This window comes from Planotetraspora kaengkrachanensis, from assembly GCF_016862895.1.
Classification (GTDB): domain Bacteria; phylum Actinomycetota; class Actinomycetes; order Streptosporangiales; family Streptosporangiaceae; genus Planotetraspora; species Planotetraspora kaengkrachanensis.
Genome location: NZ_BONV01000003.1, coordinates 283,392 through 384,626 on the forward strand (window position 1 = coordinate 283,392; position 101,235 = coordinate 384,626).

Below are 101,235 nucleotides of genomic sequence, written 5' to 3' on the forward strand. Positions count from 1 at the left end.
CGCCAGTCTCTATGACGCGTACGCCGACCGACTCAACGACTACGCCCATACTCTTCTGAACGACCAGGATCTCGCGGCGGACGCCGTGCACGACAGCCTGGTCATCGCCTGCGGACGCGTCGACCGGCTGACCGAGCCGGCCCGGCTGCGGGCCTGGCTCTACGCGCTGGCCCGCACCCGGAGCGGGGCCTGCACAGGCGGCCGGACACCGCCGCGCGGCATGGCCCCCTACATGGCTCCGGACGAGTCGCCTGCCGACCCGGGGCTCGCGGCGGTCGTCCACGAGGCGCTCGGCGAGCTCGGGCAGTCCGAACGCGAAGCGCTCGACCTGGCCGTGCGGCACCAGCTGTCCACCGCGGAGATCGGAGCGGTGCTGGGCGTCACGTCCCGGCAGGCGGCGGGACACCTGTCCAGGGCACGCGCCCATGTGGAGAACTCCGCCGCGGCCATCGTGCTCGCCCGCACGGGACGGGCCCACTGCCCCGACCTGTCCGCGCTCGTCGACTCCGGCGTGGGCGCGTCGTGGCGGGACGGCCCGTTGAGCTCCGCTGTCCGCAAGCGGCTGAGCCGGCACATCAGCGGCTGCAAGATCTGTGCGGAGGGCCGCGAGCGACACGTGTCGGCCGATGCGCTGCTGGCCACGGTCGCCGTCGCGTACCCGCCTCTCTCCCTGCGACGTCAAGTCATCGACACGTGCCTCGCCCCGGAGTACGAGGCGGACCGGGCGGCGATCCTCGAGCAGGGGGACCGGTTCGACAGAAGGGGGTTCCCCGTCGCGCCCGGCGGGCCGTCCGGCAGGAGACGGGCCCGCAGGCAACGCGTCCCGTGTGACCGGCGCAGGAGCCGGACCACCTTCATCCTGCTGGCCGCGGTGTTCGTGTTCGGCACGGCCGGCGCCGCGACCCTGATCTACGGCCAGGCGCCCGAGGGCCGGCTGGAGGCGATGAACCCCCCGTTCTCCGAACCGCCGGACACGCTCGTCCCGGTCCCGGAGGAGGATCCGGCGGAGACGGCCGAGCCGGAGGAGACCACGCCGGCCCCGGCCACCCCGTCGCCCACGCCCTCCGCCTCCCCCCCGGCCCGCGTCACGACCTCTCCCGCCACCACACGGCCGACCCGGACTCCCTCCGCCCGCGTCACCCCGCGACCACCCCGCCCCGCTCTCGACCTGGGCTGCCCGGGCGACCTCGGCGCCGTCACCTCCGGCGTGATCACCCTGACCGCCCGGAACGCGGCCGTCGACTGGACGGCGACCACCCACGACGGCGTCAGCATCAGCCCGAACCAGGGCCGGATCAAGGCGGGCGCCTCGAGCCAGATCACCGTGACGATCATCGACCCCACGTCGGCGGGCGCCGGGGTCGTCGGCTTCCGCTCGGCGGGGGGCAACCCCTCCTGCCGGCTCTCCTGGAGCGGGACGGGCGCCAGTCCCTCACCTGAACCCTCGGCCACCCCGTCGCCGGACCCCTCCCTCCTGTAGGCGGCGGGGCCCCCGGCCGCCTCATCTGGAGCCTCAGGAAACCCAGCGTCACCAGGGACAACGTCAGCCTTTGGCCGGATCCGGCCAAAGGCTCCCGGCCGGTAACAATCACGATTCCCGAGGTGTCAGCCAGAGCCCGAAAGGGGAGGAAACACGCGACCGAGGATCTTAGGGGGCATTGTGGCCCAAGCATGGCTTCCTGGTGCCAGTGTGAATCCCTCCTCCGAGGACTCCGGACCGATGATCGGCGGAGCTCCCCGGGCTGTCTGGTTCATCTGGCCCGCCGACCCCCACGGGGTCTCCGCATGGTCGGTCGCCCAGCGGCTCATTCAGCTCAAACGGCCCCCTCACCTGGTGTGGAACCCGGTGACAGGAGAGACGTCGCAACTCCTGCCGATCACGAGGGCGGCCTGTGGGCTCCCGGGCGACCGTGGACGCAACGGACGGGTCTGCGTGCAGATCCGGGTCATCGGCTCGGCGCACGAGCCCTTCACCGACACCAAGCTGGACGGTCTCGACGAGATCCTGACGTGGCTCGACGCGTGGGACATCCCCCGCCGCTGGCCGGCAGGCCCGCCCCAGGCGTTCCCGCAGTCACTCGTGAGTGCCCGCAGCGGCCGGATCTGGGCGCGCGGCGGGCACTTCGGCCACTCCCAGGTGCCGGGGGCGAGTGAGGGGGACCCGGGCTCGATCGACATCTCCCGGATCATCGGGGACGAGTCGCCCGAGTTCTCGGTGCCCCGCCCGCGCGAGGACTTCCGGGTGCTGGAGCGCGTGATCTAGAGCAGGTCTCTGATCACGGCACAGCCGCGCTTCACGTCGGCGAGGGACGCGTAGCCGTACCCGAGAACGAGGCCGTGGACCCGCGGCGGCCCGTGGTGATGTCGTCCGGTCGTGTCCAGGAGGACTCCGCGCTCCTCCGCCCTCCTGACGAGGTCGGGCACGACCGGCTCGGGCAGCTCGATCATCACGTGCAGGCCTGCGGTGTCCCCCTGCACGAGCGGGCCCAGCGCCTCGACGATGGCCGCGCGGCGCCGGGCGTACTCGAGCCGCATCCTGCGCAGGTGCCGGTCGAGGTCGCCGCGCTCGAGCAGGGTCGCGACGGCCTTCTGCACCGGCCCGGGCGTACGGTCGCCGAGTTCGTCCCTGCGGCGGGCGACGGCGGCGAGCAGCCCCTCGGACGCGACCAGCCAGCCGAGCCCCACATCAGGGCTGAGCGACTTCGAGAGCGTCCCGAGGAGCACGACCCGGTCGGGGTCCATGCCATGGAGCGCGGGCAGCGGGGCGACGTCGTAGCGGAATTCGGCGTCGTAGTCGTCCTCGACGACGACCGCCCCGGTACGGCGGGCCCACGCGAGCAGCCGCTCCCTGCGCGGGATGGACAGGCGCCCGCCCACCGGATACTGATGCGCGGGAGTCGTGTAGAGCACCTCCAGGTCATCGGGCAACTCCTCGACGATCACCCCTTGGCCGTCCACGGGGCACGGCACGATCTCGGCGCCCCTGGCGGCGAACACGTTGCGGGCGACGCGGTAGCCGGGCTCCTCGACACCCGCCCTCGCGCCCGGCCGGATGATCGTGGCCGCGATGAGGTCGAGCCCGTTGCCCGTCCCCCTGGTGACCATGACGTTGCCCGGGCCCGTGGGCACGGCCCGAGCCCGGCGGAGGTGATCGGCCAGAAGTTCGCGCAGCTCGGCGTGGCCGTAGGGGTCGGGCCATCCGGAGGGCGCGAGCTCTCCCGCGCTGCGCCAGGCGCGCCGCCAGGCCGCCTCGTCGTATCCGGAGACCCACGGCCGCCCGGGGCGCAGATCGATGATCCCCGCCGTCACCCCGCGGGGCGCGAGCATGACGGGGTCGTCCTCCGGGCGTTCTCCGCCGCCCCGCCTCCGGCCGGTGGCGGCCCGCCCCAGGCCGTCCCCCGAGGCGGCCACGTACGTGCCGGATCCGTGCCGCCCGTCGAGCCAGCCCTCCGCGTAGAGCTGCTGGAAGGCGTCGGCGACCACGGTGCGGCTCACGCCGAGCAGGGCGGCGAGCGCCCGGCTCGACGGCAGCCGCTCCCCCGGTTTCAACGCCCCGCTCCGCATCGCCTCCCGCAACTGGTCGCCGATCTGCACGACGAGCGGCAGCGGCGCGGCCCGGTCCACGACCAGCGGAAGATCGACGTCGGTGCGCAAAGTGGTCTCCCACAAGTCATCGGGAGTGGACGTGTTTCACCAGTCCACTCTCATCTAACTTTACGGTCATGCTCTCCACCACGGCCCGTACGACTCTGAACCGGGGCAAGAAGCGTGCCCGGACCGACCGCGCCGACCTCTACGCCGCGCTCGACGCCGGTCTGATCTGCCACCTCGGTGTGATCGTCGACGGGGCGCCGATGGTGGTCCCGACCGGCTACGGGCGCGTCGGCGACACGCTCTACCTGCACGGCTCGACCGGCGCCGCCTCCCTGCGGGCGGGGACGACCGAGCCCGTGTGCGTCACAGTCACCCATCTCGACGGCATCGTGCTGGCCCGCTCCGCCTTCCACCATTCGGTGAACTACCGCTCTGCGATGATCTACGGACGGCCCCGCCTCGTCGACGACCCGGACGAGCATCTCGAAGGGCTCCGTGTCATCACCGAGCAACTCGCACCCGGCCAGTGGGACGTCGTCCGCCTCCCCACCAGGAAGGAACTCGCCGCGACCGCCGTCCTCGCCCTGTCCCTGGAGGAGGCGTCCGTGAAGATGCGGCAGGGCCCGCCGGTCGACGACGAGGAGGACTACGACCTGCCGGTGTGGGCGGGCGTGTTGCCGCTGAGCGTGTCCTGGGGCGAGCCTGTGCCCGATCCGCGCCTGACTCCCGGCGTGACCGTTCCGCGGCATATCTGTGAGAGGGGATAGCGGGGATCCCCCTAATTCGGCACACTTTGCGCATCCCGTTCGATCGGATGGGCCCCGCGGGCGCCCACTCACGGCAGGAGTGCGCATGACCGTTCCCGGCGAGTGGCGGGTGCCCGGATACGCCGAGGTGCGCCCACTCGGGTCGGGAGACGACGGCCGCGTCGTCCTGGCCGTGGAGGAGACGTCGGGCTCCCACGTCGCCATCCGGTACCTCCCGGAGGAGGCGCGGACGGAGCCCGGCGTCGCGGAGCGGTTGCGCGCGGACCTCCGGCTCCTGGCGGATCTCGACGATCCCCACCTCGCCAGGGTGCACGAGTACGCCGACGGGCCACGCGGCGCGGCGGTCGTCATGGAGCCGGTCAACGGGGCCTCACTGCGGGCGGTGCTCCGCGGGCAGTCCCCGATCACGCCGCGGGCCGCCCTCGTGCTGTTCAAGGACTCCCTTCTCGGGCTCGCGGCGGCGCACGAGGCCGGCGTGGTCCACGGCGACCACAAGCCCGAGCACGTGCTCGTGCAGGGCGACGGCGCGAGCAAGCTCGTCGGCTTCGGCCTGGCCGTACGCGCGAGGGCGACCGCATACACGGCTCCCGAGGTGCGGGCCGGACGGCCGGCGTCGGCCGCCTCCGACATGTACGCCGCGACCGCCGTGCTCAGTGAATGTCTCACCGGCCGACTCCCGGGCGGACGCCATTCCGAAGCGGCGTCCCGGCAGGTGCCGGTGCCGCTGCGCGATCTGGTCGAGCGGGGACTGGCCGGGGACCCCGGCCTTCGGCCGCCGAGCGCCGCGATGTTCGTGGCCGAACTCGACGAGGTCGCGTCCGCGGCGTGCGGAGCGGCCTGGGAACAACGGGGCAGACGGGCGGTCGCCGACCTGGCCGCCCCGCTCGCCCCCACCTTCCCGCTGAACCGGCCGCCCCTCGACCGGCCGCCGGGCGTCCTGCGCTCGATGGCGGCCGCCGCCAGGAGCCGCTTCGGGCGGGCGGCCGCGCGGCATGCCCGCACCGACTGAACAGATCACACTTTTCACTGATTACGCACAGTTAAGACCGTTTGACAGCTATGCGTGACTGTTTCATGACTTTTCGATTCACTGGTGAGGGCCGTCGTTAAGCTCGACCACGGCGGGGGGCCGGGCGATGAGGGAGACCGCATGTACGGCCAATCGGGCACCTGGTTCGTCCCCGGCTACACCGAGATCCGAGAGCTCGGCACCGGGGCCACAGGAAGGGTCGTGCTCGCACGACATGACGCCAACGACATTCCGGTGGCGATCAAGTATCTGTCCGACGAACTCCTGACCGACCTCGAATTCGTCTCCCGATTCCGGCACGAGGCTCGCGTGCTCGCGACGCTGCCGGCCAACCCGCACGCCGCCCGCTTCTACGAATACCTGGAGACGCCGCAGGGCGCCGCCATCGTCATGGAGCTGATCGACGGCGTCTCGCTGCGCGTCATGCTCCGCTCGCAGGGCCCGACCGGCCCGGAGGCGGCGCTGGCCGTGCTGAAGGGCTCCCTGTTAGGGCTGGCCGCCGCGCACGCCGCCGACCTGGTCCACCGGGACTACAAGCCCGAGAACATCCTGATCGAGTCGGACGGCACGAGCAAACTGGTCGACTTCGGCATCGCCGCCCGCGCCGGGGAGGCCATGACCACGAGCGGCACACCGCCGTACATGGCGCCCGAGCAGTGGTCGGGCGCGCCGGCGAGCCCGGCGACGGACGTCTACGCGGCCACCGTGGTCTTCTTCGAGTGCCTCACCGGGACCCGTCCCTTCCGGGCGCAGAACATGGCCGCCCTGGCCCGGCAGCACCGGATGACCCCGCCTCCCGTGGACGAGGTGCCCGCCCCGCTGCGCGGCCTGGTCGAGCGCGGCATGGCCAAGCACGCGGCCGAGCGCCCCCAGAACGCCGAGGCGTTGATCAACGAGCTCGAGTTCCTCGCGTACGAGGCGTACGGCTCGGAGTGGGAGGAGAAGGGCCGGCGGCGTCTGGCCGTCCTCGCCGGGCTGCTGCTTCCGTTCTTCCCGCTGACCGAGGAAGCGCCCGAGGTCGGCACGTCACTGGCCGAGACCAGGCTGGGCAGGGGCAAGAGCCTGCTGAGCAAGACGGGCATGAAGGTCGGCCTGTCGCTGGCGGGCGCGGTGGTGGTCGCCACAGGTGGCGCGCTGCTGGTCGGATCCATCACCAACGGGACGAAACTGCAGGCGGGCAGCGTGGCCGAGTCGCCTGCCGCACCTGGATCCGGCACCGAAGTCACCGACGACCCCCTCACCCCCGAAGAGACGGCGTCGGACGAACCGGAGGAGTCGCCGACCCCCGATCCCGTGGTGGCGCCGCCGCCCGCCCCGCCCGGCAACCCGGGCGCCAACCCGCCGGCCAATCCCGGCAATCCACCCGCCGACCCTCCGGGTAATCCGGCGAACCCGGGCAACCCTCCGGCCAACCCCGGCAACCCACCGGCCGACCCTCCAGGCGGCGGTCCCGCGAACCCACCCGCCGACCCTCCAGGCGGCGGCCCCGCGAACCCGCCCACCGACCCCGGCGATCCCGATGATCCGCCCACCGACCCGGAAACTCCGGAAGACCCACCCGGAAACACGCCGCCTGCCGAGACGCCTGACCCCCCGACGTCGCCGTCACCGGAATCGCCTTCGCCCACCCCGCCGGACAGCACCTCCCCCAGCCCGTCGGAGACGCAGTCGACGGAGAAGCCGACGGACTTCCCGACCATCACGCGGGGCGTTCCCCAAACGTCGGCCCCGGATGGCGGGGAGCCGCGCGAGGAGCCGCCCGGGCAGAACCCGCGTGACGTGCCGACGGGAATTCTCGGGACAGTCCTGATCACAATCGGCCTGTTTCCGTCACACTGACGGCGAAGAGGATTGCCGGAAGGCATCGGAGGCGGCGGTAAATGCAGGACGGCGCGACCATCTCGGGGTACCGGCTCACCGGCCGGACGCGGATCAGCGAGCTCGGCACGTGGAACGACGCGATCTCGCCTGACGGAGTGCCGTCCGGCGTCCTGCGATTCGATCCCCGGGCGGTGGCGGCGCCGGACGCCAGGGAGCGGCTCGTCTCCGCGGTGGGCGCCGACCGGCGGCTCGTGCGCAGCGGCCTGCCCTCGCTGCTCCCTGTCGCCGATCTCGTCACCGCGCGGGGCGAGGTCTGGCTGATCACCTCCCGCCCGGCGATCCCGACGGTCTCCGACCTCCTCACCGGCGGCACGGGACCGGACTCGGGCAGCGCGGGAACGATCCTCGTCGAGATCGCCCAGGCCCTGCTGTCCCTGCACGCGGCGGGGCTCACGCACGGCTCCCTGCATCCCGGGACGGTGGTGATCGCCGAGGACGGCTCGGCGATACTCGCCGAACGGGGACTGATGGCCGCGATTCGCGGCGACTCTCCGCCTGTGGAGCGTGACATCGCCGCCTGGTCGGCGCTCGCCCGCACGCTGTCGGCGAGTTGGGCGTCCGGCGACGCGGCACGGCTGTTCGACCGGGCCGCCTCGGCGGCCTCGACCGGCGGGCTGGCCGCCGCGCGCGACACCCTCGTGGCCGGACGCGAGGTCCTGCCGCCCGGTTTCACGACGCGCGACCGCCTGGTGGAGACCCTGCACCGGTGGTACGCGGCCGACGTCCCGACCTCGCCCGCCCCCTCCGGGCCCGACCCCGGCCAGATCGTCACGCTGCTGCACGCCGACCGCGCGGGCTCCGTCCGTACGGCGCCGCCCGCGCGGCCCGCGCCCGACGGCGACATGATGATGCGTTTCGGGCCGGGCGTGCCCACGGAGGACCCGGACGTCCCCCAGAGCACGGCGGAGCGGATCTGGCGCTCCGGGCAGGACCAGCTGGCCACGCTGCACGGGCGGGAGGGATCGCGCGGGACGCCGCGGCGAGGCCGGCGACGCGCGACGGCGTGGGCGGGGGCCATCCTGCTCGCGGTCCTGATCGCGGCGGGCATCCTCTGGCTGCGCCAGTCGCCGGGTCCGGCGGTGGCCGTGGAGAAGGTGGACGTCCGCGGCCCGAAGAAGACCCTGTCGTGCGACGGCACGGCCACCATCGTCGGCGTGGTGACCACGAACGGCGGCGAGGGCTCGATCCGCTACGTCTGGCTCCGCAGTGACGGGCAGAAACTGGCCGAGCAGGAGTTGCGCGTGCTCTCCGGGCCGACCTCGGTCGAGCTTCCGCTGCACTGGAAGGTCAGCGGGGAGTCGTCCGGCTTCAAGGGCACGGCCACCCTGCGCGTCCTGTCCCCCACGACCTCGGGGAAGGCCGTACAGGGTAAAGCCACCTTCTCCTACAAATGCGAAGTTCACTAATGTGGCCGCATGACCACGACCCCCGCCGGTTGGTATCCCGACCCGTACGGATCTCCCCAACTGCGTTGGTGGGACGGCTCCCAGTGGACGGATGCCACGCATCCCCAGGAGGCATACGCGCAGGAGGCCACGGCTCCTCCTGAGCAGCCGTCCCACACCGCGCCCCTGCGGGCGCCGCTGCGGACCGAGCAGCCGATGTGGGGGCATCCGGGGCATCCTCCCCTACCGACGCCGGCCTTCGGGCAGCGGCCGAAGGCGACCCCGGTCTGGCCGTGGATCGCCGGGGGCGTGGCCGTCCTGGTGGCGATCGTGGTCGCGTTCACCTCGGTCCTCGTCTTCATGAACAACCGCTCGGGCTCGACGGCGTCCCGGCCGGACGAGGTGGTCCCGAGCGCGCCGCTCGACTCGATCGTCCCTCCGAGCCCGTCCCCGGCGGCGCCTCTCGCGGAACTCCCCCAGCCGTCGGGTGACCGGATCATCGACCCCGTGACGGGGCTGTCCTACGCCTTCCCCGGCGAACCGTGGACGGTGCCCAAGTCGGCCGACATCAACAACCCGGACAACCCGCAGGTCCCGCTCTGGACGAGCGGCTACAGCGCCCTGTCCCAGCAGGACTACGACGGCGAAGGCGGCGACTGGGTCGGGTCGATCTACGCGGCCCAGCTCCCCCAGATCCTGCCGTACGGCGGGCCACAGGATCTCCGCACCTCGGTCACCGCGATGCTCCTGGGCTACGAGCCCCTGTTCTACGCACCCCAGCACGAAAGGAAGGTCCTCCGCAACGAGGCCATGGAGGTCAGCGGGCACCAGGCCTGGGTGACCGAGTTCGAAATGGACTTCTCGAAGGAGGCCGCGGCCAACGGCTGGAAGTGGAAGACGGAGAAGGGGGCGTTCGTGCTGGTCGACCGGGGTCAGGACCAGCGTCCGTCCATGCTCTACATCTCCGTGCCGGACAATCTCGACCAATCAGTACTCAACCGGGTGCTGGACTCGCTCGAAGCCCGGTGACCGCACTACTACGCTGGTTCCATGACTGACCTGCTGGTCTGGATCGACTGTGAGATGACCGGGCTCGACCTCGGCCGTGACGCGCTCGTCGAGGTGGCCTGCGTGGTGACCGACGGCGAGCTGAACCAGTTGGACGAGGGTGTCGACGTCGTCATCAAGCCGCCTCCGGAGTCGCTGGGGCAGATGTCGGACGTCGTCCGGGAGATGCACACCGCCTCGGGGCTGCTCCAGGCGCTCGCCGGCGGTGTGACGCTCGCCGAGGCCGAGTCGATCGTGCTCGACTACATCCGCGGCCACATCGCCGACCCCAAGAAGGCGCCGCTGTGCGGCAACTCCATCGCGACGGACCGTTCCTTCATCGCGCGGGACATGCCGGGCGTGGACTCCTTCCTCCACTACAGGATGATCGACGTCTCCTCGATCAAGGAACTGGCCAGGCGGTGGTACCCCCGGGTCTACTTCGCCTCCCCAGAGAAACAGGGTGGGCACCGGGCCCTCGCCGACATCGTCGAGAGCATCCGTGAGCTGCGCTATTACCGTGCCGCCGTCTTCGTGCCGCAACCCGGCCCCGACTCGGCGACCGCGCGGGAGGTGGCCGAGGCGATCTCCGCGACCTGACCGCGAGCCTGATCGCGGGATGGAGCGCGATGGTCCCGAATGCCGCTACACTTTTCTCGTACGCCGTGCGGAACGGCGGACATGGTGGGTGTAGCTCAGCTGGCAGAGCGCCAGGTTGTGGTCCTGGATGTCGTGGGTTCAAGTCCCATCACTCACCCCAGTAAGGGAACGGCCGGTCCTGAGGGACTGGCCGTTCCCTTTTGCGCGCTTGCGGCGGATTGTGCGGCTGACGCGAGCAAGTCAGCGAACATTGCCACCAAAGGTAGATATTGCGAGTTATGCTCACCTGACGACCGCAACGCCGGATGGGCGGGGGGCCTCGGCGATCTTTGGCTCTTAACGGAGGCCGGATGAGAGTCGACGACCGCGCCGGAATGGGACTGAGCAAACGGGAGACCGAGGTCATGGACCTGATCGCCACGGGTCATTCCAACGGCGAGATCGCCCAGCGCCTGTTCCTCAGTGAGAAGACCGTCAAGAACCACGTCAACCGCATCTACGCCAAGCTCGGCGTCGCATCGCGCGTCACGGCGATCGGCCGCTGGCTCGGCGGAACCGACCCGGGGGCGTGAGAACCCCCGGGAGAGCGACGTCACCTCCTCGTCCCGGTGGTCACCGCACCGGGGTCAGGAAGCGGCGGGGACGCGGGTCAGGGCGTTGCGCAGGCCGTCCAGGCCGTACTCCAGCTCCTCCGGCTGGACGGACAGGGCGGGGCGCAACCGGACGGAGTTCTCTCCGCAGGACAGCGCGAGGATCCCCTCGTCCTCCCGGAGACGCTCGACCACCTCGCCGGGGTCGGGGACGTCGAAGGCGCACATCAGGCCACGCCCGCGGGCGTTCGTCACGAGCCCCTCGGCCTCGAGCCCGCGCAGCGCGCCGAGCAGCTTCTCCCCCAGGATCGACGCCCGCGGGATCAGCCCGTCACGTTCGATGATCTCCAGCATCCTCCGCGAGCGGACCATGTCCACGAGCCCGCCGCCCCACGTCGAGTTGATCCGCCCGCTCACCGCGAAGACGTTGTCGGGGACGAGGTCCACCCTGCGACCGGCCATGATCCCGCCCACCTGGACCTTCTTCGCGAAGGCCACGATGTCCGGGGCCAGGCCGAGCTGCTGGTAGGCCCACGGCGAGCCGGTGAGGCCGACCCCGGTCTGCACCTCGTCGAGGACGAACAGCGCCTCGTGCTCGTGGCACAGAGCCTGCATGGCCCGCAGGAACTCGGGACGCATGTGGTTGTCCCCGCCCTCGCCCTGGATCGGCTCGGCGATGAAGCAGGCGATGTCATGGCGGAACCGGTCGAACGCCTCGCGGGCCTGGGCCAGAGCCCGCTCCTCGGCCCGCTCGACGTCGCCGAAATGGATCGCGGGCACGTCGATCCTGGGCCAGCCGAACTTGGGGAACCTGTCGGTCTTCACCGGATCGGTGTTGGTCAGCGACAGCGTGTACCCGCTGCGCCCGTGGAAGGCGCGGGTCAGGTGGAGGACCTTGGTGCCCAGGCCGGGATGCCGGCCGTTGGCCTCGTTCCACCGGCTCTTCCAGTCGAAGGCGCACTTGAGTGCGTTCTCCACGGCCAGGGCGCCGCCCTCCACGAAGAACAGATGGGGCAGTTCGGGATCGCCCAGCACCCGCTGGAACGTCTCGACGAAGTCGGCGAGATGGGTCGTGTAGAGGTCGGAGTTGGCCGGTTTGTTCGCGGCCACCCGTCCGAGCAGGTCGAGGAACTCGGGATCGCCGGCGAAGGGGTTCATCCCCAGGGGAGACGACGCGAAGAACGTGTAGAAGTCCAGATACCGCCTGCCGTCGCGGACGTCGACCAGCCAGGACCCCGCGCTCCTGTCGAGGTCGAGCACCAGCCGGTAACCGTCGACGAGCAGGTGCCGGGCGAGACCGTCGTGCACAGCGCTGGGATCCATGCCGCCTCCGCATTACGTCGGGACCAACACAATTCCCTCATACCAGGCGATAGTTGTGAACAGTTTCCACAAAACTATCCCCCCAGGAGAACATTTTTCGCCCCGCAACGGATCGTCTGGGACTCCGGCCGATCAGACGGCGGCGTAGACCACCAGGGAGACGGCCACGTACTGGACGACGTAGGCCGCGATCGTGAAGGCGTGGAAGACCTCGTGGAAGCCGAACCACCGGGGAGAGGGGTCCGGCCGGCGCAGGCCGTACACGACCGCGCCCGCCGAATACAGCAGACCTCCCACGATGACCAGGACCCCGGCGGCTACGCCCGCGCCCGCGAACAACTGCGGCATGACGAACACGGCCGTCCAGCCCAGGCCGATGTAGAGAGCCGTGTAGAGCCAGCGGGGGGCGCGCAGCCACAACACGCGGAACAGCACCCCGACGGTCGCCCCGGCCCAGATGACCGACAGGACGGCTACCCGGGCGATCCCGTCCAGCGCGAGCATCGCGAAGGGGGTGTAGGTGCCCGCGATCACGAGGTAGATGTTGGCGTGGTCGAACCGGCGGAGCACCTCCGCGACGCGCGGGGAGAGCCTGCCCCGGTGGTAGGTCGCGGAGACGCCGAACAGCAGGCCGGAGGTGATCGCGTAGACCACGGCGGCCAGTCGCGCCTGCACGGTGGGCCCGAGGGCCACCAGCACGAACCCGCCCACCAGAGTCGCGGGCACGGCGCCCGCGTGCAGCCAGCCACGGAGTCTGGGCTTGGCCGTCCGTTCGAGGGAGATCGTCGTCACGTAACCTACGCTAGCGTAAGTTACTCAACCGTAGGTTGTGACGTACGTCTCACGCCTGTCAGAGGGCCTTGAGGAATCTCGCCGCGATCGGGACGGCCGCGTCGCGGCCGGTGCCCCCGTGCTCGACGAACACCGCGAACGCCAGATCCCCCCAATATCCGATGAACCAGGCGTGATCCGCACCGCCCTGCCAGTCCTCGGCGGTGCCCGTCTTGCCGGCCACGCCGTCGGGCAGCCCGGCGCCTGCCGCGGTCCCGTCGGCGGTCACCGCGTTCATCAGCGTGCGCAGCCCAGCGGCCACGCCGGAGGGCAGGCGCACGCTCCCCGGCCGGTCCGCGCCCGCCGCGGGCATCAGCAGCGGCGGCCGCCACTGCCCGCTCTCCACCGTCGCGGCGACCAGTGCCATGCACAGGGGGGTCGCCTCGACCGTGCCCTGGCCGAAGGAGTCCTCAGCCAGCGCGTCGTCGTTCTCCGGCTGCCGCATGCTTCCGCAGGTCCCGCCGACGCCGGACGGCAGGGGCACGCCGAAGCCGAAGGCCCGCGCCTGCTCCATCAGGGCGGCGGGGCTGAGCCGCTCGACCGCCATCCGGGCGAACGTGGTGTTGCAGGACAGCGCGTACGCCTCGCGCAGGGTGACCGACCCGTGCGCCTCATCCCGGTAGTTGGCGATCGAACGCCCTCCGGGGATCGTGTACGCGGCCGGGCAGTCGACCACGGTCTCCGTGGACATCCCCGCATCGAGCAGGGCCGCCGCCGTGACGGTCTTGAACGTGGAGCCGGGGGCGTACTTCTGCTCGAACGCCTTCCTCCCGCCCAGGCGGTCGGCGACCGCGAGGATCTCCCCCGTCGACGGCCGCACCGCCACGATGGCGGCCGGGTTCCGCACCCCGTCGAGCGCGCGGGCGGCCGACGCCTGCGCCGCCCATTCGATGGTGGTCCTGGTGCCCTTCGGGGCCTCGGGGACGTACTCGACGAGCCGTTCCGCCGGCTGCCCGGGGTTGTCCATCTCGACCCGCCAGCCCACGGACGTGCCTCCGGACGGCTCGGGGATCGCCGTGGAAAGCCGCGCGAGGTAGGCCTCGGCGTCGCTGTCCGCGGGGAAGTCCCTGCCCTCCTGGGTGACCAGGCGCACGGCGGGGACGCCGGTCGCGGCGGCGGTCCTGCGGAGCCCGCCCCCCGGCGCGAGATCGGGGTGCATGACGGCGGGCTCCCACAGGACCTTCCAGGTCTGGTCCCTGATCCCGAGCCGCATGGCCGACGGGTAGGCCCACGGGCCGTAGCCCGGCAGCTCGCGGGACTCGGTGATGGGCACCTCGGCGGTGTCCTCGCCGGTCATGACGGTCCGGCCCGGCGTCAGCCGCAGGGACCGCGCCGCCAGCGCCTCCTCGAAGCTCTCGTGCTGGGCGGCGAAGTCGGCCGGCGGGTCGTCGGTCAGCTCCCGCATCGCCGTGTAGTCTGCCGCCTCCCACGCCCGCAGGTAGGCCGCCGCCGTCCGCTCCGGGCTCCCCTCCACCTGCGGGGTGGCCGCCGGCGTCGCCGTGCCGGGCGCGGCCGCAGGCGCCCGTCCGCCGGATGTGAACAGTCCGAGCACCCCGGTGATCACGATGGCGCCCGCGACGGTGAAGAGCGCGAGCAGCGCTCGCACTCGCGTACGGTTTGACATGCAGGCCGGGCCTCTCGTGGGGGACGAGTGCCTTACATCACGCTGGAGGAGATCGAGGTGGCGAGGGAGAAGCAGCCGCTTCCGGGCCGGTATCCGGTGACCTTCGGCGAGGTGGAGCTCTTACGCGATCTCGACCGCCCCGACGGGTGGATGCTCAGCGTCGGCGGGGTGCCGCAATCCTACGTCGATCTCAGTGACCCTTCCTATCTCGAGTTCTCCTATGTGCAGCTGATGGCCACGGTGGTCGACTGCCTGCCGGACGGGCCGCTCGACGCCGTCCACATCGGCGGCGGCGCCTGCACCTTCCCCCGATACGTCTCCGCGGCCCGGCCGGGCTCGCGGCACATCGTGGTGGAGCCCGACGACAAGCTCGTCCAGCTGGTCCGCGACCAGCTCCGGCTGAAGTCCGTGCCCCGGCTGAAGGTCCGGGTGCTCGACGGCCGCACGGCGGCCGAGGGGCTCGCCGACGACTTCGCCGACCTGTTCGTGCTCGACGCGTTCTCCGGTGCGACGATGCCGGTGGAGCTGGCCACGGCCGGCTACATGGCGGAGATCTCCCGGATCCTGCGGCCCGCGGGGACCCTGGTGATCAACGTGGCCGACGGAAGCGGGCTCGCCTTCGTCAAACGGGTGGTCGCGACGGTCGCCGAGGTCTTCGGGCACGTGGCGCTGCTCGGCGAGCCCGGCATCCTGCGGGGCCGCCGCTTCGGCAACCTGGTGATCGCGGCCTCTCCCGTGGAGCTGCCGGTCGGCCCTTTGACGAGGAGGACGGCGGGCGGCCTCACCCAGGCGAGGTGCGTGTGGGGTGAGGACCTGTCGAAGTTCGTCGCGGGGGCCCGCCCGATCCGCGACGGGGACGCGGTCCTCGCGCCGGTGCCTCCCCCGGTCGTCTTCGGCTGACGACCGGGGAGACCCCGCTCACGCCTGGTGGTCGGCGACGATGCCGTCGATCCTGGCCGCCAGCTTGTAGTCGAGGTCGGTGAGGCCGCCCGCGTCGTGCGTCGTGAGCGCCAGGTGCAGGGTCCGCCACCGGATGTCGATGTCGGGATGGTGGTTCAGGGCCTCGGCCTGCTCGGCTATGTCGTTGACGATCGCGATGGCCGTACGGAAGTCGGGGGCGACCACGGTGCGGTGGATGGTGTCCCCGTCCCGGGTCCACTCGGAAGCCTCGTGCATGCCCCCAGGACACCATGAATCACCAGAAGGCGGAACCACGCCACACCGTCGCGGCCTACTTGGTCGCCCCTGCGGTCAGGCCCGACTGGATCTGCCGCTGGAAGATGATGTAGATGATCAGGACGGGGATGATCGCCATGCTGAGCGCGGCGAACAGCCCGGCCCAGTCGGCCTCGTACCCCGCGTTGGTCGAGATGTTGGCGATGCCCTGGGTGATCAGCCACTTGTCCTGGACGTCGCCGGGCAGCAGCACGATCGGCAGCAGGTACTGGTTCCACTGCCCGATCACGTTGAAGATCGTGATGCTGATCAGGCCGGGCTTGGCCATCGGCAGCATGATCTGGAAGAACGTGCGGGTGTGCGAGCAGCCGTCCATCATGGCCGCCTCGCCGACCGAGGACGGCAGGGTTCTGAAGAAGGCGGTGAGGAAGAAGACGGTGAACGGCAGCGAGTACGCCACGTAGACCAGGATCAGGCCGGTGTGCGTGCCCAGCAGCCCGAGGTTCTTCATCGTCAGCCACAGCGGGGCGAGCGCGAGGAACACGGGGAACGACAGGCCGGAGACGAACAGCAGGTAGACGGCCCGGTTGCCGAAGAAGGTGTACCGGGCGAGCACATAGGCCGCCATCGAGCCGAACAACATCGTGAGGAACGTGGAGACGGCCACGACCTTCACCGTGTTGATCATGTAGAGCCCGATGTGGGCCTTGTCCCACGCGCGCCCCCAGGAACCCCAGTCGAAGTTCTGGGGCATCGCCAGCGAGTTGTCGCCGAAGAGTTCGGTGTTCGTCTTGAAGGACGCCAGGAACGTCCAGATGATCGGGAAGATGACCAGGATCGCCCAGATCACCAGGGCCACATGGGACAGGCTGGAGAAGACGTCGATCGAGCGCCGGCGGGGCCGGGGGGCGGTCGCGGCCTTGCTCGGAGCCACGGGCATCACATCGGTCGCCACGGCTAGAACTCGATCCTCTCGCGCCGGGTCACCCGGAGGGTGAGCACCGCGAATGTCAGCGTCATGAAGAACAGCGCGACGCCCATGGCGGAGGCCACGCCGTACTTGGAGTAGGTGAAGGCGTTGCGCCAGATCTCCAGCGGGAGCACGGTCGTCGCGTTGTCGGGCCCGCCGCGGTCCACCGACAGGACCTGCACGAGCGCGAACCCGTCGAAGGCGGCGATGCCGAGGTAGACCCAGCCGACCTGGAGGGTGTCCCACAACAGCGGAATCGTGATCCTGAAGAACAGCGTGATCCGCCCCGCGCCGTCGAGCGAGGCCGCTTCGAAGACGTCCTTGGGGATGGACGCCATGCCGGCGGAGAACAGCACGACGTAGAAGCCGACGGCCTGCCAGACCATGACCCCGATGATCGTCCACAGGGCCAGGTTGGGCGCGATCAGCCAGCCGACGGGCTGGATGCCGACCGCGCCCAGGGCGCTGTTGAAGACGCCGGCCTTGTCCGGACGGAGGATCGCCTGGAACAGCACGCCGACGATGGCGACCGCGAGGACCTGGGGGAAGAAGAAGACGATCTTGTAGAACGCCGAGCCGCGCACACCGACCATCCGGCCGTTGCGCTGCCCTCCGCCGAGGTTGAGCAGGAAGGAGAAGAAGAGCGCGATCGCGATGGTGATCAGCGGCATGGCAAGCAGGAGCACCACGTGGTGGCGCACGGCCGCCCAGAAGACGTCGTCCTGGAACAACTGGGTGAAGTTGTCGAAGCCGACGTAGTCGAAATTGGGCGAGATGCCCCTCGAATTGGTGAACGAGATCTGGAACGCCTGGATGTACTGCCAGACCACGAAGACCACGTAGAGGAGCACAGGCACCGCGAGGAACGAGACGACGAACCCGTACTTCCGCAGCGCCGCCGGCGTCAGCTTGCCATGCCGCATCGGATCACACGCTCCGGGACTGCTTGTTGATGGAGGAGTCGGCCTTGGTCTTGTCCGCGGCCTTCTGCATGTTGGCGCAGAACTCGTCGGCGCTGATCCGGCCGAACATGAGCGCGTTGGTCTGCTTGCGCAGCTCGGTCTCGAGCTCCTTGTACCAGGTCTCGAACAGCGAGTAGGTGACCACGTTCTGGCCGGCGGCCGTCTGCGCGGCGACGACGCTGGTCAGGCCGGGCGACAGGGTCATGCCCTCGGTGGCGCCGACGACGACCGTGAGGCTCTTGGTCTTCTCGGTGAAGGCCTTGGCCGCCTCCTTCGACAACATGACGCGCAGGTACTCCAGGCCGCCCTGGGGGTTCTTGCCCTTGGCCGGCACGACGTAGCCCTCGGCGGCGGCGGCGCGGATCGCCTCGTAGGGCATCTTGTCGCTCGCCGACACCGACGGGGTCGGCGACATGGCGTACTCGAAGCCGGCCGGGGTGTCCTTGGCCTGCTCGGACTCCAGCCACGAGCCCGAGGGGTAGAGGGCGATCTTGCCCTGGTTCTGCTGGGTCTGGACCTCGGTGTGGATCAGGCCCTCGTAGGACTTGTCCATGTACTTGCCGATCTCGGCCCACGCGGTGGCGGCCTGCTTGACCGCGTCGGCGTTCCACGCGTTGTCGGCGAGGTTGTCGATGTTGAGCAGGATCTCGTTGCCGCCGATCTTCGCGGCCGAGATCAGGATCATCCAGTACGCGTAGTAGGAGGCGTTCTTGCCTGCGTACGCGAACGGGACGACGTTCTTGCTCTTGGCGGCCTCGGCGAAGGTCTTGAACTCGTCGAACGTCTTCGGCGGGGTCCAGCCGTTCTTCTCGAACATCTTCGCGTCGTACCAGAGGCCGTACGCCGTGTAGACGTAGTTCAGCGTGTACGGCTTGGCCGGGTCGCCGCCGAAGCCCGACTCGACGGTGCCGGGGACGATGGTGTCCTTGACCTTCTTGCTCGGGTCGTCGATCGAGGGCGCCTCGAACAGCGGGGTGAGGTCGAGGAGCTGGCCCGCGCCGATCAGCGCGCCGCCGTCGAGCATGTCGGTGCCGGAGTTGTTCACGACGTCGGGGACGTCGCCGCTCGCGAAGCGCGGGGTCAGCGTCTGGCTGATCGTCTGGATGCCCTGGTGCTTGATCTGCGCCTTCGGGAACTCCTTGCTGTACAGCGGCTCGTGCGACTGGGTCGCGTACTCGTCGCTGTAACCACCCTTGAAGATCACGACCTCGAGGGGCGCGTCGGCCTTGACGCCGAACGGGTTGGTGGCCGACGTCGCGGCGGCGCTGGGCGCGGCGGACGGGGCGGCCGAGTCGCCGCCGGAGGTGGCGCACGAGCTCAGCAGGCCGGCGGCGGGGACGGCGACGAGGGCGGTGAGGCCCACACGCCGCATCATCTGACGACGCGTGATCTCGCGGGGGGTACTAGTCATCAACTCTCCCGTGGCGGGGTCAATTAGGAAAGTTTCCTAAACGTTTGGTGGACCGTACGGCCCGGCCACGACAGCGTCAAGATGTTGTCGTCGGTCTAGACCAACCCGTAACCCGACTGGGATGAATCCGCGCCGACGATCACAGACTATATACGCGTTTGTGCAGGCTAAACAGAGGTGGGATGACCCGATACACCGAGTATGCGCGAATGGTCGGATGAGTAACTGGTATAGACCAGGTTGGCGTTATTTCGGACGATCGTCTAGATTCGCCGCCATGGAAGAGCTTCGCCGGCAGCTGTGCGACTACGGCAGGCGGGCCGCGGAGCTGGGCCTGGTCATCGGGACCTCCGGCAACCTCAGCGCCAGGGACGGCGACTTCGTCGCGGTCACTCCCTCCGGCGTCGCGCTCGACCGTCTGCGCCCCGAGGACTGCCCGATCGTCCGGCTCGACGGAACCATAGTGGAGGGCGAACTGCCCCCGTCGTCCGAGACCCCGATGCACCTGGCCGTCTACGCCGCGACGGGGACGACGGCGGTCGTGCACACCCACTCGGTCTTCGGTGCCGTGGTGGCCACGACCATGACGGAGTTGCCCCCGATCCACTACAACTCCCTTCTGCTCGGCGGCAGCGTCCGCGTCGCCGAGTACGCGACGTACGGCACGCCCGAACTCGCCGCCAAGGTCCAGGAGGCGCTGACGGGCAAGCAGGCGGCGCTGATGGCCAACCACGGCGGCGTCACGATCGGAGCCGGTCTGGAGAAGGCCTTCGAGGCCACCCGCCTGCTCGAGTGGCTCTGCGAGGTGTACGTCCGCGCCCTCGGGGTCGGCACGCCCACCGTGCTGACCGAGGAGCAGCTCGCCGACGTCATCGTCCGGGCCTTCACCCCACCCCCGGCGTGATCATGCACAGGTTCGGCAAAACCCCGCTCCACCTGCGCCGCCACTAGGCGTGATCATGCGCAGGCTCGGCGGAACCCCGCCCCACCTGCGCAGACGCTCACCGTGATCATGCACGAGCGCTACGCCGGAATGACCGCCTTCCTGGCCAGCCCGAGCGGCAGGCCTCCCGACCCCGCGATCGCGTCGTGGAACGACCGCAGGTCGCCGCGGTAGTCGTCCCTGATCCGCTCGATCTCCAGAGCACCTGTCAGGTACGAGGGCGCCTGGGTCGGCCACGCGCAGTACCTGCCGACCTCCCCCACCGCCGTGCCGGGCGAGAGCGAGGCCTTGGTGGTCATGAACGTTTCGGCCTCCTCGATCGTCATGTCGCCGCAGTGCAGCGCCGTGTCCACGACGATCCGCGCGGCGCGGAAGATCCGGCAGTCCAGGTGGGCCAGCTCGGTCTGCGGCGTGTCGAAGTACCCCTGCTCGTGCATCACCTTCTCGACGTAGAGCGCCCAGCCCTCGACGAAGTACGGCGTGCGGAATATCTTGCGCGCCTTCCTCGGGCTGCCGGCCATCCACGCCAGGTGCCAGTGGTGTCCGGGATAGGCCTCGTGGACGGCGATCGACGGCATCTGGGCCCGGGAGTTGGTCCTCAGGCGCTGCCGTACCTGCTCCTCGGTGAAACCGTCCGGCGTGAACGGGACGAAGAAGACGCCCGCCCTCGACGTCGTGAGCGGCGGCGGCGCGAGGTAGTTGGCCACCGCGATGAGGGGACGCTGGAACTCCGGGGACGGCAGGACCCGGCAGTCCTCCCCCTCGGGGAAGGTGACCAGCCCGCGGTCGCGGGCGAAGTCGCGTGCACGGAAGGTCTCGGCCTCGTACTCGGCGCGCATCGCCTCCAGCGTGGGCGGGTGGTCGTCCATGAGCGTCTCCATGGCGGCCCGCCAGTCGGAGGAGCCGAGTCGCCCGGCCACCTCGCGCATCCGCCCGTCGAGCTCGTCCCAGGACTTGAGCCCCTTCTCGTGCAGTTCGGAGGCGCCGTACCCGAGCATCTCCCGCTCCCGCAGCAGGGTCGAGTAGAGCTCCTCTCCCATCCGCCAGGTCCCGCCGGCCTTGAAGCCGTCGAGGAACGTGACGAAGTCGTCGAACGCCTCGGCGGCGGGCCCGGCGGCGTTGGCCAGACGGGCGCGCAGGTTCTCGTCCGCCACTCCCGCCGGCAGGGTCGCGGTGAGGAAGTGCCGCGCCGTACGGGCCTGATCCAGACCACGGCGGACGAGCAGGTCGGACGCGAGACCGGGATCGAGGTTCTCGCGGCACGCGGCGAGCACACCGGGGACGTCGGCGAGCCGTGCGACGGCCGCGTCGACGAGGTCGGCCTCCGGGGCGAGCCGCTGCTGGAACGGGGTGAACATCGACGCGAAGATCGCGTTGAGGTACGGCGCGGGATCGCGCCGCCACTCCGGCCGGCGGGCCTGGGCGACCGCGCCGCGCAGGTGCGAGAGCACGAGGTCGCGGTCGATCTCGTCGTCGAGGGAGGCGGGGGCGTATCCCGCCAGCCGCCGCAGCCACTCCTCCTCGGCTCGTTCCCTGGCCGTGAACCCCGCCTCGGTGAAGTCGCCCAGAGTGCGGTCGTGGCCGCCGGCGCCGAGAAGCGTCGCGCTGATCGGATGCTCGGCCAGATACCAGTCGAGAAAGTCGTCCACCAGTGTCATACCGCCCGACTCTATCCGGGACACTGGTGATGAAGACCCCGAAAAAGGAGCAGTCGTGCCCCTGCAGATGATCGGCGCTCCCAGCGATCCCGAGCTGATCCGGCTGCCCTGGGACGTCCCCCTCGAGGAGTGGCCCGCCCACCACCTGGTGTCGCTGCCGCGCGGCATCTCCCGCCACGTCGTGCGCTTCGCGCGGCTCGCCGGGCGCGTCTACGCGATCAAGGAGATCAGCGCCAGGTACGCCAAGCGGGAGTACAAGCTGCTGTGGGACCTGGCCAGGCTGGACACCCCCGCGGTCGAACCGGTCGCCGTGGTGACGGGCAGGACCGCGCAGGACGGATCCGAGCTGGACTCCGCCCTGGTCACCAGGCACCTGCAGTTCTCGCTCCCCTACCGTGCGGTGCTGTCGGGCTCGATCCGGCCGGACACGCTGACCCGCCTGCTCGACGCCCTCGCCGTCCTGCTCGTACGGCTCCACCTGAACGGCTTCTACTGGGGGGACTGCTCGCTGTCGAACGCCCTGTTCCGCAGGGACGCGGGGGCGTTCGCCGCCTATCTGGTCGACGCGGAGACCGGTGAGCTCCACCCCACCCTCACCGAGGGCCAGCGGTCGCACGACATCGAGGTCGCGCACGTCAACATCTTCGGCGAGATGCTCGACCTGGAGGCGGGCGGCCTGCTGCACCCCACGATCGACCCGCAGGCGTTCTCCGAGCAGCTCGTCGAGCGCTACGAGCGGCTCTGGGACGAGCTGACCCAGGACGAGATCATCGAGGAGGTCGACTGGCACCGCGTCGACCAGCGGATCCGACGGCTCAACTCACTCGGCTTCGACGTCGCCGAGATGATGGTCCGCCGCAAGGCAGGCACGTCGCGGCTCATCGTGCGGCCCAAGGTCGTGGACGCCGGCCACCACCAGCGCCGCCTGCTCCGCCTGACCGGCCTGGACGTCGAGGAGAACCAGGCGAGAAGGCTGCTCAACGACCTCGACTCGTTCCGCGTGTCGAACGGGCTGCGGCACGAGGACGAGGCCATCGTCGCCCACCGGTGGCTGGCCGAGGTCTTCCAGCCGGTGGTCAACGCGATCCCCGCCGACCTGCGGCGCAAGCTGGAGCCGGCGCAGCTCTTCCACGAGGTGCTCGACCACCGCTGGTACATGTCCGAGGCCGCGGGCAAGGACGTCGGGCTCGAGGCCGCGGTGCGGTCCTACGTCGACAACGTGCTGGTGTTCAAGCCGGACGAGAAGGCCGTCATCACGCCCGGCGACCTGATCACCGCTCCCGATCCGCTGTCTCCCTGAGCAGCTCGGCCAGGTGAAGGGCCGCCTCGGGAAGGCGGTCCTCGCCGAAGACGCGGATGCCGTTCAGCTCCAGCAGCGCCGCGGTCACTCCCTTGCCCGGGGTCACCCTGCCGCGGAAGGTGCCGTCGTGGATCCGAAGGGAGCCGCACGACGGGCTGCCCTCCTTGAGGATCGCCATCCGGACGCCGAACGACCGCGCGACCGCCAGCGCCTGCTGCGCGCCGGAGAGGAACGCGTTCGTCACGTCGTCGCCGTCCGGCGTCAGGATCCGGGCCGCCCCGGCCAGGACGGCGGCGCCGCCCACGCCGCCCTCGATCTCGGCGGGCGGACGGGGGACGGGCAGCCCGCCCTCGACCTCCGGGCAGAACGGCACCAGCCGCCCCTCGGCCCTCCAGGAGGCGAGCAGTTCGTCGTCGCTGGTCTTCGCGCCGCCGTCGAACCGCACGCGGCTGCCGAGCAGGCACGCGCTGACCAGGATCCGCTCCATGCCTCCATTCTGTACGGCCTGCGCCACCACTCGAGCGGACAGGGTCGGACGGCCAGCGACAGCGAAATCTAGCTAGATGCCGGGATATTTCCCCGATGTCGCAAGTGCGCAAAATGAAGAAATTTCATGAAAAACCGATGTTTCCCACCTAGGCGGACAATCCTTATTCGATGTTGCTGAATCGTTTATCCCGCCTCTTTATGACTCCTCCACGGCACCGGAGTGACGCCCACCGGCTTCTCTAATGTTGGCCGCGCTGTATCGGCTAATCGGCGAGGAGTTGACGTGATCGGGATAGAGGACTGCCTCTCTGAGGTCATGTCGATTCCCGGCGCGCTCGACGCGGTCCTGGTGGAACCCGTCAGCGGCATGGCGGTCGTCGGAAGCGGAACGCCCGATCCCGCGAGGTCCGCGGCCGGGCTCACCGAGACCTTCCGCGCGGCGCTCGAGGGGATCGCACTGGCGTCTCCGGAGGGGACCGTGCGGATCGACACCATGATCATCACGACGGAGACGAGCCACCACCTCATCAAGCCGATCGAGATGGTCTTCGACGGGCCGCTCCTGATCTGCCTCCGGCTGGATCTCGAGCGCTCGAACCTCGCCCTCGCGCAGTGGCGGCTCGGCATCATCACGGACCAGCTGATGGCCCATTGAGTCATGGCCCCCACCACCCTCGACACCGTCCTGACCCGGCTCGCGGCCGACAACGCCACCGGCTCCCTGCGCGTCGGCAAGGACGGGACCGTCTACCTCACCGGCGGACGGGTGTCGTACGTCGAGTGCACGACCACCCCGGGAGTCGAGGAACTGCTCACGACCTCCGGCCGGATCAGCGCCTCCGGGGTCCGCGGGATACGGCAGGCGGCGGGGCCCGAGGCCGACGGGGGCGACCTCCTCATCGAGAAGGGCGTGCTCAGCCGGGGCGAGCTGGAGTTCTGCGTGCTGGGGGCGACCCTGGACGCGTCGTTCTTCCTGCTGCGGCCGGCGGGGACGCCCAGGTCCAGGTTCAAGGAGGGGGACACCCACTGGCTCGGGACGCACTGGTACTTCGACGTCCCCGGCCTGTTCCGCGAGTGCGAGCGCAGGTCGGCCCGGCTCGAGCGGGCCTGGCCGTCCGCGGAGCTCGACGGTGAGGCCGTCGTCCCCGTGGGGCGCCTCAACGGCGGGCACGTGCTCCTCACCGCACCCCAGTGGGAGCTGGTTCTCGCCGCGGACTCCACGGCCACCCCGCTCGATCTGGCCCGCCGCCTCGGGCGTCCGGCCTACTCGACCCTGCTCGCCGTACGGGAACTCGCCGCGGCCGGACTGCTCGCCACGCACGCGGCGTCCGGGCCGGACACTGCAGACGTTCCGGCGGCACTGCCGAAGCGGACCCCCGCGGCGCAGTCCGGGGACGCGTCGGAGCGGACGCACCCACCGCAGGCGGACGCCGCCGACGTGAACCTGCTCATCAGGCTGCGTGACGCCCTGGAGGCGCTGTAGTGATCACGCGCTCGTGGCTCAAGCGGGCCGGAAAGGGGGTCCCGATGGATCTGCGCCGCGACATATACGAGGAGATCGTCCTGCTGCGGAGCCGCGCGCCGGAGATCACCGGGGCGCTCACCTGCACGGTCGACGGCATGCTCGTGACGACTGACCTGCCCGCCGACACCGAGCAGACGGCGGCGCTCACCTCGGCGCTGCTGTCGCTCAGCCGCCGGATGACCGACCTCGCCAAGGTCGGCCGGCTCGAGGAGACCCTGGTGTCCGGAACGGACGGGCACGCCGCGTGCTACGCCGCTGGGGCCAAGCTCGTCCTCACCGTCCTGGTCGGCCCGGGCGCCAATCTCGGCCTGCTCCGGAGGGAGGGCCGCAAAACGGCGGGAAGACTCGCCGCCATCGTCGAACGCGAATGAATCCCCGAATTACCGATTAGGAGCAAAAAGCATGGCGAACATGGACGTCTCTCTCAAAGAAATGATGGCCATCGACGGAGCGATCGGAGGAGCGGTCGTCGACTACGGGAGCGGCATGGCGCTCGGCACCATCGGCGGCGGCAAGGAACTCGACCTCCAGATCGCGGCGGCGGCCAACACCGAGGTCGTCAAGGCGAAGCTGCGGGCCATGGAAGCCCTCCAACTCCAGGACGCCATCGAGGACATCCTCATCACGCTGGGCGGGCAGTACCACATCATCCGCCCGCTCGCGGGCCGGGGCGGCAAGGGCCTGTTCCTCTACCTCGCCCTCGACCGCGGCCGCGCCAACCTCGCGATGGCCCGCCACCAACTGCGCACGATCGAGGACAAGCTCGACGTGTGACCACGCCGCCGAGCCCGGGAGGCCGCGGGACCTGCCGCCTCCCGGCCCGGCGCCACCCGCGGCGGGCGAGGTTGACACCGCTCTGCGGGCCACCGTCCGACTTCGTGCCTTTCGCGGTCGCGCGTTGGCGTAGCCTGATCATGCGAACCCCCCTTATCACCATAAAGTGGGGTCTCGGCAGTGGCTGGTGAATGACCCATGGCGTCAAGTCGCGGTCAGCCCCGGTGCGGATTCGGAGGGCGATCAGACAGGTGATGCGGCATTCGACGTGGGCGTTACCTCTCATTGAGACCCTTACCCCGCAGATCCGCAGTGGCCGGGTGCGTTGATGCCCAGATCCTCGTCCGGGCACCGCTCGATACTGCCGCTGGCCGACGGCGTCGCGCGGATCGGCGGACTCGTCGCCGTCCTCGTCGGCCTGGCGTTGTGCGCGATCGTCCAGCAGGAGGTCGTCGCCCGGGTGGGACCCCACCGCGTGGTGAAGGCCGAGGTTACGGGCACTCGCCGACCGCGTCCGACTCCGAAGGCCTCCCGGACGGACCCGGCACCGTTCGCCCAGGTACGGACGGCCGTGCTGAGGCAGCGAGGCCCGTCGGCACGCGCGGCCTTCCGCGTCGAGAGCCTGCCGCAGCCGGACGTGCACATGACCCGAATCGACGAGGCCAAGGGCTGGGCCTTCGGCACCGCGGCCATCCCGCCGCCCCCGGGCGTGGCCGCCCTACCCGACCCGTCCCTGTTCATCGCCCGGAGGTCCGGCCAGACGTGGCAGGTCGCGTCGGCCGGCGTCGAGGACTTCGCGCGGTTCGTACGGCAGGCGCCCACGACGGTGGTCCCGGCGGACGAGCGGCCGTTCCTGGAGCAGTACGGCGAGGCCTCGTCGGCCAAGGAAGGCGTCGCCACCGGGATGACGCTTCCGTGGAGCGCGGGTCAGTCGTGGACGATGCGGTCCCTCGGCGGAGTCGACGCCCTGCAGTTCAGCGGTGGCGACGGCCGTGTCCTCGCCCCCGCACCGGGCAGGCTCTACCGCCTCTGCGCACGCTCAGCCAGCCAGAGCATGCTTCTGCTGATCCACGCCGACGGCCTGGCCTCCGAGTACTACCAGATGGCCGACGTCGCCGATGTCAAGGAAGGCACCCTCATACAGGAGGGCGGCTATCTCGGGCATACGGGAACCGCACGGCCCTGCGGCGGCGCGGCGCCGGCCTCGGGGCCCGCGACGGTGGACTTCACCCTCTTCAGCGGTGCGAGCCTGATGCCGCTCGAGGGCACGCGGATCGGCGGCTGGACCCTGCACACCGCCGGGGACCAGGTCTGGGCCGATCGTTCCGGTCTGCGGGTGAACGCGGGCAACCCGTTGCTCAACTTCGGGACCGACGCCCCTCCTTCACCGAGCCCCCGTCCTCCGTCCGCCACGCCGTCCCTCCGATCTCCTTCGGCCAGTCCGTCCCCCCGGCCGACTCATTCGCGCTGAGGACGCCCATGGAGCAACATCACGTACTTGCCAGGCGAACAGCCCGCACCTCCCGGAGCAGGAAGGTCGTGCGGGCCTTCCTGCTCTGTGCGGCCCTCGCCGGGATCGTGGCCGCCGGATTCACGGAACAGGGAGCCGGCGTCGTCGTCCGCATCCGCGCCTTCCTGGAGTTCTATTCCGGCGTCTTCGCACTCGTCGCGCTGAGCGCGGCGGTGGTGGTGGGCCTGGCGGCCTCCGAGCGTTTCATGCCGATCAGGCTCCGCATCCTCGCCCAGTCCGCGCACCGGGCCACAGCCGTCATGTCGATGAGCTTCCTGGTCGCGCATGTGCTCCTCAAGATCCTCCAAGGGCACGCGTCGATGCTGGACGTCGTCGTGCCGTTCGACGGCGGGCAGGAGCGCGCCGTCTGGATCGGTCTGGGGACGATCGCGAGCGACATGATGATCATCATCTTCGCCACCGGGGTCGCCCGCGGCAGATTCATCGGTCAGGGGCGACCCTGGACGTGGCGGGTCCTCCACATCGCCGCGTACCTCTGCTGGCCGATCGCCATCGTGCACGGGCTGAACGCCGGCCGGGCGGCGAAGGACTGGGTGACCCTCAGCTACACGGCCTGTTTCCTGCTGGTCGCCGTCATGGCTCTCGCCAGGCTCGCCTCCTGGGCGCGCAGGCGCGGTACGACGCGCCGGCGAGAGGTCCGGGCGCCGAACCGCGCCGCCCGGGATTCGCTGGTCACGGAGGCGCAGGGCGTCCCCGACGAACAGTTCTGGGCTGAGCTCAAGGCTGAGGCGGCGCAATGGACCGGGAGTAACAAGTGAGCGGCGCTCAGGAGATCCTCACCATCGGCCCGGCGCGGCTCTTCCACGGCCTTGACCGCCTGCAACGGCTGAACCTCGCCGCCCACCGCGAGCGTCACCGGTCCGTGGCCCGGCTCTCCCTGCGCGAACTCGTCGCGCTGGCCGGAGAGGTCGACCTCCGCGGCCGCGGCGGCGCAGGCTTCCCCTTCGCCCGCAAGCTCACGGCGGTCGGCCAGGCGGCCGAGCGCCGGAACGTCCGGCCTGTGGTGCTCGTCAACGCGACAGAGGGCGAGCCCGCCAGCGCCAAGGACAAGGCGCTTCTGGCCCGGACACCGCATCTCGTCCTGGACGGGGCCGTACTCGCCGCACGCGCACTGAGCGCGCGCGAGATCGTCATAGGCGTCACGGACGGCGGTGTCCCCGGGCGCTCCATCTCGACCGCGATACAGGACGCGGGCCTGTCCGGTTCCGTCAGGCTCGTCCGCCTGCCGGAGCGGTTCATCACCGGGGAGGGAGGCGCTCTGGTCAGAGGGGTGAACGGCGAGACGCCCATCCCGCCGGGCCGGAAGGTCCGGGCCGCGGAGAGCGGCGTCGACGGCCTGCCGACGCTGTTGTCCAACGCCGAGACGTTCGCCCAGTTGGCCGTTCTGGCCGAGCTCGGGCCGGAGGGTTACCGGGCGACGGGCACCGGAACCGAGCCGGGCACGGTCCTGCTCACCGTGACCGTCCCGGGTCATGGGCGGGTCGTGGTGGAGACCCCGACCGGCGTCCCGCTCGCTGAGGTGCTCCGCCGGTGCGGGGTGTCCGCGGGCCAGGGTGTCATGGTCGGCGGCTACCACGGCGCGTGGCTCTCTCCGGCCGGGGCCGCCACGGTCGCGGTGTCACGGGAGTCCATGGCCGAGGCCGGGGCCGCGCTGGGCGCCGGCATCATCGTGCCGCTGGAGCAGGGGACATGCCCGCTGGGCGAGGTCGCCAGGGTCGCGGACTATCTCGGGGCCGAGTCGGCGGGTCAGTGCGGGCCCTGCAGACTCGGGCTGCCCGCCATCGCCCGGTCCTTCTCCTCGCTCGCCGCGGGCAGTGACGGCGCCGAGGCGCTGTTGGCCGTCAAGCAGGCGAGCGGGGTGGTCCGCGGGCGTGGGGCCTGTCACCATCCGGACGGCGCGACCAGATTCCTGCTCTCCGCCCTCGATGTCTTCTCCGAGGATGTCGCCGCGCACGTGGCCGGAGGCGGATGCGGCCGGCCCGTGCGCGGACTGCTGCCGGTTCCCGGGGAGGAGGTCCAGGAGACGACGACCGGACTGCGGCTGACAGTCGACTGGTCTCGGTGCGCGGGGCACGGTCTGTGCGGCCATATCGTTCCCGACCTCGTGCAGCTCGACGGCTTCGGTTATCCGGTGCTCACCGATGCCGCGGTGCCCGCCCGGCATCTCCGGGGCGCTCTGCGGGCGGCCGACATGTGTCCCGCCCTCGCCCTCGGGCTGACCAGGGCGCCTTCGACGGCGGGACACGGCCGCGCCTGAGCCGCCGGGAGCCGAGCGTGGCACCTGCGAGTTCTCAGCCGGGCTCGCGGCCCGTCAGTTCGCTGACGGCCTCGACGAACACCGGCCACAACTCGCGGGGCATGTCGTGCCCCATGCCCGGGAACGTCAGCAGCTTGGCCCCCGGGATCGCGTCGGCGGTCGCGGCTCCGCCGGGGGGCGTCACCAGCGGGTCGTCCTCACCATGGATCACCAGTGCGGGGATCGTGAGCCCGCGCAGCCCCTCCGTCCTGTCGGGAGAGGCGAGGATCGCCGTGAGCTGGCGGGCCACGCCCTGCGGGTCGTATCCCCGGTCGTAGCTGTCCCGCGCCATCCGGGCGAGGCGCTCGGCGTCCATCGCGTAGCCCGGTGAGCCGATGACCCGCCACGACGCGAGGGCGCGCTCCGCGGCGGCCTCCCGGTCCGGTGACGGAGGCGTGAGCAGCGCCGCCATGGCCGCCTCTGTCGGCGGCCCGACCCTCGGGCCGGTCGTCGACATGATGGACGTCAGCGTGCGGACGCGGCCCGGGTGCCCGATGGCGAGGCACTGGGCGATCATTCCGCCCATCGAGACCCCGACCACGTGGGCGCTCGTCCAGCCGAGGGCGTCCAGCAGCCCGGCGGTGTCGTCCGCCATGTCCGCGAGCAGATACGGGGCGCCCGACGTGTCGCCGCCGAGCGCCGCCATGAGATCGGCCGGCTCCTCGAGATGGGTGGACAGGCCCACGTCTCGGTTGTCGTACCTGACGACGTGGTGGCCGGCGTCGACCAGCAGGCCGATGAAGTCCTCGTCCCACCCGATCATCTGCATTCCGAGCCCCATGATCAGCAGCAGGGGCCGCCCTTCGGGGGAGCCGAAGGACTCGTAGCAGATCTCGATCCCGTTGGCCGTCGCACGCATGCGAAACAGAATCTCATTCTGCTATGCCCTCGGCAAGGACCTCCCGTCGGGCACATCGCCAGGGAGGCTAAAGTTGTGTTAGTACAACTAATTGAGGAGTAACCGCATGTCCCGCCGAAGGCGGATTCTCGTTCTGCTGATCTGCTGCATGAGCCTGCTCATCGTCGCGTTGGACAACACGATCGTGAACGTGGCCCTGCCCTCGCTCGGGCACGAGTTACGCGCCCCCGTCTCCGGCCTGCAGTGGACGATCGACGCGTACACGCTCACGCTCGCGAGCCTCCTCATGTTGTCGGGATCCACGGCGGACCGCATCGGCCGCCGGCGTACCTTCCAGACCGGCCTGGTCGCCTTCACGGCCGGTTCCCTGCTGTGCAGCCTCGCACCCAGCCTCACCTGGCTCGTCGTCTTCCGCATCGTGCAGGCGGTGGGCGGCTCCATGCTCAACCCCGTCGCGATGTCGATCATCACCAACACCTTCACCGACCGCCGCGAACGGGCGCAGGCGATCGGCGTGTGGGGCGGCGTGGTGGGGATCAGCATGGCGCTCGGGCCCGTCATCGGCGGCCTGCTCACCGACACCGTCGGCTGGCGGGCCATCTTCTGGATCAATGTGCCGATCGGCGTACTGGCCTTCCTGCTGACGTGGAAGTTCGTGCCCGAGTCCAAGGCGAAGAAGGCGCGCCGCATCGACCCCGTCGGGCAGGCGCTGGTGATCGTCCTGCTGGCCTCCCTGACCTACGGGATCATCGAAGGACCCGGAACCGGCTGGACCTCCCCGCTGATCCTCGCCTGCTTCTCCGTCACGGTGCTCACCCTCGCGTTCCTGATCGTCTACGAGTACCGCCGGGAGGAGCCCCTCATCGACGTGCGGTTCTTCCGGAGCGCGCCGTTCTCCGGGGCGGCGGCGATCGCGGTGTGCGGATTCGCCGGCCTCGGCTCCTTCCTGTTCCTCAACACGCTCTATCTGCAGAGCAACCGCGGGTTCACCGCGCTCGAGGCCGGGCTCTGCACGCTGCCGATCGCGCTGATGGCGATGGTCTTCGGGCCGTTGTCCGGCCGTCTCGTGGGGATCCGCGGGCCGAGGCCGTCCCTGCTCATCGCCGGCGTCTGCATCACCGTGACGGGCGTCCTGCTCGCACAGGTCGCGCTGCACACGTCACTCGTCCTGCTGCTGGCCGTCTTCGCGGTGTTCGGTCTCGGGTTCGGGATGCTCAACCCGCCGATCACCAACACCGCCGTCTCGGGGATGCCGCTCGAGCAGGCCGGGGTGGCCGCCGCCGTCGCCTCGACGAGCCGCCAGATCGGCCAGTCGCTCGGCGTGGCGATCGTGGGGTCCGTCGTGGCCACGGCCGGTCACGGCGCGGAATTCATGCCCGCGGCCCACATCGGCTGGTGGATCATTGCGGGGTACGGCGCGCTCATCCTGGGCTTCGCCCTCCTGACCACCGGCCGCTGGGCGCAAGGCACCGCGGCCCGAACAGCGGAGCGTCTCAAGACCATGGAAACGGTGACGGTCCCATGAGCGGCGACAGGCAGACGGCGGCCAGGGTCTGGCAGGGCATCCGCGCCCTGGTCCTGGACGCGCACGACCGGCGCAAGGAGGTCTGCGAGGCCCTCGGCATGAGCTTCGTCCGGGCCAAGGCCCTGCGCCGTCTCGTCCGCGGCCCGCTGACCCTGCGCGACCTGGCCGAGCACCTCGCCACCGACGCTCCGTACACCAGCGTGGTGGTCGCCGACCTGGAGCGGCGCGGGATGGTGGAACGGGCGACGCATCCCGGCGACCGGCGGGCGAAGATCGTGACGATCACGCCCGCGGGGGCGGAGGCGGCGGCGCTGGCCGAGCGGATCCTGGGCGAGCCGCCCGATCCCCTGCTGTCCCTCGACGCCGGCGACCTGGCCGCCCTCGACCGGATCGTGGCGGCGATCCACCGGGAGGGCGAGGCCGGCGCACAAGACCGCCCGGCCGGCGTCACCGCGGGAGCCGGGCGCGAGAGCTAGGGAGTGTCTGACAAATGCTGCCCGTCGCGAGCGTGGATCCAGATGGATGCACCGCAAGGCGGAGGAGGAGGTCGGAGCGGAGCCTCCGGCCGACGACGACAACGAAGCGAGGCGCCATCTGGGCCGCGCGCAGCAGGGCTTGATTTGTCAGACAGGACCTAGTCCCTGTCTCCCTGGTCCGGGGCGTCACACGGGGGTGAGGCCCGCTCCGGCCAGGACCCGCCTGCCCTCGTCGGACAGGACGAGATCGATGAACTCCCGCGCGAGGACAAGGTGGGCGGTCTCCGGAGCGGATCCGATCAGGTAGTCGCCCTGATCGTCACGGGCGAAGACCCGCGACGACGGCGCGCCCGACCGCCGCATCGCCGGCGCGCCCGCGGCCGCGAAGACGTCGGCGCCCTCGCCGCGGGCGATCCGCTGGGCCAGGGCGTCGCTGTCCCCGAAGGTGAACCGCACGGACTCCTGAGGATGCGACGCTTCGAAGGACCGGCCGAGTGATGTGAAGGGACCGGTCAGGGCGGCCGCCGCGAACACCGTCAGCGTCTGCCTCTCCTTCCCGGCGCACGCCGAGGCGACAAGAACGAGCGCGAGGACCGCGGCGAACGCGCGCGTGAGCGCGGACGGGCGTCCGGCTCCACGACCTGAGCTGAGTCCCACGTTCGACCTCCTGCAGCGGCTTCGCCGGGCGCGGGATGTCGAGCGTACCCGTTCGCTACCCCGCCGGAGTGGGGCTCTTCCTGTGGTCCATCAGGTGGAGGTCCCCGCCGATCTCCTGCCGGAGCTTGTCGAGCACGGGCCGGGGAGCCAGCGCGGTCCACAGGTTCCCGACCAGGTGGGGACTGTACTCGGGCGCCTGGTCCATCCAGTCGTCCTTCCCCTTCTGGGTCGCGAACGTCGTGATGAAGAACGTGCCGATGGAGGTCGTGCAGTAGCCCTGACGCAGTTCCTTGGCGTCGATCTGGATCTTCGGGGTGCATCCGGCCCTGGCGGCCAGCAGTTCCACCGTGGGCGGAGGGGCCTGGGCCGCGGGCGGGGGCGCCTGCTCGGCCGTGCACGCGACGGCGAACAGCAGGGCGGGGACGAGCAGCAGGGCGGGGGTGGCGAGCCGTCCGGCACGCGCCCCTGGGCGTGAAATTCTCATCACCTTCGAGGTACGCGGGATCCGCGACCCCGGTTCAACGGTCACCTCTTTACTCAATAAGGGGAAATTTCGGCATATCGCACAAGGGTCCACATACGTGGCACCCGGAAGACTTTGTACGAAGCCCCTGAATGGGAGGAGAACGACCTTGAGTGTCAAGTCTTCCGCCAAAGCCCGCTCCGGTGGCGGCAGCCAGCCCTGGCTGCATCAGAAGGGTATGGAGATCCAGGAGTTCGGGACCGTGCGGCAGTTCCCCGTCGGTCTCTCCATGGAGACCCGGATGCACTCGTGCCAGCGGCTCAACCAGATCCTGGCCGACACCCAGATCCTCTACAGCCTCTACAAGAAGCACCACTGGCTGATGCGCGGGCCGACCTTCTACCAGCTCCACCTGCTCCTCGACAAACACGCCGAGGAACAGCTCGAACTGGTCGACAAGCTCGCCGAGCGGGTCCAGACCCTCGGCGGCGTCGCCGTGGGCGATCCCCGGCACGTCGCGGAGATCACAGTGATCAAGCGGCCGCCGGACGGCGTGGAAGAGGTCCCGGCGATGTTGTCGCGTCTGCTGGAGGCGCACGAGATGATCCTCGTCGCCGCCCACGACGCCGCCGCGACCGCCGACGAGAAGGGCGATGACGGGACCAACGACCTGCTGGTCTCCGACATCATCCGGACGGGCGAGCTGCAGGCGTGGTTCCTGGCGGAGCACCTGGTCGACACCCCGCTCATCCACGCCTGATCAGTTTCCGGACGGCGGGCTCATCTCAGTGCTCATCTCATGGCTCATCTCATGTCGACGACCAGCCTGCCGTCCTCGTCGGTGACCGTGGCGCCCTGACCGGGGGCGCCCGGCCCGGTGCGGCCCAGGTCCGCACAGGCCGCGGCGAACCTGTCACGGATCCACCGCCATTCGTCGTCGCGGGCGAGCCGCGTACGGCAGTGCAGCAACTCGACCGGGACGCCGTACAGCCGTACGGGCCCGTGCTCGTCCATCGTCACGAGGAAGAGCAGGCCCAGGTCGTTGCGGAGCGATGCGTCCACGATGTAGTCGTTGATGAAGTCGCCGAGGTCGTAGAGGACGGGCGGGGCGACGCCGTGGAACACGTGTGCGGAGTGCCCGGCGACGAGCCCCGCCCCCGCCGAGACGAGGGAACGGGCGGCCGAACGGATGTACGGCCTCGGCCGCCCGGTCATGTTCGGCCCCCAGTGCGGCGTCACGACCACCACGTCGGCCCGCGCGCGCAGGTCCTCCACGTCCGCGGCCAGCCACGGCGGCACGCCGACCATCAGGTCGGCGTAGTTGACGCCCGGGCGTACGGCGGTGGCCGCGAAGTCGGCCGGGTGGTCGGTCACGCCGAGCACCCCGACGCGAAGGCCTCCGGCGGTGACGACCTCCGGTCGCCTCGCCTCCGCCTGGTCGGCCCCCGCTCCCACGCACAGGATTCCGCACCGGGCCAGCCACTCCCGCGTGTCGAGCAGCGCTTCTGAGCCGTAGTCGAGCGCGTGGTTGTTGGCCAGCGTCACGCATCCCACGCCCATCCCGGCGAGCAGTTCGGCCGCCTGGGGAGGCGCGCGGAAGTGGAACGGCTTGCCTGGGGCGTCCCACCTCCGGCCTCTGCCGGAGACGCAACACTCGAGGTTGAGCACGAAGAGGTCCGCCTCCCCGAGCACCTCGAGGAGATCCGCGGAGAAGAAGCGGGCGGGATCCACCGACTGGGCGACGCGCTCAGCCACGCCCCGCCCGAGCATCGTGTCCCCCGCCAGCGCGATGGTCACCGGCATGACGGGTCACCTGCCTCCGGGCTCCCCTACCCGGTGACCCGCGGGTGAACCCGCCGCCCTCGGCCTCCCCGGATCAGCCCGTGACGCTCGGCCTGCCGTTCTCGATGTGGCCCATCAGGCGGCGCAGCCAGCCGGCGTCCCCCTCGACGGTCACCAGCAGGTCGTACCACCCGGACTCGGCCGGCCACTCCACCCGCTCCACGCCGCCGGCGGGCAGGCTCAGGACCCGCGGTTCACCTCCGTAGGCGAGCGGGACGACGCGGACATCGGCGGGAAAGTCCCCCGTGTTGACGAGGTCGAGGAGGACGGTCCGCGAACCGGGGTCGATCTCGGTCGTGACCTCGACCCGGTCGGCCAGCCCGCCGCGGAAGTGCCTGCGGAAGCCGTTCGGCCCGGTAAGGATCAGGTCGTAGGAGTCGGTCGGGAAGTAGACCGCCTCGCGCAGGTCGTCGACGACGTCGAAGTGCTGGGGCCGGACGAGCTCGCCCAGGTAGCCGTACAGCGCGAGGTGCGCGCTCGCCACGCCGCGGTTGGCCATGGTGATCTCCACGGCGCGCCCGCGTGCCCTGGCGTGGGCGTCCGCCTGGTACGGCAGAGCCCGCGCGGGCTTGGTCCCCGGCTCCTGGACGGGCATCCGCTGCTCGGCGGGCGCGACCGGGTACCAGCGGGCGGCGTTCTCTCCATGGGGCTGCGCCGGGGCGGCGGGGGCGTCCGGCGACGTGACGGTGGAGACGGGCGGCGCCGATGGGCCGGCGAAGTCGAAGGCCGAGGTCAGGTCACCCACGACCTGGCGGCGCCACGCGCTGATGTCGGGCGCCTTGATGCCGAGCCAGCTCTCCAGGAACCGCACGGTCGAGCTATGGTCGAACGTCTCGGAGCAGACGTGGCCGCCCACGCTCCAGGGCGACACCACGAGCATCGGGACCCGCATGCCGAGGCCGATGGGCCGCCCGCTGACGAACTCCCCCGGTGTGCCGTCCGGCGGCACCGGCGGCGGGACGTGGTCGAAGAAGCCGTCGTTCTCGTCGTAGGTGATGAAGACGGCCGTGTGCGCCCACACGTCGGGATCTGAGGCGATCGCGTCGAGGATCTGGTAGATCACCTTTCCGCTCTCGGCGGCCGACGAGCCCTCCGGATGCTCCGAGTCCGCGAGGGAGGTCACGATGTAGGAAACGGCGGGCAGGCGTCCCGCGGCCACGTCAGCGGAGAACCACTCCCCGAGGCCCCCCGTCCTGGTACGGCGCAACGCCCGCTCGTACAGGTCCCGGTCGTCCGGGCCGAGCCCGGCCACCCGCTCCTCCAGCTCGGCGAGCAGCGGCTCCGGGTCGTCGGCCGAGCGGACCGCCTGGTAGAAGGCGTGCATGCTGGTCTGGCCGAGCTTGGCCATGACGGCCTTGAACGTCGCGAAGAACTCCAGGTTGTTGCATTGGTAGTTGTCCCACTCCTGGTACACCTGCCAGGAGTGGCCGGCCTGTGTCAGCAGCTCGGGCACGGTGATCCACGAGTAGCCGGCGTGGCCGTCCTCCTCGCACGCGTCGTTGTCGACGGCCCGCTGCTGGGCACCCGGCTCGAAGCCCGTGTGGCCGGAGACGTGGTAGTTGCGGTTGGGGGTCGTGGAGGTCAGCGCCGAGCAGTGATACGCGTCGCAGATCGTGAAGGTGTCGGCGAGCTCGTAGTAGAAGGGCAGGTCGTCCCGGTCGTAGTAGGACAACGACGAGGGGCCCTTGTTGGGGGTCCAGGCGTCGTTCCAGCCCATCGCCCAGGCGTTGTGCGTGCCGAGCCAGCTGTGGTCGTGGCTGTCGAGCAGCATGGGGTCGGCGCCCGCGAGCCTGGCCGCCTCCCTGACGGAGAAGGGCAGCACGCCGTCCTGCTCGAACACCGGCCGCAGAGTACGGCCCGGCAGCGCGTTGCGGTCGCCGTATCCCCGCACTCCGCGCAGGTGCCCGTAGTAGTGGTCGAACGACCTGTTCTCCTGCATGACGAACACCACGTGCCTGATGTCCGACAGGTCTCCGGGCGCGACCGGTGAGGCCAGCGCGCGGGACAGGGCAGGAGGAAGGGTGGAACCGGCCGACATCGTGCTGCGTCCCTCCGGAGACGTTTCGGTGCGACGGCTGCCAACGCTAACAGCGGCCCGCCGATCGCCGGCGTCCGCGTCCGCCCCCTGGGACGTGGGCCCGGCATCCGGGCCCGGCCTCTGGCACGAAGGGACAGACATGACGCATCTCGCGGTGGCGGTCGACGCCGAGGCGAGCCCGGAACGGGTCTTCGGCGTGCTGACCGACTGGGGGCGGCACCACGAGTGGATGTCGCTGACCAGTGCGCGGGTGATCGCCGGCGACGGTCACAGTGCGGGCAGCGCCCTGGCCGCCTTCACCGGGGTCGGCCCGATCGGGTTCACCGACACGATGGAGATCACCGATTGGGATCCGCCGCACACGGTCGCGGTCCGCCACACCGGCCGGCAACTGCGGGGCACGGGGGCCTTCCGCGTCATCCCCCGGCCGGGCGGGGGCAGCACGATCGTCTGGGAGGAGGACCTGGAACCGCCCTTCGGAGCCGCGGGACGGCTCGGCTGGAATCTGGCCAGGCCGGTCGGCGCCGCCTTCCTCAGAAGGTCGCTGCGCCGCCTGGCGAAGCTCAGCGCCGTCTGACCGGGGCGCTCAGCCCTCCGCCATGTCGAAGAAGCCCCGCTCCAGCCTGGCCGCCTCCCGGAAGAAGCCCAGCACGCGGGCCTGGCCGTCCTCGCCGAGGGAAGGGCCGATCCGGTCGAGCTCTCCGCGGAGGAACCCCACCCACGCCTCGAACTCGGGCCCGCTGTGCAGGTCGATCCACTCGCGGTGGAGGAACCGCTCCGGCAGGGGCTCGGCGGCCCGGCTCGCCCAGCCGAGATAGATCCACTCCGCCAGGCACAACACGGCGAGGATGACCGGATACTCCTGGCTGACGCGCGCCTCGTCCATGAGCGCCCGGAAGCGTACGGTGACCGGCTCCAGCACCGGCGAGGTGAGGTCGTCCGCCCCGACGCCGAGATCCGCGAGCGCGCGGTGGAAGTAGCTCCGCTCGGTGTCGGTGACGATCTGCCCGAGGAACCGGCCGAACGGCACCCGTGACTCGAAGCGGTCGGCGCCGGCGACGGCGGCGCCGAGCAGCGCCGTGAAGGCGTCGACGAACTGGAAGTCCTGAACGAGGTAGCGGCGCATGTCCGCCTCGCCCCTGATGATCGCGGCCGCGAACGGGTGGGTGACGACGGCGGTCCAGTCCGGCTCGCTCGCCGAGCGCAGCCACTCGCTGAAGGCGGGGTCGGCGGCGGTGGACCGCCACACCGCGTACGCCGGCACGGGCGAGTCGTTCGGGCCGTCCGCGTGCGAGTCCGCCGCGCTGTCTTCGATCTCCACGCGGCGAGCATAGCTCCGGGCCCCGCGCGCCCCGGACCGCGCCCCTCGGTCTCAAGAACGCCGGTCTCATGAACGCCGGCCGACGGTCATTCATACGGACGGCGAACACATCGTTGCTGATCAACGAGGTTTTCACGGATTGATGACGTTTTTGACACGGTCCAATACAGATGGCCAACCACTAGGCCGCCAGGACCGTCGAAGCGGGCATGTTCACAGATCTATCGAGCGCGCACTCTCGCCATCACATGAGCAGGACGCGCCTTCACCGCCGCTCTCTCCTGGCGGCGGCCTCCGGTGCGCTGGCCCTCGGCCTGCTCACCGGCTGCGGGGGGACCGACACGGCCGCCCCGGCCACGGCCACCACCCCGGCCACGGCCGCTGCGAGCCCGGCGGCCTCGCCGACGAGCACCGGACTGGCGGCGCTCTCCGGCGCCGAGGTCATCAAGCAGGCGCACGAGGCTTCGACCTCGGCGAAGTCGGTCCACCTGCGCGGCGCGTTCAGCGACGACGACGGCACCTACGAGCTCGACACCACCATGGTGCGCGGGAAGGGCGGCGCCGGCCGCATCACGCTGGACGGCCAGAGCGTGGAACTGACGGTCATCGGCAAGTCCGCCTACATGAAAGGCGACAAGGCGTTCTGGGCCGCGGCGGCGGGCGCGGACGCGGCGAGCATGCTGGCCGGCAAGTACGTCAAGATGCCGTCGACCGAGAAGGGTTTCGGCGACCTCGCGGCCCTGGTCGAATTCGACAAGATGTACGGCGAGATGTTCTCGGACACCGGCGATGTGAAGGTGACCGAGCCCACGGAGATCAACGGAGTTCCGGCCATCACGCTGCACGCCGATGACGGAAGCAAGATCTACGTGGCGACGGAGGGCAAGCCGTACATCCTCCGCGTCAGCAGCCCCGACGACGACTCGCAGTACCTCGACTTCCTCGACTACGACAAGGCGGTCACCCTGAAGACGCCTCCGGCGGGCAAGGTGCTCGACATCGGCAAGATGATGGGCTGACGCGGGAAACGGCCCGCCTCCCCCGCATGGGGAGACGGGCCGCACCCCTTCACTCCGCTTCAATCGGCGGATTCGCGCCGCGGACGCCTCACACGGTGAGGACGATCTTGCCGATCGAGTGGTCGTGCTCGGCGGCCTCGTGCGCGGCGGCCGCCTCGGCGAGCGGGAACCGCTTGCTGACGAGCACCTTCAGTCGGCCGCTTTCGTAGAGCCCGACGAGACCGGCGAGGCCGGCCGCGTCGGGTTCGACGAGGAACCCGGTGGCGCGCACGCCCTCCTTCTCCGCGGCTGCGAGCACGTCCGCGCTCGCGCCCGAGGGCACCTCGATGAGCAGCCCACCCGGACGGAGCACCGTCAGCGACCTGAGCCCGGTTTCACCGCCGATCAGGTCGAAGACGACGTCCACGTCGCGCACGGCGTCCTCGAAGCGGGTCGCGCGATAGTCGATGAGCTCGTCGGCCCCCAGTTCGGTGAGCGTCTCGTGGTTGCGCGGACTCGCGGTCCCGATGACGTGGGCGCCACGGGCCTTGGCGATCTGGACGGCGAGGTGTCCCACACCCCCGGCCGCCGCGTGGATCAACACCCGCTGGCCCTCCTCGACCCCGGCCGTGTCGACGAGCGCCTGCCAGGCGGTGAGGCCCGCCAGCGGGAGCGCCGCCGCCTCGGCGACGCTCATCCCCGCCGGCTTGCGCACGAACTGCCGGGACGGCGCGGTGACGTACTCGGCGTAGGCGGCGGCCTCGCGCGGGAACCACGGCATGCCGAGCACCTCGTCGCCCACGGCGAAGCGGGTCACGCCGACACCGAGCTCGTCGACGACCCCGGCCACGTCCCAGCCGACCGTGAACGGCGGGTTGCGCAGCGGACCACGCCCCGACCTGGTCTTGAAGTCGACCGGGTTGACGCCGGCGGCCTGGACCCGGACGCGCACCTCGGTGCCGATGGGTTCGGGACGGGGCACGTCCTCGAACCGCAGGACGTCGGGCCCCCCGAACTCGTGCTGCCGGATCGCCTTCATCGTCGCCATGGCACTCCCCCTCGTAGCCATCGGCCAGGTTGCTCCTCGCCGAATCCGACCCTAGTCCGGGGTCCCGGCACCGAGATCGACCGGTCCCGGCGCGGCCGGATCACGTGCCGGATCACGTATAGGTGAGGGCCGGGTACAGGAGCAGCATCACCATCCCGAAGCCGAACTTGAGCAGGCCGTCGACCACGCCGAAGATGCGCAGCGGCAAGGCGATGATCCGCATGCCCAGCAGGGCGTTGGCGACGGTCACGACCCCGAGGAGCGCCATCAGCGGGCCGTGGGCGGGTCCCATGATGATGAAGTGCAGGCCCACCACGAGCAGGATCGCGAGGATCTGCGTCCGCTGGTCGGCCTCCTTGAATCTCGTGAGGACGAAGGCGATCAGTCCGAGTTCCACGAGGAAGGAGAAGACGAGGGCGGAGATCTGGACGATCGACGGCGTCCCCAGTGAGGGCAGCAGCGCGCTCAGGCCGCTGGCGGTGAGCCCGACCGCCCCGCCCGCGATGGCGGACGGGATCCAGATCTTCGGCACGATCCACCCCAGGAGGAAACCGAGCCCGACGAAGATCAGGAAAAGCCCGCCCCCGCGGATCAGCGGGTACGGGTGCGATTCCGTCGCCGTGACGATCGATAAGGTGATCACCCGCCCAGAGTGTCAGGGATCACACTCTGACGACAGTGGGTGATCAAACCGTCATATTTCCTGCTATGCGAGCGCCTTCCGGGGCGGGGCGGCATGCCGAGAGGCCGCTCCGGAACGGCCTGCGCAAGCACGCCGAGAGGCCGATCAGCCCACCGAGGCGAGGGGGTCGGCGGCCAGTGACCCCCGGCGGGATGGGGCTCCGTCGCCGGTCACGAACCAGACGATCTTGCCCCCGCGCTGCGGGTGGGAGACACCCCAGTCGTCGGCCAGCGCCGCCACGATCATCAGTCCTCGGCCACCGGTGGCGTCGGCGCCGGGCTCTCGCATGCACGGCACGCCGTCGCCCGGGTCGTAGATCTCGCCGTACACCCAGTCGGCACCCCCCACGAGCCGGAGGGCGAGGGCGGTGCCGCCGTGCCGTACGGCGTTGGTCACGAGTTCGCTGACGATGAGCGCGCAGTCGTCGATCAGGGACGGGATCCCCCAGTGGTCCAGTTCCCGGCGCACCAGTGCGCGGGCCCGGGGAACGCTTGCGCCCACCGCGGGCAGCAGGCACTCCGCGGTGCGCGGGTCCGAATGGGGGGTCACAACGTCACTCCAATCGATGGGAGCGCTCCCACATCCACGATAGGACATGTACTCCCGTGTGTGAACCTGTCGTTTCAATTCTGTTGCCCGGCACCTCCGAGCGGAGGTTCATAAGTGTGATCAAGTGCGATATAAGGGCATTCATCCCTTCCGTTTGTCACTCGATGAGGTTCCGTGAAGAAGTTCTTTCGACTTTTCGCGATCCAGCTGTTCACGGCAGCAGTCGTGCTCGGCGCGTTCTCCAATCCCGTCCACGCGGAGACGTTCGAGACCGACGCTCAACTCGCCGCCGAATGGCAGGCCGCCTGGGACTTCTACAAGTTCTACGAATGCGCGACGGCTCCCCTGCCGTTGACGGGACGAAGCCAGGTGAAACGCGACATCTCCATCGACATCGACGCACCGATCGAGCACGTGTTCACGGCGTACTCGAACGTCGACAACCACGTCGGCCTGCACTCGTTCCTCAAGCGTGTGGTCACCCACACAGACCGGACCGAGGGCGGCGTACGCTACGTGGACTTCACGGCCATCGAGGACATTCCCGTCGTCGCCGGGATCCCCGCCACGAGCAAGACCCACGCGCAGCAGCGGATCCACCCCGACGAGTTCTTCTACGAGACCGACAGCTGGTCGCTGCCCAACGTGGTCACCCACCAGAAGATCGTCTTCGAGGACCTGGGCACCGGCGGGACCCGCGTCACCGAGCACCTCACCTTCGAGGCGAGCGTGGTGCTCATCGACTTCACGGTGACGAACGGCGTCTCCTCCCATCAGGAGACACAGGAGGGCCTCAAGGAGGCGATCGAGAGCGGCGCGCTCTGACCCTCGTGCGCGTCCCCCCTCAGGTCCAGCGCCCCGGCTCAGGTCCAGCGCCCCGGCTTATGTCTCGTGCACCGGCCCCCCGCAAGAGGCGGGGGCCGGGCCGTACGGTCCTTCAGGTGTCCCGGTCCCGGACGTAGTAGTGGCCGAGGGTGTCGTCATATCGCCCGCTGGACCGGCAGCAGCGGCGGAAACCGCCGCCCGGAGCCGCAGGGACACGGATCGTCGCCGCCGAGTTTCTCGATCAGCTCGGTGTCGACGCCCACGCGGCGGTCGCCGCGCTTTACGCGGGTCTCGCTAAAGGGAACCCCCGGCGGCGCTTGCCGGTCGGCTCATAGGACGGCTCAAAAGGAGTGGTCGTTCTCGGTGTACACGGCGGGCTCCTCATCGGAGAGTCGGTCGGATCTCCCCGACGATAGATCTCACCCGTACGGCGAGGCGATCGAATATCCGACCGCGAATGGGCCGGTCGTCCAGGAACGGGTGTTCCTTCGCCATCCCGCCCAGGAGGCGTCGGGCACGACCCGGATCCCAGACGGCCTCGGTGCGGCGCACCCGTTCCCGGTTGCCGCCGGCACGCCCGGTTATGCTCGCGGTGTCCGCTGTCGTACGCGGGAGGCAGGCCGGTGACGGAGCGCAAACCCCCAGGAATGGGTTTCGAGTCATGGATCGACCGGCAGATCCGAGAAGCCGCCGAGCGCGGCGCGTTCGACGATCTGCCCGGTGCGGGCAAGCCCCTCCCCGATCAGGGCAAGCCGTACGACGAGATGTGGTGGATCAAGCAGAAACTCCGCGCGGAGAACCTCTCGTTCCCGCTGCCGGGCACCCTCGCCCTGCGCAAGGAGGCCGAGGAGGCCATGGCGTCGGCGTCGCGGGCGAGGACGGAGAACGAGGTCCGGGCGATCGTGACGGAGATCAACCAGAGGATCGCCGAAGCCACCAAGAAGGCCCTGTCCGGTCCGCCGCTCAATCTGATGCCGTTCGATGTGGACGAGGTCGTCCGCGACTGGCGTATGCGCAATCCCTCCCCCGGCGCCCCCGTCTCCCCCGCCGAGCCCCCGCCGCCACCGCCGGCCAGGAGGCGCTCGCCGTTCAGATGGCTCCGCGGCGCACGATGAGATCTCACTGACATCGCTGCTGACGGCATTTGTCGCTATTAAGCGGCATATATTCGCGGATGCGCGGCTTCTCGTTGGCTTGCGCACAGCCGGCATGCCGGACTCCACGCACCGGCGCACGGATCGACACGCGCGAAGAATCGCGGGAAATCTTAATATGGCATTTCCGGCGAGCGTCACGGAGCGTGCTGAATTACTTGCTTCACGTTAAGCATTCGAGGAGACGAGACCCCCACGAGCCAGGAACGGACGGCCACCTTTCCATGGAGACGCGAATCGACGACGTGACCCGCGAGCTCATCGGCAGGGACCATCCCGCCGCGATGTTGCGCGTCGAGATCGGCCGGGCCGCGGAGAGCCACGGCGGGCTGGTGCTGGTCACCGGTGAGGCGGGCATCGGAAAGACGACGCTCGTCACCGACGCGGCGCACGCGGCCAGACGGCTGGGCGCTCTGGTTCTCGGCGGCTCGTGCTGGGACTCCGACAACGCGCCCGGCTACTGGCCGTGGGTGCAGGTCCTGCGCGGCGTACGGCGCAGCGTCACGCCCGGCGAGTGGTCTGCGGCCGAGGACGCCGCGCGGGGCGGTCTGACCGCCCTGCTCGGGGAGTCGCCGAGTTCCGACGTGGTCGACGGATTCCACCTCTACGACGCCGTGACGAGCGCTCTGGTGTCGATCTCGCAGAGCCGTCCCGTCATGGTCGTCCTCGACGACCTGCACTGGGCGGACGCCGCGTCGCTGAAGCTGCTCGAGTTCGCGGCCCAGCACACCTGGTTCGAGCGGCTGCTGCTCGTGGGCACCTATCGGGACGTCGAGGTGGAGCACGCCGGCCATCCGCTCCGCCCGTTCCTGCTGCCGCTGGCGTCGAGGGCGACGACGATCACCCTCACCGGGCTCGACCGCGACGGGGTCGGGGCGCTGATGGCGCGCACGACCGGGCAGGAGCCCGCGGCCGACCTGGTCGCGGAGGTGCACCGGCGCACCGGGGGAAACCCCTTCTTCGTGGAGCAGACGGCACGGCTGTGGCGCAGCGGCGGGTCGGTCACCGCCATCGCCCCCGGCGTCCGCGACACGTTGCTGCGCCGGTTGTCCCTGCTCCCCCGGCCGGTCGTCGAACTCCTCACCACCGCCGCCGTCCTCGGCCGCGAATTCCACCGCCAGGTGCTGGCCGCCACGGCCGCCGAGCCGGTCGCGCACGTGGACCGGCTGCTCGGCCAGGCGGTGGCGGCCCGGCTCGTCGTGTCCAGAGGCGGGGCGTCGTTCGCGTTCGCGCACGACCTGGTCCGCGAGACGTTGTATGAGTCTCTCGGCGAGGAGGAGGCGTCGCGGCGGCACGCCTCGGTCGTCCGGGCCGTCGACCGCACGCCGGATCTCGCCGACCGGACGGTCCCCACCGATCTCGCCAGGCACGCCTACCTGGCCGGCGACCACGTCGAGACCGCCCGTACGGTGGAGCTCCTGGTCGCCGCGGCCCATCACGCCGTACGTCGCCTGGCGACGGAGGAGGCGGCCGGCCACTACCGCAGGGCGCTCGACCTGGCCGTGGACTGCAGCCCGCGGCAGCGGGTCATGCTCGCGCTCGACTTCGGCCGGGAGCTCTGTCAGTGGGGCGACAGCGACGTCGGCCGGCGTGCGTTCGAGGAGGCCGCAGCGGCGGCGCGGGAGGCGGACGACCCCGAACTGCTGGCCCGGGTGGCGCTGTCTCTCTACGGGATCCGCGGCCGCGACCACATCGGCCGGATGAGCGCCGACCTGCTGAGACAGGCGCACCGCAGGTTCGTGCGCCGTGGTTCGCCCGACGACCTGCCGCTCGACCGCGTCGCCCAGGACCTGGCCGTCCAGGTCGCCGTGCTGGCCCGGCGTGACGACGATGACGAGGCCCTGGCCTTCGGCCTGTGGGCCCGGCACGACAGCATCTGGGGTCCCGGCACGGCGCCGGAGCGGGCGGCGCTCACCGAAGAGCTCCTGTCCCTGGCGCGCCGCACCGCGGACGTGGAGATGGAGAGTTACGCCGCCGCCCTGCGCTGGGTGGCACTGCTGGAGCAGGGTGATCCCCGCTATCTCGACCAGTTCGACGCGTACATCGAGTTGGGCAGGCGGGACGAGACGCCTCTGCTCGGCCTGTCCACATCGACCGACCTCAGCATCGTCTGCGCGCTCATGGGCCGCTTCGACGAGGCGCAGAGCCACCTGAACGAGGTCGCGGAGGTCAACGGGCGCCTCGACCACGACCACTTCGCGTTCATGCTCGACCATCACCGCTGGGCGATGCGGCTACTCCAGGGACGGTTCGACGATCTTGAGGAGCTGCACCGCGTCCTTCTCCAGAGCCGGCACCCCTGCCCCGGCCTCCTCCAGGCCATGACCGAACTGCGCCGGGGAGATCTCGAGCCGGCGCTGCGCTACCTGGCCGAGGCGAACGCCAGGGGCGAGTCCCGCGAACGCCTGATCCGGCCACTGTGGCTGCGCTTCCAGGCCATGGTCGCCGCGGCCTCACGCGACCCCGAGCTGTGCGAGAAGGCCCGGGCCGACCTCGAGCCGCACATCGGCACATGGGCGGTGGCCATTTACGGCTGGGACATCGGGGGTCCGATGGTCCTGTGGCTGGCGCTCGTCGACGCGGCCCAGGAGCGCTGGGACGAGGCGGTCGACGGCTTCACCCGGGCGTGGCACTCCGCCGACCGGCTCAAGGCACGCCCCTGGTCGATCGAGGCGCGGGCCCACCTCGCCGAGGCGTTGCTCGCACGGAGGGGACCCGGCGACGTGGAGACGGCCCGTGGGCTCCTCGACGAGGTCGAGGCCGAGGCGGCCCAGATCGGCATGACGCACATCGCCGAAACCGTTCATCGGCTGCGGGCCGCGCCGCACCCGCTTGAGGCCGCGGACGCACCGGAGTGGTGCGACACGTTCGCGCGGGACGGCGAGGTCTGGACGCTCGCGTTCGCAGGCCGCACCGTCCGCCTGCCCGACGCGAAGGGTCTGCGGGACCTCCGGCACCTGCTCGGCCGACCAGGGACGGACGTGCCCGCCGTCGAGCTCCTCGACCCCGAAGGCGGGGGGCTCGTCGTGGCGGCCCGGCGGATGGGCGGTGACCCGATTCTCGACGAGGAGGCCAAGGCCCGATACCGGCGCCGCCTCTCGCTGCTCGACGAGGAGATCGACCGGGCGGCGGGGCTCGGCGACGACCGAAGGGCCGCGGATTTCGACAGGGAGCGGGAGGCTCTGCTCGACGAACTGCGGGCCGCCGCCGGGCTCGGCGGGCGCGACCGGAGGCTCGGCGACGAGGCCGAGCGGGCCCGCAAGACGGTCACCGCCCGGATCCGCGACGTCCTGCGCAAGCTCGACCGGCTCCACCCCGAGCTCGCCGCCCATCTCCGCGCCACCGTCTCCACCGGCGCGACCTGCCGCTACCAGCCTGATGAGGAGATGACCTGGCGCTCCTGACGCCGCACCCGATCGGGACCTCGGTCAGGCGCTCACCCGCCGGTCGCGCGACCCGGCGGACCGCCCCGGCCTGACCGGCCCGTTCCCCCGCCGGCGTGAGTCCGTGACGGTCAGCCCGGAGACCAGCCCGGACAGCCCCCGATGCGATCGCGGCAGGGCGAACACCGGGCAGGCCACCAGCAGCAGATTCGCCAGGACGCCGGCCGCCGGCACGAAGGGGTCGAGCCCCACGAGGAGGCAGTAGCCGAAGGCTCCGAACAGCAGCGCGGGGACCATCCGGACGCCGGGCCGGGTGCCGTCCGGACGGGTCCGGCGCAGCCGCACGGCATGTTGCCCCAGCGTGGCGCCGTCCGCGCCGAATGCGGGGACGGCGAGCAGGAGCACCGCCGGCAACCAGGGGTTGAGCGCGGAGTTCGCCAGATCACCCCACGGTTGCTCCGTCACCCGCAGGCCGAAGCCGTACGTGGCGACCAGCTCGAGAAGGGTGGCGAGGACACCGCCGAGCAGGAAGACCGCGACCAGGTCCACCAGCATCCCCAGCAGCCGCCGTCCGGCGGTCAGCGGACGGGCGACGTTCGCCGGGAGGAGATGCCGCCCGTAGACGAGATGCAGCAGCGGCGAGAACATGACGCCGATCGCCGCGCCGAGGCTGTTGGCGAGCAGGTCGTCCACGTCGAACAACCGGTAGGGGCACGGGAAGAGGAACCAGTTCCCGGTGTACTGGGTGACCTCGATCAGCAGCGACACCACGGCGCCCGTCAGCACGGTGGTGACCACGCCGCGCCGGAAGTAGTGGCGGATGTACGCGCCCAGCGGGACGAACAACGCCACGTTGAACACGACCTGCTGCACCGCGGGATTGGCGGGCAACGCGCGCAGCCCCGGCGTCCGCTGCTCCCGTGCGATGTCGTCGAGGAAGCGCAGCGGGTCGAGCTGCGCGTGGCTCATCGCGGTGTTCACCGCACACCAGCCGCCGTCGATCCTCGGTACGGGGAACAGCGTGTAGGCGACGAGGGCGAGCCCGTAGATCAGGAAGCCGAACGCGAGCAGTGCCGGGCCGAACCCCACCTCGCCGCGCCGCCGGTAGCTGTGGAACACAAACGGCACGAACAGGACGACGGCGAGCATCGTCCCCCCGAGCAACGCCGGCACGGCGGGCAACAGCCGGTCGGAGAGCAACGATCGACTCCGTTCAGATTCGTATTGATCGGCTTGATCTTCTTGATCCGCCCCGGACGGCCCTGATCGTCTGCCCGGATCGACCGTTGGAATCTAGTTCATCCGGTTTCGCACCCTCATGCGAGGTTCCTTACTCCAACAGCCGATGGCGCAAATAGTTGACATCAACTATTCAGCCATGGATAGTCGAAATCAACTAGGCAGATAGGAAGATCGTGGTCAAGCGACGCAAGGTGTCCAATCCACTGGCTCTGGCCGTACTCGTCTATCTGATGGCCGAGCCGATGCACACGTACGAACTCGGGCGGCGGCTCCAGGAGCACGGCAAGGACCGCAACATCAAGTACAACCGCGGCTCCCTGTACATGGTCGTCGAGCAGTTGGGCAGGGCCGGGTTCGTCGCCGAGCGGGAGACCGTGCGTGACACGCAGCGCCCGGAACGGACCATCTATGGGATCACCGAGGCGGGGCGGGCCGAGCTCTACGACTGGATGCACGAGCTGGTCGCCGTCCCGCAGGAGGAGTACCCGCACTTCGGGGTCGCCCTGTCGCTGCTGGCCGTGCTCGCCCCTGCGCAGGCCGCGGAGCTCCTCGGCCGGCGCCTCGCGGCCCTGCGCGAGCAGGCCGAGGAGGCACGGGGCGTGCTGCGGCAGGCCGTCGAGGACGACGTGCCGTGGGTGTTCCTGGTCGAGGAGCGATACCGGCTCACCCTGGTCGACGCCGAGATCCGCTTCGTCACCGATCTCGTCGAGTCCCTGAGGGACCCTGCCTACGAGCGGACCTGGCAACGGATGAAGGAGAACATGACATGAGCAAGGTGCGGACGGCGATGGTCATCGGCGGCGGCGTCGCGGGCCCGATCGCGGGGATGGCCCTGCGCATGGCCGGCGTGGAGGCCACCGTCTACGAGGCGTACCCCACCACGGCCGACGGCGTCGGCGGCTCGCTCGGCCTGGCGCCGAACGGCCTGTCGGCGTTGGAGATCGTCGGTGTCGCCGACACGGTGCGGGCCGTCGCCAGGCCGATGCCCCGCTCGGTGATGGCCGTCGGCCGCAAACGGCTCGACACGCTGCCGACCCTGCCCGGGCTCCCGCCGTTACAGCTCATCTGGCGCGCCGACCTGCATCGCGCGCTGTACGACCACGCGGTCGCGCGGGGCGTACGGTTCGAGCACGACAAGCGCCTGGTCGGGGCCGACGAGACCGGGTCCGGGGTCACGGCCCGGTTCGCCGACGGGACGACGGCGACGGCCGACATCCTGGTCGGAGCGGACGGCATCCGGTCGACGGTCCGCACGCTGATCGACCCGGACGCGCCGGGCCCGACCCCCACCGGGCTGCTCGGCTTCGAGGCGGTCGCGGACTTCGACCTGCCGCAGGACGAGGGGACTATCACCTACGCCTTCGGCAGGCGCGGCTTCTATCTGTTCCGCCCGCATCCCGAGGGCGGGGCGGAGTGGGGCGCCAACCTCCCCTCCGACACACCCATGACGGCGGCCGAGGCCCGGCGGATCCCGAACGACGAGTGGCTGCGCCGGCTGCGGGCCCACCACTCCGAGGACCAACCCGGCGCCGAGCTGATCCGTCGCACGGATCCCGACCGGCTCCAGGTGCTCGGTTCGCTGCACATGATGCCGAAAGTGCCGCGCTGGCACAGCGACAGGATGGTCCTGGTGGGCGACGCCGTGCACGCGCCGTCCAACAGCTCCGGCCAGGGCGCGTCGCTGGCCGTCGAGAGCGCGGTCCAGCTCGCCCGTTGCGTGCGCGACCTGCCCGACGCGCCCTCCGCGTTCGCCGCCTACGAACGCCTACGCCGTCCCAGAGTGGAGAAGGTCGCCGCCCGTGCGGCGCGGATCAACAGCACGAAGGCGGCCAAGCCGCTGTCCCGAGCCCTGATGCCGCTGCTGATGCCGATCATGCTGAAGACCGTCATGCACCCGGAGCGGGCCTTCGGCGTCGAGCAGCGTTACGTGATCGACTGGGACGAGCCGGTCGCCCCTGGCACGCGGTGAGCCGTGAGAGGGATTCGAACGGAGGGCCGCTGCAGGCGAAGATGTGCGGAGTTCTCCAGTTCGCAAGGCATCACGTGGCTCCATCGACACGCTGGGCTGCAGCGGATGGTGGCGTCCCATACGGAAGGAAACGGTTCCCCCCGTGAACCTGGGCATCGTCGGCCAGGCGACTGGCTTGTTCGCCGTCACCAACGTCGACGACATCCTGATTCTGGCTTTGTTCTTCGCCCAGGGCATCGGGCATGCCGGCGCGGCATCTCGGATCGTGGCCGGACAATATCTCGGCTTCCTGGGCATCCTGACGGCTGCCGTCGCTGCGGGGTTCGGCGCGACCTTCCTGCCCGACCGGGTCATCCCCTACCTCGGCCTGTTGCCCCTCGCACTGGGGCTCAGGGCCGCGTGGCAGGCGTGGTACGACCGCCGAGGCGACACCGGGACCGCCGTCGTGGAGGCCGGAGGCGGGCCGAAGATGCTGGAGGTGGCCGCTGTCACGTTCGCCAACGGCGGCGACAACATCGGCGTCTATGTTCCGGTCTTCGCCACAGCAGGTGCCGGTTCCACGACCGTTCATGTCGTCGTCTTCCTGGCCCTGGTCGCCGTCTGGTGCGCGGCCGGTCGGTTCTTCGCCACGCGTCCCATCGTCGCCGGAGCCCTCAGCCGATGGGGTCACGTTCTGCTGCCGCTCGTCCTGATCGGCATCGGCGTGCTCATCCTCGTTGAAGGCGGCGCCTTCCGGCTCTAGTCAGCTGATCACAGCGTCATGCGCCCTGAGCGTGCCATCGCGCTTCCGCGCCCTTCACCGCTCCGACTACAGCCCGAGCAGCGCGGCGGCGTTGCGGTCGAGCACCCCGGCGGCGTCCTCACCGAGTCCCTCCTGGACGTAGCTGACCGCGCGGCGGAACAGGTCGCCGTTCTCGTACGGAAAGTCGGTGCCGAGCACGAGCCGGTCGGCACCCAGGGTCTCGGCGGCGGCCCGCACCGCCGGCACGTGTCCGTGCCCGACCGTGTCGTACCAGAGGCGCCGGGCCGCGTCGCTCGGCTTCTCCGGCGCGCCGGGCGCCTCCCAGCCGTACTGGTTGTCGATCCGCTGCAGCAACATCGGCAGTGCGCCGCCCAGATGAGAGCTGATGATCTTCACGTTCGGATGGCGGCTGGGGATGCCCGCAAGCAGCAGTTGCGTCACCGCGATCGTGTCCTCGACGGGCGCGCCCACCATCCACCGCATGTTGTGCTCGGCGATGAGCGGGCTGCCCGCCGCGCCGCCGGTCGGATGCACGTAGAGGACGGTGCCACGCCGGTCCAGTTCCTCCCACAACGGCGCCAGCGACGGATCGGCCAGTGAGGCGCCGAGCACGTCCGTGGTCACCGCCGCGCCGACCATCCCCAGCTCGTCCAACCCCCGGGCCAACTCCTTCAGCGTGGCGTCCATGTGCGGAAGGGGCAGGGCGGCGAACGCGGAGAACCGCTCCGGGTGCCGCCCGGTGACCTCGGCGTACAGGTCGTTCGCCAGCCGGGCCGCGCGCACCGCCTGCGCCTCGTCGGCGAAGTGCGGCACACGCGGGGAGACGGACAGCACCTGCCGGTCGACGCCGGCCGAGTCCATCAGCGCGAACCGGGCCTCCACCTCCTGGGGGCCATCGCCCGCGCCGAGGCCGCGGTTCACGGAGGCGTCCTGCCCGTACGACTCGATCAGGTCCAGGTAATCGTCGGTCCACAGGTGGGCGTGCACGTCGATACGCATCAGAATCACTCTTCCTTTGCCCTGCGGCCTTGCCCTGCGGGCTCGCCTTGCAGTCGAACTAGGAACCCTGCAGGTCCCGTGGCGTCCGTGATCTGACGTGGTTCCGGATCGGCGGCATGGGCGTTCCGCAGGCAGAAAGTCGGCTATGGCCTCCCGCCTTCTTCAATTGGCCCTGATCGCTGTGACGGGAATCCTTCGCGGAGCCCTGTTGAGCCCCCTGACTCGTATTCAATACCGGCCCTGCCCCAGGCCTGGCAGTGGACCTGCTGGAGTTCAAATCCACAGTTCATGAGTAACTGGTGTGGGCGCAGGCTGAGGAGCTGAGATGAACCGGATCATGGTCCTCGGGCGGGGTGCTGCGGGCAAGTCCACGCTCGCGGTCCGGAGAATCTGGGCGCACTAACCGTTGATGAGCTGCTCGCGCAGGATGTCCGCGTGTCCGCAGTGCTGCGCCAGCTCGCGCAGCACGTGGAGGTACACCCAACGCAGCGGGAGCGAGCCGCGCCGGTTGCCATGGACCATGTCGTCCGGCCCCAAGGAGGACGTCGCGCGGCGCGACGCTTCGCATGCTTCTGTGTGCGCGCGCTGGACACTGGCGATGGTGTCGTGGTCATCGAGGATGAACGACTCATCGGGCGTCGCGGGAATGCCGATCTCGGCGCGCGATCGACACGAGACGGCTTCGTCGAACCAGACCTTCTCGACGAACGTCGCGTGCTTGACCAGACCCAGCAACGTAGTCCTGGAGGCCACCAACGATCGGCGCGCCTGCTCCTCGGTGATCCCGTCCAAGCAGCTGTTGAGCGCGGCGCGGTGCTCGTCGAGGAACGCCTCGAACTGCACCTGGGCGGGCTGAGCAATGACGTCCTCGGCGAACGTCGGCGGAAGCGACGACATGCGCGAAGCATTCCAAGACCGTCGTCCAAACAGCAACTCGCGCCCTCCGGCGTGCCCGGTCTCCTCGTGCCATCAGCGCTTGGGCTACCGATCTCGGCCCGGTGACCTGGCACGCGGCCGGCACGTCATCATGGGCTGGATCATGGGCTGGGTCGTCGGCTGGAAGGCCGGGCGGAACGGCTTTGGGCTTGGTGGATCCCGATGGACTCAGGTGGGAACGTCACCCAACTGTTCGGCCAGCCGCTCCAGACCGCCCCTGATGAGCCGCCCATACTCGTCGTCGCCAAGTGCGCCGATCTCGGCCCGCGCCTGCTGGAGGTGCTCACGGGCGCGGCCGAAATCGCCCAGCTTGCGATAGCACTCGCTCAAGTTGAGGTGCAACGACGGATACAGGCCGGCCACCGAAAGCGGCACCCCAGCTTGGGCCACCCGCTCATCAGTGACCAGATCGGCAGCGGCAAGCGCTCGCAGATCCCACATCAACTCCTGGTGCACGTCGTCTTGCACGTCGGCCATCGAATGGGCAAGGACGCAAACATGCAGCGGGTCGCCTTGCTCACCGCCGATGTCGTCCCAGATCTGCGCGAACAAGTCGCGAGCGGCTTCACGCTGACCTCGGTGGTGATGCAACTCCACGCCCTGGCCGATCCTGGCCATCGTTGGATCGATGATCACGAACGGCTCCTTCACCCGCGCGGCAGTCGCAGCCAGCCTACTTGCCCCACGTGGCCTAACGACCTTGAAATGGCTGACCAGCTACGCCTTGGCAACCCCAGAACGATGGCGTCCGGGAGCGACGGCGGGCGGGGTTGTCGTAGTCTCGATCATCGATGCTCCTTTCATGGGTGGATGGCGCCGACGCTAGGCCGCCCACGGCCTGCGATCGTCCATCGCCGGCTGGGTGGACGCGGCGGCTGGTTGGAGCAACGGTGGTGCGGCATCCACCCCAGGGTGGACGTCCGGCGACTGTCGCCGGCCGTATCATGCGCCCATGCTCGACAGCGCCGCCCCCGCCGAGCCCGGTCGGCGCCGGGCCTGGCTTTTCGACGTCTCCATCGCCGCGGCGTTCGTCGCGGTTGGCCAGATCGATGTATGGGCACCGCGGCATATTGTGTGGGCCGACGATCCTGTGGCGGGACCCGCGGCGCTGAACTCCGTCCTCTTCTTCGTGGTCGCAGCGTCGTTGGCGTGGCGCCGGCGGGCGCCGCTCGTAGTCAGTTGCGTGGTCGCCGGGGCGGCCGCCGCGCAGGCCGTCATCACCGCGACCGCGCCCATCGGCCTGCTTCTGGACGGTCCGGTGCTGGTGAGCCTCTACTCCGTCGCGGCCTACAGCCGGCGCGGCCAGGCGCTGACCGGGCTGGCGGTGACCGCCGTGGCGGTCGTCGTGCATGACCTGCAGGACCCGGCGATCCGGTCCAGCGACGGCTTCGACGATGCGTTGTTCTGGTGGCTTGTGCATCTGGTGGGCTGGGTCGTCGGCCGGTACGTCGGCAGCCACCGAGCCGCGGCGGCGATGGCCCAGCGGGCGAAGACGCTCGAGGGCGCTGTCCGGACCCAGCGGGACCGGATCGCCCGGGAACTGCACGATGTCGTCGCGCACGGGGTCAGCGTCGTCACGGTGCAGGCGGGCGCCGCCCTGTCGGTCTTGGACGAGCGGCCGGACCGGGCGCGCGAGGCATTGATGGCGATCGAATCGACTGCTCGTGGTGCGTTGGACGAGATGCGCCGCCTGCTCGGTGTGCTGCGGGCAGAGGATGTCGGGCCCTCCTTCACGCCGCAGCCGTCCCTCACCGATCTGGCCGAGCTCTGCGAGCAGGTCGGGTCCGCGGGTCTGCCCGTGGCGTTCTCCGTCGAGGGTGCTGTGCGGAGGCTGCCCGCAGGCGTGGAGCTCGCGGGGTACCGCATCGTGCAGGAGGCGCTGACCAACGCCCTGCGCCACTCGGGCGCGAGCGGCGCCGAGGTCAGGGTCAGCTACGGCACCGACGACGTCGTGCTCCGCGTGGTCGACGACGGGACCGGTGCAGGCGAGCAGCGGGGAGGTGGCTTCGGTCTCATCGGGATGCGCGAGCGGGCTGCCATCTACGGCGGCGAGCTGACGACTGGCCCACGAGACTCTGCCGGCTATGCCGTCCATGCGCGGCTGCCCTACCCGCAGGTGCAGCCGTGATCGACATCGTCGTGGCCGACGACCAGCAGCTTGTCCGGACCGGCTTCCGGCTCATCCTCGAGGCTCAGCCTGATCTGCGGGTCGTCGGCGAGGCGGGCACCGGCGTCGAGGCGGTGACGGTCTCCCGCCGGCTGCGACCCGACGTCGTCCTCATGGACATCCGGATGCCCGAACTGGACGGCATCCAGGCGACACGGCAACTGCTCGCAGCCGCCGACCCGGACCTCCCGCACGTACTCATGCTGACAACCTTCGATCTCGACCGGTACGTCTACGGGTCCCTCAAGGCGGGCGCCAGCGGCTTCCTGCTCAAGGACACCCCGCGCGACCAACTCATCGATGCCGTACGCGCCGCCGCGGCCGGGCAGCGCCTCATCGCGCCCGCGCTGACACGCCGCCTGATCGAGCGCTTTCTCGTGCTCCCACCCCCCGACGGCGGCCACGCGCCGAGCCTGCGGACGCTGACCGACCGTGAGCTCGAGGTGCTGCGACTCATCGCGCGAGGGCTGTCCAACACCGAGATCGCGGCATCGATATTCGTCGCGGAGGCGACGGTCAAAACGCACGTCAACCGGATCCTGGCCAAGCTCGGTCTGCGCACGCGCGTCCACGCTGTCGTCCTGGCCTACGAGACCGGCCTGGTGCGCCCGGGGGATCCCGAGGCGCCCGCACCGCCGCGCCGCGCCGCGAGTTCGCCTGAGGACGCGACCTTCGCGTAACTCGCGAAATTGAGGTTGCGGTTGCCTGCGGACGTACACCCACCTGCTGCCCGATGCCGCAGACCGGGCGCGGAAGGCCATGGATGCCTTCTTCGCGCCCGGCCTCGTGGAAAGGTCGAGTGCCCTGACTGTGCCCTCGGAAGATCAACCTAGGCGTTTCCGCAGGTAGACACCACCGGTTGTCACTTCCGGTTGTACAGGCGCATCGTGAGCGTGCCGAAGACCACGACCAGCACCGCGCTGGAGATCAGCACCAGGGTGACCTCTCCGGTGTCGGTGGTGCCTCCCATCAGCGAGCGCACCGCGCTCACCAGATGCGTGATCGGATTGACCTCGACGAACACCTGCAGCCAGCCCGGCATGGTCTCCGGGTCGACGAAGACGTTGCTGAGGAAGGTCAGCGGGAACAGCACCAGCATGCTGACGCCCATCACCGACTTCTCGCTGCGCAGCAGCAGTCCGAACATCGTCCAGACCCATGAGAACGCGAACGAGAAGGCGATCAGCAGGGCGATTCCCGCCAGCACGCCGGTGACGCCGCCGCCCGGGCGGAAGCCCAGGACCAGGCCCACCACGAGGATGACCAGGGACGCCACCGTGTAGCGGAACATGTCACCGAGGATGTAGCCGACCATCGGCGCGGGCCGCCAGATCGACAGTGACCGGAAACGGTCGAACACCCCCTTCTCGATGTCGGTGTTGACCGCCACTCCGGTGTACATCGTGATCATCACGATGCTCGTCACCATGATTCCAGGCAGCAGGTACTGCAGATATTCGGTCGTCGAGCCGGCGAGCGCGCCGCCGAACAGGTACGTGAACATCAGCGTCATGATGATCGGGAACGCTGTGACGTCGAACAGCTGCTCCGGCACGTGCTTGATCTTCAGCATCGCGCGCCAGCCGAACGTGATCGAGGCGGACAGGGCGCTGGGGCGCCTCGGGCGCGCCCCCGGTGCCATGACGGCGCTGAGCGCCTCGGCGGCGGGGACGTACGCGGTGCCGGGCTCGGTGGTCGTGGCGCTCATGCCGCTGTCTCCTCTGACGTGGCGGGGTGGTCGGTGCGGGCGTCTGCTCGGGCCGGCGCGCCCGTCAGTGCGAGGAAGGCCTCGTCCAGGCTGGGCTGGCCGAGGGAGAAGTCGTCCACCGAGATACCGGCTGCGGCCAGTTCCGACAGCGCACGGGCGGCCCGCTCCGCGGCGGCGTGCTCGATGCCCTCGCCCGCCACACGCGCGGTCAGGGCCACCGGATCGGCTTCCAGTTGGACGGGGGCGTCCAGCGCCTTGGACAGGACGCGCTCGGCCTCCGGCCGTTGCGACGCGTCGCGCAACCGTACGTGCACGGAGCCCGCGCCGACCGAGGCCTTCAGCTGCCCCGGGGTGCCCTCCGCGATGACCTTGCCGTGGTCGATGACCGCGATGCGGCCGGCCAGCCGGTCGGCCTCGTCGAGGTACTGCGTGGTCAGCATCACCGTCGTGCCCTGGGCGACCACGATCCGGATGATGTCCCAGACCTGGTTGCGGCTGCGCGGGTCGAGTCCCGTGGTGGGCTCGTCGAGGAAGAGCAGCTCGGGCGTGTTGAGGATGCTGGCCGCGATGTCCAGCCGCCGGCGCATGCCGCCGGAGAAGTTCTTCACCTGCCGGTCGGCCGCGTCCGTGAGCCCGAACGCCTCCAGCAGTTGCGCCGCCCTGTCCCTGGCGCCCGGCTTCCGGTAGCCCAGGAGCCTGGCGATGAGGACGAGGTTCTCCATCCCCGTCATGTCCTCGTCCACCGAGGCGAACTGCCCGGTCAGGCTCACCCTGCCGCGCACCGCGTCCGCGTCGCGCACGATGTCGTGGCCGAACACCCGCGCCTCACCGCCGTCGGGTCGCAGCAGCGTGGCCAGGATCCGCACCGCCGTCGTCTTCCCCGCCCCGTTGGGGCCGAGCACGCCGTACACCGTCCCGGCGGGAACCGTGAGGTCCAGGCCGTCGAGCGCGCGGTTCTTCCCGAAAATCTTGATCAGGCCCGACGTCTCGATGGCCGGGCCGGCTCCATGTTCACTCATGATCTTCCTCTCCGGTTACGCGACGTACGGCCTGGCGGCGCGCGCGGCCCGCAGCGCGAGACCCCACCAGACGAGCTGGTCGAGCATGGCCGTACACGCCTGGATCTGTTCATCGGTGCCGCACGGTTCGCCGCTGTCGTCGACGCCGCCGCCGAGCAGGTTGAACCCGACACTGTCACGCATGGACACGGCATGCAGCTCAGTGAAGACGGTCCGCAACTGCTCGACCGCGTAGACGCCCTCCGACCTGCACCCGTAGGACACGAAGCCGACCGGCTTCGCCCGCCACTCGTCGTAGGCGTAGTCGATGGCCTGCTTGAGGGATGCGGGGAAACTGCGGTTGTACTCGGGGGTGACGACCACGAAGGCGTCGGCCCTGCCTATCTCCGCGGTGAACCTGCGCATCTGGGACGTGGGCTCGTGCGGGTATCGCGCGGGGAACGCGAACTCGGCCAGGTCCACAACGTGCGCCAGGATGTCCTTCCGCTCCCGTATCCGCTCAACGAACCACCGGCCGACCACGTCGCAGACGCGGCCCTCCCTGGTGCTTCCGATGATCGCCGCCATGCGCAGCGGGGGCCCGGCCTCCGTGATCCACATCGGTGTCCCTCCTCGGCCGTCCGTCGTCACCCCACAGGCGCGAGAAACGGCGAGGCGCCCGCTAGATCGGATCTAGCGGGCGCCTGGCGTACGGAGCCGTCGCGGCGTCAGGAGGCGAGCGCCTCCGCGATCGTGTCCGCGACGGGGGTCGTGGGACGCCCGATGAGCCGCGACAGGTCCCCGGGCGTGTCCGCGAGCGCGCCTCTGCCGATGGCCCCGTCCATGTCCACCAGGATGTCGGCGAAGCCCTCCGGAACCCCCACGCCGGTGAGAATCGCCTTGTGCTCTGCCGCGGTCAGGGACGTGTGCACGATCTTCTCGCCCGTCTGCCGCGTCACCTCGTCGGCGAACTCCTCGAACGTCCACGTGGTGTCGCCGCCCAGTTCGTACGCCTGGTTCAGGTGACCGTCCGCGCGCATGACGACAGCCGCGGCGGCCGCGTAGTCGGCACGGGCAGCGGTGGCGATGTTACTGCCGGGAGCGACGTTGTTGACGATGGCGCCGCGCTCGATGATCCCGGCCAGGTCGCGGGTGTACACCTCGGAGTACCAGTTGTTGCGCAGGAACGTGTACGGCAGGCCGGAGTCGAGGATCAGCCGCTCGGTCTCGCGGTGGTCGTCCGCGAGCAGGAAGTCGGCCTTGGGTCCGCCGAACGCGCCGACGTAGGCCAGTTGAGCCACGCCCGCCTCCTTCGCGGCTTCGATCACCCCGACGTGCTGGACGGCGCGCCTGCCCACGTCAGTGCTGGGGATCAGCAGCACCCGGTCCTCGGACCGGAACGCCCCGGTGAACGTCTCCGGCAGGTCGTAGTCGGCCACGTGCAGCCCCACGCCCCGCGCAACCAGGTCGGCCGCCTTCTCCTCGCTGCGGGCGACGGCCGTGATCCCGTCCGCCGGCACTCCGGCGGCGAGCAGGTCCGCGATGACCAGACGGCCGAGCTGACCGGTCGCGCCGGTGACGAAGATGCTCATTCGAATGCTTCTCCCCGAATAGGTTCGCGTCATAAGTGCAGGTCCTGCACCCGGGGCTCACCATATGACCGGTACTATCCCTGCCATAAGTACCCACCTTCAAGTAAGGTACTGACATGGGCGTAAGAGACGAGCTGAGATCGCACGGCGGCACTGCCGCGGCTGGTACGGCCGAGCCGTCACCGAGCGTCAACCGCGCGGAGTGCCCCTCACGAGGAGTGCTCGAACACGTCACCAGCCGCTGGGGCGTCCTCGTCCTGGCCGCGCTGCTCGAGCGGTCGTTCCGCTTCAGCGAACTGCGCCGCGAGATCGGGGGCGTGAGCGAGAAGATGCTCGCGCAGACCCTGCAGACCCTGGAGCGCGACGGCTTCCTCCACCGGGACGCCAAGCCCGTCATCCCCCCGCGCGTCGACTACTCGCTGACGCCGATGGGCCGCGAGGTCGCGCAGCAGGTATGGGTGTTGACCCGGTGGGTCGAGAAGCGACTGGACGACGTCTTCGAGGCACGCGACGCCTACGACGGAGCCCACGCCTCCTGACCGAGCACCTTCCTGTTCACGCCCGCGTCGCCGAATCCCCGTCGACCGCGCGATTTCGGATTCGGCATAATGACCGGCCATGTTGATCCAAAACCGCCGGGAAGCGGTCGGAGCATGGCGGCGACTGGATCGGCGCACCCGCCATGACCTGCTGAACAGCCGGACGCCTCATCCCGATCCACGGATCGCCGCCGTCGCGGCCGCATACGCGGGCGTTTCCCTGGGGCGCGCGGCGATGCTGAGACGCGTGCTCCTGGCGATGGCGTGGGGCGCGTTCGTCCTGGTAGCGGTGGCCGTCGCGGCCGTCGTCATCGAGGTCACCAGCGGCTCGAAGGCCGGCTTCACCCTCCTGCCCCTGCTGACCGTCGGGGCCATCGTCGTATACCTCTGGCGCCTGATGCGGCGGCAGATCGCGCTCACCCGCATGGAGACCCTCAACTCGCAGAGCCTGCCCGTCGCGGCCCCTCCACCCATGCCTTCGGGTACGCCCTCCGACGGGGAACCGCTGGTCGTCGGATACGACTTCAAGGCGTTGCGCGGTTCGTGGGCGCTGTCCGCGGTCCTCATCATCGGCGTGCCGGCGCTGGCCATCGCGACCGGGCGGCCCTACATCTACATCCCCATGACCATCGCCATGGGAGCCATGGCGATCTTCACCATCGTGACCACCGCTCGGGTGGTGGCTCGTAGGAAGACTCCGGTCCTCGTGCTCGACTCCACGGGGGTCTCCCTGCCGCAGTATGACTTCACGGTGCCGTGGCCGCAGATCGCCACAGTGCGCGTGCTCCCCTTGCCACGGGGATCAGGGCGACGCGGAAAGCACCGGATGATCGTCTTCGTCCCCCTCGACAACCAGCTGATCCTGCAGTCGGCTCCGCCCAAACTCGCGAACAGCATGCGCCGCGCCATGGGCTTCTACGGCTCTCCGATCGTGGTCATGGACAAAGGGCTGAACACCGGTGCCGAAGAGATCGTGGGTGCGGCCGCGACTCTGGGAGGCGTCCAGGCCGAACGGACCGGAGCCGCGCCCACGCCATGACCTTGGACGGGGACCGGTCGTTCACCGGGTGACGCGGCGGGCGAGGGCCTGGCCCGCCGGCAGATCGGCGACGAAGGACCGAAGGAAGCCCATGATCCGCTCGAGCTCGATCACATAGACGTTGATCGGCAGCGGAGGGGTCCACCGGCGCGAGGAGAACAGCCACCAGTACGTCGGCGCACGGGTGGCGGCCACATGCTCGGGATAGATGGACACCCGCACGGCTATTACCGGGTGACGATGATCGGAGGGGAATCCACAGGGGCGGGAAACACTTCTGGGCACCCTCGTGAATCACGAGAATGCCCAGGAATCGGAATCGTGGTGCGCCGCCAGGGACTCGAACCCCGGACCCGCTGATTAAGAGTCAGCTGCTCTAACCAACTGAGCTAGCGGCGCAGAGCTCTTAGAGATTATCGCAATGCCCAGACCACTCAAAACCGGGCTACTCTAGAACAACATTCGGTCGACGCTGGGAGTGCAGATGTGGTTCGCCTCGCCTGACGAGGTCCGGGAACGGCTGACGGCCGTGGACTACCTTGCCGACGACGGCATCACGACATCGGTCTTCCTGGCCGGGGCCCTCGGAAAGCCGCTGCTGACCGAGGGGCCGGCCGGTGTGGGGAAGACCCAGCTCGCCAAGGCCGTCGCGGCGGCCACGGGCGCCCGGTTGATCAGACTGCAGTGCTATGAGGGCCTCGACGAGGCCCGGGCGCTCTACGAGTGGAACTACAAGAAGCAGCTGCTGCGCATCCAGGCCGACGACGACGCGTGGGACGACATCTTCTCTGAGGAGTTCCTCCTCGAGCGCCCCCTGCTGAAGGCGATCCGGAGCGACGAGCCGACGGTGCTGCTCATCGACGAGACCGACAAGGCCGACGTCGAGGTCGAGGGACTGCTGCTGGAGATCCTGTCCGACTACCAGATCACCATCCCCGAGCTCGGCACGATCGCCGCCGCGCGCAGGCCGTACGTCGTGCTCACCTCGAACGCGACGCGCGAGCTGTCGGAGGCGCTCAAGCGCCGCTGCCTCTACCTCCACCTCGGCTACCCCACTCCCGAGCGCGAGCGCGACATCGTGCTCGCCCAGGTCCCCGGTCTTCCCGCGAGCATCGCCGAGCAGCTGGCCCGTACGGTCGCCACGCTGCGCGCCCTGGAGCTGAAGAAGTCGCCGTCGATCGCCGAGACGATCGACTGGGCCCGCACGCTGCTCGCGCTCGGCCGTACGGAACTCGACGACGCCGTCATCGGGCGGACGCTCGGCGTGGTGCTCAAGCACAACTCCGACCAGGCCAGGGCAGCCAAGGAGCTCGGCCTGGCGGCCCGCTCGTGAGAACGGCCGCGAGACCGGCATGGGAACGGGCATGACACGCGAGTCGCTGGTCGACCGGCATCTCGGATTCGTGCAGGCGCTGCGCGAGGCGGGACTGCCCGTATCGCTCGCCGAGGGGCTCGACGCCGCCGGCGCCCTCACGCTGATCGACCTGGCCGACCGGAACACGCTCCGTGAGGCGTACGCGGCGACGCTGGTCAAGCGGCCGTCGTACCGTCCCGGCTTCGACGTGCTGTTCGACCTGTGGTTCCCGCCCGTGGTCTCCGGCTCGTACGGCACGGGCGCAGGCGAGCGGCCGGACGGCGGCGTCGACCTGGAGCACGCCGAGGTCCCCGAGTTGCGCGACCGGCTCGCCGATCTGCTGGCGGGCGACCCGGACGACCCCGCGTTCCGGGAGTTCGCCCGCGCCATGGTGGAGCGGTTCGGCCGGGTCCAGGCGTCGGCGGGGCGGCAGTCGTGGTTCTCCTTCGCCGTGCTGCGCGCGTTGTCGCCGGAGACGCTGACGGCCCGCCTGCTCGACCGGATGCTGGCGGAGCGCGGCGGCCTCCCCGAGAAGATCGCCCGGCAACAGATAAGCCGGAATATCACCAGATTTCAGGATGAAGTGGCCACGGATGTCCGCCGAAGGATCGCCGAGGAGTCCGGCGTCGAGAAGATCGCCCGGTCGACGGTCAAGCCGCCGATCGACAGGATCGACTTCCTGCGGGTGACGAAGGCCGAGCTCGCGCAGCTCCGCCGCGAGGTCTACCCCCTGGCCCGCCGGCTCGCGACCCGGCTCACGATGAGGAACAAACTCGGCCGCCGCGGGCGGCTCGACTTCCGCCGCACGGTCAGGGCCTCGTTGTCGACGGGCGGCGTGCCGCTCACGACGCGGCTGCGGCCCAGGCGCCCGCACAAGCCGGAGCTCGTGGTGTTGTGCGACGCCAGCGACTCCGTCTCCACGTTCTCCCACTTCACGTTGCTGCTCACGTTCGCCCTGCGCGAGCAGTTCACGAAGGTCCGCGCGTTCGCGTTCGTCGACACGGTCGACGAGATCACCACGATGTTCGCGCCCGGCGCCGACGTCATCGACGCGATCACCCGGATGTCGCAGGACGCCGACATCACCCGGTTCGGCCGCACCGACTACGGCAACGTCTTCGAGCGGTTCGCCGAGCGTTACGCGGACGCCGTCGGCCCGAAGACGTCGCTGCTGATCCTCGGCGACGCCCGTTCCAACTACCAGGCGCCCGCCCTGGACACGCTGAAGCGGCTGGCGGGGCGGGCCCGGCACGCCTACTGGCTCAACCCGGAGCCTCGGGCGCAGTGGGACACCGGAGACTCGGTCGCCACCGGCTACGGCTCCGTCGTCCCGATGTACGAGTGCCGGAACGTCGCCCAGTTGGCCGAGTTCATCGAGACGCTCGACTGAACCCCTGTCCGCCTGCCGGGATCGAGATCCCCACCTCGATCCACGGCTTCCCGATCGACACCCTTCGCCCGCGTCGATCCTCCGGCGGCACTGTCTGGCCCGGTCCCTGGGGTCACATCATGCGGCGCAGGATGCGCGCGGCCGTGCGCGACAACAGTTCGATCTGCTCGGCGGTCAGCTCCGCGGTCGGCTCCGACCGGATCCAGCGCGCCACCCTGCGGGGGTAGGACACCGTGAGCCCCTCGCCCGTGAGCGTCCCGCCGCGCGCGTCGATCTTGCCGCCGTGGACGGCGAGCACGGGCGTGATGGTGACCGAGATGCCGGTCTCACGGGTCAGCAGCGCCGCCATCGACGTGGCGGCGCCGATCAGCCCCTTGGCCACCGAGGTGCCGAACTTCTCGTCGAAGAACAGGCGCTCGCCGTACTTGGCGATGTGCGTGTCGGGCTCCCACGCCTCGTTGTCCACGATCCACACGCCTCCGGGTCCGATGACCAGGTGGTCGATGGAGGTCTCGCCCGGTACGGCCCGGCCGTTCATGACGCGGTAGCCGTGCCGGGCCAGTCCCCGGCGCAGGAGACGCGCGGTCCTGACCTCGCCGCGTCGTTTGCCCCGCCAGACGGCCGTCCGCTCGTGGGAACGCCAGGCGATCAGCAGGTCGACCAGGGCCGCGGCGCCGCCGAGCAGCACGCCTGCGGCGAAGGGATTGGCCAGCCCCATCCGGTAGGCGAGGTAGTAGCCGGCGACGAAGCCGGCCACCCCGACGGCTGCGCGGACGCGGAGCCGGTTCCTGCGCCCGGCGAACCAGAAGGTCTCGTACAGGTTCTGCGGCGAGGCCCCTTTGAACTTCTCGTCCTGAGGCACGTAGATCGAGCCACTGGGCATGGCGAACTCCCCCACGGTAGGCAGGCGGCTGTCTCAGGGATACCCAAGTGGGAACCCCAGATCTCCTCGGCACAGGAAATTAACCCATTCCCGCCCCCGAAACCGGGGATTGGCCCCGTCCCCAGTACGATCGACCGACCAGTCGGTACGCTGTGCCGTACAGACAACGAGGAGGACACGATGGCGCGCAGCGCAGTCACCGTGGAGGAACCGGTCCGCCGGCGCCTGCTCGCCGAGGCCACCCGGCTGTTCGCCGAACGCGGCTTCGAGAGCACATCCGTCCAGGAGATCGTCGCGGCCGCCGGCGTCACCAAGGGCGCCATGTACCACTATTTCGGTTCAAAAGATGACCTCCTGCACGAGATCTACGGCCGGGTCCTCCGCCTGCAGATGGAGCGCCTGACCCGCTTCGCCGACGCCGAGGGCCCGGTGGGCGAACGGCTCTACGCCACCGCGATGGACGTGGTCGTCACCACGGTCGAGAACCTCGACGACTCCAAGATCTTCTTCCGGTCGATGCACCAGCTCGCCCCCGAGACGTACAAGACCGTCCGCGCCGAGCGCCGCCGCTACCACGAGCGCTTCCGCGACCTCGTGATCGAGGGCCAGCGGGCCGGGGTGTTCCGCGAGGACATCCCGGCCGAGATGGTGGTCGACTTCTTCTTCGGCTCCGTCCACCACCTGGGCACGTGGTACAGCCCCGACGGCCCGCTCTCCGGCCAGGAGGTCGGCAGGCACTTCGCCGACCTCCTGCTGAGCTCCCTCGGGCACCCGCTCGGCAAGACGGTCAGCTGACCGGGCCGGGCAGGTCGGCCAGCGTGGCGAGCGCGTCGCGGTGGTCGCCGGGAGTGCCCAGAGCGATCTCGTCGGCCTTCGCCCGCTTGAGATAGAGATGCGCGGGATGCTCCCAGGTCATCCCGATTCCGCCGTGCAGTTGGATGCACTCCTCCGCGGCGTGCACGGCCACCGTCCCGCAGTGCGCCTGGGCGACCGCGACCGCGACGCCCGCGTCCTCACCCGCGCCGAGCAGGGCGGCGGCGTTGCGGGCGGCGGCCCTGGCGCCGACCACCTCCAGCCACAGGTCGGCCAGCCGGTGCTTGATCGCCTGGAACGAGCCGACCGGCCGGGCGAACTGCTTGCGCTCCCTGACGTAGGCCACCGTCGTCGACAGGCACCACTCGGCCACCCCGAGCTGCTCCGAAGCCAGCAGGCCCGCCGCCAGCAGCAGGGCGTCCGCGACACCGGCCGCGCTCCCCACCGGCCGCGCCTGTGCCCCGGTGAACGACACCGTCGCGATGGGCCGGGTCAGATCGAGCGACGCCACCGTCTTGATCCGCGCCGCCTGCGCGTCCACCGCGTACAGCGCCGGGTCGCCCCCCTCCACCGCCACCGGGACGATCAGGACGTCGGCGACCTCCGCGCCGATCACCCCGGTCACCCTGCCGGTGAGGGTGCCGTCCGCGCCGAGCGTCACCACCGGGCGCGCACACGTGTGCGGCGAGGCCGCGAAGGACACCACGAGCGCGGCGGTCGCCTCTCCCGACGCCAGCCGTCCCAGCAGCTCCCGCGCGGCCTCGTCCCGCGCGCCGAGCAGCGCCCGCGTCGCGAGGACGGCACTGCTCAGGTACGGCACGGGCGCGACCGAGCGGCCCAACTCCTCCAGGACGACGGCCGCCTCGCGGGCCGACGCGCCGGCGCCGCCCAGGTCCTCGGGGATCAGCAGCCCGGCCGCGCCGATGTCCCGCCCGAGCGCCTTCCACAACTCCATGTCGTACGGCACGGCGCCGGTCGTCGCCGCCGACTCCACGTGGGCCAGCACCACCGAGGGGGCGCTCCGGTCCGTGAGCAGGCCGCGGACGGCCGCCCGCAACTCCTCCTCCACCTCGGTGTAGAGCAGCGTCATCGGGCTGTGTGCTTCCTCGCTCATCGGGGGAGGTCCTTCCAGGCGACGTCCTTGTCGACACGGGGTTCGGACGGGAGCCCGAGGACGCGTTCGGCGATGATGTTGCGGAGGATCTCCGACGTGCCGCCCTCGATGGAGTTGCCCTTCGCCCGCAGGTAGCGGTAGCCGGATCCGCGGCCGAGGAAGTCGACGCTGTCGGAGCGGCGGAAGGTCCAGTCGTCGTAGGCCAGGCCCTCCTCACGCATCAACTCGACCTCCAGGCCCGTCAGCTCCTGGTTGAGCCGCGCGAAGGCCAGCTTCATCCCCGACCCCTCCGGCCCGGGGTGCCCGGCGGCGAGTTGCTCACGCAACCTGGTCGCGGTGAGCCGCATGACCTCCGCGTCGACCCAGAGGGCGAGCAGCCGCTGGTGAAGGGAATGGGTGCGCAGTTCGGGGCGCTCGCGCCACGTCTCACCGAGCAGTCCGATCATGGTCCGCCGGGTGGGCGTCCCGCCGATCGCCACCCGCTCGTTCATGAGCGTGGTCTGCGCGACCCGCCAGCCGTCGCCGACCTCGCCGAGCCGGAGCGAGTCCGGCAGCCGGACGCCGGTGAGGAAGACCTCGTTGAACTCGGCCTCACCGGTGATCTGGCGCAGAGGGCGCACCTCGACGCCGGGGGCCTCCATGTCGCACACGAAGTAGCTGAGCCCGCGGTGCTTCGGCACCTCCGGGTCGGTGCGCGCGACGAGGATCGCCCAGCGCGCGTGGTGGGCGCCCGACGTCCAGACCTTCTGCCCGTCGACGACCCACTCGTCGCCCTCCCTGACCGCCCGCGTGGCGAGCGTCGCGAGGTCGGATCCGGCGCCGGGCTCGCTGAAGAGCTGGCACCAGACCTCCTCCCCCGTCCACAGCGGCCGGAGGAACCGCTCGCGCTGCTCGTCGGTGCCGAACGCGAGGATCGTCGGCGCGGCCATGCCGAGACCGATGGCGATCAGGCCCGGGTCGTTGTCCGGCGTGCCCCTGAACCTGCGTTCCACGACGGCCTGCAGGCCGCGCGCCGCGCCGAGCCCGCCGAGCCCCTCGGGGAAGTGCACCCAGGCCAGACCGGCGTCGAACCGCGCGCGCAGGAAGTCGAGCCGCCCCATCTCCGCCGGATCGTGCTCGGCCAGGAACGCCTGAGCGCGCTCGTCGACCGCCGCCTCATCCCATGCCACGAGACATCCCTTCCCGTCAGTCCATGTACTTCTTGAGCTCGCGGTAGGCGAGCGACCGCTTGTGCACCTCGTCGGGGCCGTCGGCGAACCGGAGGCTCCGTACGCCCGCCCACGCGCCGGCGAGCGGGAAGTCCTGGCTCAGCCCGCCCGCGCCGTGCACCTGGATGGCCTTGTCGAGGATCCACTCGACGGCCGCGGGAGTGGCGATCTTGATGGCCTGGATCTCGGTGTGGGCGCCGCGGTTGCCGACGGTGTCCATGAGCCAGGCCGTCTTGAGCACCAGCAGCCGGAGCTGCTCGATCCGGACGCGGGACTCGGCGATCCAGTCCTGGACGACCCCCTGCTGGGCGATCGTCTTACCGAAGGCGGTGCGCGAAAGGGCCCGTCTGCACATGAGCTCGACCGCGCGCTCCGCCGCGCCGATCAGGCGCATGCAGTGGTGGATGCGGCCCGGCCCGAGGCGCGCCTGGGCGATGGCGAAGCCGCCGCCCTGCTCGCCGATCAGATGGTCGGCGGGCACCCGGACGTCCTCGAAGACGACCTCCGCGTGGCCGCCGTGGCTGGCGTCGTCGTAGCCGAAGACCTTCATGCCCCGCTTGATGGTCAGGCCCGGGGTGCCGCGCGGCACGAGGATCATGCTCTGCTGGCGGTGCGACGGGGCCTCGGGGTCGGTCTTCCCCATGACGATGAGGATCTTGCAGTTCGGGTTCATCGCCCCGGTGATGAACCACTTGCGGCCGTTGACGACATACTCGTCGCCGTCCCTGACGATGGACGTCGAGATGTTCGTCGCGTCGGAGGAGGCCACGTCGGGCTCGGTCATGGCGAACGCCGACCGGATCTCCCCGTTCAGCAACGGCTCCAGGTACTCCTTGCGCTGCCATTCGCTGCCGAACTGCGCGAGCACCTCCATGTTGCCGGTGTCGGGCGCGGCGCAGTTGGTCGCGGTCGCGGCGATCGACGGCGACCTGCCCATGATCTCGGCCAGCGGCGCGTACTGCAGGTTGGTGAGCCCGGCGCCCTCCTCCCCCGGAAGGAAGAGGTTCCACAGGCCGCGTCCCCGCGCCTCCGCCTTCAGGTCCTCGATCAGGGGCGGCGGGCCCCAGCCGCTGACGGCCGCCTGCTCCTCGTAGGCGCGCTCCGCCGGAATGACGCACTCGTCCATGAACGTCAGGAGCCTGGCTCGCAGCTCGGCCGTGGTGTCGTCGAACCCGAAATTCATCTAGACCTCCTCGAGACCGCGGGCGACGAGCGGGGCGACCTGCTCGCCGACCTCGGCGAACCCCTCCCCGACCGTGAGCCCCTGGGTGAAGCGGAAGTGGATGCCCTCGGCGATCACCGCGAGCTTGAAGCAGGCGAGGCCGACGTACCAGCCCAGACGGGAGATGTCGCGGCCGGACGCCTCCGCGTAGTGGGCGGCCAGTTCGTCCCTGGGCGGCGACTCGCCGACATAGTCGTTGTCGAGCTGGTTGAAGTCGCCGTACAGGAGGAAGAGGGCCAGGTCGGTGAGCGGATCGCCGAGCGTGGACATCTCCCAGTCGAGGACGGCCCTGACGCGGTCGTCCGCGACGAGCGTGTTGCCGAGCTTGAAGTCGCCGTGGACGATCGCGGGCTCGCCGGAACGCGGCACCGACTGCGACAGCCGGGCGAACAGGTCGTCGATGCCCTCGACCTCGCGGCTGCGGGAGGCGTCGAGCTGCCGCTTCCACCGGCTGACCTGCCGCTCGAGGAAGCCCTCCGGCCTGCCGAAGTCGCCGAGGCCGACGCCGTCCGGGCCGATCGAGTGGAGCGCCGCGAGCACGTCGACGAGCTGGTGCGCCAGCATCGGGGTGATCGGAGGCTGGCCGCCCTCGACGTACTCCATGACGTAGAACGGCGCACCGATGACGTCGGCGTCCTGGCACAGGTGGAAGGTCCTCGGCACCGGGACGGGAGTGTCCTGGAGCGCGCTCATGACGCGGTACTCGCGGCTCATGTCGTGCGCGGTGGCCAGGACGTGCCCGAGGGGCGGCCTGCGCACGACGAACCTCGTGTGCGCGTCCTCGACGACGTAGGTGAGGTTGGACTTCCCGCCTGTGATCATCTCGGCGGAGAGCGGGCCCCGGGCGAGCCCCGCCGCACACAGGTGATCCGCGAGCCGGTCCAGGTTCAGGCCGGGTGGATCGGCGTTCACCCCGAGGGCGTCCTGTCCTGCGGCGTTCTCCTCGGCATCATTCACCTCAGCAGCGTACCGACCAGCCGGTATGGCTGTCGAACCCCCCATGTCACGGAAGGCGGCCCCGCAGGAAGTCGGCGAAGGCGGCGTGCAGGTCGTCCAGCGACGGCGTCCGGCCCGCTCCCACCACGGCGTCGAACAGGATGCCCTCGGCGAAGGCGACGAGCTCGTGGCCGTGCCGTACGGGATCGGCGGAGCCGGCGGCCGCGAAGAGGGCGACGGCGGCCTCGCGGAACCTCCGGCCCAGCTCGTCGTAGACCGTGCGGAGCTCCTGACGGCGGGTGGCCTCGAGGGCGAGCTCGTACCGGGCGATCGTGCCGACCCGGTTGTCCGTCACCGCCTTGTAGGTCGCGCCGGCGACGAACCCGGCCAGGTCACCCCCGGTCTCCGGAGGCACGTCGGCCGGCGGACCGGAGAAGAGCAGCTCCTCCCGCTCGGCGAGCCGGTTGATCGTCAGCTCGAGCAGGGCGGAGCGGGTGCGGGCGTGGTTCGACGTGGAGCCCTGCGGCAGTCCGGCGGCCTCGTCGACCGCCCGGTGGGTCAGCCCCCGCATGCCGCGTTCGGCCAGGATCTCGATGGCCGCGTCCGCGATGACTTCCGCCCGATGGCTGATCACGGTCGAATACTACGCCTGTAGTGACACCCGACTACAGGCGTAGTACGGTTCGACTACAGATGTAGTGGGCCGGGAGGCGTCATGGCACAGGCGGTGGTGATCGGTGCGGGAATCGGCGGCCTGACGGCCGCGGCGGCACTCGAACGCGACGGATGGTCGGTCGCCGTCGTCGAACAGGCGCCGTCGATCGAACCCGTCGGGTCGGGGCTGGCCGTCGCGCCGAACGCGCTACGTGCCCTCGACACGATCGGCGTGGGTGACGACGTGCGGAAGCTCTCGGCCATCCAGGGTGAGGCCGGCATCCGGCGCCCGGACGGCCGCTGGTTGTCCCGGACGAGCGCCGAGGAGGCGCAGGCGCGGTACGGCGACCCGACCGTCCTCCTGCTCCGCTCGGAACTGGTCGGCCTTCTCTCCGCACGGCTCTCCCCCGGCGTGCTGCGCCTGGACACCCGCGTGGAGTCCGTCGATCCGGAGGGCGGCCTGGTCTCCACGGGCGACGGCGACATCGCGACCGACCTGATCGTGTCCGCCGACGGCATCCGGTCCTCCACCAGGACGACACTGTTCCCCGGGCATCCCGGCCCCGTTTACGCGGGCGCCACGAGCTGGCGTCTCATCGCCCCCGCCGTCGAGGACTCCGTACCGGCCGGGGAGACGTGGGGCCGCGGGCTGGTGTTCGGCGTCATGCCGCTGGCCCACGACCAGGTGTACTGCTACGCCACGTCGACGACGCCCGCGGGCGGGAACGCGGCCGACGAGAAGGCGGAGCTGACCCGGCTGTTCGGCGGCTGGCACCCGCCCATCCCCGCGCTGCTCGCCGGCGCCGACCCGGACACGGTGCTGCGCCACGACCTCTACTCCATGGACACGCCGCTCCCGGCCTTCCACAGAGGCAGGGTGGCGCTGATCGGCGACGCCGCCCACGCGATGACCCCGCATCTGGGCCAGGGCGCGTGCCAGGCCATCGAGGACGCCGTGGTGCTGGCCCATCACGCGAGCCGTACCGGAGTCGCCGGGCTCGCCGCCTACACGTCCGACCGGCTCGAGCGCACGACGCGGATCGCCCGCCGGTCGAGGTCGATCGGCCGGCTCACCGGATGGCGCACTCCGCCTGCGGTGTCGGCTCGCGACGCGATGCTGCTCCTCGCCGGAAGGCTCGGCCGCGACATGGCCCTGCGTCAGTTCGACGACGTCTTCGACTGGCGTCCTCCGGCGTGACCGGCCGTGGCGTCACGCCGGGACGTGAGTGAGACGCGCGTCAGAGCCTGGCCGTCTCGACGGCGCCGGTCCCCGCCTCGGGAAGCCGCGCAGGAGCCGCGCCGGGGACGCCTTCCGGAACGGCCTGGGAGTCGGGGACGCCTTCGGGAACGGCTTCCGGGACGGCCTGGGAGTGGTCGGGCGCCATCCGGCCCAGGGTGACGGTCCCGGCTATGAGCACGGCCGCCGCCGCCAGGGCGGGGATCACGTTGTTCGCCCCCGTGGGGAGCGACTCACCGAGCAGCACCGCTCCGGCCGTCACCGAGGTGATGGGGTCCACCACCTGGACCCCGGCGTAGGCGATGCCGAAGTAGCCCACGGCGTACGACTTCTGCAGCAGAACCACGGCGCAGATCAGCAGCACCGGGATCGCGAGGGTGAACCACGTGAGCAGCCGCGTGAGGTCGCCGCCGAGCCCACCCCCCACGACCCGGACGAACGTGGACACCGTCGCGGTGACCGAACCGGCGCCGATGGCCATCAGCAGCGCCTTGAAGGGGCCGCGCAACCAGCGGGCGATCAGGAACGAGACCGCGACGATCACCCCGACGGTCGCGATCAGCCCGATGGCGGCCCGGTTCGACAACACCGGCGTCACGTTGTGGGCCGGGACGAGCAGCATCAGGCCCAGCAGCCCGGCCGCGACCGCCACCGAGCCGATGATCTCGGCCCGGTGCGGCCGCCTGCCGTGCAGCCACGCCGCGAGCGGGACGGCGAAGACGAGCGTCGCCACGCTGACCGGCTGCACCACGACGAGGGGCGCGATGCTGAGGGCGAGCGCGTGGAGGGACGCGCCCGTGAAGCCGATGACGCCGCCGATCCACCAGCGGGGCCGTCTCACCAGCTTGAGCGTGGCGCCCGCGCTGACCGCCTCGCGCTGCTGGAGTGCGGCACCGAGGGCGTAGCCCAGGGCTCCGATGAGGGCGATCGAGATTCCCATCAAGATCATGGGCGCCGGCCGGTGGGTCGCGAATCGAGTGTCACCACGCAAGCTTAGGGACAAAGGTCACTGTCCCGGCCGCTCGATCACTCGACCCGCATGAAGTCACGACCTTTCCGGACAGACGCAAAACAGGTGGCCCTCGGGGTCCGCGAGGACGATCCACCCGTCACCCGGCTGAAACTCCGGCTTGGTCGCGCCCAGTTCGAGGTACTCCTCCACGGCCTTGGCCACGTCCGGCACCCGGAAGTCGAGGTGGAACTGCTTGTCGGGTCCCGGCCACGAAGCCGGTTTCCGGTCGGGCACGCGCTGGAAATAGATCGTGGTGGTGCCGTCGCCGATTCCGGCGTACTCGTCCTCCGCGTACTGCACCTCGAACCCGGTGATCCTGGCGTAGAACTCGGCCAGCTTCTTGGGCTCGGCGCAATCGAGGGTGACGGCGATGAGTTTCGCGATGGTTGTCATGGGCGCCATACTTCCGGCCATACCTGTCAACCTCTGACAGCAATGTCGGGGGTGCCCGGTCAGGTTGTGAGACCGGATAGTGGCACCATGAACCGGGCAGACGGAACCAGTCCGGCAGGTGAGTCGTTGGAGCGTGCATGGCCTCGGTAGCTGACTTCGTCAGGCGTTTTCTCGACAGGCCGGGAAGCATCGACCTGACGCCGTTCCAGCGGACGGTCGAGCAGGCAGGGAAACTCGAGGCCGAGGTGCGCGAGCGCGCCGAGCTCCGCGCGGGCGAGGTGGGCACGCCGGAGTTCTGCGCCGTGATGCGCGAGGCCGCCCGCCGATCGCTCGGTGAGCGGCCCTTCGACGTCCAGCTCGTCGGCGTGCTGGCCATGCTGGAGGGCCATGTCGCGCAGATGGCCACCGGCGAGGGCAAGACGCTGGCCGGAGCCCTGGCCGCCGCCGGGTTCGCGCTCCAGGGCAAACGCGTCCACGCGGTGTCGGTCAACGACTACCTCGCCCGCCGCGACGCCGAGTGGATGCGGCCCCTGTTCGAGATCCTGGGCCTCACGGTCGGCTGGATCTCCGAGACCTCCACGCCCGAGGAGCGCCGGGACGCCTACGCCAAGGACGTGACCTACGCCGCGGTGAGCGAGCTCGGCTTCGACGTGCTCCGCGACCGTCTGGTCACCGATCCCGCCGCGCTGATCGTCCCCGCACCGCAGGTCGCGCTCGTCGACGAGGCCGACTCCGTGCTCGTCGACGAGGCCCGCGTGCCGCTGGTGCTGGCCGGCGCCGCCGATCCCGGTACGGCGGTGCCGGAGATGGCCGCACTGGTCCGGCGGCTGTCCCGCGGCTACCACTACAAGATCGACCCTGACGGGCGGAGCGTCTTCCTCACCGCCAAGGGCACCGACACGGTCGAGAAGTCCCTCGGCGTCGACCTCTACGAGGATCCGAGTGTGGTGACCGAGGTCAACCTGGCCCTGCACGCGCACGCGCTGCTCACCCGCGACGTCGACTACATCGTGCGGGACGGCCGCGTCCACCTGATCAACCAGTCGCGCGGCCGCGTCGCACTTCTGCAGCGGTGGCCCGACGGACTCCAGGCGGCGGTGGAGGCGAAGGAGAAGCTGCCCGCCTCGGAGACCGGGGAGATCCTCGACTCGCTGACCATTCAGGGCCTGCTGCGCCGTTATCCCCAGATCTGCGGCATGACCGGCACGGCCGTCGCCGTCGGCGAACAGCTCCGCGAGTTCTACGACCTCAAGGTCGCCGTGATCCCGCCCAACAAGCCGTGCGTCCGGGTGGACGAGCCCGACCGGATCTACGCCACCGCGGAGAGCCGCCAGGAGGCGCTGCTGGACGAGATCTCCGCCCAGCACGCCACCGGCCGGCCCATCCTGATCGGCACGCTCGACGTCGCGGAGTCCGAGCGCCTCGACGAGGCGCTCCGCGCCCGGGGCCTGCGGCCTGTGGTGCTCAACGCCAAGAACGACGCGGAAGAGGCGGCGATCATCGCCAGAGCCGGCGCACGCGGCACGATCACGGTCTCCACCCAGATGGCGGGTCGCGGCACGGACATCAGGCTCGGCGGCCGGCCGGCGGATGACGACGAGGCCGCCGGCCAGTCAGAGGAACACGCTGCTGAGAGTGACGTGGCGGAGCTCGGGGGGCTGTACGTCATCGGCACCGGGCGGCACGACAGCAGCAGGCTCGACGACCAGCTCCGCGGCCGCGCCGGACGGCAGGGCGACCCCGGCGGCTCGGTCTTCTTCGTCAGCGGCGCGGACGAACTGCTCACCGCGTACGCGCCTGACGAGTCACTCCCCGCCGCCGACCCCGACGGAGTCGTACGGCACAAGCGGGCGGCAGAGCTCGTCGCGCACGCCCAGCGGGTCGCGGAGGGTGTGAATCTGGAGATCCACCGCAACACCTGGCGTTACACGCGGCTCATGGAGGAGCAGCGGACGCACATACTCGAACTGCGTGACCGGGTCCTTCATGAGGACTCCGCGGTGCAGGCGCTGCGTGAGGCGCTTCCCGACCGTTTCAGCGAGCTGAGCGAGGCCGTCGGCGCCGAGGTCGTCGAGCAGGCCTGCCGGCAGATCGTGCTGTTCCATCTGGACAGGTGCTGGACCGAGCACCTCGGTTACCTGGCGGACCTCCGCGAGGGCATCCACCTGCGGGCGCTCGGACGGCTCAACCCGCTCGACGAGTTCAACCGCGAGGCGGCGCCCGCCTATCGCAGTCTGCTCGACGAGGTGGAGCAGCGGTCGAAGGAGACGTTCGAGACGGTCGACGTCACCGCCGATCTGGGCGACCAGGGGCTCAAGCGGCCCACCGCGACGTGGACGTACCTGGTTCAGGACAACCCGTTCGGCTCCGACTGGGACCGCGTGCTGCAGCGCGTGGCCGGGGCGCTTAAGCGCCGCAAGAAGTAGGGGGGCGGCGCAGGCCGTTCAGGCCCGGCGATTGGCGGCCCGGCGAAGCGCGCTCCTGCCCGCGGCCGCCGCGACCGCGCAGACGATGAGAGCGGCCGAGATCTCCGGGCAGGGCACGACGGGCTCGGAATAGGGCCCAGAGGCCGACACCGCGCTGAAGCCCGGAGCGGCCGACGCGCCGTCGTCGGCCGCGGCCGTGGCCGCGGGGGAGACCGAGCCGGGGGCGGCCGGGGAGGCGGGGGAATCTCCGGCGGGCGGGGACGCCGGGGAGACGGCGGCGGCCGGGGAGGCCGTGGCGGACGGGCAGACCATCACCGGCCCGTTGGGCGAGTCGTCCTCGACGCCGTAGGCCCCGGACGAGAAGGGCCGCGGGGTGCCCTTCTTGCCCAGGCCCTGGCCCCACTCGGTGACGACGTAGGTGACCGAGATGTGGCCGGCTCCGCCGTTGCCCTCGACGGTCAGGGAGGAGCCGTCCCAGGTGCCGCCGGTCAGGTCGGCGAAGGTCTTCCCGTCGAGGTCGAGCATCACGCCCTTGTTCGACGGGATGCCCGGCCCCCGGTCACCGATGAAGAAGTCGGCCTTCTTGCCCTGGTAGACGACATAGCCCTTGGTCCCCAGGGGCCAGCTCGGGCTTGCCGCGAGGCCTTTCTGCATCGGCTCGCCCGAGGCGGGGCTGCCGGTGTCTCCGTTGACACCCGATCCGTCGTCCCAGAAGTAGGAGGCGGTCGTGGTGCCCTTGAGCAGCGGCTGCTCGGTGCAGCCGGACGGGCTCTGTGCGGGGTTCTGGGAAGGCTGTGCCGCGATGCTGGAAATGGGGGATCTCCTGACTGGTCACGGTTGAGTAATCGGACATTAAGCCAAGAACAAGTCAAACCCCAAGCTGTCGCCACGAAATTTTACTTTTGCCCTATACAGTCACAAACACCTCAAAGCGACCGTCCGCAGCGGGAAACTCGCAGGTCAGTGAGGCATCAGGGCGCACAGCGAGCACCAGCCCGGGTGTGATCCGGCACTTCGGAAGGCCTTGCGTCCGCCACGGGGAGGTCGTGACAGGACCACTCCGTGCATGATCACGGACGGCGTTCGCCCAGGCCGGGCCGGGAATCCACGAATCCGTGCATGATCACGACCAGAGGGTGAGGAGGTCGGGCGCCTTGATCGCGAAGGGGTGCATGATCACGCGGGAAAGGGGGGCGTTGACCGGCAACCTTTCTCGGAGTAACTTCGATCAAACTCTTAGGAAACTTAACTAAGAGTTAAATCACAGCCGACGCCGTGAACTGCATGAACACCCCCCGCCAAAGGAGATTCCTGATGAACAGGAAACGAACTGCCGCGATCGTCGCGGCCCTCGGCAGCATCCCGTTGCTGGCCGTTCCCGCGGCCCTCGCCCACGGCACCATGCAGAACCCCGTCAGCCGCGCCTACGCCTGCTTCCTGGAAGGCCCGGAGAACCCGCAGTCGGCGGCCTGCAGGGCGGCCGTAGCGGCCGGAGGCACCCAGGCCCTCTACGACTGGAACGAGATCAACCTCGCGAACGCCGCCGGTCAGAGCCGCTCGATCATCCCGGACGGCAGGCTGTGCAGCGCCGGCCGGGACAAGTACAAGGGATTCGACCTCGCACGGACCGACTGGCCCGCGACCGCCGTCAACGCCGGCTCGTACACCTTCACCTACCGCGCGACCGCGCCGCACCGCGGGACCTTCGAGCTCTACCTCACCAAGCAGGGCTACAACCCCGCCCAGCCGCTGAAGTGGTCGGACCTGGACGCCACCCCGTTCCTGCGGGTGACCGACCCGGCACTGACCAACGGCGCCTACGTGATGACCGGCACGATCCCCTCCGGCCGGACCGGCCGCCACCTGATCTACTCGATCTGGCAGCGCTCGGACAGCCCCGAGGCGTTCTACACCTGCTCCGACGTCACCTTCGGCGGCGGAGGCAACCCCACCCCCACACCGACCCCCACGCCCACGAGGACCCCGACGCCCACACCCACTCCCACACCGACGCCCACGCCGACGCAGACCCCGCCCGGCTCCACTCCCGCGTGGAAGGCCGGAACCGCCTACGCGGTCGGCGCGAAGGTCACCTACGGCGGGTCCACCTACCAGTGCCTGCAGGCCCACACGGCCCTGACCGGGTGGGAGCCGCCCAACGTGCCCGCCCTGTGGAAGAAGCTCTGACCCATCCCGTACGGCCCGGCCGGCGCGAGCCTGCCGGGCCGCACCCCCTCAACGAGCGGAGGTCAGGAGTCGTCGCCCAGCATCCGCGCGGGCACCGGGATCGCGGGGAAGGGGTTGTCGGGCAGCAGGATCATGCGCCGTGGCGCCGCCGCGAGATCGGCGGCGTCGAGATGGAGCAGCGCCGACCCGATGCCCGCCGCCCCCACCATGTAACCGGTGTCCGCCGTGACCTCCCACGGGCGCAGTCTCCGGTAGGCCTGGTACCAGCGGTAACCGGCCTGGTCGTGGGCCGTCGCCCGGCCGATGAGGTCCTGCCCGACCGACCGGGCGTGCTGCAGGTAGGTCTCGTTCCCCGTGGCGGCCCACAGGCCGATGAAGAACTCCAGGAGCCCCGCGCTGCCGCAACACTGGCAGGCCACGTTCCAGTAGCCGGAGGTGTGCCGTCGCGGCACACCGCTCTGGACGACACCGTGCGCGAGCCGCTCGACCCAGTCGAGGTCGCCCGGGTCGCCGGTGACCCGGTGGAGCTCGTAGAACATCCGGGCGACCCCCGCAGAGCCCGAGCAGAATCCCAGGTAGTGCAGGCTGCGCCCCTGCGGCACGTGGTGCGGCACCATGGCGCACTTGTCGGTCACCACGCTGACCGTACGGACGAAGTCGGCCCCCCTGCGCGCGGCCGCCAGGAAACGCTCGTCCCCGGTCACGCCGTACAGGCGGGCGAGCAGGAAGGCGGTGCCGGCCGTACCGGACAGGAAGCCCGGGGTGACGGCGTCGACCGGCAGGTCGGCGCAGGCGCCGTCGCCGAACCGGTGCCCGGGCACGGCGAGCGAGGCGATGCGCTCCCCCGCCTCGACGGCCACCTCCTCGTAGACCGGGACGCCGAGGATCCCGGCGGCGTGCAACAGCGCGAGCACGATGCCGCCGTCGCCCCGCTGGGCGGGGTCGCCGGTCCACCCGATCCCGTCGCCCAGGGGACGCACGCTGCGGACGAGCTGGTCGGCCGCCGCCCGGGCGGCCTCGCCGATCTGCTCGTCGTCGGTCGCCCAGCCCACCTCGGCCATGGCGAAGACGGTCCCGGCCAGACCGTGGTAGAAGGTCAGGTCGGGCTGGTCGGGCCAGGTTGCGGCGAGGTAGCGGGCCCCGGCCCTGGCGTCGTCGAGATAGGCCTCGTGCCCGGTGGCCGCCGCCAGTTCCAGGAAGAACAGGACGATCCCGGCCGCGCCGGCATAGAGGGACGACGGATGACCGGCCTTCGCCGATCGGCCCTGCGGATCGGGATTGGCGACCCAGTGGCGGCCGAGCGCGTCGTCGGCGGCCGCGGACCTGACCCAGCGCGCGGCCATCACGGCGGCTGTGGTCGGCGTCTCAGCACATGCCCACGAGCTCATAGCTCATTATCCCATATTGTTGGTAGGTAATAGGGTTACTTTCCGGTGCGAATCCCCACAGTCCCGGTGGTCCGACCGGCCGGCATGATCCAGATTGCCTGCGCGGATCGGCTCACCGGCACCACGGCTACGGCACCGCGCGTGTGGGCATGATTTCGCGGACCGGAAAGATTTTCAATCGAGCACCCTGTGGTCCCGTCGCAGCGGGTGATCCGGCGGTATCTCAACGATGACGATCGGCGTCCCGTCGGGGTCGGCGATCCACATCTCCACGAGCCCCCATGGCTCCGTCACCGGGCCGCGGGAGATCGCGACCCCGGCGGCGGCGAGGCGGTCGCGCTCGGCGTGGACATCCCGGACCTGCAGCCAGATCGCCGGGCCGCGTCCGGAGGGGCCCTCCGACCGCCCGGAGACCTCGAGCAGTCCCTGGCCGAGGAAGAACACCACCCCCGGGTCGTCCGCCGGTCCGAACTCCCGGTGGACCGCCAGGCCGAGCACGTCCCGATAGAACCGGCGGCTCGCGTCGAGGTCGGCGGGGCGCAGAAGAATCCGGCTGCTCAGGACTTCCATAGGTGGATCCTGCCCACGGTCGCCCGGGCCGTCACCCCTCTCCCCATGACTCACATCCGGCGGGCAGCGGGGCCTTTCGTCCCCCGCACAGGGGCCGGAAGGCCGTGCCGCGTGCACGCGCGGCGGACGACGCTTGACTCACGGCGGCCAGGGCGCGGTCCCTGCCGGCGTGCTCCACCAGGCCACTACTCGGGGCGGCACCGGGCACACCAACTTATGAGGGCCGCACGAGGCGTCACGCGGCCGAGCGAGCGATCAGGAGATCCACATGACGGAAAGCTCCGTGCCGGCCCGCGAGCCAGAGCGGGCCGCGCCGTACCCACCGGAGAAGATCGACAAGGACGAGTGCCTGCGCCTGATCGCACCCGGCGGCGTGGGCCGCGTCGCCTTCGGCGTGTACGCCGGACCGGTGATCTTCCCGGTCAACTACGCCCTCGTCGAAGGCGTCGTCCTGATCCGCACCGCCTTCGGCGGGCCCATGGACGAGGACCTGCGAAGCGGCGTCGAGGGCTGCGAACTGATGATCGCCTTCGAGGTCGACCGGTTCGACTACACGAAGCAAGAAGGCTGGAGCGTCCTCATCCGGGGCGGCGCCCACCATGTGGTGTCCGAGAGCGAGCGGGCCGCGGCCGTGTCCACCGGTCTTGAGTCGTGGGCGGGCGGCGAGCGTGACCTGTACATCAAGGTCGTCCCCGTGGAGATCACCGGCCGCCGCATCTCGCGAACCTAGGATCACGGGCATGGGACACGCTCAGCCCCCGGCGAAGTCTCCGGCGGAGTCTCGGGCGGAGATGGACGCCTGGGTCGTGGCCCGGCCGGGGCCGATGGACACCCACCCCCTGGAGCGGGTCCGGCTGCCGGTGCCCGTGCCGGCACCTGGCGAGCTCCTGGTACGCGTCGAGGTCTGCGCGGTCTGCCGTACCGACCTCCACCTCGCCGAGGGCGACCTCCCGCCCCGCAGGCCGCGGACCGTTCCCGGACACGAGGCCGTGGGCAGGGTCGCGGCCCTCGGCGCCGGTACGGCCGGGCCGCCGCCAGGCACGCGGGTGGGTGTGGCGTGGTTGCGCTCGACCTGCGGGGCGTGCCGCCACTGCCGCCGCGGAGCGGAGAACCTGTGCCCGTCGTCCACCTACACGGGCTGGGACGCGGACGGCGGCTACGCCGAGTATCTGACCGCTCCCGCCGCCTACGTCTACCCGCTCGCCGACGACGCGGACGCCACCGGCCTCGCGCCCCTGCTGTGCGCGGGGATCATCGGCTACCGCGCCCTGCTCCGGGCGGACCTCCCGCCCGGCGGACGGCTCGGCATCTACGGATTCGGGGCCTCCGCCCATCTGACCGCCCAGATCGCGGTCGCCGAGGGCGCCGCCGTACACGTCATGACGCGGTCGGCGGCGGCGCGGGAACTCGCCGCGAAGCTGGGCGCGGCCTCGGTGGGCGGCACCACCGACAGCCCGCCGGAGCCGCTCGACGCCGCGATCCTGTTCGCCCCCGTGGGCGATCTCGTGCCCGTCGCGCTGGACGCGCTCGACCGGGGCGGCACCCTCGCCGTCGCGGGGATCCATCTGACCGACATTCCCGCGCTCGACTACGAGCGCTCCCTGTTCCAGGAGCGCACCCTGCGCAGCGTCACCGCGAACACCAGGGCGGACGGCCGGCGGTTCCTGGAACTCGCGGCCGTCCACAGGCCCCGGGTGACGACCACGCCCTACCCGTTCCACGAGGCCGACCGGGCCCTGCGGGACCTGTCGGCCGACCGCGTCGAGGGCGCGGCCGTACTGATCATGGGAAGCGGCCCGGATGACCCGACGGAAGTGATCTAGCAAGGCGGCAGCACCGGCTCCAGCCGGAACAGGCCGCCGCGCACGTCCATCGGGCCGCGAGGAGGCGTGGCCCTGCCGGCGACGGCCTTCAGGACGTCGAGCGCGGTGATGAGTCCCTGCAGGGTCCCCTCGGCGCCGGTGACGGGCACGACGTCGACGTCCGTGTCGATCATCAGGGCGGCGACGGCCGACATGGGCATGTCCGGCGTTGCGCAGGGGCAGGGCTGGGCGTCGAGCAACCGGACCACCGGCACGCTCGACTGCTCGGCCGGCCCTCCCGACCAGTGGCTGGCCAGGTCCTCACGCCTCAGCACGCCGACGATCCGCGATTCCGCGTCGATCACCGGGAGGTGATGCAGGTCCGCCCGGCGCATGAGCTCCCACGCCATGAGCGGGGACTCGTCCGGTTCGACGGTGACGAGCATCCGGCTCATCACGTCGGCCGCTCTCATGGTTTCAACGGTCATCTGTGCACCTCCCCCGGGCCACCTCTGCGGAGCCCCTCAGATGTAGAGGGGCGGGACGGTCCTGCCGAGATCGTCCTCCGCGAACGAGAAATCGGCCTCCACGTCGACGACGCCGTCCACCTGCCAGACGACGTCGAGGAGGAGCGCGATCCGCGACCGGCGGTCCACGCTGCCCGCCAGTGACACCACGCCGTCCTCCACCTGGACCGTGCAACTGCGGGTGAACGGTCCGACCAGGGCGAGCACCTCGTCGCGGACGTCCTCCGGAGACCGGGCGAAGACCTTCAGCAGGTCCGCCTGGCGGACCAGGCCCAGAATGCATCCCGTCCGGGCGTCCACCACGGGGAGTTGCCTGATCCTGTTGTCGCGCATGAGCCGTGCCGCATGGCGCAGAGGCGTGTCCTCGGTGACCGTCACCGCGGGAGCCGTCATGATCTCCGCCGCGGTGCGGCCCATCGCCTTCCTGCGCTGACGGCGGCGCGCCGCCCCTTCGAAGATCGAGTCGCCGGGCCGCGCTCCCCCGATCCCCTTGAGCAGCAGGTCGTCGTCGGAGATGACGCCCAGCACGCACTTGTCGCGGTCCACCACCGGAACGGCGTCGACGTTGAAGCGGCATACGGCGTTGACCACGTCGGTGAACGAGGCGCCCGTCTCGACCGCGATCACGAACCGGCTCATGACGTCACGCACGGTCATCGGCACGGCGCTCTCCTCCCTCAGCACCAGCCTGACCTGCGGATCCCGGGCGTGGAGTGGGCCGAAAGTCACCGCTTGGCGGGACCTATGGCCCTACGGGGACTTCGGAAACCCCACGTTCAAACGGACGTGATTGGATGGTCTCCATGGCAAATCCCGCGATCCTGACCGTTGACGACGATCCGGCCGTTTCGCGCGCCGTGGCCCGAGACGTCCGACGCAGATACGGCGATCGTTACCGGGTGGTCCGCGCGGAATCCGGAGATTCCGCGCTGGAGGCCCTCCGGGAGATCAAGCTGCGCGGCGAGCAGGTCGCGGTGATGCTCGCGGACTACCGGATGCCGCACATGAACGGCATCCAGTTCCTCGAGCAGGCCATGGAGTTCTTCCCGCTGGCGCGCCGGGTCCTGCTGACCGCGTACGCCGACACCGACGCCGCCATCGACGCCATCAACCTCGTCGATCTCGACCACTACCTGCTCAAGCCGTGGAACCCGCCGGAGGAGAAGCTCTATCCGGTGGTCGACGCGCTGCTGGACGCCTGGCTGGCCACGCCCGACACGTCCATCCAGGAGACCCGGGTCATCGGCCACAAGTGGTCCGCGCCGTCGTTCGCCGTGCGTGACTTCCTGGCCAGGAACCTCGTGCCGTACCGGTGGCTGCTGGCGGACGATCCTGAGGCGGCGCGCCTGCTCGCGGCGGCCGGGCTGTCGGAGGGCGACGTGCCGGTGGTGGTCACGCCGGACGGCAAGTCGCTGGTCAAGCCGACCGAGGCGGATCTCGCCGCCCACGTGGGGCTGTCGACCACCCCCGCCTCGGAGTTCTACGACGTCGCCGTGGTCGGCGCCGGGCCCGCTGGTCTCGGCGCCGCCGTCTACGGCGCGTCAGAGGGGCTGCGGACCGTGCTCGTCGAGCAGCGGGCGACGGGCGGGCAGGCCGGCCAGAGCAGCCGGATCGAGAACTATCTCGGCTTCCCCAATGGGGTGTCAGGCGCCCAGCTCACCGACCGCGCCCGCAGGCAGGCCCTGCGGTTCGGCGCGGAACTGCTCACCACCCGCGAGGTGATCGGCCTCGAGGGCGGCGGGACCACGAGCCGGCTCCTGCGGTTCGGCGACGGCACGGCCATCGCCGCCCACACGGTCGTGCTGGCGACCGGCGTGTCCTACCGGAGGCTCGACGCTCCGGGCCTCGACGAGCTGACCGGTCGCGGCGTCTTCTACGGGTCGGCGTCGACCGAGGCCCCGAGCTGCGCGGACCAGGACGTCTACATCGTCGGCGGGGCGAACTCCGCCGGCCAGGCGGCCGTCTACTTCTCGCACTACGCCCGCCGGGTGCACATCCTCGTGCGGGGCGACGATCTCAGCCGCTCCATGTCGCACTATCTGATCGATCAGATCAAGGACGTCCCGAACATCGAGGTGCATCCGCGCACGACGGTCGTCGGCGGCGAAGGTACGGACCATCTCGAACGGATCACTCTGTGCGACGGACGCACGGGTGCCACGAGAACCGTGGAGACCTACTGGCTCTTCGTGTTCATCGGTGCCGAGCCGCGCACCGACTGGCTCGGCGACGCGATCGCCCGCGATCGGCACGGCTTCGTGCTGACCGGGCCCGACCTCCTCGCCGAGGGGCGCAGGCCCGCCGGCTGGGCGCTCCCCCGCGACCCCTACCACCTGGAAAGCAGCATGCCCGGCGTCTTCGCCGCGGGCGACGTGCGGTCCGACTCGGTCAAGCGCGTCGCCTCGGCGGTAGGCGAGGGCGCGATGGCGGTGTCCCTCATCCACCGCTACCTGGAGGCGCAATGACCACGCGGCTGACCCCTGACGAGCTGCGCACCCTCTTCCTGTTCGAGGCGCTCGACGACGACCAGCTGGCCCTCCTGGCCGACAAGGGCGAGGTCGAGCACCGCGACGCGGGCACCGTCGTCTACGCGGAAGGCGAGCCGGCGACCTGCTTCTTCGTGCTGCTCAACGGCACCGTGTCGATGAGCAGGCGCGTGCACGGCGACGAGGTCGAGGTCAACCGCACCGAGCAGCGCGGCGTGTACGGCGGCGCCACCCAGGCCTACATCGGCGACCGGGTCGACCAGACCTACCTCAACACGCTGCGGGCGATCACCGAGTCCGACTTCTTCGTGTTGCCGGCCGAGGACGTCGCCGAGGCGGTCCGCGAATGGTTCCCCATGGCGATCCACCTGCTCGAAGGTCTGTTCTTCGGCATGCGCGCGACCCAGACGATCGTCGGCGAGCGGGAGCGGCTGCTGGCCCTCGGCTCGTTGTCCGCCGGGCTGACCCACGAGCTGAACAACCCCGCCGCCGCGGCGGTGCGGGCGACCGCGTCCCTGCGCGAGCGGGTCTCCGGCATGCGGCAGAAGCTCGCCATGATCGCCGACGGGCGCCTGGACGGCTCCCAGCTGCATGATCTCGTCGGGCTCCAGGACCAGGCCGTCAAGCGGGCGAGCACCGCGCCCGCCCTGTCCGCGATGGCCACCTCGGACGCCGAGGACACGGTCGCCGACTGGCTCGACGACCACGACATCGCGGGGAGCTGGGACCTCGCCGCCACGCTCGTCGCGGGCGCCGTCGACGTCGAATGGCTCGACGAGATCGCGGGCGCGGTCGGAGCGGACAACCTGGAGCCGGCCGTACGGTGGCTCGGCTACACCATCGACACCGAGTTGCTGATGGGCGAGATCGAGGACTCCGTCACGCGCATCTCCGGCCTCGTCGCGGCGGCCAAGCAGTACTCCCAGCTCGACCGCGCTCCGCACCAGACGGTCGACGTCCACGACCTCCTCACCGCGACGCTGACGATGATGCAGGCCAAGATCCCCAAGGGGGTCCGGGTCGTCAAGGAGTACGACCGGTCGCTGCCCCAGATCCCCGCCTACGCCGCCGAGCTCAACCAGGTGTGGACCAACCTCATCGACAACGCCCTCGGCGCCATGGACGGGAGTGGCACCCTCACCCTGCGGACCTCGCGGAAGGACGACCGCCTCCTCGTCGAGATCTCCGACACGGGCGGCGGCATCCCCCCGGAGATCCGGCCGAGGATCTTCGAGCCGTTCTTCACCACCAAGCCGGTGGGCGAGGGGACGGGACTGGGCCTGGACATCTCCTACCGCATCGTGGTGAACAAGCATCACGGCGACATCAGGGTGGAGTCGGAGCCGGGGGCCACCACCTTCCGGGTGTACCTGCCGATCGAGGACCAGGACCGGCCCTAGGGTCCCGGGCGTTCCCGGACCTCCTGGATACCCCGGCGGCGCGGCCTGACGGCTCCCGGGCGTACCGGGCGGTCCCCGGGAACTCGTACAGTGTGGGCATGGGCTTGGTCAGCACCGTCGGTCTGGTTCTGCATCCCCAGCGCGACTCCAAGGAGGCCATCGACACGATCGTCGAATGGGCGCGGGGACGGGAGGTCACGGTGCTCGGCCTGCCCGACGAGGTCGACCGCATCGACTGCAGCGCGATCGCGGTCGACAGCACCACGCTGGTGAAGCGGGCCGATCTCCTCGTCAGCCTCGGCGGGGACGGCACCATGCTCCGCACGATGCGGCTGATCGAGGGGCACCCGACGCCCATCCTGGGCGTGAACCTCGGCCGCCTCGGGTTCCTCGCGGAGATCGACGTCGAGGGCCTGTCCCCCGCGCTGTCCTCGATCGACAACCACGAGTACACGGTCGAGCCCCGCATGGCCGTGCAGGCGAAGGCGCCCGACGGCCGGATGATCACGGCGTTCAACGACATCGCCCTGGTGCGGATCCCCGGTGACGGCCTGTCCGCCGTGGCGGTGTCGGTCTACGGGCATCCGTTCGTCCGTTACGCGGCGGACGCGTTGATCGTGGCCACGTCGACGGGGTCCACCGCCTACAGCTTCTCCGCCGGCGGCCCGATCGTGTCCCCCAACGTCGAGGGCTTCCTGGTCGTGCCCGCAGCCGCGCACACGGCGTTCAACCGCGCCCTGGTGTTGTCGGCCGACGAGGAGGTCACCCTCGACGTGCTGCCCACCAGCGGCCAGCTGGCCATGGAGGTCGACGGGACGATCGGCGGCTATCTGTCCCCCGGCGACCGGCTCACCGTGTCCGCCCTGCGCGGGGCCGCCCAGGTCGTACGGCTCGGCACGACGAACTTCTACGAGCGGGCCCGGCGCAAGCTCCGCGTGAACGGCAGCGCCGAGGTCGACTAGGGGCCGCGGGGAGGCCCGCCGGTCCAGGTTTTCCTGACGTCTCGCCTGGTCAAAGGTTAGGGATCGGTGGGCGACACTCCCGTTGACGGGGGTACGTCCCCCGCCATGAACTCCACGGCACATCTAGAGCATTCCGGGCATACCCACGAGCATTCCTCGGGGTGCGGCCACACCGCCGTCAAGCACGGAGACCACACCGACTTCGCCCACGACGGCCACCTGCACCGGTCGCACAACGGGCACTGGGACGAGTGCGAACCGTCCGGACACGTCGAACACCAGCACGACCACCAGCACGGTGAGGGCTGCGGTCACGAGGCCGTGCAGCACGGCGACCACCTCGACTACGTCCACGACGGTCACCGGCACGCGGCCCACCAGGGCCACTGGGACGACCACTGACCCGGGCGCATCCGCAGGCCGCCGGCCCGGAGACGAACCCCCGGGCCGGCGCAGGACCGAACCGCGGTCCCGCCGCGGGAACCGCCTAGAGGAGGTTCTCGATCTCGGCGAGCTCCTCGGCGGACAGAGCCGGCGCGCCCACAGCGGCGACGTTCTGCTCCAGCTGCGTGACGCTGCTCGCCCCGATGAGCACCGACGTCATCCGGGGGTCACGCAGGACCCACGAAAGCGCCAGCTGGGCCAGCGTCTGACCCCGCCGCTCGGCGATCTTGTTCAGGCCGCGGAGCGACTCCAGCAACTCGGACGTGAGCCGGTCACGCGTGAGGAAGCGGCCGAGGGACATCCGGGAGCCCTCGGGGACGTTCCCGTCGAGATACCGGCCGGTCAGCAGGCCCTGAGCCAGCGGCGAGTAGGCGATGCACCCCGCGCCCGCCGCCTCCAGCGTGTCGAGGAGCCCGTCCCGCTCCGTCCACCGGTCCAGCATCGAGTAGGCCGGCTGGTGGATCAGCAGCGGGGTGCCGAGCTCCCGCAGGACGGCCGCCGCCTTGGCGGTCTGCTCTGCGGAGTAGTTCGAGATGCCCGCGTACAGCGCCTTGCCGGAGCGGACCGCGCGGTCGAGCGCCCCCATCGTCTCCTCGATCGGGGTCTCGGGGTCGGGGCGGTGGGAGTAGAAGACGTCCACATAGTCGAGGCCCATGCGCTTCAGGGACTGGTCGAGGCTGGCGATCATGTACTTGCGCGACCCCCACTCCCCGTACGGCCCGGCCCACATGTCGTAGCCGGCCTTGGTCGAGATGAACAGCTCGTCCCGGTAGGGCAGCAGGTCGGCATGCAGGATCCGCCCGAAGTTCTCCTCCGCCGACCCGGCAGGCGGGCCGTAGTTGTTGGCGAGGTCGATGTGCGTGACCCCGAGATCGAACGCACGGCGCAGGACGGCACGCTGAACGTCCAGGTTCGCGGTGTCGCCGAAGTTGTGCCACAACCCGAGGGAGACCTCGGGCAACAGGACGCCGCTGCGGCCGCTCCGCCGGTAGGTCATGCCTTCGTAGCGGCCGGGGGCGGCGGCGTAGTTCAACGGGGACATCCGAAGCCTTCTCTCTGTCTCATGCGACTGGTCTTCATGCGACTGGTCTTCATATGGCCGATCTTCAAATGCGACGGTCCCCGGAATCGGACAAGGGGACCACGACAGCACAACGATTCCAGATGACCCCGCGCGTCGACACGGCGGTCCGGAAAGCGGACATCGAAGGCATGGATCCCAGAGGACCGCGGAGAGCGCGGATCAGCGAACGCCGCGAGGGCGGAACTGGACGCTGATCCGCGGCCCGGTCGGGCGGGCGGTCTTGGGGACGGCGTGCTCCCACGCGCGCTGACAACTGCCGCCCATCACCAGGAGGTCGCCGTGGCCCAGCTCGTGGCGCAGCGTGGGGCCGCCGCCACGCGGGCGCAGCAGCAGGGCGCGCGGGGTGCCCACCGAGACGATGGCCACCATCGTGTCCTCGGAGCTCCCGCGCCCGATGGTGTCCCCGTGCCAGGCCACGCTGTCGCGGCCGTCGCGGTACAGGCACAGGCCCGCGGTGCGGAAGGGCTCGCCCAGCTCCCGGGCGTAGTGGGCGTCGAGGGCGTCTCTCGCCTCGTCGAGCACCGGGTCGGGCAGGGGCTCGCCCTCGCCGTAGAACTTCAGCAGCCGCGGGACGTCGACCACCCGGTCGTACATGTGCCGGCGCTCCGCGCGCCAGGGCACGCGCTCGAGGAGCCGCTCGAACAGGGCGTCGGCCCCGGTCACCCAGCCGGGCCGGACGTCCACCCACGCCCCGTGGTCGAGGACCGTGCGCCGGACCGTCGATCCGAGGAGACCGAGACCGGTCTCCTCGGACCAGCCGAGGAGAGTTCCCTGGAACGTGTCCGTCATGAGGCCAGTGTACGCACACTATTCAAACATGCATTCGATCTTCGGTGTGGATCTTGAGGGCTCGCCCGCTGGGCGCCCACCACCCGCTCACCAGGCCACCGGCACCTCGACGAACCCTCCCGTGATGCGGTCGGCGCGAACCGAGAGCCGCTCGTACGGCACCGCCAGGCGCAGCGCGGGGAAGCGCTGGAAGAGCGAGCCGAACACGGCCTCAAGCTCCACCCGGGCGAGACTCGCGCCCAGGCAGTAATGGATGGCGTAACCGAATCCGACGTGCGGCTCGGTGCCGTCGCGGCCGATGTCGAACCGGTCGGGCTCGGGGAAGGCCCGCTCGTCCCGGTTGGCCGCGATGGTCGCGAGCATCAGCGCGTCGCCCGCGCGGATCGTGACGCCGCCGATCTCCGCGTCCTCCCGGGCGTACCGGAGGATGCCGTGCTCACTGGGCGCGGCGACCCGCATGATCTCCTCGACCGCGGCCGGGACCAGGGAGGGGTCGCGCAGCAGCGCGTCGCGCTGGGCCGGGTTGCGCAGGAACAGCAGCACGCCGTAGTCGATCTGGTTGACCGTCGTCTCGTGGCCGGCGAACAGCAGGCCCCCGGCCATCCGGGCGATCTCATCCTCGGGCAGGTCCGCCGCGGCGAGGTCGGAGTAGACGTCCTCCGCGGGGTCGTCGCGCTTGGCCTGCACGATGGAGTAGGAATACGCCCGCATCTCGGCCTGGGCCGCGGCGGCGCTCTCGGCGTCCTCGAGGGAGGACATCGCGTCGGCGAGCGAGCGGAACAGATCCCTGTCCGCGTAGGGCACGCCCAGCAGCTCGCAGATCACCTGGATGGGCAGCGGGACGGAGAACTCCTCGTGCAGGTCGAGCGGAGGGCCCTTCTCCTCCATCCGGTCCAGAAGCTCACCGACGAGCAGGGTGATCCGGTCGGACAGGCTCCGCATGCGCCGGGCGGAGAAGGCCGGAGCCAGCAGGCGGCGCATGCCCTGATGGGCGGCGGCCTCACCCGCGTAGTCGCCGTTGGGACCACCGAGCAGAACGCTCTTGGACAGGCGGGGAGCCGACTCCGGCGTGGGGTGCGACCGGACGAAACGATCATCGGCGAAGACCTGCCGGATCTCGTCGTATCCCGTGACCAGCCAGGCCTCGTCGCCCGTTCTCGTGCGCACCTTGGCGACGGGGTGCTCCGCACGCAGTTCGCCGAAGGCCGGCGAGATCTCCAGCGCGTCGCCGCGGTCGAACGGCAACTGCCTCAGTTCGGTCATGTCAGGATTCCCTTCAGGAAATGCCGCCTCCTGACGTTCTCACCGGATACCGGGCGGGACAAGCACGCGGGACGTCAACCCTCCGTCATGATGATCCGGATGCCGACGGTCCCTTCGCGGCCACGGCGGATCTTGCTTCCCTTGACCGTCAGCCACCCGATCAGTCCGTACTTCCTGATGATCAGGCCTCGCACCCGCTCGGTGTCAGCGGCGGACATCACCTCCGCGCGCCCGGCCGCCGGCTCTCCGTTCACCCTTCCCCGGACATCGCACCCCGTGACCGTCACCTCCGGGTTGTTGCGGACGCGCTTGACCTTGCCCGTGCGCGTGCCCGTCCAGACCGCCAGGGCGTCGCCGTCGCGCACCACCCAGATGGGCGTGGCGACGGCGGTCCCGTTCCGGCGGAAGGTCGCGACGGAGACGTATTTCTCGGCCCCGAGCCGTTCGGTGATCGTCATGACGAGCACCCTACGGGCGCTCAGTCCTCCCCGGCGACGGACATGCCCGAGGGCAGGCCGGTGATGCCGGCACGCCCGTCGGCGCCCACGCTGACGCGGACCTCGGCGCCGGCCACCTGGAGTCCCTGGACGGACACCGCTCCGAACGGCGCCCCGGGGAGCGGCCGCAGCGTCACCCGCCCCTCGGGGACGTCGGGGTAGAGGCCGAGCGCCACGTGCGCGATCGTGACCGCGGCCGCGGCCGACCACGCCTGCGGCCGGCAGGCCGCGGGGTACGGCACGGGCCGGCCCACCACCTCACGGGCGTCGCCCGCGTACAGCTCGGGCAACCGGTATCCGAAGGACTCGCCCGCGGCCAGCAGCCCCTCGGCGAGCGAGGCCGCCTGCGCCCCGTGGCCCGCCCGGGCCAGCCCGGCGATGACGATGGCGGTGTCGTGCGGCCAGATCGAGCCGCAGTGGTAGGACAGCGCGCTGAACCCGCCGTCTCCCGACGACATCGTGCGCAGCCCGAAGCCCTCGGCCATCGCGGGCGAGGCCAGCAGGTCGGCGACCTCGGCCTCCTCGGCGGCCGACAGGATCCCGGTGCCGAGCAGATGGCCGATGTTGCTGGTGAGCGAGTCGACCGGCCGCTTGTCCCGGTCGAGCGCGAGCGCGGGGAACCGTCCCTGCGGTCCCTCCACCCAGAACCGGGCCCGGAACCGCTCGGCCATGGCGGCCGCGTGGTCGCGCCAGCGGGACGCCCCCGGCCGGCCGAAGGCCTCCAGCAGCGCGGCGGCGTGCCGGGCGGCCTCGTAGGCGTAGCCCTGCACCTCCGCCAGGGCGATCGGCGGCTCCGCCCGGGTGCCGTCGTGGAAGCGCACGGCGTCGCCGGAGTCCTTCCAGCCCTGGTTGGCCAGGCCGCGCTCACTGCCGTCGATGTACTCGACGAATCCGTCCCCGTCGGGGTCGGCGTGATCGCCGAGCCATCCCAGCGCGGCCTCCAGGTTCGGCAGCAGCGCCGCGACCTCGTGCTCGGGCAGGCCCCAGCGCCAGGCGTCGTGCAGGAGGCTGATCCACAACGGCGTCGCGTCGATGGTGCCGTAGTAGGCGGCGGGCAGCCTCAGGTTGTTGCCCTCCACGGCGAACTCGTGCCGCCGGAGCTCATGCATGATCTTGCCGGGCGCCTCGCCCGATCCCGGGTCGAGCCGCACGCCCTGGCGCCGGGCGAGCACGCGGAGCGTGCCTCCGGCGAGCCGCGTGCCGAGCGGGAGCATCATCCTGGCCGCCCAGAGGCTGTCGCGGCCGAAGAGCGTCAGGAACCAGGGCACGCCCGCTCCGAGGAACACGTCGTCGGGCGCTCCCGCCTCGGTCAGCCGCAACGACCGCAGGTCGTCCAGCGACTGCTGGAGCAGCCGGGTCAGGCGCCGATCGTCCGCGACGACCTCCGGCGCGCTCCACTCGGCGCGCGCGGCGGGGGCGACCACGACCGCGGCGGGATCGTCGATCGTCACGCTCCAGCGGAGGATCACCCGGGTGCGCGGGGCGAGCGTCACGTGCCAGCTCAGCCGGGCGGCGCCGTCCGGCTCTCCGTCACCGGCGACCGGGGAACCGGGTTCGCCCGGATCCGCCTCGGCGCCCTCCCCCGTCACCGCGACGCGGATCGCGCCCGACCGCCAGCTCAGCCCGCCGGGCCCCGCGGCCGCGGCGGCGGACGGCTCCGCGACGCCGCCGGACTTGACCACCTCGATGGGGGCGAAGTCGCAGCTCAGCTCGATGGTCACGGTGGCGCTCACGTCGGCGGACGCCGTGGAGGCGATCTCCACGGTCTCGGTCATGCCCGACGGGCCGACCTCCCTGACGCGGTCCAGCCGTACGGTCGGGTCGGGATGGCGGTCGCCGAGGTGGCGGGCCAGCGACACGAAGCGGGTGCGGCCCGGGCCCGCGGGCGCGTATGAGACGGCCTCGGGTTCCACGCCGTCGACCAGGAGCCTCACCTGCGACAGGGCACGGCTGTCCGCGTGGAACAGGCCCTGCACTCCGGCGGCGCGGATCTGCCCGTCGGGCCCGCTCAGCGCACTGGTTGGCGCCATGACGGTGCTGACGAGGTCGTGGAGCAACGGCTGGAGCCGGTACGGCGGGGCGGTGAGGTCGTCGGCCGACTCGGGTGCCGCTCCAGGGGCGAGTTCAGAGGTGGTCATGCGGCCGGACCACCGACAACGCCGTCACCGATGCAGTTTCGAACGCCGCCGTGAGTGCCGCGATGAGTGGGGAGAGCGAACAACGAAGGGGCCCCCTGTCGAGTCACCGGCCCTGATTCCACGAAGGTCTGGCCTTGACAGAATCCCGCCGGAGGTGCACATTGCGAAACACTTCCTTTACTTGAACGATCCAATCATGCCTTAATTCGTCTTGAACGTTCAAACCCACGGAAAGGCACGTTATGGCCGACAAGGTGACGATCGCCGACGTCGCTCGGGTGGCGGGCGTGTCGCGCCAGACGGTGTCCAACGTGCTGAACACCCCTGACGTCGTCCGCGAGGAGACCAGGCGGCGCGTGCTCGACGTGGTCGGCGAACTCGGCTACCGCGTGAACCGGGCGGCCCGTCAGATGCGGACCGGCCGCTCCCAGCTGATCGCCATCCGGATCGACCCCGACCGCGACGGAATCAACGGGTCGGTCCTCGACCGGTTCCTGCACGGGCTCACCGACTCCGCGGCCCGGGCGGGCTACCGGGTGCTGCTCTACACGGCCGACGACGACCGCTCCGAGGTGGCGACCTTCGAGGACCTGCTCGGCGCGTACGAGCCCGACGGCTTCGTGCTGACCGGCACCCACCACCGGGACCCCCGCGCCTCGTGGCTGCTCGACAAGGGCGTGCCGTTCGTCACCTTCGGCCGCCCCTGGGGAGAGGAGGCCACAACGCGTCATCCCTGGGTCGACGTCGACGGATCCGCGGGCACCGCGGCGGCCACCCGCCACCTGCTGGACGCGGGGCACACCCACATCGGCTTCCTCGGCTGGCCCGCGGGCTCCGGCGTCGGCGACGACCGGCGTGCGGGCTGGGTCCGCGCGCTCGCCGGGGCCGGGGTCGACCCCACCGGGCTGAGCCGGGCGACGAGCGACGCGGTCGCCGACGGCGAGGCCGCGGCCCGCGACCTCATCGACTCCGACCCCGGAGTCACCGCACTCGTCTGCGTGAGCGACTCGCTCGCGGTGGGGGCGCTCCACGCCGCGCGCTCCCCCGGACTCGCCTGGCGAGAAGAGGACACCCGGCCCGACCTGCCCATCGCGGTGATCGGCTTCGACGACACGCCCGTGGCGAAGGCGGTGGGGCTGACCAGCCTCAGCCAGCCGCTCAAGGAGGCCGCGGCGAACTGCGTCACATTGCTCGCGCGCATCCTGGAAGGGACGGAGACCGCACGCGCGTCGGCCGCGTCCCCGGCCCACGTGCTGCTCGAGCCTTCGCTGGTCATCCGGCAGTCGGCGTGATCGGCGTGATTCATCAGCAACTGTCCCCACCTCCCGAGAAAGATCAGGAAAGCGCGATGAAGCACAGCAGCGTCTCCAGGAACAGGACCATCAGGAACGCGGCGCTCGGCGCCGCCGCATGCGCCGTCGTGCTCACGTCGGCGGCCTGCGGAAGCGGATTCGACGACCCGGCCGCCGGGCCGACCCAGCAGACCAGCGGCCCCGCGAACCTGCAGATCCTCATCGGCTCCTCCGGCGACGCCGAGACCGCCGCCGTCAAGGACGCCGCGGCGAAGTGGGCCTCCGCGAACGGCGCCTCTGCGACGGTCACCCCCGCGCAGGACCTCACCCAGCAGCTCGGCCAGGCCTTCGCCGGGGACAACCCGCCCGACGTCTTCTACGTGGACGCCTCACGCTTCGCCGACTACGTGAGCGTCGGGGCGCTCGAGCCGTACGGCGACAAGATCTCCAACCCGGACGACTTCTATCCGAACCTGCGCACGGCCTTCACCCACGACGGGACGTTCTACTGCGCGCCGAAGGACTTCTCGACCCTCGCGCTGGTCATCAACCAGGACCTGTGGTCCAAGGCCAAGCTCACCGACGCCGACGTGCCGACCACCTGGGACCAGCTGACCGCGGTCGCCAAGAAGCTCAAGGCCGTCGACGTCACGCCGATCACGATCGGGGACACCCGGGACCGGGTCGGCGCGTTCATGGTCGAGGCGGGCGGCTGGATCACCAGCCCCGACGGCAAGCAGGCCACCGCCGACACCCCGCAGAACCTCGCCGCACTCGACTACGTCCAGTCGCTGCTGAAGGACAAGCTGGCCGCCTACCCCAAGGCGCTCGACGCGGGCTGGGGCGGAGAGGCCTTCGGCAAGGGCAAGGCCGCGATGACCATCGAGGGCAACTGGATCAAGGGCGCCCTCCAGGCCGACTTCCCCGACGTGAAGTACACGGTCCACGAACTGCCCGCCGGCCCCAAGGGCAAGGGCACGCTGTCGTTCACCAACTGCTGGGGCATCGCGGCCAAGAGCAAGTACAAGCAGCAGGCGATCAGCTTCGTCGAGGCCATGACCTCGGCCGACCAGCAGATGGCCTTCGCCAAGGCGTTCGGCGTCATGCCGTCCCGGCAGTCGGCCAAGGACGCCTACGTCAAGGAGTTCCCGAACGACGCCCCGTTCGTGAACGGCGTCGACTACGCCCAGGGCCCGGTCAACGCGCCCAAGATGGACAGCGTGCTGGCCGACTTCGACAGCGGCATCCAGCAGCTGTCCTCGACGGACCCCAAGGCCCTGCTTGAGCGGGTCCAGAAGAACACCCAGGCCGCCATCGGCTGACCCTCCCCCGACCCGAGCAGACCCTGGACGTCCCGGCTCCCGCCTCACGGCGGGGCCGGGCCGTACCGACCGGAAGGAGGCGGGAGTGGCCGGCACCACGATCCCCGCAAGCCGCGGCCGGTTCCGCGGCTCGACCGCCCTGCGGGACAACCTCGCGGGCTGGCTGTTCGTCGCGCCCGTCGTGATCATTCTCGGCCTGTTCATGCTGCTGCCGATCCTGATGGCGCTGTGGGTGAGCCTCACCGACTGGAACGGCCAGGGCAGCCCGTTCCGGAGCGGCGTGCCCTTCGTCGGAACCGGCAACTACACCCGGCTGTTCACCGAGGACGGCCTGGCCCGCCAGGACTTCATGACGAGCATCCGCAACAACATCTACTACGTGGCGATCGTCGTGCCGGCGCAGACGGTGCTCGCCCTCGGCCTGGCCGTGATCGTGAACAGCCGGATGCTGAAGGGCAAGACGTTCTTCCGCGCGGCGTTCTTCTTCCCCTCGGTGACCAGCTCGGTGGCGATCAGCGTCGTCTTCCTGTTCATATTCGCCAACTCGGGCGCGGTGACCAGCCTGCTCGGCGTGTTCGGAATCGACGGCCCGGACTGGTTCTCCGACTCCCGCGGCACGCTGCACCTGCTGCTCGGCGCCGTCGGCCTCGTCGACCCGTCGGCTCCCCCCGCGGCCCTCACCGGCGGCGGGCCGTTCGGGTTGTCGTGGTGGGAGTGGCTGTCCGGTCCCAGCGTGGCGATGACCACGATCATCATGCTCGTCGTATGGACCACGTCCGGCACTTTCATGCTGATGTTCCTGGCGGCTCTGCAGGACATCCCGGTGACGCTGGAGGAGGCGAGCATGCTCGACGGCGCCGGCCGCTGGCAGCGCTTCCGGTATGTGACCCTGCCGATGCTCAAGCCGACACTCTTCCTCGTGCTCACGCTCGGGCTGATCTCGACCTGGCAGGTTTTCGACCAGATCTACGTGATGAGCCAGGGCAACCCGTCGAAGACCACGCTGACCCCGGCGTTCCTCTCGTACCAGACCGCGTTCCGCAGCTTCGAGTACGGCTCGGGCACGGCGATCTCGTTCGTCCTCTTCTCGATCATCGTGGTGATGACGCTGGTCCAACGCTGGGTCATGCGGGAACGCGACGGCGGCTCACGACGCCGCCGTCCCGCACACGCATCGGGCCGGGCATCGGCCCGGACGGGAAGGTCCTGAGATGGCGACGGTCAAGAGCGCGGGCAAGGGACCCGGCGGCGGGTCGGCGGCGGCACGTTCGCTGGTGTCCGTCTTCACCGGCTACTGCATCCTGATCTTCTTCGCGCTCGTCTTCCTGTATCCGTTCGTCATCCAGATCGGCAACTCCCTCAAGACCGAGCCGGACGCGGCCGCCAATCCGCTGTCGCCGTTCCCCGACCCGTTCTCCACGGGCGGCTACGAGAAGGCCTTCCTCAACACCGACCTGCCCCTCTGGCTCGGCAACTCGCTGCTGGTCACCGTCATCGTCACGCTCGGCAGGGTCCTGCTCGACTCCATGGCGGGATACGCGCTCGCCCGGCTGCGCTTCCGCGGAAGGCGGGCGCTGTTCTCCGCGATCATCGCGGTGATGGCCGTCCCCGGTGTGGTGCTGTTCATCCCGAAGTTCCTCGTGCTGAACCAGCTCGGGCTCTACGACAGCTACACCGCGCTGATCCTGCCGGTGATCGTGGACGCAGCCGGCGTGTTCATCATGAAACAGTTCTTCGAGTCGATCCCGGTGAGCGTGGAGGAGGCCGCGCGCATCGACGGCGCCGGGGTCTTCCGCACGTTCTGGTCGGTCGTCCTGCCGATGGCCCGTCCCGCCCTGATCACCCTGACGATCATCTCCTTCCAGGGCACGTGGAACGAGTTCCCGCACACCCTGGTGGCGGTGCAGAGCCCAGAGCTGTTCACCCTGCCGCGCGGGCTCGCCGACCTGGTCACCGGGTCACTCGGCAAGGGCACGCAGTATCCGCTCAAGCTCGGCGCGGCCCTGATGGCCACCATTCCCGTGGCGGTCATCTTCGTCGTGTTCCAGCGCTACTTCGTGCGCGGCGCCAACGAGGGCGCGGACAAGGGCTGACCGTACGCGCCTGCCATGACCGGCGCGTACGGCGGCCCCGACACAGCGGCGGCAGCGGCCCAGCGGTGACGCCGGCGCAACGGCGGCGGCGGCGACCAAGTCGAGCATGTCCTGAAATTTCGCTTTACTTGTGGACTTACGGAGCGGTCAGAATTACAGTCGTGCCTGCGCGGGTGTGATCGATCGGCCATCACCTCGCAACCGGCGCGCCAGGTCACGGCACCTGACCACGCGCACCCTGCCCCACCGGGAGACGCCCTCGTCGGCAAGGCCCGCTCCCGTGCGGCGTGGCACTCGGCGATGCCCGCCGTCCCGTCCTCCGGCACCCGGAACGGCGGGCCTGTGACCCCCCACCCCTGAACGGAGCCTCTGTTGCGAAGGTGTCTCCTCGGCGTGCTGACGGCCGTGTCTCTCGTCGCCGCCGCGCTCATCGCCGTACCGTCAGCCGCGCTGGCCGCGGCCCTGCCGCGCACCGGATGGACGGCCACCGCGTCGGCCACCGGTGGCGGCGACGTCCCCGCGAGGATGCTCGACGGCGACTCCTCGACCCGATGGTCGACCGGAGTGCCGATGACGAGTGGCCAGTCGGTCACGATCGACATGCACGCGTCGCAGACCATCGACCAGATCACCATGGACTCGGCCGGCAGCACCACCGACTACGCCCGCGGCTACCAGGTCTTCCTGTCGTCCGACGGCGCCGACTGGGGCGCCGCGGTGGCATCAGGAACCGGAACCGCGCCGCTCGTCAGCGTGTCCTTCACGGCGCGCTCGGCCCGATACATCAGGGTCGTGCAGACCGGCAGCACGAGCTGGTGGTGGTCGATCGCCGAGTTCAACGCGTACAACTCGGGGCCGCAGCAGCCCTCCGGGCTCTCGCCCAACGTGCACCTGTTCTACTACCCGTGGTACGGCAGCCCCGCCGTCAACGGCGGCTACCGCCACTGGCAGCAGGGCGGCCACAACCCGCCCGGCGACATCGGCGCGAACCTCTATCCCAAGCTGGGCGCCTACGACTCCGGCGACCTCACGCGCGTGGTGAGTCAGCAGATGGCGTGGGTCAGGCAGTCCGGTGCGGGCGTCATCGTCTACAGCTGGTGGGGCCAGGGGTCGTATGAGGACCAGCTCGCCGCGGGCGTGCTGAGCGTCGCCGCCCAGAACGGCGTCAAGGTCGCCTGGCATCTCGAGCCGTACACGGGCCGCACCGCCGCCTCGACGGTCGCCGACATCAACTACATCAACGCCAGGTACGGCGCCAGCCCCGCGTTCTACCGCGACGCCGGGCACGGCAACCGGCCGGCGTTCTACGTGTTCGAAAGCCTCAGAATCGCCGACTGGACCGCGCTCGACCAGGTCAGGGCGTCCAGCATCGTGCTCGCGCAGACCACCGACACCTCGAAGGTCGCCCACTTCGGCGGCATGTACACCTACGACGGCATCGCCGGGGCGACCGCCCCCGGCTGGCAGAACGCCGCCGCGTACTGCAAGGCCAACGGGCTCGTGTGGGCGCCCTCCGTGGCTCCCGGCTACATCGACGACCGGGCCAACCCCGGCAACACCACCCCGACCCTCGGCCGGGCCAACGGTTCGACGTACGACACGGAGTGGAACAACGCCATCGCCACGTCGCCTTCGTGGGTGTCGGTCACCTCGTTCAACGAGTGGCACGAGGGCTCGGTGATCGAGCCCGCCAGCTCGAACCCGCCCGCGGGCTTCGGCTACGAGACGTTCCAGGGTGCGTACGGCACGACGGGCGCCGCATCCGAGTCGGCCTACCTCGACCGCACGCGTTACTGGATCGGCCGGTTCCCCGGCGCCTGATCGAAGCGATACGAATCGACCGCGTCCCCGGCCCGCCGCAGGCTCACTGCCTCGGCGGCCGGGGTTCACCCGCCCCGCCGCTTTTCGCACGCTCCGGCAACCGGGGTTCACACACCTCGGCGCTTTTCATGCGTCCCGGCGATCGCAGCCTCGTCCGGCCCGCTGACCGGGATCCACGCGCCGCCGCGATCGGGGTTCACCCGCCCCGCCGATCTTCCTGCGTCCCGGCGACCGCGACAGTCCGACCCGCTGACCGGGATCCACGCGTCGCGGTGACTGGGATTCACGCGTCGCAGCGATCGCGGCCGCGTCGGGCCCAGCGGATCAGCTCTCCGCCGAACCGGCTGCCCTACTTCGGACGCAGGCCCGGCGTTCGCTCCGAGCTTAGAATTCATGTTCGATATCTGTAGCGGAATGATTACTCAGTGTGAGATTATCCATACAGGTGTTCGATACAGATGGGCGGAAGGAGTGCCACCGTGGCCGAGCCTCGCGGGAGCCGTCACTCCTTCTCAGCACCCTCCTCGGCCCACGAGCCTGCCGGGGAACTGCCCTGCGGCCCGCAGTGGTGGGCTCAGCTGACAAACCGGGCCCGGTCATGGTCGACCGACGGCAGCTCGGCGTTGAGCTCACCACCCCTGACCGATCCATGGCCGGACTTCCCCCCGGACTCCGTGCCACCAGACTCCGAGCCACCAGACTCAGCACCGCCCGATTCCGCGCCGAACGACCCACCACAGTCAGACTCCGCACCGCATCACTCAACGCCACACGACCCGCCGCAGTCTGGCTCACCCGACCAGGCATGCACCGGGCAGGAGCCGCAGGCAGACACATCAGCCGAGCCGAGCGACTCAGCCGAATCGGCACGCACGTCTGACACATCAGACCCCACCGGCCTGGATGAGTTGGTGGCAGTGCTGGCGGATGCGGCCTCAGCGCTGGCCCTGGCGGGGTTGCCGGACTCTCCGGCAGCGTGTTTGGCACAGGCACAACAGTTGGCGTTCGCGCGGGATCGGTTGATCTCCGCCATCACCGCACGAGTGGAACGCGTGCACCGCACCGGCCAC

The 101,235-nt window shown here is 70.4% G+C and carries 98 protein-coding genes and 2 tRNA genes (1 of these 100 cut by a window edge); 52 read left to right on the forward strand and 48 right to left on the reverse strand.

Translation table 11 applies throughout. The annotated features are described in order from the left end of the window. Both Pka01_RS05935 and Pka01_RS05940 read left to right on the forward strand, forming a co-directional pair. Positions 1-1,480, forward strand: the 3' portion of a protein-coding gene (locus Pka01_RS05935; protein ID WP_203881568.1) for an RNA polymerase sigma factor. It extends 80 nt beyond the left edge of the window; 1,480 of the gene's 1,560 nt are visible here — the last part of the coding sequence; its start codon lies off the left edge, out of view; its stop codon occupies positions 1,478-1,480. Positions 1,481-1,690: 210 nt separating this feature from the next. Then, positions 1,691-2,263, forward strand: a complete 573-nt coding sequence (locus Pka01_RS05940; protein ID WP_203881569.1) for a hypothetical protein — start codon at positions 1,691-1,693, stop codon at positions 2,261-2,263. On the opposite strand, the gene pdxR is transcribed toward Pka01_RS05940, so the two are convergent. Continuing rightward, positions 2,260-3,654 carry a MocR-like pyridoxine biosynthesis transcription factor PdxR gene (pdxR, locus tag Pka01_RS05945; RefSeq protein ID WP_203881570.1) on the reverse strand — a complete coding sequence of 465 codons (1,395 nt, stop codon included), beginning with the start codon at positions 3,652-3,654 and terminating at the stop codon, positions 2,260-2,262. The two genes, Pka01_RS05940 and pdxR, sit on opposite strands and share 4 nt — an antisense overlap. 68 nt (positions 3,655-3,722) lie before the next feature. Between pdxR and Pka01_RS05950 the strand changes: the two genes are divergently transcribed. From Pka01_RS05950 to Pka01_RS05985, 8 genes are all read left to right on the forward strand, one after another. Beyond that, positions 3,723-4,361, forward strand: coding sequence for a pyridoxamine 5'-phosphate oxidase family protein (locus Pka01_RS05950; RefSeq protein WP_203881571.1), 639 nt, complete (start codon positions 3,723-3,725; stop codon positions 4,359-4,361). 85 nt (positions 4,362-4,446) lie between these two features. Next, positions 4,447-5,370, forward strand: a complete 924-nt coding sequence (locus tag Pka01_RS05955) for a serine/threonine-protein kinase (RefSeq protein WP_203881572.1) — start codon at positions 4,447-4,449, stop codon at positions 5,368-5,370. Positions 5,371-5,511: 141 nt separating this feature from the next. Next, positions 5,512-7,230, forward strand: coding sequence for a serine/threonine-protein kinase (locus Pka01_RS05960; RefSeq protein WP_203881573.1), 1,719 nt, complete (start codon positions 5,512-5,514; stop codon positions 7,228-7,230). 41 nt (positions 7,231-7,271) lie between these two features. Then, the gene (locus tag Pka01_RS05965) at positions 7,272-8,678 is read left to right on the forward strand and encodes a protein kinase family protein (RefSeq protein WP_203881574.1); all 1,407 of its coding nucleotides are present in this window, start codon (positions 7,272-7,274) and stop codon (positions 8,676-8,678) included. 9 nt (positions 8,679-8,687) lie between these two features. Continuing rightward, a complete protein-coding gene (locus Pka01_RS05970) occupies positions 8,688-9,686 on the forward strand; it encodes a DUF2510 domain-containing protein (protein ID WP_203881575.1) in 999 nt (332 codons plus the stop codon). Between the two features lie 21 nt (positions 9,687-9,707). Then, on the forward strand, positions 9,708-10,304 hold the full coding sequence (orn, locus tag Pka01_RS05975) for an oligoribonuclease (protein ID WP_203881576.1): 597 nt from the start codon (positions 9,708-9,710) through the stop codon (positions 10,302-10,304). An 84-nt stretch (positions 10,305-10,388) separates the two neighbouring features. Further along, positions 10,389-10,464, forward strand: a tRNA-His gene (locus Pka01_RS05980). 190 nt (positions 10,465-10,654) lie between these two features. Then, the gene (locus tag Pka01_RS05985; protein WP_203881577.1) at positions 10,655-10,876 is read left to right on the forward strand and encodes a helix-turn-helix domain-containing protein; all 222 of its coding nucleotides are present in this window, start codon (positions 10,655-10,657) and stop codon (positions 10,874-10,876) included. Between the two features lie 54 nt (positions 10,877-10,930). Here Pka01_RS05985 and lat read toward each other — a convergent pair whose 3' ends face one another. The 3 genes from lat to Pka01_RS06000 form a co-directional block, all read right to left on the reverse strand. Next, a complete protein-coding gene (lat, locus tag Pka01_RS05990) occupies positions 10,931-12,217 on the reverse strand; it encodes an L-lysine 6-transaminase (RefSeq protein ID WP_203881578.1) in 1,287 nt (428 codons plus the stop codon). 132 nt (positions 12,218-12,349) lie between these two features. Next, complete coding sequence (trhA, locus tag Pka01_RS05995) at positions 12,350-13,009, reverse strand: PAQR family membrane homeostasis protein TrhA (protein WP_203881579.1); 660 nt, start codon at positions 13,007-13,009, stop codon at positions 12,350-12,352. Between the two features lie 58 nt (positions 13,010-13,067). After that, complete coding sequence (locus Pka01_RS06000; protein ID WP_203881580.1) at positions 13,068-14,654, reverse strand: penicillin-binding transpeptidase domain-containing protein; 1,587 nt, start codon at positions 14,652-14,654, stop codon at positions 13,068-13,070. Positions 14,655-14,699: 45 nt separating this feature from the next. Between Pka01_RS06000 and Pka01_RS06005 the strand changes: the two genes are divergently transcribed. Continuing rightward, on the forward strand, positions 14,700-15,572 hold the full coding sequence (locus Pka01_RS06005; protein ID WP_239114764.1) for a spermidine synthase: 873 nt from the start codon (positions 14,700-14,702) through the stop codon (positions 15,570-15,572). Positions 15,573-15,590: 18 nt separating this feature from the next. On the opposite strand, the gene Pka01_RS06010 is transcribed toward Pka01_RS06005, so the two are convergent. From Pka01_RS06010 to ngcE, 4 genes are read right to left on the reverse strand one after another with little or no spacing between them, the layout of a single operon-like run. Beyond that, positions 15,591-15,848 (reverse strand): 4a-hydroxytetrahydrobiopterin dehydratase, encoded by a 258-nt coding sequence (locus Pka01_RS06010; RefSeq protein WP_203881581.1) that lies wholly within the window; start codon positions 15,846-15,848, stop codon positions 15,591-15,593. 55 nt (positions 15,849-15,903) lie between these two features. After that, a complete protein-coding gene (locus Pka01_RS06015; RefSeq protein WP_239114765.1) occupies positions 15,904-16,803 on the reverse strand; it encodes a carbohydrate ABC transporter permease in 900 nt (299 codons plus the stop codon). Between the two features lie 2 nt (positions 16,804-16,805). Further along, positions 16,806-17,741: a carbohydrate ABC transporter permease gene (locus tag Pka01_RS06020; protein WP_203881582.1), complete on the reverse strand. Its 936-nt coding sequence runs from the start codon at positions 17,739-17,741 to the stop codon at positions 16,806-16,808. 4 nt (positions 17,742-17,745) lie between these two features. Next, complete coding sequence (gene ngcE, locus Pka01_RS06025) at positions 17,746-19,191, reverse strand: N-acetylglucosamine/diacetylchitobiose ABC transporter substrate-binding protein (RefSeq protein WP_203881583.1); 1,446 nt, start codon at positions 19,189-19,191, stop codon at positions 17,746-17,748. Positions 19,192-19,468: 277 nt separating this feature from the next. On the opposite strand from ngcE, the gene Pka01_RS06030 reads away from it, so the two are divergent. Next, positions 19,469-20,095 carry a class II aldolase/adducin family protein gene (locus Pka01_RS06030; RefSeq protein WP_203881584.1) on the forward strand — a complete coding sequence of 209 codons (627 nt, stop codon included), beginning with the start codon at positions 19,469-19,471 and terminating at the stop codon, positions 20,093-20,095. Positions 20,096-20,214: 119 nt separating this feature from the next. Here Pka01_RS06030 and Pka01_RS06035 read toward each other — a convergent pair whose 3' ends face one another. Further along, positions 20,215-21,792, reverse strand: a complete 1,578-nt coding sequence (locus tag Pka01_RS06035) for a DUF885 domain-containing protein (RefSeq protein ID WP_239114766.1) — start codon at positions 21,790-21,792, stop codon at positions 20,215-20,217. 55 nt (positions 21,793-21,847) lie between these two features. On the opposite strand from Pka01_RS06035, the gene Pka01_RS06040 reads away from it, so the two are divergent. Next, positions 21,848-23,092, forward strand: coding sequence for a DUF4032 domain-containing protein (locus tag Pka01_RS06040; protein ID WP_203881585.1), 1,245 nt, complete (start codon positions 21,848-21,850; stop codon positions 23,090-23,092). On the opposite strand, the gene Pka01_RS06045 is transcribed toward Pka01_RS06040, so the two are convergent. Continuing rightward, the gene (locus Pka01_RS06045; RefSeq protein WP_203881586.1) at positions 23,064-23,579 is read right to left on the reverse strand and encodes a 2-thiouracil desulfurase family protein; all 516 of its coding nucleotides are present in this window, start codon (positions 23,577-23,579) and stop codon (positions 23,064-23,066) included. The two genes, Pka01_RS06040 and Pka01_RS06045, sit on opposite strands and share 29 nt — an antisense overlap. A gap of 285 nt (positions 23,580-23,864) precedes the next feature. Between Pka01_RS06045 and Pka01_RS06050 the strand changes: the two genes are divergently transcribed. The 7 genes from Pka01_RS06050 (at position 23,865) to Pka01_RS06080 (ending at position 29,668) form a co-directional block, all read left to right on the forward strand. After that, positions 23,865-24,236, forward strand: coding sequence for a roadblock/LC7 domain-containing protein (locus Pka01_RS06050; protein WP_203881587.1), 372 nt, complete (start codon positions 23,865-23,867; stop codon positions 24,234-24,236). 3 nt (positions 24,237-24,239) lie between these two features. Beyond that, positions 24,240-25,064, forward strand: coding sequence for a hypothetical protein (locus tag Pka01_RS06055; RefSeq protein WP_203881588.1), 825 nt, complete (start codon positions 24,240-24,242; stop codon positions 25,062-25,064). 44 nt (positions 25,065-25,108) lie between these two features. Beyond that, positions 25,109-25,477: a roadblock/LC7 domain-containing protein gene (locus Pka01_RS06060; protein ID WP_203881589.1), complete on the forward strand. Its 369-nt coding sequence runs from the start codon at positions 25,109-25,111 to the stop codon at positions 25,475-25,477. A 31-nt stretch (positions 25,478-25,508) separates the two neighbouring features. After that, positions 25,509-25,880, forward strand: a complete 372-nt coding sequence (locus Pka01_RS06065) for a hypothetical protein (RefSeq protein WP_203881590.1) — start codon at positions 25,509-25,511, stop codon at positions 25,878-25,880. A 328-nt stretch (positions 25,881-26,208) separates the two neighbouring features. Further along, positions 26,209-27,351, forward strand: coding sequence for a hypothetical protein (locus Pka01_RS06070; RefSeq protein WP_203881591.1), 1,143 nt, complete (start codon positions 26,209-26,211; stop codon positions 27,349-27,351). A gap of 8 nt (positions 27,352-27,359) precedes the next feature. Further along, positions 27,360-28,169 carry a hypothetical protein gene (locus Pka01_RS06075; protein WP_203881592.1) on the forward strand — a complete coding sequence of 270 codons (810 nt, stop codon included), beginning with the start codon at positions 27,360-27,362 and terminating at the stop codon, positions 28,167-28,169. Continuing rightward, positions 28,166-29,668, forward strand: a complete 1,503-nt coding sequence (locus Pka01_RS06080) for an NADH-quinone oxidoreductase subunit NuoF family protein (RefSeq protein ID WP_203881593.1) — start codon at positions 28,166-28,168, stop codon at positions 29,666-29,668. The genes Pka01_RS06075 and Pka01_RS06080 overlap by 4 nt, the downstream gene beginning before the upstream one ends. 34 nt (positions 29,669-29,702) lie before the next feature. Here Pka01_RS06080 and Pka01_RS06085 read toward each other — a convergent pair whose 3' ends face one another. Beyond that, a complete protein-coding gene (locus Pka01_RS06085; RefSeq protein ID WP_203881594.1) occupies positions 29,703-30,566 on the reverse strand; it encodes an alpha/beta fold hydrolase in 864 nt (287 codons plus the stop codon). Between the two features lie 106 nt (positions 30,567-30,672). Between Pka01_RS06085 and Pka01_RS06090 the strand changes: the two genes are divergently transcribed. Further along, positions 30,673-32,091 carry a DHA2 family efflux MFS transporter permease subunit gene (locus Pka01_RS06090; RefSeq protein WP_203881595.1) on the forward strand — a complete coding sequence of 473 codons (1,419 nt, stop codon included), beginning with the start codon at positions 30,673-30,675 and terminating at the stop codon, positions 32,089-32,091. Further along, a complete protein-coding gene (locus Pka01_RS06095) occupies positions 32,088-32,567 on the forward strand; it encodes a MarR family winged helix-turn-helix transcriptional regulator (protein WP_203881596.1) in 480 nt (159 codons plus the stop codon). Before Pka01_RS06090 ends, Pka01_RS06095 begins: the two co-directional genes overlap by 4 nt. A gap of 186 nt (positions 32,568-32,753) precedes the next feature. Here the strand turns inward: Pka01_RS06095 and Pka01_RS06100 are convergent, their stop codons facing one another. Both Pka01_RS06100 and Pka01_RS06105 read right to left on the reverse strand, forming a co-directional pair. Next, positions 32,754-33,224, reverse strand: coding sequence for a substrate-binding domain-containing protein (locus tag Pka01_RS06100; RefSeq protein ID WP_203881597.1), 471 nt, complete (start codon positions 33,222-33,224; stop codon positions 32,754-32,756). A 55-nt stretch (positions 33,225-33,279) separates the two neighbouring features. After that, complete coding sequence (locus Pka01_RS06105) at positions 33,280-33,708, reverse strand: hypothetical protein (protein ID WP_203881598.1); 429 nt, start codon at positions 33,706-33,708, stop codon at positions 33,280-33,282. 217 nt (positions 33,709-33,925) lie between these two features. On the opposite strand from Pka01_RS06105, the gene Pka01_RS06110 reads away from it, so the two are divergent. Continuing rightward, entirely contained in the window at positions 33,926-34,447 is a 522-nt protein-coding gene (locus Pka01_RS06110) for a Dps family protein (RefSeq protein WP_203881675.1), read from the forward strand. A 44-nt stretch (positions 34,448-34,491) separates the two neighbouring features. On the opposite strand, the gene Pka01_RS06115 is transcribed toward Pka01_RS06110, so the two are convergent. Beyond that, positions 34,492-35,490 carry a CapA family protein gene (locus Pka01_RS06115; protein ID WP_203881599.1) on the reverse strand — a complete coding sequence of 333 codons (999 nt, stop codon included), beginning with the start codon at positions 35,488-35,490 and terminating at the stop codon, positions 34,492-34,494. A 73-nt stretch (positions 35,491-35,563) separates the two neighbouring features. After that, entirely contained in the window at positions 35,564-37,567 is a 2,004-nt protein-coding gene (locus tag Pka01_RS06120) for a phosphocholine-specific phospholipase C (protein ID WP_203881600.1), read from the reverse strand. A 139-nt stretch (positions 37,568-37,706) separates the two neighbouring features. Between Pka01_RS06120 and Pka01_RS06125 the strand changes: the two genes are divergently transcribed. Then, positions 37,707-38,144 (forward strand): SRPBCC family protein, encoded by a 438-nt coding sequence (locus Pka01_RS06125; RefSeq protein WP_203881601.1) that lies wholly within the window; start codon positions 37,707-37,709, stop codon positions 38,142-38,144. 9 nt (positions 38,145-38,153) lie between these two features. On the opposite strand, the gene Pka01_RS06130 is transcribed toward Pka01_RS06125, so the two are convergent. Beyond that, positions 38,154-38,888: a TenA family protein gene (locus Pka01_RS06130; RefSeq protein ID WP_239114767.1), complete on the reverse strand. Its 735-nt coding sequence runs from the start codon at positions 38,886-38,888 to the stop codon at positions 38,154-38,156. 248 nt (positions 38,889-39,136) lie between these two features. On the opposite strand from Pka01_RS06130, the gene Pka01_RS06135 reads away from it, so the two are divergent. Then, entirely contained in the window at positions 39,137-39,907 is a 771-nt protein-coding gene (locus Pka01_RS06135) for a hypothetical protein (RefSeq protein WP_203881602.1), read from the forward strand. An 88-nt stretch (positions 39,908-39,995) separates the two neighbouring features. Here Pka01_RS06135 and Pka01_RS06140 read toward each other — a convergent pair whose 3' ends face one another. From Pka01_RS06140 to Pka01_RS06150, 3 genes are all read right to left on the reverse strand, one after another. After that, the gene (locus Pka01_RS06140; RefSeq protein WP_308442207.1) at positions 39,996-40,934 is read right to left on the reverse strand and encodes an NADP-dependent oxidoreductase; all 939 of its coding nucleotides are present in this window, start codon (positions 40,932-40,934) and stop codon (positions 39,996-39,998) included. A 112-nt stretch (positions 40,935-41,046) separates the two neighbouring features. Beyond that, on the reverse strand, positions 41,047-41,577 hold the full coding sequence (locus tag Pka01_RS06145) for a DUF6609 family protein (RefSeq protein ID WP_203881603.1): 531 nt from the start codon (positions 41,575-41,577) through the stop codon (positions 41,047-41,049). A gap of 144 nt (positions 41,578-41,721) precedes the next feature. Then, positions 41,722-42,165 (reverse strand): ATP-binding protein, encoded by a 444-nt coding sequence (locus Pka01_RS06150; RefSeq protein WP_203881604.1) that lies wholly within the window; start codon positions 42,163-42,165, stop codon positions 41,722-41,724. 174 nt (positions 42,166-42,339) lie between these two features. Here Pka01_RS06150 and Pka01_RS06155 point away from each other — a divergent pair, with 174 nt between their 5' ends. Continuing rightward, positions 42,340-42,990 carry an SRPBCC family protein gene (locus tag Pka01_RS06155; protein ID WP_203881605.1) on the forward strand — a complete coding sequence of 217 codons (651 nt, stop codon included), beginning with the start codon at positions 42,340-42,342 and terminating at the stop codon, positions 42,988-42,990. Between the two features lie 155 nt (positions 42,991-43,145). Here the strand turns inward: Pka01_RS06155 and Pka01_RS41540 are convergent, their stop codons facing one another. Beyond that, on the reverse strand, positions 43,146-43,253 hold the full coding sequence (locus tag Pka01_RS41540; protein ID WP_203881606.1) for an SEC-C metal-binding domain-containing protein: 108 nt from the start codon (positions 43,251-43,253) through the stop codon (positions 43,146-43,148). Between the two features lie 384 nt (positions 43,254-43,637). On the opposite strand from Pka01_RS41540, the gene Pka01_RS06165 reads away from it, so the two are divergent. Continuing rightward, positions 43,638-44,105 (forward strand): DnaJ family domain-containing protein, encoded by a 468-nt coding sequence (locus Pka01_RS06165; RefSeq protein ID WP_239114768.1) that lies wholly within the window; start codon positions 43,638-43,640, stop codon positions 44,103-44,105. A gap of 263 nt (positions 44,106-44,368) precedes the next feature. Then, positions 44,369-47,548, forward strand: coding sequence for an ATP-binding protein (locus tag Pka01_RS06170; protein ID WP_239114769.1), 3,180 nt, complete (start codon positions 44,369-44,371; stop codon positions 47,546-47,548). Between the two features lie 24 nt (positions 47,549-47,572). Here Pka01_RS06170 and Pka01_RS06175 read toward each other — a convergent pair whose 3' ends face one another. Then, positions 47,573-48,727, reverse strand: coding sequence for a VanZ family protein (locus Pka01_RS06175; protein WP_203881608.1), 1,155 nt, complete (start codon positions 48,725-48,727; stop codon positions 47,573-47,575). 215 nt (positions 48,728-48,942) lie between these two features. On the opposite strand from Pka01_RS06175, the gene Pka01_RS06180 reads away from it, so the two are divergent. From Pka01_RS06180 to Pka01_RS06190, 3 genes are all read left to right on the forward strand, one after another. Beyond that, positions 48,943-49,539: a PadR family transcriptional regulator gene (locus Pka01_RS06180; RefSeq protein ID WP_203881609.1), complete on the forward strand. Its 597-nt coding sequence runs from the start codon at positions 48,943-48,945 to the stop codon at positions 49,537-49,539. Next, positions 49,536-50,738, forward strand: a complete 1,203-nt coding sequence (locus Pka01_RS06185) for an FAD-dependent oxidoreductase (protein WP_203881610.1) — start codon at positions 49,536-49,538, stop codon at positions 50,736-50,738. Before Pka01_RS06180 ends, Pka01_RS06185 begins: the two co-directional genes overlap by 4 nt. Positions 50,739-50,880: 142 nt before the next feature. Further along, on the forward strand, positions 50,881-51,480 hold the full coding sequence (locus Pka01_RS06190; RefSeq protein WP_203881611.1) for a cadmium resistance transporter: 600 nt from the start codon (positions 50,881-50,883) through the stop codon (positions 51,478-51,480). A 66-nt stretch (positions 51,481-51,546) separates the two neighbouring features. Here the strand turns inward: Pka01_RS06190 and Pka01_RS06195 are convergent, their stop codons facing one another. From Pka01_RS06195 to Pka01_RS06205, 3 genes are all read right to left on the reverse strand, one after another. Continuing rightward, the gene (locus tag Pka01_RS06195) at positions 51,547-52,479 is read right to left on the reverse strand and encodes an amidohydrolase family protein (protein WP_203881612.1); all 933 of its coding nucleotides are present in this window, start codon (positions 52,477-52,479) and stop codon (positions 51,547-51,549) included. A 399-nt stretch (positions 52,480-52,878) separates the two neighbouring features. Continuing rightward, positions 52,879-53,376, reverse strand: coding sequence for a DinB family protein (locus tag Pka01_RS06200; protein ID WP_203881613.1), 498 nt, complete (start codon positions 53,374-53,376; stop codon positions 52,879-52,881). Between the two features lie 207 nt (positions 53,377-53,583). After that, entirely contained in the window at positions 53,584-54,051 is a 468-nt protein-coding gene (locus Pka01_RS06205; RefSeq protein WP_203881614.1) for a hypothetical protein, read from the reverse strand. A 316-nt stretch (positions 54,052-54,367) separates the two neighbouring features. Here Pka01_RS06205 and Pka01_RS06210 point away from each other — a divergent pair, with 316 nt between their 5' ends. Both Pka01_RS06210 and Pka01_RS06215 read left to right on the forward strand, forming a co-directional pair. After that, on the forward strand, positions 54,368-55,543 hold the full coding sequence (locus tag Pka01_RS06210) for a sensor histidine kinase (protein ID WP_203881615.1): 1,176 nt from the start codon (positions 54,368-54,370) through the stop codon (positions 55,541-55,543). Beyond that, on the forward strand, positions 55,540-56,262 hold the full coding sequence (locus tag Pka01_RS06215) for a response regulator (protein ID WP_203881616.1): 723 nt from the start codon (positions 55,540-55,542) through the stop codon (positions 56,260-56,262). Before Pka01_RS06210 ends, Pka01_RS06215 begins: the two co-directional genes overlap by 4 nt. 182 nt (positions 56,263-56,444) lie before the next feature. On the opposite strand, the gene Pka01_RS06220 is transcribed toward Pka01_RS06215, so the two are convergent. The 4 genes from Pka01_RS06220 to Pka01_RS06235 all read right to left on the reverse strand — a co-directional run bounded on the left by Pka01_RS06220 (position 56,445) and on the right by Pka01_RS06235 (position 59,880). After that, positions 56,445-57,290, reverse strand: a complete 846-nt coding sequence (locus Pka01_RS06220) for an ABC transporter permease (RefSeq protein WP_203881617.1) — start codon at positions 57,288-57,290, stop codon at positions 56,445-56,447. Then, positions 57,287-58,309 carry an ATP-binding cassette domain-containing protein gene (locus tag Pka01_RS06225; protein ID WP_203881618.1) on the reverse strand — a complete coding sequence of 341 codons (1,023 nt, stop codon included), beginning with the start codon at positions 58,307-58,309 and terminating at the stop codon, positions 57,287-57,289. The genes Pka01_RS06220 and Pka01_RS06225 overlap by 4 nt, the downstream gene beginning before the upstream one ends. Positions 58,310-58,324: 15 nt before the next feature. Further along, positions 58,325-58,909: an NADPH-dependent FMN reductase gene (locus Pka01_RS06230; RefSeq protein ID WP_203881619.1), complete on the reverse strand. Its 585-nt coding sequence runs from the start codon at positions 58,907-58,909 to the stop codon at positions 58,325-58,327. Between the two features lie 107 nt (positions 58,910-59,016). Continuing rightward, complete coding sequence (locus Pka01_RS06235; RefSeq protein ID WP_203881620.1) at positions 59,017-59,880, reverse strand: NAD(P)H-binding protein; 864 nt, start codon at positions 59,878-59,880, stop codon at positions 59,017-59,019. A 116-nt stretch (positions 59,881-59,996) separates the two neighbouring features. On the opposite strand from Pka01_RS06235, the gene Pka01_RS06240 reads away from it, so the two are divergent. Continuing rightward, a complete protein-coding gene (locus Pka01_RS06240) occupies positions 59,997-60,419 on the forward strand; it encodes a winged helix-turn-helix transcriptional regulator (protein ID WP_203881621.1) in 423 nt (140 codons plus the stop codon). 79 nt (positions 60,420-60,498) lie between these two features. After that, positions 60,499-61,458 (forward strand): hypothetical protein, encoded by a 960-nt coding sequence (locus Pka01_RS06245; RefSeq protein ID WP_203881622.1) that lies wholly within the window; start codon positions 60,499-60,501, stop codon positions 61,456-61,458. Positions 61,459-61,479: 21 nt separating this feature from the next. Here Pka01_RS06245 and Pka01_RS06250 read toward each other — a convergent pair whose 3' ends face one another. Together Pka01_RS06250 and Pka01_RS06255 are read right to left on the reverse strand one after the other, a co-directional pair. Then, complete coding sequence (locus tag Pka01_RS06250) at positions 61,480-61,674, reverse strand: hypothetical protein (RefSeq protein ID WP_203881623.1); 195 nt, start codon at positions 61,672-61,674, stop codon at positions 61,480-61,482. A gap of 106 nt (positions 61,675-61,780) precedes the next feature. Further along, positions 61,781-61,857, reverse strand: a tRNA-Lys gene (locus tag Pka01_RS06255). Between the two features lie 85 nt (positions 61,858-61,942). Here Pka01_RS06255 and Pka01_RS06260 point away from each other — a divergent pair. Both Pka01_RS06260 and Pka01_RS06265 read left to right on the forward strand, forming a co-directional pair. Further along, on the forward strand, positions 61,943-62,791 hold the full coding sequence (locus Pka01_RS06260; protein ID WP_203881624.1) for an AAA family ATPase: 849 nt from the start codon (positions 61,943-61,945) through the stop codon (positions 62,789-62,791). Between the two features lie 31 nt (positions 62,792-62,822). After that, a complete protein-coding gene (locus Pka01_RS06265; RefSeq protein ID WP_203881625.1) occupies positions 62,823-64,202 on the forward strand; it encodes a vWA domain-containing protein in 1,380 nt (459 codons plus the stop codon). Between the two features lie 112 nt (positions 64,203-64,314). Here the strand turns inward: Pka01_RS06265 and Pka01_RS06270 are convergent, their stop codons facing one another. Next, positions 64,315-65,085 (reverse strand): nuclease-related domain-containing protein, encoded by a 771-nt coding sequence (locus Pka01_RS06270; RefSeq protein ID WP_203881626.1) that lies wholly within the window; start codon positions 65,083-65,085, stop codon positions 64,315-64,317. A gap of 180 nt (positions 65,086-65,265) precedes the next feature. Between Pka01_RS06270 and Pka01_RS06275 the strand changes: the two genes are divergently transcribed. Then, a complete protein-coding gene (locus Pka01_RS06275; RefSeq protein ID WP_203881627.1) occupies positions 65,266-65,880 on the forward strand; it encodes a TetR/AcrR family transcriptional regulator in 615 nt (204 codons plus the stop codon). Here the strand turns inward: Pka01_RS06275 and Pka01_RS06280 are convergent. Genes Pka01_RS06280 through Pka01_RS06300 form a run of 5 tightly spaced genes read right to left on the reverse strand, consistent with a single transcriptional unit; the run spans position 65,873 to position 71,012 of the window. Next, positions 65,873-67,012 carry an acyl-CoA dehydrogenase family protein gene (locus tag Pka01_RS06280; RefSeq protein ID WP_239114770.1) on the reverse strand — a complete coding sequence of 380 codons (1,140 nt, stop codon included), beginning with the start codon at positions 67,010-67,012 and terminating at the stop codon, positions 65,873-65,875. The two genes, Pka01_RS06275 and Pka01_RS06280, sit on opposite strands and share 8 nt — an antisense overlap. Next, positions 67,009-68,181 (reverse strand): acyl-CoA dehydrogenase family protein, encoded by a 1,173-nt coding sequence (locus Pka01_RS06285; protein ID WP_203881628.1) that lies wholly within the window; start codon positions 68,179-68,181, stop codon positions 67,009-67,011. Before Pka01_RS06285 ends, Pka01_RS06280 begins: the two co-directional genes overlap by 4 nt. Positions 68,182-68,197: 16 nt before the next feature. Continuing rightward, positions 68,198-69,403, reverse strand: a complete 1,206-nt coding sequence (locus Pka01_RS06290) for an acyl-CoA dehydrogenase family protein (protein WP_203881629.1) — start codon at positions 69,401-69,403, stop codon at positions 68,198-68,200. After that, entirely contained in the window at positions 69,404-70,399 is a 996-nt protein-coding gene (locus tag Pka01_RS06295; RefSeq protein ID WP_239114771.1) for a phosphotransferase family protein, read from the reverse strand. 46 nt (positions 70,400-70,445) lie between these two features. Continuing rightward, the gene (locus Pka01_RS06300) at positions 70,446-71,012 is read right to left on the reverse strand and encodes a TetR/AcrR family transcriptional regulator (RefSeq protein WP_203881631.1); all 567 of its coding nucleotides are present in this window, start codon (positions 71,010-71,012) and stop codon (positions 70,446-70,448) included. 81 nt (positions 71,013-71,093) lie between these two features. Between Pka01_RS06300 and Pka01_RS06305 the strand changes: the two genes are divergently transcribed. Next, on the forward strand, positions 71,094-72,230 hold the full coding sequence (locus Pka01_RS06305) for an FAD-dependent monooxygenase (protein WP_203881632.1): 1,137 nt from the start codon (positions 71,094-71,096) through the stop codon (positions 72,228-72,230). 40 nt (positions 72,231-72,270) lie between these two features. Here the strand turns inward: Pka01_RS06305 and Pka01_RS06310 are convergent, their stop codons facing one another. Further along, complete coding sequence (locus Pka01_RS06310; protein ID WP_239114772.1) at positions 72,271-73,209, reverse strand: DMT family transporter; 939 nt, start codon at positions 73,207-73,209, stop codon at positions 72,271-72,273. Between the two features lie 105 nt (positions 73,210-73,314). Next, positions 73,315-73,674, reverse strand: coding sequence for a VOC family protein (locus Pka01_RS06315; RefSeq protein ID WP_203881634.1), 360 nt, complete (start codon positions 73,672-73,674; stop codon positions 73,315-73,317). Positions 73,675-73,811: 137 nt separating this feature from the next. Here Pka01_RS06315 and secA2 point away from each other — a divergent pair, with 137 nt between their 5' ends. After that, the gene (secA2, locus tag Pka01_RS06320) at positions 73,812-76,100 is read left to right on the forward strand and encodes an accessory Sec system translocase SecA2 (protein ID WP_203881635.1); all 2,289 of its coding nucleotides are present in this window, start codon (positions 73,812-73,814) and stop codon (positions 76,098-76,100) included. A gap of 18 nt (positions 76,101-76,118) precedes the next feature. Here secA2 and Pka01_RS06325 read toward each other — a convergent pair whose 3' ends face one another. After that, a complete protein-coding gene (locus Pka01_RS06325) occupies positions 76,119-76,754 on the reverse strand; it encodes a hypothetical protein (protein ID WP_239114773.1) in 636 nt (211 codons plus the stop codon). Positions 76,755-77,414: 660 nt separating this feature from the next. On the opposite strand from Pka01_RS06325, the gene Pka01_RS06330 reads away from it, so the two are divergent. Next, a complete protein-coding gene (locus tag Pka01_RS06330) occupies positions 77,415-78,287 on the forward strand; it encodes a lytic polysaccharide monooxygenase auxiliary activity family 9 protein (RefSeq protein ID WP_203881636.1) in 873 nt (290 codons plus the stop codon). A 62-nt stretch (positions 78,288-78,349) separates the two neighbouring features. On the opposite strand, the gene Pka01_RS06335 is transcribed toward Pka01_RS06330, so the two are convergent. Beyond that, positions 78,350-79,675, reverse strand: a complete 1,326-nt coding sequence (locus Pka01_RS06335; RefSeq protein WP_203881637.1) for a lanthionine synthetase LanC family protein — start codon at positions 79,673-79,675, stop codon at positions 78,350-78,352. A gap of 174 nt (positions 79,676-79,849) precedes the next feature. Then, a complete protein-coding gene (locus Pka01_RS06340; RefSeq protein WP_203881638.1) occupies positions 79,850-80,245 on the reverse strand; it encodes a VOC family protein in 396 nt (131 codons plus the stop codon). Positions 80,246-80,513: 268 nt separating this feature from the next. Between Pka01_RS06340 and Pka01_RS06345 the strand changes: the two genes are divergently transcribed. Together Pka01_RS06345 and Pka01_RS06350 are read left to right on the forward strand one after the other, a co-directional pair. Continuing rightward, a complete protein-coding gene (locus Pka01_RS06345; RefSeq protein ID WP_203881639.1) occupies positions 80,514-80,975 on the forward strand; it encodes a pyridoxamine 5'-phosphate oxidase family protein in 462 nt (153 codons plus the stop codon). A gap of 10 nt (positions 80,976-80,985) precedes the next feature. Then, the gene (locus tag Pka01_RS06350; RefSeq protein ID WP_373318101.1) at positions 80,986-82,068 is read left to right on the forward strand and encodes a zinc-dependent alcohol dehydrogenase family protein; all 1,083 of its coding nucleotides are present in this window, start codon (positions 80,986-80,988) and stop codon (positions 82,066-82,068) included. Here Pka01_RS06350 and Pka01_RS06355 read toward each other — a convergent pair. Then, on the reverse strand, positions 82,065-82,535 hold the full coding sequence (locus Pka01_RS06355) for a CBS domain-containing protein (protein WP_203881640.1): 471 nt from the start codon (positions 82,533-82,535) through the stop codon (positions 82,065-82,067). The genes Pka01_RS06350 and Pka01_RS06355 overlap by 4 nt on opposite strands. A 36-nt stretch (positions 82,536-82,571) precedes the next feature. Then, a complete protein-coding gene (locus Pka01_RS06360; protein WP_203881641.1) occupies positions 82,572-83,303 on the reverse strand; it encodes a CBS domain-containing protein in 732 nt (243 codons plus the stop codon). A 74-nt stretch (positions 83,304-83,377) separates the two neighbouring features. Here Pka01_RS06360 and Pka01_RS06365 point away from each other — a divergent pair, with 74 nt between their 5' ends. From Pka01_RS06365 to Pka01_RS06380, 4 genes are all read left to right on the forward strand, one after another. Continuing rightward, positions 83,378-85,039 carry an NAD(P)/FAD-dependent oxidoreductase gene (locus Pka01_RS06365; RefSeq protein ID WP_203881642.1) on the forward strand — a complete coding sequence of 554 codons (1,662 nt, stop codon included), beginning with the start codon at positions 83,378-83,380 and terminating at the stop codon, positions 85,037-85,039. Next, the gene (locus tag Pka01_RS06370; RefSeq protein WP_203881643.1) at positions 85,036-86,460 is read left to right on the forward strand and encodes an ATP-binding protein; all 1,425 of its coding nucleotides are present in this window, start codon (positions 85,036-85,038) and stop codon (positions 86,458-86,460) included. Before Pka01_RS06365 ends, Pka01_RS06370 begins: the two co-directional genes overlap by 4 nt. A 98-nt stretch (positions 86,461-86,558) precedes the next feature. Beyond that, positions 86,559-87,422 (forward strand): NAD(+)/NADH kinase, encoded by an 864-nt coding sequence (locus Pka01_RS06375; protein WP_203881644.1) that lies wholly within the window; start codon positions 86,559-86,561, stop codon positions 87,420-87,422. Between the two features lie 105 nt (positions 87,423-87,527). Next, a complete protein-coding gene (locus Pka01_RS06380) occupies positions 87,528-87,824 on the forward strand; it encodes a threonine dehydratase (protein WP_203881645.1) in 297 nt (98 codons plus the stop codon). Between the two features lie 85 nt (positions 87,825-87,909). Here the strand turns inward: Pka01_RS06380 and mgrA are convergent, their stop codons facing one another. The 5 genes from mgrA to Pka01_RS06405 all read right to left on the reverse strand — a co-directional run bounded on the left by mgrA (position 87,910) and on the right by Pka01_RS06405 (position 93,637). Beyond that, complete coding sequence (mgrA, locus tag Pka01_RS06385) at positions 87,910-88,899, reverse strand: L-glyceraldehyde 3-phosphate reductase (RefSeq protein WP_203881682.1); 990 nt, start codon at positions 88,897-88,899, stop codon at positions 87,910-87,912. 210 nt (positions 88,900-89,109) lie between these two features. Beyond that, positions 89,110-89,739: an alpha-ketoglutarate-dependent dioxygenase AlkB gene (locus Pka01_RS06390; protein WP_203881646.1), complete on the reverse strand. Its 630-nt coding sequence runs from the start codon at positions 89,737-89,739 to the stop codon at positions 89,110-89,112. An 87-nt stretch (positions 89,740-89,826) separates the two neighbouring features. Then, a complete protein-coding gene (locus Pka01_RS06395) occupies positions 89,827-91,002 on the reverse strand; it encodes a cytochrome P450 (protein ID WP_203881647.1) in 1,176 nt (391 codons plus the stop codon). Positions 91,003-91,076: 74 nt separating this feature from the next. Continuing rightward, complete coding sequence (locus tag Pka01_RS06400; protein ID WP_203881648.1) at positions 91,077-91,460, reverse strand: PPOX class F420-dependent oxidoreductase; 384 nt, start codon at positions 91,458-91,460, stop codon at positions 91,077-91,079. A gap of 20 nt (positions 91,461-91,480) precedes the next feature. Then, complete coding sequence (locus tag Pka01_RS06405; RefSeq protein ID WP_203881649.1) at positions 91,481-93,637, reverse strand: amylo-alpha-1,6-glucosidase; 2,157 nt, start codon at positions 93,635-93,637, stop codon at positions 91,481-91,483. A gap of 242 nt (positions 93,638-93,879) precedes the next feature. Between Pka01_RS06405 and Pka01_RS06410 the strand changes: the two genes are divergently transcribed. The 5 genes from Pka01_RS06410 (at position 93,880) to Pka01_RS06430 (ending at position 100,165) form a co-directional block, all read left to right on the forward strand. Beyond that, positions 93,880-94,929, forward strand: coding sequence for a LacI family DNA-binding transcriptional regulator (locus tag Pka01_RS06410; RefSeq protein WP_203881650.1), 1,050 nt, complete (start codon positions 93,880-93,882; stop codon positions 94,927-94,929). A gap of 56 nt (positions 94,930-94,985) precedes the next feature. Further along, positions 94,986-96,251, forward strand: a complete 1,266-nt coding sequence (locus tag Pka01_RS06415) for a sugar ABC transporter substrate-binding protein (RefSeq protein ID WP_203881651.1) — start codon at positions 94,986-94,988, stop codon at positions 96,249-96,251. A gap of 85 nt (positions 96,252-96,336) precedes the next feature. Further along, complete coding sequence (locus tag Pka01_RS06420) at positions 96,337-97,461, forward strand: carbohydrate ABC transporter permease (RefSeq protein ID WP_239114774.1); 1,125 nt, start codon at positions 96,337-96,339, stop codon at positions 97,459-97,461. A 1-nt stretch (position 97,462) separates the two neighbouring features. After that, positions 97,463-98,344, forward strand: a complete 882-nt coding sequence (locus tag Pka01_RS06425; protein WP_203881652.1) for a carbohydrate ABC transporter permease — start codon at positions 97,463-97,465, stop codon at positions 98,342-98,344. A gap of 393 nt (positions 98,345-98,737) precedes the next feature. Further along, positions 98,738-100,165: a discoidin domain-containing protein gene (locus Pka01_RS06430; protein ID WP_203881653.1), complete on the forward strand. Its 1,428-nt coding sequence runs from the start codon at positions 98,738-98,740 to the stop codon at positions 100,163-100,165. The last annotated feature ends 1,070 nt before the right edge of the window (positions 100,166-101,235 follow it).

Coding starts and splice junctions, on each gene's coding strand:
- Pka01_RS05950 (WP_203881571.1), top strand. CDS start 3,723: ATGCTCTCCACCACGGCCCGTACGACTCTGAACCGGGGCAAGAAGCGT.
- Pka01_RS05955 (WP_203881572.1), top strand. CDS start 4,447: ATGACCGTTCCCGGCGAGTGGCGGGTGCCCGGATACGCCGAGGTGCGC.
- Pka01_RS05960 (WP_203881573.1), top strand. CDS start 5,512: ATGTACGGCCAATCGGGCACCTGGTTCGTCCCCGGCTACACCGAGATC.
- Pka01_RS05965 (WP_203881574.1), top strand. CDS start 7,272: ATGCAGGACGGCGCGACCATCTCGGGGTACCGGCTCACCGGCCGGACG.
- Pka01_RS05970 (WP_203881575.1), top strand. CDS start 8,688: ATGACCACGACCCCCGCCGGTTGGTATCCCGACCCGTACGGATCTCCC.
- orn (WP_203881576.1), top strand. CDS start 9,708: ATGACTGACCTGCTGGTCTGGATCGACTGTGAGATGACCGGGCTCGAC.
- Pka01_RS05985 (WP_203881577.1), top strand. CDS start 10,655: ATGAGAGTCGACGACCGCGCCGGAATGGGACTGAGCAAACGGGAGACC.
- lat (WP_203881578.1), bottom strand. CDS start 12,217: ATGGATCCCAGCGCTGTGCACGACGGTCTCGCCCGGCACCTGCTCGTC.
- Pka01_RS06010 (WP_203881581.1), bottom strand. CDS start 15,848: ATGCACGAGGCTTCCGAGTGGACCCGGGACGGGGACACCATCCACCGC.
- Pka01_RS06020 (WP_203881582.1), bottom strand. CDS start 17,741: ATGCGGCATGGCAAGCTGACGCCGGCGGCGCTGCGGAAGTACGGGTTC.
- ngcE (WP_203881583.1), bottom strand. CDS start 19,191: ATGACTAGTACCCCCCGCGAGATCACGCGTCGTCAGATGATGCGGCGT.
- Pka01_RS06030 (WP_203881584.1), top strand. CDS start 19,469: ATGGAAGAGCTTCGCCGGCAGCTGTGCGACTACGGCAGGCGGGCCGCG.
- Pka01_RS06035 (WP_239114766.1), bottom strand. CDS start 21,792: ATGACACTGGTGGACGACTTTCTCGACTGGTATCTGGCCGAGCATCCG.
- Pka01_RS06045 (WP_203881586.1), bottom strand. CDS start 23,579: ATGGAGCGGATCCTGGTCAGCGCGTGCCTGCTCGGCAGCCGCGTGCGG.
- Pka01_RS06055 (WP_203881588.1), top strand. CDS start 24,240: ATGGCCCCCACCACCCTCGACACCGTCCTGACCCGGCTCGCGGCCGAC.
- Pka01_RS06060 (WP_203881589.1), top strand. CDS start 25,109: ATGGATCTGCGCCGCGACATATACGAGGAGATCGTCCTGCTGCGGAGC.
- Pka01_RS06065 (WP_203881590.1), top strand. CDS start 25,509: ATGGCGAACATGGACGTCTCTCTCAAAGAAATGATGGCCATCGACGGA.
- Pka01_RS06070 (WP_203881591.1), top strand. CDS start 26,209: ATGCCCAGATCCTCGTCCGGGCACCGCTCGATACTGCCGCTGGCCGAC.
- Pka01_RS06075 (WP_203881592.1), top strand. CDS start 27,360: ATGGAGCAACATCACGTACTTGCCAGGCGAACAGCCCGCACCTCCCGG.
- Pka01_RS06085 (WP_203881594.1), bottom strand. CDS start 30,566: ATGCGTGCGACGGCCAACGGGATCGAGATCTGCTACGAGTCCTTCGGC.
- Pka01_RS06090 (WP_203881595.1), top strand. CDS start 30,673: ATGTCCCGCCGAAGGCGGATTCTCGTTCTGCTGATCTGCTGCATGAGC.
- Pka01_RS06095 (WP_203881596.1), top strand. CDS start 32,088: ATGAGCGGCGACAGGCAGACGGCGGCCAGGGTCTGGCAGGGCATCCGC.
- Pka01_RS06105 (WP_203881598.1), bottom strand. CDS start 33,708: ATGAGAATTTCACGCCCAGGGGCGCGTGCCGGACGGCTCGCCACCCCC.
- Pka01_RS06110 (WP_203881675.1), top strand. CDS start 33,926: ATGGAGATCCAGGAGTTCGGGACCGTGCGGCAGTTCCCCGTCGGTCTC.
- Pka01_RS06115 (WP_203881599.1), bottom strand. CDS start 35,490: ATGCCGGTGACCATCGCGCTGGCGGGGGACACGATGCTCGGGCGGGGC.
- Pka01_RS06120 (WP_203881600.1), bottom strand. CDS start 37,567: ATGTCGGCCGGTTCCACCCTTCCTCCTGCCCTGTCCCGCGCGCTGGCC.
- Pka01_RS06125 (WP_203881601.1), top strand. CDS start 37,707: ATGACGCATCTCGCGGTGGCGGTCGACGCCGAGGCGAGCCCGGAACGG.
- Pka01_RS06135 (WP_203881602.1), top strand. CDS start 39,137: ATGAGCAGGACGCGCCTTCACCGCCGCTCTCTCCTGGCGGCGGCCTCC.
- Pka01_RS06140 (WP_308442207.1), bottom strand. CDS start 40,934: ATGGCGACGATGAAGGCGATCCGGCAGCACGAGTTCGGGGGGCCCGAC.
- Pka01_RS06165 (WP_239114768.1), top strand. CDS start 43,638: ATGGGTTTCGAGTCATGGATCGACCGGCAGATCCGAGAAGCCGCCGAG.
- Pka01_RS06170 (WP_239114769.1), top strand. CDS start 44,369: ATGGAGACGCGAATCGACGACGTGACCCGCGAGCTCATCGGCAGGGAC.
- Pka01_RS06185 (WP_203881610.1), top strand. CDS start 49,536: ATGAGCAAGGTGCGGACGGCGATGGTCATCGGCGGCGGCGTCGCGGGC.
- Pka01_RS06195 (WP_203881612.1), bottom strand. CDS start 52,479: ATGCGTATCGACGTGCACGCCCACCTGTGGACCGACGATTACCTGGAC.
- Pka01_RS06200 (WP_203881613.1), bottom strand. CDS start 53,376: ATGTCGTCGCTTCCGCCGACGTTCGCCGAGGACGTCATTGCTCAGCCC.
- Pka01_RS06210 (WP_203881615.1), top strand. CDS start 54,368: ATGCTCGACAGCGCCGCCCCCGCCGAGCCCGGTCGGCGCCGGGCCTGG.
- Pka01_RS06220 (WP_203881617.1), bottom strand. CDS start 57,290: ATGAGCGCCACGACCACCGAGCCCGGCACCGCGTACGTCCCCGCCGCC.
- Pka01_RS06225 (WP_203881618.1), bottom strand. CDS start 58,309: ATGAGTGAACATGGAGCCGGCCCGGCCATCGAGACGTCGGGCCTGATC.
- Pka01_RS06230 (WP_203881619.1), bottom strand. CDS start 58,909: ATGTGGATCACGGAGGCCGGGCCCCCGCTGCGCATGGCGGCGATCATC.
- Pka01_RS06235 (WP_203881620.1), bottom strand. CDS start 59,880: ATGAGCATCTTCGTCACCGGCGCGACCGGTCAGCTCGGCCGTCTGGTC.
- Pka01_RS06240 (WP_203881621.1), top strand. CDS start 59,997: ATGGGCGTAAGAGACGAGCTGAGATCGCACGGCGGCACTGCCGCGGCT.
- Pka01_RS06245 (WP_203881622.1), top strand. CDS start 60,499: ATGTTGATCCAAAACCGCCGGGAAGCGGTCGGAGCATGGCGGCGACTG.
- Pka01_RS06260 (WP_203881624.1), top strand. CDS start 61,943: ATGTGGTTCGCCTCGCCTGACGAGGTCCGGGAACGGCTGACGGCCGTG.
- Pka01_RS06265 (WP_203881625.1), top strand. CDS start 62,823: ATGACACGCGAGTCGCTGGTCGACCGGCATCTCGGATTCGTGCAGGCG.
- Pka01_RS06270 (WP_203881626.1), bottom strand. CDS start 65,085: ATGCCCAGTGGCTCGATCTACGTGCCTCAGGACGAGAAGTTCAAAGGG.
- Pka01_RS06275 (WP_203881627.1), top strand. CDS start 65,266: ATGGCGCGCAGCGCAGTCACCGTGGAGGAACCGGTCCGCCGGCGCCTG.
- Pka01_RS06280 (WP_239114770.1), bottom strand. CDS start 67,012: ATGAGCGAGGAAGCACACAGCCCGATGACGCTGCTCTACACCGAGGTG.
- Pka01_RS06290 (WP_203881629.1), bottom strand. CDS start 69,403: ATGAATTTCGGGTTCGACGACACCACGGCCGAGCTGCGAGCCAGGCTC.
- Pka01_RS06305 (WP_203881632.1), top strand. CDS start 71,094: ATGGCACAGGCGGTGGTGATCGGTGCGGGAATCGGCGGCCTGACGGCC.
- Pka01_RS06310 (WP_239114772.1), bottom strand. CDS start 73,209: ATGGGAATCTCGATCGCCCTCATCGGAGCCCTGGGCTACGCCCTCGGT.
- Pka01_RS06315 (WP_203881634.1), bottom strand. CDS start 73,674: ATGACAACCATCGCGAAACTCATCGCCGTCACCCTCGATTGCGCCGAG.
- secA2 (WP_203881635.1), top strand. CDS start 73,812: ATGGCCTCGGTAGCTGACTTCGTCAGGCGTTTTCTCGACAGGCCGGGA.
- Pka01_RS06325 (WP_239114773.1), bottom strand. CDS start 76,754: ATGCAGAAAGGCCTCGCGGCAAGCCCGAGCTGGCCCCTGGGGACCAAG.
- Pka01_RS06330 (WP_203881636.1), top strand. CDS start 77,415: ATGAACAGGAAACGAACTGCCGCGATCGTCGCGGCCCTCGGCAGCATC.
- Pka01_RS06335 (WP_203881637.1), bottom strand. CDS start 79,675: ATGAGCTCGTGGGCATGTGCTGAGACGCCGACCACAGCCGCCGTGATG.
- Pka01_RS06340 (WP_203881638.1), bottom strand. CDS start 80,245: ATGGAAGTCCTGAGCAGCCGGATTCTTCTGCGCCCCGCCGACCTCGAC.
- Pka01_RS06345 (WP_203881639.1), top strand. CDS start 80,514: ATGACGGAAAGCTCCGTGCCGGCCCGCGAGCCAGAGCGGGCCGCGCCG.
- Pka01_RS06350 (WP_373318101.1), top strand. CDS start 80,986: ATGGGACACGCTCAGCCCCCGGCGAAGTCTCCGGCGGAGTCTCGGGCG.
- Pka01_RS06355 (WP_203881640.1), bottom strand. CDS start 82,535: ATGACCGTTGAAACCATGAGAGCGGCCGACGTGATGAGCCGGATGCTC.
- Pka01_RS06365 (WP_203881642.1), top strand. CDS start 83,378: ATGGCAAATCCCGCGATCCTGACCGTTGACGACGATCCGGCCGTTTCG.
- Pka01_RS06370 (WP_203881643.1), top strand. CDS start 85,036: ATGACCACGCGGCTGACCCCTGACGAGCTGCGCACCCTCTTCCTGTTC.
- Pka01_RS06375 (WP_203881644.1), top strand. CDS start 86,559: ATGGGCTTGGTCAGCACCGTCGGTCTGGTTCTGCATCCCCAGCGCGAC.
- Pka01_RS06380 (WP_203881645.1), top strand. CDS start 87,528: ATGAACTCCACGGCACATCTAGAGCATTCCGGGCATACCCACGAGCAT.
- Pka01_RS06390 (WP_203881646.1), bottom strand. CDS start 89,739: ATGACGGACACGTTCCAGGGAACTCTCCTCGGCTGGTCCGAGGAGACC.
- Pka01_RS06395 (WP_203881647.1), bottom strand. CDS start 91,002: ATGACCGAACTGAGGCAGTTGCCGTTCGACCGCGGCGACGCGCTGGAG.
- Pka01_RS06400 (WP_203881648.1), bottom strand. CDS start 91,460: ATGACGATCACCGAACGGCTCGGGGCCGAGAAATACGTCTCCGTCGCG.
- Pka01_RS06405 (WP_203881649.1), bottom strand. CDS start 93,637: ATGACCACCTCTGAACTCGCCCCTGGAGCGGCACCCGAGTCGGCCGAC.
- Pka01_RS06410 (WP_203881650.1), top strand. CDS start 93,880: ATGGCCGACAAGGTGACGATCGCCGACGTCGCTCGGGTGGCGGGCGTG.
- Pka01_RS06415 (WP_203881651.1), top strand. CDS start 94,986: ATGAAGCACAGCAGCGTCTCCAGGAACAGGACCATCAGGAACGCGGCG.
- Pka01_RS06425 (WP_203881652.1), top strand. CDS start 97,463: ATGGCGACGGTCAAGAGCGCGGGCAAGGGACCCGGCGGCGGGTCGGCG.